The following is a 114733-nucleotide window of genomic DNA, read 5'->3' as shown; positions in this document are numbered from 1 at the left end:
AGCTTTTATATTTGGAATATTAGGATTTATTATAAAATCGAGTTTTCGAATTGCTTTCTTTATGGTAGCTTTATATAGTTTATTACTGAGAGCTCTTCTTTTCATTTTTTTTCTTTTTGCATTATCGCATGGAGGGAGTAATTAAATAGTATTGTTCTTATAGAATAATCTACCCGTTTCTGCAAAGAAGCGGGTATTTTTTTGCAATGCCATTGCAAAACCTTTGCAAAGCTATTTGAAGTTACGAAACTCATCCCCTCCCTTATTAATCATTTACCGCATCATTATATCCTTCTAATATTTGTAATCGAAAAGCCTAACAACCTAATACAAGAACGAAAATGAAATAAATGGATATTGATAACTTGTTACAAAGGAACATTTTAGGCGGTCAGGAGTACGAGCCGTTGTTTCCAGAGGTAAGCTGTGATAAGACTAACCTCGGCAACGGTAATACTTTTGATACTGTCAGAATGATAAAACAAATGGTTATAAAATATAACCATCAGACAAAGGAAGTTGCAAAGGGGTTGCAACAAAGTTCATTGAAAGAAACATGCGATAGGATTTACTCTTTTTTATACAATCACATCCAGTATAAAGCCGATGGAATGGAACAAATGTTGCGAAGCCCCGCCTGTGCGTTCAAAGAGCGTGTGAAGGGAGTCGATTGCAAAACATATTCCATTTTCGCAAGCTGTTTACTGGCTAATATGGGAATCCGCCACTACATCCGCCAAATCAAACAGCCGAGTTTTCGCCCTGATTTATATACTCATGTGTATGTAGTTGTACCACTTAATCAGGAAACAGGCGATATAAAACAAGGTTATTTTATTATAGACGGCACAACCAGTACAAACCGAGAACCCATTCACATTATGGCACACGACACAGAAGTTAACTTACCCCACTTCGGGCTAAACGCTCCCAAAACAAATCGCAAAGGCATTGCAAAGAAAACACCAATCGTTGCAAAGAAAAATACGAACCTGCCTGTCTTGTTAGGAATAGGTGCACTACTAGGAGTTTTATTTTTAAAGAAAACTAATTAAACAATGAAGTATGATAATTATTAATGAAGAAGAAACAGGATTAGGAAAGTCCTTTTTGAAAAAAATTAGGCTTAAAGATGTCAGTTTAAAAAACGCCATTAAAGTAACCAAATTTGCTGCTCCTATTGCAGCAGGATTTATCCCAGTTGGTGGCGGAATGGCTTCTAAGCTATTGAGTTCAAAAGGAGGTAAACTGGTGAATAGAGTGGCAAAGTCAAAAGCGGTTCGAAAAGGTGTATCGCTTTCCAAAACCACACTGGGGAGAAAAGTAGTAAGCGCCGTGCAAAATCAGCCACGACCACAAATCGAAGCGGTAAACACCATTACCCCTGCAACTTTTGCAGATGTAATGCCCTCAGATGCGAGAAGCACTCAAACTGAAAGTAGCACGTACAACGAATCTGTCCAAAATGTAGCAAACGATAGTCAACCAGTAGGCGAACTAACACCCGTAAGAGCCACAGCTACAGCAAAGACAGCTGTTGCAGAACCAACAATGCAAATGAATACGGCAGCAGCCCCACCAAAGAACAATATGCTTATGTATGTTTTGGGCGCAGTGGTTCTGGGTGGTGGGATTTATCTAGCCACAAAAAAAAAGTAACTAATTAAAATCAACAACAAATGAATAAAGAAGTAGTAGTCATTGGAGGAGGAATTGTTGGCGGAATGCTATCAAATGGTGCGAGTACATTATTACCTCAGTCAGAAAGCCCAATTATGAACATTGTTCTTGCGGGAGCATCCGCATTTGGAGCAACCAAAGTAAGTGGCACAAGTACAAAAGACAATTTGCTCAAAGGAGCATTAATAGGAAGCGCCGTAGTACAAGCTTTACTAGCAGTGAAAAAAGTATCAGAAAAAAGCCTTAGCTCAAAATTCACAGGAACAGGTAAAGGAGCATTATTCGCTAAAGGAGCGTTCGGTTTAGCTTGCCCTCATGATGAAAACGGTTTAAACGGTCAGTTTATGGGTGGCGATGGTCATGTATATGAATACGACGAGCAGGGTTTAAGCGGTACGTTCATCGATGAAGCAGGAAACATTTTTCAACAGGAAGACGGGTTACACGGAGCATTTGACGATGTGTACACCGATGAAGAAGGTTTACACGGAGCGGAAGCAGATGTTTACGGAGAAGAAGAACACGGGTTAAACGGAGCAGACGAAGACGCATTGTACCACGAACTTTACCAATAAAGAGTTACAAACAAAATAAAAACAAAGCAGTTGGCTTTGTTCCAATTATCAATCATCAATCAAAAAACAATTACAATGAGCAGAAAATCAGAATTAGCGTCAGCGGTAGCGACAATTAAGGCTAAAAGAAACGGAGCAGTTCCTAGAGTAGGTCAGGTAGAATTAACAGACAAAACCTTGTATTTAAACGTTGCAATCAAAGGGCAAGCGGGTACAGTTAGCATTGTTGATGTAAATACCAAACGTGAAGTTGGTATTACCAATATTGACGGAAACAAATTAAATGCAGGTCGTGATTACATCATTGACAGCATCAGAGTACTAAGAGGTGCTGGAAGTGCTACCCTTAAAAATGAAACTTGGGATAACACCAACATTAATTCAAACAAATTGTTTGATGGTGCATTTTTAAATGCAGAGTTAAGAATCAAACAAGACGGAAATGTTTTGATTGACATGCCAATGACGGACTTGACAGGAGATACAACGAATTTTTTCAGAAGTATTTCTACTTCACCTTTAATTCGTTCCAACTTGGAGTTTGAAATTGAAATCGAGTACCCGAAAGGCGTTTCTGTTTCAGCAACTGCGGATGCTAACGTTCGTTTCGAATTCAGAGTACACCAAGCAAAACGATAATAAAAAGGTTTATTAATCATAGCAAAAGCCGTAAACCGTAAGTAGTTACGGCTTTTTTTAAATCATCAAAACATGGCAGTAAGAGAAAAAGTAATTAATATAACAATCCCAAAGGGGGAAACCGAAGGTTTGTATACTACAGCGCTCGAAGTTGGTTTTGTTCTGGGCGTGGAACTCCACACCAATCATAACGATATTGACAATTTTGCAGAGTATGGGATTTATGACGATAGCGGTGTTTCCTTTTCAAAACCCACCCATATTGACCATTGGAAACGCAGAGAAGGCGCAGGATTTGACGACAGTTACAAACCGCTATTCTTTAATACCGAATCCAAAACCTTTACGTTCAAAGCAAAAACAAGTCAGGCAGTTATCAAATCCACCTATTTCCATTTGATTCTGATCTACAAAATTAATCCAGAGAGTTGCACCTAAAATAAAATCAAATGATAAAAGACATAATAACGATAAACACGGGAGTCGTTTTTTTGAAGTTCAAACAAGACAACGAACTCACAATTGATGATGTAACGACCCTGCAAGTTGTCAACAGCGGGTTTGTGAGTGTCTTTGTCAATGATTTTGAATTAGCCAGTAAGGAACGATTGACTATAATACCACCCGATGGCACGACATCAAAAGTAGAGTTAACCATTCGCTTTGCAACAATCGACAGTTCGCCAACAAGTGATTTTTCATTGTTCACTTGGAACAAAAAAGAAATAGATATTATTTACAAAAAATACATCCGATGCAAGAATTAGACAACCTGATAGAGAAATTAAATACCGATTCTTATTCGGCTGTTTCTGTTTTTGATTTGAATACTAATTCTTTTCTTTTTCGTAATAAAACACATACTGAAATTGTTGCCGATTATGAAAATGCAGAAGGATTTTTCGAATTTTTGTTTGCTAAAGGACACAACCGTTTAACGCTGACTTTGAAACGTAAAAACGGAAGCTCGTATAAAATCGACGGACACTCTTTTGATGTTAATTTCTCCAAGCAAGACCAATCCTCACAGGTGCAACAAGTACAACAAATTCCAGTACAGCAAACCAAAGCCCCGCAAGTAGATATATTCTCTAATTCTTTTGGTTTGGGTACTCTCGATATTATGAACCTTATGGTTGCCAAAAATGATGCTTCGCGACTTTTTACCGAAGTAGAAACATTAAAGGCAGAAAACAAAGATTACAAAAAGAAGTACGAAGACATCAGGGAAGAACAATTGTTATCCAAATACAATGCCGATAAAGAAAGCGGTTTGTGGGGAGCAGTTCAAGGAGCAGTACAAAACGCACCTGCCTTACTTGCCGCTATTAAAGGAGTTGCACCAGCTGTAGGACTTGCAGCACCGATGGAAATCTATTCCAGTGAAGTCAAACAACACTTTGCAACGGCTTTGCAAAATATTGATGATACCGTTGTGGGTGTATTGGAAAGTATTACCAGTGGACTGAGTACCAATGTTGAATTTTCAAGCGAATTAGCACAATTATTAAAAAAACATCAGTTATGGGAAGCATAAATACCATTGTTACAATAGAAATAAAGGCAACCAATCCTTTTGAATTAAAAGCAACAACTACCGCATTACACCAACTGGCACGACTCGATAGCGAGGTACTGGTTAAACTAGCGGAACTATCCAAAAGCCCCAAAGCCATTACCCAACTCAAAACCAATTTTCCCATGATAAAAGGTTTTTTGTCTAACTAAAAACCACAGCAAATGAGAAAGAGAGGATTGTCGAACCCTGCTGCTCTGGCAACTGTTTTATCAAGTCCACAGGGACAAAAAGCAATTGCACAATCACAGGAAAACGCAAAAATGGGAATGAGTGCAGGAATCACGCTTTTTAAATTCTTAGTCGTTGGCTCTTTGATGGCTGTTATTTATTACAAAGTACTCAAAGGCTTTAGCCGAATCAAAGAAGATACAAGATACAAACCCAGTAACATCAATGTAACGCAAGCCAAGGCAAGAGCAGAAGCCATTTACACGGCACTTCTTGGTTTTGGAGCAAACTACAAAACCGTTGAGAACAATTTAACAGGACTCAATCACAACGGATTTATACGGGTGTACAATGAATTCGGAGAACGCAGAAGCGCCACACTTAGCAAAATGAATTTAGTTCAATGGCTGCAAGACCAGTTTAAGGAAGATGATATTGCCAAATTGCGATTTTTAATAAAAGGATTTTTCTAATGACAGATAAAAAGAAAGTAATAATCATAGGGGTTTCAGTAGTGGTTTTAGGGGTAGGCGTTTATCTGTTTACTAAAACCAATAAAAACGGAAAATCTCTTTTAGGAGGTAACAAAAAATATATCGATGAAGGCGATATTAATTTAGTTCCTGCTTTTTCTGCCAGTCAAAAAGTAGCCTTGCTCTACGATGCAATGAACCGTTACATGGGTACAGATGAAACACAGATTTTTGAAACCTTAACGGGTGTTTCTCAGGCACAATTTGGACTAATCAGTAAAACCTTTGGACTTAAAAACTACAATCGAATTTTAGGATATAATACCATTGGCGGGAGCAAATTACCACTTAAAACGTGGCTCAGGGAAGAATTAAACGACGCTGATTACAATTTACTCAGAAAGAAATTCCCACTCTATTTATAAAACCAAAAAGTAGCTTTTTTTGTGTGCCAGGAAAAACTGCAGCTGCGGATCTATTCGAAAAAAGTCTACAATTAAAAAATGAAAGTATGAAAGTGAAAAATGAAGATAAAGTATTATTAGGCGTTGGAGTGGTCGGAGTTGGAATTGTCGGCTACTTGTATTGGAAAAAAAAGCAAGATGAAAAAGAACAAGACTTTTTAACCGATATCCCAGAACCACCGCCAGTAATCCTAAACAACACGGCAAATACGCTACCTAGTACAGGAGCAGTTTTAAATAAAAACAAAGTATTAGGCAAAGGAATCAAAGGGGTTGAAGTTAGAGAACTGCAACGTTTGTTAGGTGTAACTATCGATGGCAGTTTTGGAGCAAATACCCTTACGGCTTTGCAAAGCAAAAAAGGGGTTTCGAAAATCAGCCTTAATGCGTACTTAAAAACGCCTTTAAAATCTACCTCGAACGAAAACCCTACTGCGCTTGTTACCCCAAGAAAGGGGCAGAAAGTAATGGCAAATGCGAACGGTGTTAGTCTTTTCAATGCAAAAAAGACGGCAAGCGGTATGTATTTCAATGATGGCACAAAGCCTTTTATGGGAGGAACGTTTGATTACGGGGAGCATCTGGGTGTGTTTGTTGGTTCTAAAGTTGGAGGACAATATTTAATCAATCGGGCTGACGTGTATTATTTCGTAAACGCCAATGCTGTAAAAGGATATTAAAATGGGAACAACTGAAAAACTAATTATCACAGCAGTAGCAATTACAGGACTTGTTTATTTCCTGACACAACCAAAAGTAACCCCTAGAAAAGTGATTTTATAATGAGTTTTATTTTAGATAACAGCAGCATTTTTTTAAATGCATTTGTACGATACGGGGTAAACACCCCTCTTAGGATAGCCCACTTTTTAGCGCAGGTATCACATGAATCAGGCAATTTTACAAGAGTTGTAGAAAATCTGAATTATACCCCGCAAGGGCTTATGTCCACCAGTCCGTTTAATTCCCGCTTAACACTAGCCGAAGCAAAGAAATACGGACGAACCACAGAGCACAACGCCAATCAGCAAATGATAGCCAATATTGGTTATGCAGGAAAAAACGGTAACGGTAACATTGCCAGTGGTGACGGATGGCGCTACCGAGGACGTGGATTTATACAACTAACTGGCAGGGGAACATACGAAGATTACAAAAAATACTCGGGTCATGATGTGGTGAGCAATCCCGATCTACTTTTACAAACAGCCATTGCAGTGGATTGTGCAGCTTGGTTTTTCTCGGTGTACAAAAAATTAAATTCTTTAGCCGATGCCAATTTAATGACAGAGATAACCCAAAAAGTAAACGGTAAAACCAACGGACTTGACGACAGAATTGAAAAGTTTAAATTTTATAAAGCTCAAAACATCAGTTTGGAGTTATTAAAAAAAAAAGCGAAACCCCTACCTAATTTTAATAGCGTCACTAGCTACGCTTGGAATTGGCTTTCACCTTTTAACCAAAAACAAACATGAAAAATACAGTCTTAAACCAAATCATAAGCGAACTTAAATACTATCAGGATTATTTTTTATTTCTCATAGTAGTATTGGCGGGTGTTTTTATGAAAATCTACCTCGCCATCCAAAAAGGAAAGAAACCCCGATTTAGTTGGTTTTTAGCCGAGGCTATTATTAGCTTTTTTGTTGCCTTCTCGGTTTACGTGGTTTGCGACCAATACCTGAACATCAGTAAGATGTTTACCTATGTCATTTGTGCTTGGGGTGGCTCACTCTCCACTTTAATACATAGCGAAGTAGAAGAATTAATAAGCAGTTTTTTTGATGGATTAAAAGCCATGCTAAAACTCAAAATAACCAAATCATGAGTACTTGTATCAACCCAAAGAATCCAACGAAGCTATTTTTAAAAGTGCTTTTATTCACTTTGTTTTATTTGGCTCTTTGTATCGTTTTGCACAGCTGTAAAGCCAAACCAATGGAAAACAGCCACACAACTCAAACGGTTATAGCCAGTACAAAGGACAGCGTAAAAACAACGGTTATCAGTGGCGCAATAAACGACACTTTAAAAATACAACTGCCCAAAGTTCAAACTGCTAAGCCCGAATGCGATAGTATTACCAAAGCAGAATTGCAACGGGTGTTACAGTTACTTAACAGTCATAAAAAATCAGGAGATAACGAAGCAGGGATTTATTACGACAGTTTAAAGAATCAAATTGTAGCATGGCAGAAGATAGCACAGACGAAAAACGAAAACACCACCACAAACAAAAAGTATATCTACCTCAAAGGCGATAACCTAATTAAATATGTTCCTGTAAAATACATTCCTCTCTGGGTTAAGATACTTGCCTCAATTGGTTTTGCAACATTGCTGTTTGTTTGCTATCGTATTTCTAGAATCTTTATTTAAAAAATCAAACAAATGAGTGTCAAAAAAATAGTTATTGGAGCAGGAATACTGGCAGTTGTAGGATATTTCTATTTAGAGCAGCGCGTGAAAAAGATAATCGAACAATTTCAATTTGTTAGGATATACCCTGTGGCTTTTAAAAAACTGGATATGAAGTGGAACGATGGAAAGCCGTTTATTACCTTCAATCTGGATTTGAAATTAGTAAATCCAACTGCTCAGAATTTCAGTGCGCAGATTACAGCCGTAACCCTAAAGCGAATTTTGTTTTATGATAAAAAGAATATGCTTTTAGGAACGGCAAACGTAAACGTAAAAGCGATAAATATTGCTGCTAATTCCAGTACTATAATCCCGAATGTACCTGTTCAAATGGATTTGCAAACTACTATACTGGGTGTGCTTGGAGTTTTAAACACCAGTAATTTTAATAGTAACGATATTCGAATTGAAGTCATTGTAAGCATCTTGGGTACGGAACATAAAATTTACTAAAATGACATTAGCACAAGAATTCAATAGTCTTAATGGGCTTATCGTTTCAAGAAAAACATTGGAAGATTTGCTTATGAAAGCCGAAAAAGAAAAACATACCGTTGTTTCCAAGCGTGTTATAAAAGTGTTGCAAGCTTTTAAAGATGATACTTTCCTGATTGAAATTAATAATCTCGTTGAGCCTTATGGTTTGAACGGTGTAGAAGCGGAAATGTTATTACCGACTTTGGAATATATTTCTGAGGATCATAACCACGGATTAAATGCCGTTTCTCCTGATGAAATTTACAATTACATCACGGATTTGATTATCAACACCATTAAAAAAGTCGGGCATTTACCTTGGCAAAAAGAATGGACAGGTTCAGGGGCTAGTAATTCGGTTATGAATTATGTTTCTAAAAAGGAGTACACAGGGGCAAACTTCATTTTGAATTTCGATATTAAATTCGATTTGGATAAACAACCATATCTCGTTCCTGCGGATTTTATACAACCGTACTATTTAACTTTTAATCAAATTGAGCAAGCCAAGGCAAAGCTTAAAAAAGGCAGTAAAGCAAGGCGGGTGATTTATTACACGTTAATTCATGATTACCATAGTGAGCATTTAAAATTCAAAACTAACGATAATAAAAAGTTTGGTGATTTTGTAAAATCCAACTCACTTACAAAAGAGGATTTAAAGAAGAACTTAACCAAGTTCCCTGTTTTAAAATACTACAATGTGTTTCGTGCGGATGATTGCGAGGGCTTACAATTTCCTGCTGCAAAAGACAAGAAAATAACCAATCCTATAGATGAAGCTCAGGCAATCATCGACGGATTTAAGAACCCACCAAAATATACCAATATTGGAGACAAAGCCTATTACCGCCCAAGTACAGACGAATTAAATATGCCGACTATCGAAGCTTTCACCAGTGAAGCTTTTTATTACTCTACTTTCTTTCATGAAGCGGTACACAGTACAGGAGCGGAGCACCGACTAAATAGAGATATGACAGGAACGAGAAGCGGTGGCGGTAGCGGAAATTATGCCTTCGAAGAATTAATTGCAGAATTGGGAGCGGTATTTCTTTGTAGTGAATCAGGAATCTTATTCCATACCAAAGAAAATTCTGCGAAGTATTTAAAGAGTTGGAACAATCATTTAATAGATGAACTTAATGACGACAATCGATTTTTCTTAAAAGCATCAGCACAGGCTCAAAAAGCAAGCAATCATATTTTAGGGCGTGAAACTTCAAACGCTGAAACCAGAGAAAAGGTAGCAGAAAAATCGATTGTAGAATCAAGTGCGAAAGTAGCACCTATTAAAAAGACAATTGCTAAACCTATTGTAAAAAGAAAGGCAAAGCAAAAAATCAAACAACCTGATTTGTTTGGTGGTTTAAGTGGAGCAGCAAGAAGAAAAAAGCAGCTTGTTATCGAAGAAATCATTGTAAAGCCAATTAAAGAAAAGGCAATCGTTGCAAAGCCTGTTGCAAAGGAAACGATTCCAGTTGCAAAAGAAAATGTAAACCGAAATTCTCTAGCCTATAAAATGGCAAACAAGCCTACTAAAGTGGACTATTTTAAAATTGAAAACAAAGACATTGCGGAGTTCTTAGGTGAAATTGAACATAAGGAGAAAGAAAGTATTGTAATCTCTCTTACTGGTGGTCAGGGATCAATGAAAACTAGAATGTGTTTTCAGTTTATGAATGCCTTAGCGCAGAATTACAAAACAGGTCATGCCAGTATCGAAGAACACCCAGAGAGTAGTTTGTATTACAATAAAGCCGAAGAATATCTGAATGCAAAGGCATTGCAAAACATCGAAGCCCCTGAGATTAAAAGTGTTTCTGATTTGGATAAACTCATCCGAAATAATGATATTATTATAATCGATAGTTTCTCTAAAATGCAGGAAATGCACAAAGGGTTTGAAGTGGACAAAGATTTAAGGAAGAAGTACGACGGAAAATTATTTATTGTCATTTTTCAACAAACCACAGACGGTAAAATGCGTGGCGGTTCTAAAAGTCAGTTTGATGCCGATGTAGTTTTATTTACCGAAAAGAAAGCAGATTACAGAGAAAATTACATTTGGGCGGATAAGAACCGTTACCAAAACAAACCGCTCGACAGTTTGAAATTCAATATTTTCAATAAGAAGTTAGAACGGGATAAACCCGAAGCGGTGGCAGAACCACTAAGAACTAAAAAATTATCATTCATCGTAAATTAATAAAAAAGTAGATTTTATTGAAAGCCGGCAGCGTATTTCTCCAGGCAATTTTGGCTTAAAAATCTACAATTCAAAATCATCAATCAAAAAAACAATCAATCATGGCAGTAAAGAAAAAACCAACAGTAAAAGGATTAAAAAAAGTGTGTAGTAGTGTTATTAAAGGAACAGGGCTTAAATCTGATGGAACACTAAAGAAAGGATTCAAATACATCAAAGGCGGTAAAATCGTAAAAGCAAAAGCTACTACAACGAAAGCCAAACCTGCAAAGAAAAAAACAGTTAAAAAGCCAACAGTAAGAAAGGCTTCAAAATCTAAAAAGTAAAAAATGAGCGCTGCAATTCCCGACCCAAGAATCTTAAAGTTTATAAAAGATGAAAACGGTAATGTGTTGTTGATGAAATTAGACAACACTTTAATTACTTCTTTTAATCCTGCTCAAAATCTTTTGAGAATTCCCGAAGCTTCAAACAAATTTAAAATTCACTCGAATGCTACATTTGGCGAAAATCCTTTGATATTGGACTATACGCAGGTTAATTGCGAGCAATGCGAGCCTGCTATTGATGCAGCTGGCTTTAATGATTTCTTATTTGAATTGGCTAAGAAGTTTTTCTTTTCAGATGGTAAAGGTAATGGCGGTTCGGGGGCTGCTAGTGGTACTTGTTCGTTATATGGTATCGTTAGACCTACATTTGTCTATAGTAAAAGTTTTATAACCAAAAACTCCAAATTTGTAAGGATGAGTCGTGTTGAGAATGATAACGCCTATTTTACGTTTCAATATGGCGGTTATCTGGAGGATTCATTAGAACCATATTTTAAACCTTATTTTGGAGGAAGCGATATAATTCCCGATACTGAAAATCAATTAAATACATCTTCTTTGCTTTCTTTAGATGATATGTTTTTTAGGTTTTTTATAAGCACACGTCATTTAGAATTTGATGTGTATTTCATCGTTAATCCTGATAGTAATACATTTACCTTTTTAAATGCTGATCCCTCGTTTGTAGTTTCTCTCGCGGATTATCAACCAAATGCCACTAGTGATACTTTGTCTGTCCGTTCTTTAATAGACGGTGATGGTGCATCGATAAACTTATATGTTCGTTGGAAAAATGTTCCAGAATTAGAAGCAATGCCAGTTTAAAATACTGTTAGCTTTATTTTATTGAAAAATGCCGTTGCAAATTGTAACGGTATTTTTTTTTTACCTTTAAAGATGTCTTTTATACTCGAGTTAATAGAGGGAACGAGAAGTGTTTTTTAAAATTCCACTTTCAGTTCTTTTACAAAATTATCAGTTTCTTCAAAAGAGCTATTGTCGGATAATCTTTCAAATAAATCTTCTACCGAGTTGAGTTCGTTTTCTAAATTTATTATATTATTAAATGAATAGTTTTCATCAGAATTATTCCAAATATCAATTAATCTTTTTTTTAAAAATATTTTCTTTTGTTTATTTGTAGCCCATTTTATCCATATCAGCAAAAAAACTCCCTTTTCAAATAAAACATAATGAACGTTTTCCGATAAGTATTCTATGTTGTTTTCTGATTGAACTTCTTTAAACCTTAATTTTTCTAATAGTTCTTCGGAGAAATATAGGTCTCTATGTTGAAACAGATATTCATTATTTATTGGTATTTGAAATTCTGTGTTGTCTTGCAAATTCAAGAAAGAAATGGATTTATTCTCTATTTTGTTTATTACACGGACTGGGATGTAATTTTCTCCGATTTCATCAGAATAAAAGTTTGCTAAATAGTAATAGTGATTAATTTTGAAAATGTTTTTGTCATCTTTTTTTGATTCGTTGTTTGTCATTTTATCTGTATTTTTTTTGTTAATATGTAAAGATACAGTTGAAATTTAGACTGCACAAATTACTTAATTTTGAAGTAATCTTCTATTAAAATAGGTGACAGTTTTATTGTTGAAGTAGCTTCTGTTAATAGAATTTAGACTTTTAAATATTTTTTGTATTCGGAAGAACTGCAATGGAAGTTGGATTGTGAAGAAATTTTTGAATTATTTGATATGTTCAGAATAATCGTCAGGAAGGACAGCATCAATATCACGTAAATATTTCTCTAATGCACTCATTGTAGTATGCCCAGTAATCAACATTAATTTGCTTTTTGCTTCGTTAGGTGTGCTATTTTTAACCAGTTCTTTATATAGCTTGGTTATGAATGTATGTCTGAAACTATAAAGACCATAATCTTTACTTAGTTTTAAACTGTCTTTTACTTTTTTAAATCGATCACCAAAATAACCACGTTTATCTGTTTCATTCGTTGTCCAGTCGAAGCCTATTCCTTTAGGAGTAAATAAAAAACTTTCTCCATTGTACTTATTTAATTCTGGTAATTCATTCAGTAGGATTTCAGGGATGATTTTAGTCTTTACAGGCTTGTTTTTAGCTCGAACATAAATAAGTCTATCTTTTATATTAATGTCCTTTATTCTTAATCGAACTACCTCAATTGGGCGCAAGTGGTTAAGTGAAACAAATTGAATAAATAAAAGCAAAAGAGTATCATTCTTTAGTAGATATTCTAATATGTCTTTCTCTTGTTCTGTGCTAAATGTTTTATTCCTCTCTGGAGTAGATTTTAAAACATTAATCTTTTTTATAAAATTATCCGTAATTATATCGTTGTCTTCAAGAGTTTGAAAGAACATAGACAGATTTGCCCTTGTGTTATTTCTGTTTTTTGGGCTTGTTGCTGTTAAAACATCATTTAAGAAACCAATTGCAGCTTTTTTATTTACACTTGTAATATATCTGTTTTCATAGCCATTTGATAAAAGCCACTTCTCAAATGATTTTATTCTAACTCTAAAATCACGATAACTATTTTCTTTTAACGAGTTTTTCTTTAAATCAAGTGCAAATGTAACCGCATCAGGAATACTGTATTTTTTTAATTCATCAACAGAAATAGAATCATCATAAGGATTGTAACCATTTTCAAGAATGGTTTCGATTGCTTTAGCGAGAATTTTTATTGCTTCTCGACGTTCTTTAACAGTTTTGAATTGATTTACTCCCGAATAAATGGGAGTTTGTCGTTCTAATTTTTCAGTTTCAGGATTTCGAAAAGAGTAATAGACGTACCAGCGCTTTGATAAGTCGCCTTTAGCATCGTAAATACTTGGGGAAGAATATAGTTTCTTATAAGTCAAATCGTATGCGTTAGCGTATTCTTTAGTTAAGAGGTGTCGAATTTTTGACATAAAAAAAGCGGTTTTAAATTTCTTTAAAACCGCATAAAATCTATATTTTTAGCCTTTTTAGCTTTGTAGCGAGACCGAGATTTGAACTCGGGACCTCAGGGTTATGAATCCTGCGCTCTAACCAACTGAGCTATCTCGCCATTTGCAGTAGGAAATCATTCCCTCATTGCGGGTGCAAATATAAAAATTAATTTAGAGTTAACAAGCAGAAATGAAAGAAAAAAAAATATTTTTAAAAAACTCTTTTTTTCGGAGATATATTCTTATATTTCCGAAAAATTAAATCTGGCACATGGATCTAAAAGTACGTTACGAAATCGAGTTTCCTATAAATTCATCTCCGCAGTTGTTATATCAGTATATATCTACACCATCAGGCTTATCTGAATGGTTTGCAGATAATGTAAATTCACGTGGAGAGTTTTTTACTTTCATCTGGAATGATTCTCAGGAAAAAGCACGTTTAGCATCCAAAAAAACGGGCGAAAAAGTTAAGTTCAAATGGGTTGACGAGAGCAGCAAAGACACCGAATATTTCTTTGAATTGCATATTCTTGTGGACGAGATAACGAAAGATGTTTCGCTCATGGTAGTCGATTTTGCTGAGAAAGAAGAACTTGGCGAAGCAAAACAATTGTGGGAAAATCAAATCTCAGACCTTAAACATCTTATCGGATCAGTTTAGTAAAAGTCTATTTTATAACTTATATTTGCCCTGAACTAAATTCAGGGTTTTTTTATGATCAATTTTAATGGAAACATAGTAGGGCAGAACGATAATTTACTAACTCAAAATCGCGCTTTTTTATACGGTGACGGTGTTTTTGAAACCCTTAAAATAGTAAATAACAAAATTCTCTTTCTAGAAGATCATTATTTTAGATTAATGGCTTCAATGCGCGTGGTTAGAATGGAGATTCCGATGAACTTTACAATGGAATACCTCGAGGAGCAAATTCTTTCATTAATTAACTATAATTCGCTTTCGGATTCTGCAAGAGCAAGAATTACAGTATATCGTAATGATGGAGGATATTATTTACCACAAAACAATACAATTTCGTTCCTGATTCATGCTACGGCTTTGGATAATAAAGCATACGAAGTAAATGAAAATCAATATGAAGTTGATCTTTATAAAGATTTTTATGTAACCAAGCAGTTATTGTCTTCTATAAAAACGACTAATAAAATTATAAATATTACAGGAAGTATTTATGCAAATGAAAATGGCTTAGATAATTGTATTCTATTAAATGATAGTAAGAATGTAGTCGAAGCATTGCAAGGGAATTTGTTTATGTTATTGGGTAATAAGTTGATTACACCACCAGTTTCCGAAGGATGCCTGAATGGTGTAATGCGTAAACAAATCTTGGCTTTGGCCAAAAAACTAACAGACATAGAAGTTATGGAAGAACCAATATCGCCGTTTGATCTTCAAAAAGCCGATGAATTGTTTCTTACTAATGTTATAAAAGGTATACAGCCAATAACCAAATACCGAAAAAAAGAATTTACTACTAAAATTTCTGGTATATTAACGCAAAGACTTAATGAAAGTATCACTTAATATTAGTTGAGGTATGGGTTTTCTGGTGCATTGGACCAGATAAGATAATCGCCTCCCAGTTCAATAATTTGTTCTTTCCAGAAATGGGTTGGTGATTTTCCGATAATTTTATTCTTGTAATTATTATCGGCTATAATCCAGGAGTTACCCTGCATTTCTGTTTCGAGTTGGTTTTCATCCCAGCCGGTGTAACCTAAAAAGAAACGTATGTTGTTCTTGTTGATTGCGCCGCTGTTAATTAGATCTTTTGTAGACTCAAAATCTCCTCCCCAATATATTCCGTTTGAAATTTCGACACTATTCGGAATTAAATCAGGTATATTATGGATAAAATAGAGATTGTCCTGCTCAACTGGGCCACCATTATAGATCTTGAATGTGGCGTGGATTTCTGGAATTAAGTCATTAATGGTATATTTTAGTGGCTTATTTATAATGAAACCTATCGAGCCCTGTTCGTTGTGATCTGCTAATAAGATCACGGATCTGTTAAATGATAAGTCTCCAATTATAGAAGGCTCAGCTATAAGCAGGTGTCCTTTTTTTAATTTTTCTGAAATCATATCGTTACAATTTTTATTAAATTTAAGAATAAAATTTTTAAAATCGTAAATAAAATCGTTAAACAGTAAAAAAAAACCTTCCATATGGAAGGTTTTAATTATATTAAAAGCGTATGTAACTTGTTACTAGTTAACTGCACCTTCTAATTCAGCTCCTGCTTTGAATTTTACAACATTTTTAGCAGCGATTTGGATAGTTTTTCCAGTTTGAGGGTTTCTACCATCTCTCGCAGCTCTTGCTGATACTGACCAAGATCCAAAACCTACCAATGAAACTCTTCCACCTTTTTTCAAAGTAGCACCTACGTTTCCTAAAAATGATTCTAAAGCTAATTTTGCCGCAGCTTTGGTAATTCCTGCATCAGCAGCAATAGCATCGATTAATTCTGATTTGTTCATAATAATAGTTATTAATTGTTGGTTAAAAAAAATTGTCAATACACAAATTTAGTAGGAAATACGTTCCTTGCAAGCGTTTTGTTTAATTTTAGTTTGAATTGTTAATAACTTATTTTTTTTGTTCATAAAGCTACCCAAAAGTATCACTAAATTTAGTGAGTAGCCTTATTTTGTTGATGTTAGTAGACCTTTGTCTGGTCAGAAAAAGTGATTCCGTTGAGTAATTCGGCAACAGCCATTCGTTTTTTACCCGGTAGTTGTAAGCTCAATAACTGAATATAACCATCAACAACAGCAATTTTAATCTCTTTTTTGGTGCTAATTAAAGTTCCAATCTCAAGATTATGGGCTTCTAGAAGTGATTTTGCTTCATATATTTTCACACTTAATTCCTCTTCTTTATCTTTAAGAAAAGTCCATGCTGCTGGATAAGGACTCAAACCTCTTATTAAATCATTAATTACAGCTGCTGGTTTTGTCCAGTCTATCTTGCAGTTTTCTTTGTTTAGCTTGTAAGCTGTTTTAATTTCGGCATTGTCTTCCTGAATTATAGTAGTTACATTTCCAGATTCAATTGCTTTTAAAGTTTCTATAACTGTTTCACTTCCTAAATGCATTAATCTGTCATGTAATTGTCCGGCATTTTCTGTTGGTTCTATTTTTATTTCAGAACTAAGAATCATTGCTCCAGTATCGATTTTATCATCTATAAAGAAAGTAGTGACCCCAGTTTTGGTTTCGCCATTTATAATTGCCCAGTTTATAGGAGCGGCACCACGATAATTAGGAAGGAGGGAAGCATGTAGATTAAATGTTCCTAGTGATGGCATTTCCCAAACTACTTTTGGTAACATCCTAAATGCTACTACGATTTGTAAATTAGCATTCAGGGCTTTTAATTCAGATAAAAAAGCTTCGTCTTTTAGGCTCGTTGGTTGTAATAAAGGCAAGTTATTTACTAATGCGTATTCTTTTACAGCCGAATATTTTATCTTTTGTCCACGGCCTGCGGGTTTGTCTGCAGCAGTAATAACTCCTACAACATTATAATTGTTCTTTATTATGGTGTCTAGAATTCCTACTGCAAATTCGGGAGTTCCCATAAATATGATTCTTAATTTTTCCATTATGATTTTAAGGTATATTTATTATTTGGTTTTATTATAATGCGATCGTCTTCCAGTAATTCTTGTAATGTATGGACGACATCATCGGCACTAATGTTGGTTCGGGTTTGGATATCTCTAGAGCTCAAATCTTCGTTTTTTAATAAATCAAGAATAGTTTGTGCTATAGAGTTATTAGGTTTTTTGCCTTTTTTATCTTTCTTGGTGATGCAATAGGAACAAATACCGCAATCGGTAGTGGTTTTTTCTCCAAAATAAGCTAGAATCAGTCTGTTTTTGCATGTTTTCTTTTCGTTTACATAATCCAAAACCGATTGTAATTGATCTTTCTTTAAGTTGTTTTGTTTTTCCAGATATTTTGAAACCCTATTAATTGTGAGATCATCTTCTCGTACTTCATTAAATAATATAGTAGAATCGTTGTTCTTGCTATTGTATTCTATGATACCTTTTTCTTTTAGTTTTTGTAAAACAGTATGAATCTCTGCTTCCGAACTATTTGATTTTTTAGCGATAAGCTGTAGGTTAAAGGGAGTTTTTATCTCGTAAATGCCTGGATAAGTACGCAAAATTGCCAGAATAATTTCTTCATCATTTGAGTTTAAACTTACATAACGTATAACCTCTCTTGATTCGATAAGAAATTGCATTGTTATTTTTTCCGAAAACCCCTGTGATAAAGTAATGATTCCTTGTCTATCCAGAAATTGTAAAGCATTGTATGTTTTTAAAGTAGGGAATTCGTATTTATTGCAAAAACGATTCAGATTAAAAGAGAATTCTTCATCGATTCCTTCACCATAGGCAATCCGGAAATAATTACAAAGCTTGATATACATGGTCTTCAGGAACTTTTTGTCAGCAAGAGTCTGTATAAACTGACTTTCGGCATGAGCAGTATCCGAAGCGCTGGTGAGTAAAACCGAAAATGATTTTTCGCCATTTCTTCCCGCACGACCAGATTCCTGATAATAGTTTTCTATATTCTCTGGTAGTTGGGTATGAATTACGGTTTTTACGTTGGGTTTGTCGATTCCCATCCCGAACGCATTTGTGGCAACAATAACTTGAGCTTCTTCGCTCATCCACAATTGCATGTTTTTATCTTTTTCTTTAGTCGTAAGGCCACCATGATAATAGGTAGCTTTAAATCCTAAAGATTGTAATTGAGCCGAAATACTTAAACAAGATTTTCGGTTGCGTACATATATAATAGAAGGTTGCGGATTTTTTTTAAGAATCTGCTCCGTTCTGTATAGTTTGTCTTCGACCTCGAATACCATATAGGCGATATTTTCGCGAGCAAAAGATTGCTGGAAAAGTTTAGGATTTTTTAATCCCAATTCGGTTTTGATATCTTCAATAACTCTCGGTGTTGCTGTAGCGGTCAAGGCCAAAAATGGAATCTTCGGGAAGTACTTTTTTAGTTCCGAGATTTTTAGATAGGCTGGGCGAAAGTCATGTCCCCATTGCGAAACACAATGTGCCTCGTCTATAGCAATAAAATTTATAGGTAAGTTTTTTACACGGTCAAGAATCCAGTCCGATTGCAATCGTTCTGGCGACAGGTATAAAAATTTATAATTCCCAAATTGACAATTGTCCAGAAGATTAATAATTTCTTCGGTATGAATTCCACCAGTAAGAGCAATCGCTTTAATGTCGCGCTTTTGCAAATTGGCAACCTGATCTTTCATCAGGGCAACCAAAGGCGAAATCACCAGGCATATCCCTTCTGTCATCATCGACGGAACCTGAAAACAAATAGATTTTCCGCCACCAGTTGGTAATAAGGCAAAAGTGTCCTGACCATTTAAAACCGAATCGATGATTTCGTTTTGTAAAGGTCGGAAACTATCATGTTTCCAGTATTTTTGAAGAATTGCTAATGCTTCTTGCATTTGTCAGGATTAAAGTTAACAATTTAGAAAACAGTTTCTAGTTTTACCAACCTTAAAACTCCGACTAAATTTTATCTAAGATATAAAGAATTCGGTTAGATACGGTGTCTTTTGGAACTTCGATAAGTTCGTATCCGTATTTTCTATACGTTTCTACCAGATGACTGTAAATAGTTTTAGCTTGTTCAAAGTTTTCGTAACGTTCACCGTCACTCATGTAAATTTCTTCCCAAGGCGGAAGTAGAAAAATTTTAGAATATTTGCATTCCTCACACGCAGTTTTAAAATGATCCGGATAATCATCACCTATATAATCCATATAAGCCACAACATCAGGAATTCCGCGGTCAATAAACACAACTTCCGATGGTTCTTGTTTTGCGTTTTCGAATTGTTTTATCCGTCCTTCCAGCAGTTTTTCACTAAACAACAAGGGTTTTTCAAGAAACAATTGTTCGATTCCTTGTTTTTGAGCCTCCAGCGTTACTTGTCTCGAAATTTCGGGATAACAGCAATATCCATCGGCTACCAAACCATCAATAATAGTAGACTTTCCCGTACCCGGGCCACCAATAATAACAATAATTTCTTTCTGCACTTTCTAAAAATAAAGTGCAAATTTACCTAAACTTATTGGTATTATACAAGATTATTTTTCTAGAAGCGAATGATTAGTTTTTTTTAGTAAGTAAAGTTCCTGCTGTTCGCTTCAATCTTTTCTTTTTTTATTAAAAAAAAGAAAAGGATTTCCATTTCCATCAGGGCTAATGAGGTTACAGTTTTTTGTACTTGAATTATTAGACAAAAGGCATAAAGCTATACTAGTTGCAAAATGAATATTGCGATAAACCTTCTGATTTTTTTGCACTTGGAATAGTGATATGTGATTCGAATTTTCTTTTTGCAATTACATTATTTATAAAATCTAAAACATAATCGGGTTCTTTTCCAAATAAGTAACCGCAAAATTCATGTCCGCCACCGCAAGAAGTAATAAGTTCAATGTTTTTCTTTAACGAGGTCATGCGATTGTAAACCGAATAAGAACCAGAAAGAGTAAGGAAGCCCATAGAATCTGCAGGGCAGGAGCGATGAGAACCCGTAGCATACGGAACTGTTGTGTCTTCGCTTCCGTGAGAAAGTAACATCGGAATCGCATTTTTGGCATCAATAAAATCTACATTCATAATTGCACCTGAGCCACCTATTAAACCTGCGTATTTAAAATTAGTTGGTAAATTATCCGAATATAAATTCATTATTTCATAATCCCAAAAAACGGCATGAAATGCAATTTCGGCACCAGCACTAATACCTGTGATGAATATTTTCGAAACATCAATATTGTATACCTTTTGGGTTTTAATTAAATAAGAAGTTGCCTGCCACATATCGTTAACGCCAATTTGGATAGTTTTAATTTTTTCGAGCAGCGTTGCGCTACAGCCAAAATCTTTGTCTTTCATATATAATGTGTATGAAATACTCGCAACGGCAATTCCGTTTTGGGCAAGACTGATGGCGAAATTTTTTTCACCAAAACGATCTCCGCCCGAAAAACCGCCTCCATGTGCGAAAATCACAAGCGGAATTTTCTTGTCAGACTTTTTTAGAGGTAAATACAAATCAAGATCCAGTTTAATTGTGTCATTCTCGAAATAAGTTAATGTCTTGATTTCTTGTGCGGTAATAAAATTTGCTGTTAAGAAAGTAAAAAGTAATAAAAAGTAAATAGGCATTCTCATTGTAGTGGTATTTTTAATGTAATAGGCATTCAATCATTCAAAGATAAAATAATTAAATAGGAAAGGCTAAAATCTGATGTTTTAACAAATTTAGCGAAGTGTTTTCTGTCTTGAGAAAGAGTGAAATAAAGCTAATTTTAGGGAAAGTTTGGTATTATGAAAAAATCACAAATGCTAAATATTAAATCTCAAATCAAAACCGTATATTTGCCTTTATTTTAATGTAAGAATGGACGAAGATAAAGAAAAAACCACCGCTGAATTTTACGAAAGATTAAAGGTTGAGTTAGACAATAGTAACACTTGGCCTGCAGAATATTTGTATAAATTTATTGTGCCTACAGTAGGAGACAATGTAGAGCGTGTAGAAAAGGCTTTTGATTGTATGGGAGCGGTAATTAAAACTACAAAATCTAAAACAGGTAAGTTTACCAGTATTTCGGTAGATGTTACTATGAAAAGTTCAGATGAAGTAATCAGTAAATACCTGGAAGTTTCTACAATTGAAGGTATAGTTTCACTATAAATATGATCGAAAAATATAAAAAAGAAAATGCGAATGATGTTGTTTTTAATTTAGAATATAATTCTGAAAGACAACATTTAATCATTCCGGAATATGGTCGTCATTTGCAAAAATTGATAGATCAGGCAACTGCTATTGAAGACGTCGAACAACGTAACAAAGCAGCCAAATACATTATTCAGGTAATGGGGAGCTTAAATCCGCACTTGCGTGATGTACCCGATTTTCAACACAAACTTTGGGATCAGCTTTTTATCATGTCTGATTTTAAACTCGATGTCGAATCTCCTTATCCAATTCCTTCTCGCGAAGTATTACAACTAAAACCAGATGTTTTAAAATACCCGCAAAATTATCCTAAATATAGATATTACGGTAACAACATCAAGTATATGATTGATGTTGCCAATAAATGGGAAGAAGGCGAAATGAAGAATGCATTGGTATTGGTAATTGCCAATCATATGAAGAAATCTTACCTAAGCTGGAATAAAGATACTGTAAAAGATGATGTTATTTTTGAACATTTATATGAGCTGTCAGATGGTAAAATAAATCTTTTGCAAAGCACAGAAGAACTTTTGAACACAACTGATTTATTACGTACCAATAAACGTATATCTAACAAAATCACACCAGCCGGACAACCTAAAATTCAGAACAATAAGAATGTAAAAGGCCCGGGAAAACCAAAAACGTTTCAAAAAAACAATAATCAGAAATAAGAAAAGTTACTAAGTGTCTAAGATACTAAGTTGCTAAGGTTTTGTCTTGAATAAAAACTTAGAACGCTAGAGTTTTAGTAGTTTAGAATCTTTAAAGAACAAACAATCAGAAATAAAAAGTTGCTAGCAGCTAAGGTTTTAATCTCAAAAAAAACTTAGAACCTTAGAACCTCAGTAGCTCAGAACCTAAAAGAGAAATATGGGAATTTTTAAAATCGAAGGAGGAATTCCTTTAAAAGGAGAAATCACTCCACAAGGAGCGAAAAATGAAGCGTTACAAATTTTATGTGCAGTACTTTTAACCTCAGAAAAAGTAAAGATTAATAACATTCCTGATATTATTGATATCAATAAATTAATTACGCTTTTAGGAAATTTAGGTGTAAAAATCCAAAAAAACGAACCGGGTTCTATTACATTTCAAGCAGATGAAGTGAATGTAAATTACCTTGAAACAGAAGCTTTCAAAAAAGAAGGTGGAGCACTTCGTGGATCGATTATGATTGTTGGGCCGCTTTTGGCTCGTTTTGGGAAAGGATATATTCCTAAACCAGGAGGAGATAAAATAGGTCGTCGTAGATTAGATACTCACTTTGAGGGATTCATTAATCTAGGAGCAAAATTTAGATATAACAGAGAAGATCACTTTTATGGTGTAGAAGCTCCAGAAGGATTAATAGGAACCGATATGTTGCTTGATGAAGCATCGGTAACAGGAACTGCAAATATTGTTATGGCAGCAGTTTTAGCCAAAGGGCAAACAACAGTTTACAACGCAGCTTGTGAGCCTTACTTACAACAATTGTGTAAGATGTTGAATTCGATGGGTGCAAAAATCTCTGGAGTAGGTTCAAACTTATTGACTATCGAAGGGGTAGAAAAATTAGGAGGTTGTGAGCACAGAATTCTTCCGGATATGATCGAAATTGGATCTTGGATTGGATTGGCAGCAATGACTAAGAGCGAAATCACAATTAAAAATGTAAGTTGGGAAAACTTAGGTCTTATCCCAAACACATTTAGAAAACTTGGAATTACAATAGAAAAACGTGGTGATGATATTTATATCCCTGCTCACGTAAATGGATATGAAGTAAAAACAGACATTGACGGATCTATTTTAACCATTGCCGATGCGCCATGGCCAGGATTTACTCCAGATTTATTAAGTATCGTTCTTGTTGTGGCAACACAAGCAAAAGGAGATGTTTTAATTCACCAAAAAATGTTCGAAAGTCGTTTGTTTTTCGTGGACAAACTTATCGATATGGGAGCAAAAATTATGTTGTGTGACCCGCATAGAGCGGTTGTTATGGGACATAACTTCGAGTCTCAATTAAAGGCAACAACAATGTCATCTCCAGATATTCGTGCTGGAATTTCATTATTAATCGCTGCTTTATCAGCAAAAGGAACAAGTACAATTCAAAATATAGAACAAATCGACCGTGGATACGAACGTATCGACGAGCGTTTAAGAGCAATTGGAGCAAAAATCGTGAGAGCGTAGATAAAATCCTCAAATGACGAATGAACAACAAGCTATAAAAGCTACCTATTTTAGTATAGTTGGAAACACCTGCATGGCCATTATAAAAGGGCTTGCAGGTTTTTTTGGCAATTCTTATGCCTTAATTGCAGATGCAATCGAATCAACAACAGACATATTTTCGTCCTGTTTGGTTTTATTCGGAATCAAATATTCCAATAAGCCGGCAGATGAAAATCACCCCTACGGGCATGGTCGTGCAGAGCCTTTAATTACGTTTTTGGTAGTTGGGTTCTTAATTACTTCGGCAACAATTATTGGATACGAAAGTATTGCAAACATTCAGAATCCACATGATTTGCCTAAATCCTGGACATTATATGTTTTGGGAGCAATCATTGTTTGGAAAGAATATTCGTTTCGATTGGTTATGAAACGTAGTAAACAAACCAATAGTTCGGCATTGGCAGCAGATGCCTGGCACCACCGTAGTGATGCAATTACATCGGTTGCAGCATTTATCGGGATTTCGATTGCGCTAATCATGGGGAAAGGCTACGAATCTGCAGATGACTGGGCGGCACTTTTTGCTGCATTTTTTATCTTATATAATAGTTATAAAATTTTCAGACCAGCACTAGGTGAGATAATGGATGAGAATTTAAATGATGATTTAGTCGAAGAAATTCGAATAAAATCTTTAACTGTTTATGGTATTTTAGGAACCGAAAAATGTTTTATCCGTAAAGCCGGAATGAAATACCATGTAGATCTTCACGCCATCGTATCGGCCAAAATTTCGGTAAAAGAAGGACATGATTTATCACACAAATTACAAGATACTCTAAAATTAGAAATACCTCAATTAGGGAATGTTTTAATTCATATTGAGCCAGATGATTATAACTAGAAAAAGGTTCATAGGAACAAAGGTTCAGAGATACTAAGGTGACTTTGAGAAAGATAATAATGAAGACAAAAAATAAAATCCGTTTATTCTTTAATAGAGTGAGCGGATTTTTTTAAAGGTTCAAAGGAAAAAAGGTTCTGAGGTACTAAGATATTTTTGTCAAAGTTTTTTTACTTTGACAAAGATTCATCCTCAAAACTCCAGTTGCGTTGCTTTTACAGAAGAAACAAGATTTCGAAATTTAGTTTATTAAAATCCGTCAAATCTGCTTTAATTTGCGAAATCTGCGTGAAATCTTCATGTAAATATCTCCGAAACTACTCTAGAATATTAAGAAACTTCAATCCAAAAATAACCCCGTTTTGTTGTAATCCGTTTTGGTAAGAGTGCACATAATCTACTCGAAACATTCTGAACTTTCCAAATCCAAGATTATCTAACCCAACTGTAAATTCAGAATATGGTTTTGTGTTCGGAATTTCAAGTGAATGGAATCCTATGTTTAAAGTTGATTTTAATTTATTCAATAACGGAATCTTATTCATGATATAGCCATTGTCATTGTGCTCCATATGAACTTCAAAATAGCTGTCATTAGTGCTGTTTGTATAATAAGGTAATAGATTAAAAACATTCAAATACCTGTCGGCTTGACCAATATGTGTTTGGTTTCCATTAAAATGTTTATAATCCATATAAGCAATGTTTTCGGCATTAAAAAACTTACCAGCTTTTATATTTATTCCCAAAAGACCTTTGTTTCCTAGAGCAAGGTCATATCTCACAGCTGCGCTTAAATGATCAAATTCATATTTTTTCTCACTCGCAGCCAATCCTTTTTCGTAACCTAAATATAGTGTTGGGTATTTTTCATTTTTGATATTGTACTTCCCGTCTGGTCTGGAAATATATTTGTTTCCAAAGTTGATTCTTGCATTTAGATTGGTTTTTACCAGATTATGTTTTTCAAATTGTGAGTTTGTAAAATCATTTGGAGCAAGCGGATTGTTTGAGGAATACAAGTCGTTTTTGTTAAAGAAAGAATAATCAGTTGTATTAAAAAGAGGTTTTCTTCGCTCATAGGCAATTTTTGCACTTAAAGTAACTCCGTTTGCAATATTCTGTGAATATTGAAGCTGAGCAAATTCTAAATTGTATACTTTCATGTAATTATCCTTGAAGAATAAAGAGCTAATCGAATTTATAAATTTACTGATCGGTTCATTATTGTTGAATTGACTTACTTTGGTTCCTCCCGCTGCAATGAAAGTAGCGTAATTTTTATGATTAAAAGTATGCTTAAATTCACCTGTAACCCGAAGTCTATCATCCGAAAAGCCATAGTTGATTGCTGTACTTATTAATGTTTCTTTTCCTTTTTCCTCATTCCAGTTTTTATATGAAAAACCAGTGCCAATAGCAAAACCTTGAACTGTATTGAAACTAAGTGCACTCATATCGAATAATCCATTATATTGAAATGAATATTTCTTGAAAGTATTTTTATTTTCATAACCGAGCAATATATCAAAAACATCAAACTTATTATTTTTAGCATCAATAGAATCTGTATATTTTCTTGATGTCTTAATAGTTTGTAAACTATCTTTCTTTGTATAATCGGTACTTTCTTCAATTGTTAATGGGATAGGGCGAATAGTATTCCAATAAGAATCATCTTTTTTATTAGCATTAGTTTCAAAACTAACAATTTCATTGGTGAAAGTTTTCTTTTCAAAAGAATCCGGAAACTCATAATTGCTATATACATAATTGAATTTTCCGTTAAATTGTACACCAAAGGCACCAGCTGTAAAGGATAGGCTTTGTGCATTTTTTACCCATAATTTGTTTTTTTGATTATAGCCAAAACTTTGTTTTAGGTTCATTATCTGGGTAAGTTCATTCTTCATTCGATATCCTTTTATATCAAGATCGACAGCATAAATAGCAAAACTATCATCAATTATATAAATGTACCCTTCAAATACGGGTTCTTTATCGCGTTTTGGGATAACCTTGATTTTATTGATTTGCTGATTGTTTTCATCAAAGAAAGTTGCCTCAAGTTTGTATTTATAGTAATTGAAGGCATTATCGGCAATTGGAGAAATTATATTTATTCCGAATTTTAATGTGTTATTGTAAAAGTCATAAGTTGATAAACTTGCTGTATTGTAGCTGTATCCTTTGTTGTTCCCAGAAATTTTGGAAGCAATAATTTTCTCTTTTAAGTTATTGGGTTTCTCAAAAGTAATCTTAGATATAGTTTCGGACAAATATAGAATACCAGTTCCTGTAGAATCAAGATTAGATGACATTTCATCTCCAATATCGATTTTAAGTCCCATTATTTTTTTTGGTAAATCCTTAATTTTGAACATCCCTTTTGAGTAAAAATCGGCTGTATATCGTCCGGTTTTTTCAGAGTTATCTCTTTTATTAGTAATCGCACTTCTTATAATTTCATTGGCAGGATTGTTCTTTGGATTAATTATTACCTCATTAAGAGTGAAATTTTCTTCATGTAATTTTACATCCAGAGTATAGGGAGATGGAGAAGATGTTGGGATGGTTAGCTTTTGTGCTTTGAAACCTAAATATTGGAAAATGATTTTGTTTTTCCCAATCTCTTTTACATTGAGCTGGTATTTTCCTTGTTCGTTTGAAGTAGTACTATTGTATGTGTTTTCTTCAAACACAGAAACAAACGGTAAAGGATTTCCGTTTTCATCGGAAACTGTTCCTTTTATCTGTGCGTAATTAGAAAATGAAAGTAATAAAAAGGCGAATAAAAATAAGTTTTTCATATAGGTACATTTCTATTTTCAAAAATAAAAGAAGTTAGAAATGAACCTATTAAAACTATGTTAAATGATTTATTGCGTTTTATTTATAAAAATGAACGTATTGCAAGCTCGTAGCTTTTTAAGCCAAAACCTAGAATTACGCCTTTGGCGTTTCCAGATATATAGGATTGGTGACGGAAACTTTCACGACCATACGTATTAGATATGTGCACTTCTATAACTGGGGTTGTAACTGCTTTTATAGCATCGCCAATTCCTATCGATGTATGTGTGTATGCTCCGGCATTTAGGATAATACCATCGTAGGTAAAACCAAATTCTTGTATTTTTCCAATCAATTCACCTTCAATATTGCTTTGGTAATAGGTGAATTCAATATTAGGGAAAGTTTTTTCCAACGTTTCAAAATAATCTTCAAATGTTTGAGAGCCGTAAACTTCAGGTTCTCTTTTACCTAATAAATTTAGATTTGGTCCGTTGATGATGCAAATTTTCATAATTCTAATTTGTGTAAAAATAAAAAAACCGTTCCAATAAATAGAACGGTTTTGATAAAAGTATGTGATATTTGTTAGAACATGAAACCAGCCGAAAGTTGGAATACAGAGTTTTTAACATCTGCATCTTTTGAAGCTTCTGTTAATCCTATACCATAACGACCTTGTATAAATATATTATCTGTGATTTTAAACCCTAATCCCGCATTAAGACCGAAGTCAAAGGTTTTACTGTCTTTAACGTTAAAATCATTCTTTTCACTTAATAAAAACGATGCTTGTGGACCTAGTTCTAAACTAAATGATTTACTTAAGTAAAATTTAGCCATTACAGGAATAGATAAATATCCTAGTTTGTTTTTAAACTCTTGACCTGCAGCCTTATAGCTTGCTCCTTGAGTAGAGTATAAAAGCTCAGGTTGGATAGAGAATTTTTCAAGTAATTTTATTTCAGCTACTAAACCTGCATGGTAGCTAGTAATACCTTCTTTGTCTACTGCAATTCCATTAAATGCTCCATCGCCGGTTTGATTTGCAAAGTTAACCCCTGCCTTTACACCAAATCGTAAAAATTGCGCTTGCATTGTTGCTGATGTTGCTATGAACAGAACAGCTACTAAAATTATTTTTTTCATAAAATTCTTTTTAAAGGTTTGATTGATTTTTCTGTAAGTTAAAAACTCTTATAATTTGCAAATATTGTCTAAATAATAGGATGAATCCAATTTTTATTTCAATTTATTAATCGCAAATTCATTCGTTCGATGGCAAAAATACATGCTATTGACTGGAGGTCAATTATATTTAAAAGTTATTGTTTTATAGAATTAACATGTGAGTTTTTATTTAGTAGTATTATTCTTTAGTGGAGTTTTTTTTGATTTAATCTGGAATTTTCAATATTTAGTTTTTAGTTATACTGTGATTTTCATTTGTATTAAATATATTTTTAACTCTTATTAGTTTTAATACTTGTCCTGTGTTGATATTGCAAAGCGTTATAAGGGTTGTTTTTAAAATCATTTATTATTATGCTTACTATTTATCATTGATTTTATGGTAATTATAAAAAGGGTTTATTTCATTTGTAGGTTTTTCATGGTTAATCTGTGGCTGTTTTGAATAAAAATAACCATCACTAAATTTAGTGAGAAAAACTGTAATAATATGTTATAAGTCAATGTTGTACAGTTAGAAAGTGAATTGGTTTTGGTTTTTTGTAAATCTAATTTTTAGTTCTAAACTTTGGAATTTAATGCCTTGTTTTCTAGGTTTGTGGTCTAAATTTTAACAAAACATAAAAATGAAGAAAATTATTTTATCTATGGTTGCAGTTTTAGCATTTGGATTTACGAATGCTCAACAAACAAGATTTGGAGTAAAAGGAGCTGTCAACCTTACAACTTTAACTGGTAATTACGTAGATGACGCTAAATCTTTGGTAGGTTTCCAAGTTGGAGGTTTTGCAGAAATCAAGATTATTGAAAAATTAGCTATTCAACCTGAGATTTTGTACTCTGCTCAAGGTGCTAAATTTGATGATTCTTTTGGGAGTTATAATGCTAAATTGGATTATTTGAATATTCCTGTTTTAGCTAAATATTATATAACAAAAGAATTTACTGTAGAAGCAGGTCCACAAATAGGATTCTTGTTATCTGCTAAAGAAGATGGACATGATGCTAAAGATTATTACAAATCGGTAGATTTAGGTTTCAATTTAGGAGCAGGATATAATTTTACAGAGAATTTATCTGCTGGTATTCGTTATACTATTGGAATCTCTGATGTTTATGAGAAAGAATATGATAACTTAGAGAATTACTTGGATTATAGTGTTAGAAACAGTGTTTTAGCATTATCTTTAGGATACAAATTCTAGATTTATTTTTTTGAATATACTTTAAAACCTTCTGCAGTGGTAGAAGGTTTTTTTTATGTTTAAAAATTGCTTTCCTTTGTTTTATGAATTGGACCAGGTATATAAAAGATTATCAATCATATCTTAAGATAGAACGTGGTTTATCTAAAAATACAATCGAAAACTATGCTTTTGACATTGAACGATTATGTCTATTTCTTTCTCAAAATGAAATTGAGATTTCTCCGGTAAAAATTACTGAAGAAACGATTCAGCAATTTATTTATTCAGTTTCCAAAGAGGTAAATCCTCGTTCTCAGTCTAGAATAATTTCGGGATTGAAAAGTTTTTTTAATTATTTGATATTCGAAGATTATCGTAATGATAACCCTTTGGAGTTGATAGAGTCGCCTAAAACAGGAAGGAAATTACCAGATACTTTATCTGTTGCCGATATTGATGCTCTGATTGATGCTATCAATTTAAGTTCAAATGAAGGCGAACGAAATCGAGCAATATTAGAAACCTTATATGGCTGCGGACTTAGGGTTTCGGAACTGGTTGCTTTAAAAATATCTGATTTGTTTTTTGAAGAGGGATTTATCAAAATTACCGGAAAAGGAAATAAAGAGCGATTTGTACCAATTGGGACATTAACTCAAAAGTATATTTCGATTTATGCAAACTCTGTGCGTGTACATTTAGGCATAAAAAAAGGGTTTGAAGATACTTTATTCTTAAATAGAAGGGGAAGTCAATTAACAAGAGCCATGATTTTTACTATTATCAAAGATTTGGCTTCAAAAATAAAATTAAATAAGAATATAAGTCCACATACTTTAAGACATTCATTCGCAACTCATCTACTTGAGAATGGTGCCGATTTACGATCTATACAATTAATGTTGGGTCATGAGTCGATTACTACAACCGAAATATATGTTCATTTGGACAGAACATTTTTAACGCAGGTTATTCATGCTTTTCACCCAAGAAAGTAGTCTTCTGTCAGGGAATTTTCAATATCACTTTTGTTTTTTGTCTTGAAAAATAATATATAGAAGAAAGTATTGTTTGTAGTAAAGAGATGTTTGTTCTCCTGCTTAAAAGAACGATAAGATAAATTGAAGTTATTCCGACTTTTATGTTTTAAAATTAATAGTATCAATTTTGTTCTATTTTGAATAAAATGGTAAACTTATATATGCACAATTATGGTTTTTGATTTAAATGAAGATGCAAATTGTCAAGGGTTGAATAATTTTTATAAAAAAATATTTGACGAAATCCCGGATTTAATTTTCAAGTTTGTTATTGCTACTGATAATACCTATTCTTTCCCTTTGGTGAGTAAATCTATAGAAGAGATTTTTGAATTATCCCCAAGTGACTTTACAAATCGTAGCAAGTTTAGTATTTACAAAAGAATATTTGCAGAGGATCGTCATGTGTTTATTAAATCACTTTCGGATGCCAGAAAAAATATAACTCCCTGGGAATTGGAATTTAGAGTATTATTGCCAAAGAAAGGAATTCGTTGGCTAAAAGTTTCTTCTAAATCTGAGGTTTCTCCAAGCGGAGAGGTTAGTTTTTATGGAAGGTTTTCGGATATTACAGAAGTAAAGGGTAATGAATTGAAGCTTAGGCTTTCTGAAGAACGTTTTCAATTTGCTTTGGATGCTTCTACAGTAGGTGTTTGGGACTGGGATATGGTTACTAATCGAGTTTTTTATTCGTCATTATCTTTGAAGATTTTAGAATTACAATCCAATGATATTTTTGATGATCCGGAACGTTGGGATAAAATTGTTCATCCGGATGACTTGCCTAAATATTATTCGGATATTCAGGAGCATTTTGATAATAAGGTTCCTTACTATGAAAACTATCATCGCGTATTAACTTCTAATGGTAAATACAAATGGATTTTGGATCGCGGAAAAGTAATAGAAAGAGATTCAACTGGAAAGCCATTGCGTGTTCTCGGTACACATACGGATGTTTCTTATCAAAAAGAAAAAGAACTTGAGCTTATAAAAACAATGAAATTGTTTAGTGATCAAAATAGTCGATTGCTTAATTTTTCTCATATTGTTTCTCATAATTTAAATACGCAGGCAGGAAATATTAAAAGTATTCTGGATTTTATAGATGATGATCATAGTAAGGAAACAATCGATGAAATGTTGGTTCATTTGCGTACGGTTTCCAATGATTTAAATGAGACGATTTCTAATTTAGAACAAATAGTTCAAATTCAAAGTAATCTTGATATAGTGATCAAGCCTTTAAAGTTGAGATATAGTATTGATAAGACTGTTTCTATAGTTAAAGCTTTTAGTAGTAAGACTAAAATTTCGATCCTTAATAATGTACCCGATTATGTGACGATTAATTTTAATCCTGCATATCTGGAAAGCGTTTTGTTGAATTTTACAACTAATGCAATTAAATATGCGCACCCTGATAGGAGTCCTGTAATTGAATTTATTTTTGCAATTGAGACTGATGGTCGGAAAGCTTTAAAAATTAAAGATAATGGTATTGGGATTGATTTGGAGAAGTATGGTGATTTGATTTTTGGAATGTATAAAACCTTTCACAAACATAAAGAAGCTCGTGGTATTGGTCTTTATATTACTAAGAACCAGATTGAATCTATGAAAGGGGAGGTTCTGGTAGAAAGTGTTGTGGGGGAAGGGACTATTTTTAAAATTATTTTTAATGATGAGCTGTAGGTGTAGAGGTTCAGAGCTGCAAAGGCTCTAAGGTACTAAGGTTCTTAGTTGCTAAGATTTAAAAGAAAAGAAAGGTTTAAGGTCTTATAATACCCACAAACTTGTCTTTCTGAGAGGAGTCGAAGAATCTCCATGATTTTGGGAATGTGGTTGAGTTAGTAACTTTGCGAACTTTGCGTAAAACCTTGCGCTCTTTGCGGTTAAGTAAGATATGAATCTTAATTTCTCTTAATCTCTTAATGGTAAAAAAAAGAAAAGTATTAAAAATAAAAAACTCCTCAATTGAGGAGTTTTTTTATGATTAAAGTGTCTTTATTTTGCAATATTTACTGCTCTTGTTTCTCGTATTACGGTTACTTTCACCTGACCTGGATAAGTCATTTCGGTTTGGATTTTTTGTGAGATGTCAAATGATAAGCTTGCAGCATTGTCATCCGATACTTTTTCGCTTTCTACAATTACACGAAGTTCTCTACCTGCTTGAATAGCATAAGCATTTTTAACTCCATTAAATCCGTAAGCTACTTCTTCAAGATCTTTTAAACGTTGGATATAAGAATCTAATACTTGTCTTCTTGCACCTGGTCTTGCACCAGAGATTGCATCACAAACCTGAACGATTGGTGATAACAATGATTTCATTTCGATTTCGTCGTGGTGAGCTCCAATTGCGTTACAAACCTCTTCTTTTTCGCCGTATTTCTCAGCCCATTGCATTCCTAATAAAGCGTGTGGTAAGTCACTTTCGGTATCTGGAACTTTACCAATATCGTGAAGTAAACCTGCCCTTTTTGCAAGTTTTACGTTTAATCCTAATTCGGCAGCCATAATACCACACAATTTAGATACTTCTCTAGAGTGTTGTAATAAGTTCTGTCCATAAGAAGAACGGTATTTCATACGGCCTACAACTTTTATTAATTCTGGGTGTAAACCGTGAATTCCTAAATCGATAACAGTACGTTTACCTACTTCGATTATTTCATCGTCGATTTGTTTTGCAGTTTTAGCAACAACTTCTTCGATACGTGCTGGGTGGATACGACCATCTGTAACTAATTTGTGTAATGCCAAACGGGCAATTTCTCTTCTTACCGGGTCAAAGCAAGAAAGTATAATTGCTTCCGGAGTATCATCTACAATGATTTCAACACCTGTTGCGGCTTCTAGCGCGCGGATGTTTCTTCCTTCACGACCAATGATTCTTCCTTTTACATCATCCGATTCGATGTTAAATACAGATACACAGTTTTCAACTGCTTCTTCTGTTCCAACTCTCTGGATTGTATTAATGATAATTTTCTTAGCTTCTTGTTGCGCAGTTAGTTTTGCCTCTTCAATAGTATCTTGAATATGAGACATTGCATTACTTCTTGCTTCTGCTTTTAAACCTTCCATTAATTGGTTTTTGGCTTCATCTGCAGAAAGACCTGAAATTACTTCTAGTTGTTGTAATTGGCTTTTGTGTAATTTATCAACTTCTGATTGCTTTTTATCTAAAACTTCAATTTTGTTAGTGTATTCTTGTGTTTTAGCTTCGTAATCGTCGTTGGTTTTCTTAGCTTTTGATAATTCATTAGAAATTTGAGATTCTTTATCTCTCACTCTTTTCTCTACTTCGGCTACTTTTTTATCTCTTGAAAGGATTACTTGTTCGTGCTCTGATTTTAATTCAATAAACTTTTCTTTTGCTTGAAGTATTTTGTCTTTCTTGATGTTTTCGGCTTCCAGATTAGCATCTTTTAAAATAGATGCTGCTTCTTTTTTTGCGTTCTTGATTAAGTTGGAAATATTGCTTTTTTCGATGATCTTGGCTATCCCAAAACCTGCTGCAATACCTATAATTCCTGAAATGATGATCGTTATTATGCTGTCCATGTTTGTTAAAATTTATATATAAAAAAGCCTACATTAGATTGCTTGTATAAACTCGAAAAGACAAGTTTTGAGCTAACTCACTGTTCAAGTTTCCTCGCCGAAGCGTGGCATGCTTTAGTAGTGATGATTTGCTCATTCTAATTTGTTAGTGTTGAGTTTACCAAATATGAACTAATGTAGGCAGTATCTTAGTTTCTGTAAAGAACGTTTAATTTTCGAGATATTGATCTAAAAGGCTGTTGATTCTTTTAATTCGTTCAATAGTTTCATCTCCATCAATAATTTTATCGATTTGTTTTTGCTCCACTTGCGAGGCAAATTGTAATGCACACATGGCCAAAACATCCTGTTTATCACGAACAGCGTAGTTTTCTTCGAATTGCTTTATCATCACATCAATTTTTTTTGAAGCACTTCTAAGTCCTTCTTCCTGTGATAGATCTACCGTTAATGGATAGACTCTGTCAGCGATTGATATTTTAATTTTAAGCTTTTCGTCCATGATTTTACTAGTCTGATAGTTGCGCTATACAGTGATCGATTTCGCGAATTAATGAATTTATTTTAAGCTTTGTATCTCTCTTATTATCGTTACTGCCAAGTAAAGAATTGGCGATTTTGAGTGTTTCATACTGCTTTTTAAGCCCCTCAATCTCTTCGGATTGTTGTTGTATGGTGTGTTTAGCCTCTATTAATTCTGACTTTAGTTCTTGATTGTTTTTTTCTAAACCTTTTAGCTTCGCAAAAAGTTTTTCTACTTTATATTCAAGAGTATCAATTATTTCGGCAATTACACTCATTATAAATCCTATTCATTACTTAATCATACAAAGTTAGTATTCCTTTTTATTAATGCAATATTTTATCGATTTTTTTGCATTAAAAATAGCAAATTAATGGAATTCAATGTATTGTATTTTGTAATTTTAGTAATTATTTTACTAACTTTTTTTTATCTTAGCAAAAATGTAAATCATGAGATATTCTGTACTTTTTCTGTTTTTTTGTAATTTTATTTCTGCTCAGACAGATTATCCAAAAGATTATTTTAGACCACCTCTTGATATTCCGATGCAACTTTCGGGTAATTTTGGGGAGTTGCGACCTAATCATTTTCATGCGGGTTTTGACTTAAAAACGAATCAAAGAGAAGGTTTAAATGTGTTCGCCGTTGCCGATGGATATATATCAAGAATTAAAATTTCGACTTTTGGAAATGGCAAAGCATTGTACATAACTCATGCCAATGGGTATACATCTGTTTATGGGCACTTGCAAAGTATGGTTGGTCCAATTCAGGAATATGTAAAAAAAATACATTATAAAGAGAAATCATTTGAAATCGAAATGTTTCTAAAACCTGGAGAAATGGTTGTTACCAAAGGACAATTAATTGCGTTGTCGGGCAATACAGGGTCTTCGGAAGGACCACATCTGCATTTTGAATTTAGAGATTCGAAAACAGAATTTGTTATCAATCCAATGCTTTTTGGATTTGATAAATACATGAAGGATACAAAAAAGCCTACAGTTTCTAATTTGTATGTTTATCCGCTTGACGATAAAACAACAGTTAATCAATCGAAAGTTCCTTTAATGCTTAATTTGTCATTGCAAAAAGATGGGACTTATTTATCTGATCGTGTTGCAACAAATGGAAAAGTTGGCTTTGGAATTACTGCTGTCGACTATGATGATGTCTCTTTTAATAAAAATGGAGTTTATAAAGTAGAGTCTTTTTATAATGGGAAGTCGAATTTTGGATATGAATTCAATACTTATTCTTTTGATGAAATGCGATATATAAATGCTTTTATTGATTATGCCAGATATAAAAAAACGGGGCAAAGAGTACAAAAGTTATTTATGAAAACGCCTTTTGCCTTGAGCATCATAAAAACAGATTCGATCAATGGTGTGCTTCCTGTGGTACCGAATCTAGCTTCGGCGTATCGTGTAGAAGTATCGGATTATTACGGCAATAAAAGCACGGTTAATATACCGATTCAATACGATTCATTGCCTGTAATTGTAAGTCCGGCACCCGAAGTTTCTAATTATTTGGTGAGGTATAATAAGGATGCTAATTTTTCTAAAGATAATATGTCGGTATTTTTTCCGGCAGGAACATTTTATGACGACTTTAATTTGAATTTTGATGTGAAAAATGACCGTATTTATGTTCATGATGATACTGTTCCTGTACATTCTAATTTTACAGTTACTATCGAAGATGCAAAATATCCCGAGAATCTCAAAGATAAAGTTTATATAGGCAGAATGACGGGTAAGAGTAGTAGTTATAATGCGACTTCCAGAAAGGGTAATGTTTATACTGCAAAATCAAAAATATTGGGGCAATTCGGATTAGTTTTGGATACGATTCGACCAACGATTAGAATTGCAAAACCAATTCAGGATAAATGGATTAATGATGTTAAGAAAATTCAGTTTACAATTAATGATGATTTATCTGGGATAAAATCCTATAACGGGTATTTAAACGGCAATTGGATTCTATTTGAATATGATAACAAAACAAAAAAAATTACATATGACTTTAATGACGGAATTGTTGCAGAAGGAGCTAATGATTTAAAAATAGAAGTTGTTGATAATGTGGGGAATTCTGCTATCTTTGAAACTCATTTTTTTAGAAGCCAAACTAAGTAAAAATATAACTCTTGAATAAGAACCTACTATTCGTTTTTCTTTTTTTATCTATTGGTTTTATTTCTTTTGCGCAAAATGCACGGGTGAAAGGGGTAATTCTTGATGAAATAAATCGCCCAGTTGTTGATGTAAATGTATCCTATTCGGGAAATGTAACACAATCTAATTCTAATGGTTTTTTTGAGATTTCAATTCCATCGAATAAAAAAGTGACTATCATTTTTACTCACGTTTCACAGAAAATGATGTCTATGACTGTAAGTTTAAAGCCGAATGAAATATTCGTTTTTAATCCTGTTATGAATAGTTATGCGGAGCAAATGGGAGAAATTATTGTCTCGGCAAATAAAAAAAGAGTTCAGGGAATTACAATTGTAGATCAATCGACCATAAAGAAGATTCCTGGTGCTAATGCTGGAATCGAGAATATTCTTAAAACATTACCCGGAGTAAATTCGAACAATGAACTTAGTACGCAATATGCTGTTCGTGGAGGAAATTATGATGAGAATTTAGTTTATGTAAACGAGATCGAAGTATATCGTCCTTTCTTAATTCGTTCCGGGCAACAGGAAGGATTAAGTTTTACTAATACAGATTTAGTACAAAATGTTGATTTTTCGACAGGAGGATTTCAAGCTAAATTTGGAGATAAACTTTCTTCGGTATTAGATATTACATATAGAAAACCAACTAAATTTGGAGCAGCTTTTGAAGCGAGTTTTCTTGGCGGAAGTGTTGCAGTAGATGCAGTTTCTAAGAACAAGAAATGGTCGGCAATTACAGGAGTTCGTTATCGCAATAATAGTTTGCTTGTAAATAGTCAGGATACACAAACGAATTATACACCATCGTATACAGATATTCAAACTAATATAAATTATGTAGCTTCGGCTAAATGGCAGTGGAGTTTTCTAGGTGCGATTTCTCAAAATAAATATCTTTATGAGCCATTAACCCGAGAAACAAAGTTTGGTACTGTTGATAAGCCAATGGCTTTGGCGGTGTATTATGAAGGACAGGAAAGAGATAAATATGATACTTATTTTGGGGCAATAAAAACAACATACAATGTTTCTCCAGATTTTACTTTAAAATTTATAGGTTCTATTTTTCATACACAGGAACAAGAACACTATGATATTTTGGCTCAATATCGTTTGGGTGAAGTTGATGGAGATGGTTCTGTTGTTTTGCAAGAAGTTAATTATACCAAAGGAATTGGGACACAATTAAATCATGCTCGAAATGATCTTGATGCTTTAATTGTAAATGCCGAAGTAAAAGGAATTTATAACTGGCAAGAGAATCTTCTGGAATTTGGGGTTAAATATACTCGTGAATCTATACGGGATCGTGTAGCAGAGTGGGAAATGATTGATTCGGCTGGCTTTTCGGTAAACCCACCAATTGTAAATTTACCTAAAAACAATCAGCCTTACGAACCTTATACGGGACCGTTGTTACCATATCAAAATGTGAGAGCGATAAATTTTAATACCATAAATAGATTTTCGGGTTATGCGCAATGGAGCCGAAAAGGTTATCTGGGGTCTAATGAAGTTTGGTATAATGCCGGAGCTCGTTTTCAAGACTGGAGTGTGTCGGGGGGTATTGTCGAGGGGAAAAATCAATTTGTGTTCAGTCCGCGTGCTCAATTTGCCTTAAAACCAGATTGGGATATGGACATGGTATTTAGATTATCTGGCGGGGTATATCATCAACCTCCTTTTTATAGAGAATTACGTGATCCAAGCGGAGAAGTATTGCCAAATACTAAAGCACAGCAATCCGTACATGTTGTTTTAAGTAATGACTATAATTTTAAAATGTGGAACCGACCGTTTAAACTGGTTTCGGAATTATATTATAAATCGTTGTCGGATGTAAATGTTTATACGATAGATAATGTAAGGATTCGGTATATAGCCGATAATAATGCAAAGGCTTATGCTCAAGGGCTTGATTTAAGATTAAATGGGGAGTTTGTACCAGGAACAGAATCATGGTTTAGTTTTGGGTATTTAAAAACCGAAGAAAATTATGAAGGTAAAGGATATATAGCCCGACCAACAGATCAACGATTAAAATTTGCGCTTTTGTTTCAAGATTATATGCCTAATATTCCAAGTATAAAATTATATCTAAATTTAGTTTATAATACTGGCTTGCCTGGTGGTTCACCTTCGTATGCAGATCCGTATTTATACCAGAATAGATTAAATGATTACCGTAGAGCAGATGTTGGTTTCTCTAAAGTTTTTATTGATAATAACAGAGTTTCAAAGAGTAGATTATTTAAAGACTTTAAAGAATTGTCTCTTGGATTTGAAATTTTTAACCTCTTCGATAATCAAAATGCAATCACGAATACTTGGGTTAGAGATGTATATTCTAAAAATCAATATGCAATTCCTAATTATATGACATCAAGAGTTTTTAATATAAAATTAAGTGCGAGGTTATAATAAACCACTGGAAAAGGTAGTTTAGAATGTATAAATTGATTGTAAATGAACTAACCATTTTTAAAATTGATTACATTTGAATTTATTTTTTAATGAAACAATATGAAACAAATACATATATCCATAATAAGTCTTTCGGTTTTACTTTTAGTAAGTTGTAAGAATGAAGTCGAAAAACCAAAGGTAACTTATGATGCTACTACAGCTTCAAAAGTTATAGCCAAAGTTGATTCAACTCAAGTTGCCATTGCCGATTTGCCAATTCAGATGGAAGGGACAAATTATCTTATTCACCCGGTTGGAGATGTAAGAGTGTATGAAAGAGGTACTAAAGCACGTTATGGTTCATCGAGTGTGAATGATATAAGTTTTACAATTTCGAATATTGGTGAATATGAAATTACTGGATATTTGCAAAATTTGAAATTTCAAAAAATAGACTCAGATTCTTTACGACCTTTAACAGATAAGCCTGTTTTAATCCAAACGGCAACTTATTTAAAAACTATCGCCGATAGAACTCATAATCATGTTATGGTTTATACCATGGTTGATATGGATACTAATAAAGATGGAAAATTAGATACAAGCGATATAAAAGCACTGTATTTAAGTGATATTAGTGGAGAAAGATTTACTAAAGTATCTGATGATTTTCAGGAATTAATAGACTGGAATATAATTGAATCCAAGAATCGTTTGTATTTTAGAACTATCGAGGATACGAACAAAAATGGACAGTTTGATAAAAATGATGTTTTGCATTATAACTACATCAATCTGGCTGGTAAGGATTGGAAAGTAATTAGCTATAAGCCGATTTAAGGTTTTAAATAAATTAAAAAGAGGCAGCGTTTTTAAATAAGCGCTGCCTCTTTTTTTTGGATCTAATTTAAATTTATAAGATTTTTTTGATTTAAATTTATTTATTATATAGGAAATTATTTATATTTGATAATAAATATTTTAATGAAATGGATAATTTTAAAAAATATAAAGTTCAGAGAGGCGATACAATAGAGGCTATAGCAATAAAAATTGGGATTCCTGCAGCCGAAGTGAGATCTTATCACAATCGATACTGCGAACTATGTGATTTAGTAGAGTTAGGATTACCCATTCGAAAAATTGAATATATTTTACTGCCTAATTTAGAATCATTTATAGAAACTAAACTATCGGAAAAGAATACTGTTAAAAAAGTACTGCTAGGTGCTAACAACAACTTACGTTTAACCGCAATGAATGGCCTAAAGCGTGAATATGGAACTACGATATTTTATAAAAATAATGATCAATTGATCAATAAAATTCATTTTACAGCGCAAATAGAGTTTGTAAAAAAAGAAAATGATTTTTCTATTGTAAAATTTGAAATTAACCAAGTATATGTGAATAGTAAAGAGCCAGAAATGGTAATTGAACAACTAGCCGACAAAATTTCTAAAGCATTATATCCTTTATTGATGAGTTTAAAAAGGAATGGCGAAATACGCGAGATACTTAATATTAAAGAAATACAAGAAAGATGGGAAAAACTTAAGCCTTCGATTCTTAAATTTTATAAAGGTGGTGATATAATAATAAAATTGCTTTCGTCATTTGAAAAGAGTATTGAGTCGGCTACATTATTGAGAAAAAATCTTGTAGAACACCCATTTTATAAGATTTATTTTTCACCCATATATCAAAATTACTCACCTGATTTATTATTTATAGATAATGATTTTCAGTTTAAAATATTTCAAAATGTTGATGAGTTTCAAAGTTTAACAGCCAAATTTCATGTTAACCGTAAGGGAATTATAAATTCTGATAGAAAGCCAAGTAAAGAGCTCCTGTCGCGTGAACAAGTGCTTGATGATATTAAAGGAAATAGAGAAGTTGAATTGAAAGACACTGTGTTTGAAGCAGGGAAATTAGAAGATGGAATTAGTGGTAATATGGATTTTCAATATAAACTGCATTATGATAGCAAAACCATATTTTCAATAACAGGCTTTATAAATTCAAGAAAGGATAAAGAAACTGTTTCTACTATAGAATTTGAGACTTATGAAATAGGACTAAAAAAACAAAAAATAAATATATTAAATCCCATATCAGATCAAATAGATTGGAGTTCTGAAATTATTAATGTGAAGGAAATAAAGGAACAAGGATTTTGGGATAAATTTTGGTGAAGTAGGTAGTAGCTAAATGTAATTTAAAAGAAAAACGGATTAAAAATTTTTAATTATAAAATGATGATGGATTATATAGCAGTAGAAGAAGCAAGAATACATTGTGAATATGGTAGCACAGATTCAACTTTTTTAGATTCACCCTATTATGGATGCACAATTGATGATAAAAACCCAATATTAGAAAATAATTTAAATATTGGTGATTTTGTTTTTTGTACGTTACGTAAACAAGCCTGTGTTTTTAAGGCATTGGATCAAACCTGGAGATATCCTGCAAATTTCGGGACTACAGAAGGTCATTATATTACAACAAAATCATTGTTATTCTGTAAAGAAGGAGGGATGTTATCAATTGTAGATGCAGGGCAAAACTCCTTAGGTGAAGTTGATGGAATGTTAAAAATTGTGGATTTGTAATAATCTGGATTTTAAGGACAAGTAATTATTATTAACTAAAATAATAGAAGGATGAGTCAAATACATTTAGTATGCCAGGGAGCAATTTGTAAATGCCAGTTTGGTACAGCACCCGATACGTTGAAAGTAAAAACCCAAAACAAACGTTTTATAAATGATTGGGAGGCAAAATCAAAATTAATGGCAACCCATAAAGATATAGGACAGACTTTTGAAAAAAACACTTTTGGAAGCTGTGCAAAAATGAACAACAGCTCTTGTAAACCAGTAATTACGAAGTGGGAAGATTATTATGAAAAGATAACTTTAAAAGACAATAATGGTAAACCTTTATTAGAAGATAGTAAAGCGACTTGTTCTGTAGCAGGAAGTGCTTGTATACAGATTATTAATAATGGGCAAGTATGTGAAATCACCAAGCAGAATATTAAAAATGCTAATCCTGAAATTATTAAAATAATAAACCCTGTAATGAACCTAAACATTGACGGAGTAGGGATATTACAAATACCAAATATTTAAATATTATGGGCGATAACAAATTACACATAATTCCAATATTAGAAAAAGGGCAATCTTATGATGCTTCGCTAGGAAGTATTGTTTTGCCTAAAGCAGCATTTTTTTCTGTAACAATTAAGGAATATCAAGAGGATGAAAAAAAAATAAAAGTATTAGAAGAAAAGAAGAAAGCATCAAAAGAGTTTGCTATAAAAAAGTGGGAAGAACATGCAAAAGTAGGTTGGAATAAAAAAAAATTAGAAGAAAATTACAAACATAATATACAGGATTGGGAAACATTTGATAAACAATCTCTGGCTCTTACAAAAAAATATGAAGATGTAAACTGGTGTTGGCAGTTGGTAGGTAAAAAAGTAGATTATAAGGATATTTCACATAATAAGTCTTTTGGTAAAGGAGTTTCTCAAATAAAAACTACAGGTAAACAAAGGATTGTATTTCCAGAACTCTTGGTAGGTGGAGGGCTGGCATGGCTCGAAGCATTTCATGAAAATGAAGGAGCGGTTGGGAAAATTCCTTACGGAGTATATATACAAGCAAAGGGTGTGCCCAAAATAATTCAAACAGAGTGGACAAATGTGGAGTATAAACCTATAAAAGGTAGTGTGGGGTTTATGTCAAAAGTAATATTGCATGTTTATACTGTAGCGATGTATGGGCAGGAGGTAGAAATAAAACTCATTAATAAAAATTTAATTAAGTCTAATGATGACCTACACATTTCTGGAGCTCCAGCTTTTAGGAGAGGAGTGGATATACTAAAAGTAAAGAAAAATGATATTGGTAAATTAGGAATTTCCGATTCGTTGACAAAAAGCGAACAAAACACAACAAATAATAGTGTAGAGCAAGAACAGTATACCCAAAAAATAGAAATAGAAGTGTTAATTGATGCAACATGGGAGAAAGTTGGAAAAGAGTTAAAAATTTTCCCTGTCATAAAATCAATGAAGACTGGTACTTATTTTGAAGATTTTGATACAGACTTTTTAGATGTTGAGGCTAATAGTTTGATACTAACATCTCCTATAGAAGTAAGTAACAAACCTGTGATAATCGGGGAAGTAGCAACTAATGTAGCAGCTTTTCATCCTTGCCAATATACCGAGATTACACTGGAATATGAAAAGGATGAAAAGCCTATTGAAATATTTAAAGAAAATTCTGGAGTTGGTCAAAATCCTAATATTGAAATAGGATTAATCTTAGGGTCTGTACCTAAAAAATTCAACATAAAAGTGGATGAAAAAAGTGATACTGACGAATGTCGATTTCATGGAAAAAGTAATGATCACGGAAAAAATATTTTTAAGTATGATCCATTAAAATTGCCTAAAAACATAAGTATAACTAATCATGAATCTAAAAGTATCGAAGGGACTGCTTTTTTTGATTATGATGAAAATAAATTATTTGATTATTTTTTTCTAACTGATTCTAAATTGAAGAGCTTACCTAGAATTGATATTCACTCAAATACATGCAGACATCAGCATAAAATGAATTTAGTAACTGTGCCCGATGTAAAATGGGAGGCTTACATTTTGATTATGTCCAAAACTTCAGAAAGTTTTTCTCATACAAGGATGCCTAACGATAAAGATTCTTTTGGGGATCCAATAGTTACAGATGAAAATGGCAAACCTACACGAAAAAATATATTTCAAATACATCAAAAAAAGGCAAGAGAAACCGGAGTTTCTGCTAAGAAAATGGCAAAAGACTTTACTGGAGAATTGCATATAAAAGCAAGTACAAATAATGGAGCTAATACATTTGATTATGGAGCTAATATTGAAGATAAACTAAACGAAATATTATCAAAATTGAGTAGTGTAAAAGAAATTTTAGACACAATATCCCACAGAGATGAAGCTGCAAAGGGTACTGCGCAAGGAGTAATGCAAAAAGGTACTACAGGTTCATCTCTTCCGGTTTTTATAGAGTTCAGTTTCCCTACTATACGTGTCGGTGGTGGATGGTACTGGGATTTGGACAAAAAAGATGGAAAAATAAAAACCATAGGTAATTTACAATTTGGATTTGAACCCTTAATACAAGGTAAGGGAGGAATTGATTTGGTGGCCGCCGCAGAGTATATACCAATTGTTAAACCCGTATTAGTAGCTTTAAGATATGTAAAAGTAGGTGCACAGTGGATGTGTGATAATACCCCGGTGAAAATTGATAGTGAACTTTATTTTAATTTGTATGTAAAGGGTAAAATTGATATAAGACAAACTATTGACTTTATTAATTCTAGTAATGATAAAACTGATGCTAAAATTTCACTATTAATAGGTGTTGAATTAGGATTTAAAATTAAAGCAACTATTGATAAAGTAATTTACACAAAGTCAGACAAATCGGGAGGGGAAGAAATAAGTAAAACGGGGTTTGACGGACAGCTATCAGCAGAAGCAGAATGTGGGTTTGTTGGCATAGTTACAGGAGGGCGTGATGAAAATGGAATGTATGTACAACTTAGGGCTGATTTTACAGGGATTACTTTAAAAGTCGTTGGGAAATTGACTATATATCAAAAAGGAAAGAAAGCTAAAAATTATGGATTAAATGATAAATTTGACCTAGTAGATTACCATAAAGATATTTGCAAATCAGAGAAAATGTATGTGTTTTAAAAAAATTAGTATTAGCATCTTAAGTCTATTCTTTATAAATAGCTGTGCACAGAATTCAAAAAGTAATCCTATAATTCAAAAAAAAATGGAAGAAGAAATTATTGCTTATCAAAGTAAAAAATATGATAAAATAGAAAAGTTTGACACAAGACCTCTATACATATTGCAAGTCAATAAAAATAATTGCAGGGTATTGGTATCTTGTAACGATATACCACATTGGATAACTTTTTTTGATAATACTGGAGCGAGTACACCTCTATTTATAAACGATTATATACCAAAATCAGGTAAACAAATTATAACAATACAAATATATCCTAAAGAGGGAGAAGAGTTTATAGCTGATAATGCCGATGTAGATGTAAAACTAAAATATGCCAAAGACAAAGATGATGGAGTAGATACTTATACAAATTTAGCTCATGTAGAATTACCCGAAGATGTTGGTAGTAAAAAAACACCTTATTTAGAACTAAAAATACCATTTGAAGCTTCTGTCCCATTTGATTTTAGTAGAGATTTAGAAACAGCTCAGGACTTATCCAAAGTCCCTAATATAGATGAAAAAATATTGAAAAAATATAATCAATTAAGAGATTTATTAGTAAAAGGGGATTGGTTCAATTTTATGAAAGAAATAGAAAATAGCGATTTAAAATCTTGTTCATATCTCTACGCTACAAAGCAAGAATTAATTACTGAAGACAAGGTAGAAAACATGGATATAACAAGGCTGAAATTAAATGTAATCGATAGAAAAGTAGATGCTATTAAAAATTATGAAATAGGTCTGTATGCTAATAATAAACTAGGACTTCTTAGGAATAAAAAAGATAAGACCGAAATTTTAAATGTAGAATTTAAAACTGACAAAGGGATAGATGGAGCAACGAAACCAATTATTCTCTATATGCCTGCTGGAAGCAATGAACTAAAAGTATGGTAATGTAAATATTATCAAATGTCTAAAAAAAATAAAATAGGAGAAAAAAAAGCTGTAGGATGTTATTTGACTTTTTGGTTTTTTATAGTGGCTTTACTAGGAATGCTTTTAGTGCTTTTTATCAAGATTAAATATTTTTTAAATGAACCCTAAGCATGATAATAAAGAGAATAATCTATATTATTATTTCGACACTATCTGTACTGAATAGTATTTACTTATCTAATCTTTATTTAGAAGCATTTATGTTGGATGATATGAATCAGGAGCTCAGCTCTAATTTTATATTGATCATCGTTTCACCACTTTTTATATTCATCATTATTGCAACAATTAGTTATTTTATTTACAAAATAAGAAATGTGAATTTTAATTTCAGATCGGATTTAATATTCATATTATGTGGTCCTGTTTTTTTTCTTTATAAGAGCTTACAATTTGATAATCCTAGACAATTATTGCAAGGAGTAGGATTTTTAATTGAAATTTTAAGTATTGCTTTTACGATTGGAAGAGATAAGGATAGTCTATTATTTAAACTTTTCGGGGTTGTTTTTCTTTGGGTGGTTGTAGGAACTATTTGTTTTTCACTTACAGGGATTTTTGAGCAATATTTAGGCTATAAAGATCTGAGGGATTCAAATATAAGATTATTATTTACAGCTATTTTTTATCATTTATTCAACGCTTGTTTTTTATTTTATTCCTATCTACCTAAGAGCATGACTGAAAAAGGCATTTTAAAAATGGGAGGGTACAACACATGAAAGTTAATATATATCCCGACTGCTGTGTGGGATTCCGAACTAATACCTTCAGATAAAATTTATTTAATATGAAACAATTTGTAGTTATTGCATGTTTTTGCTGTTTGTTGGGTTGTAATTAGAAGTTATTAGATAAAAAGAAGAATAAAAAGTTATAAAAATTCCTAAAAAATAAATAAATCTATTTGGGATAATTCCAAGTTACACAGGAACTGCAATTATTATGAAATTTAGAGAGGGAGAAGAAAAGAAATACTAATGATGCACTTTGACTAATGAAAAATATGATTTTAATAGGACTACTTATGTTTAATATAGCAAGTTGTCAAAAGAAAGAAAATAATAATAGCAAACATATAAAAATAAAAAAAGAGGAAAATAAAATGATGAATAAAACACAGCCGATATACGCTATAAAAGTTCATTCAATAGGAGCATTTGAGATTTTTGTTAATGGGATTTCAATTTATTCGCATAAAGATAAGGAAGCTTCAATTATTACATTACCAATTAATGGTGATATTCTATCTTCTGGAGTTCAAATGTTGCAAATAATTTTGCATTCAGCAGACAAACTTACAAAAAGTGAATTACAAAATTATTCCTTTAAAATTGTACAATATAATGGCTTTGATTCGCCAGACGTAAAGGTTGTACAAGAGTGTGTATTTAATGAAAGTTTATCTAAAGACAAATACACATATTTGCAATCTTGGACTTTTGAAGCTATTGTACCATATAAGGTCACTGGCTGGATATATTCATTTAATTTGAAGGAAGAGAATAAGGATCATTTATTAAATGAAGTCCAGCAATTTTATTTAAAAACTTGGAATTTAATAAATTCAGGCAACTACATCGAATATTATAAAATTATTGAAAGAAGACATCAGGAAAATCTAATTGCTTTTTATAATTCATCTGAAGTCAACGAAGAGCATAATGAGATAAAACAAAGAATACTCGATGCAAAAGGAAAAATGTATCCTATTGATTTTTCTAAATTCTATAGTGATGGTCGTTTAGCTGTTTTAGAGGATAAAGATGGTTTTTCACCTTTAGTTTATGAAACAGATCAATATACTGATTATTTTGGTTTTATATTTCATCGCCCAAAGCCCGGAGCTCCATTAGAAGTAATAAGATAAAATGAAGAATTAAGCTGTCTCAATTACAAGACAGCTTATTTTAACTAATAGAATTAAAGGGGATTGTTATTTTAAAATAACTGCGAGCCCCAACGCAAATTATGACAATATGATTGATTGGACTACTAAATTTTCAGGTTTAATAGTGGCTGGTTATGTTAACATTAAAACAGGATTCAAAAAATAAAGCACAAAAGTCATTTGATCCGATTAAATTAATTCCAAATTATATTGGAATACCTATTACTATGAAATTTGGAGAAGGAGAAGAGAAGAAATATTAATATAATTTAAAAAAAATGATTGTGGTTTAATGGTCCCATTATTTTTTAACTTACACAGTTAGTGAGATACTACCAAAATAAAAAAAACTAAATCAATATATCACTCTCCAGATCCGATTTTTCGATATCAAAATCATAACCTAGTTTATGAACTAAATCAATTACGAGTTTTTTATACCAGTTCTCCGATTTAGGATGAATGTATAATCTTTCGATAAGATGTTTAAGGTCAACACTGATTCTTAATCCATCATTAATTTTAATATCGCTTTTGGAGGTATCTGTAATTATTCGTACCTCGCGCTCATATTGAAAACTTTTTCTTTTAAATAAAAAAGGAAAGAATAAATCGTCAAACGGAATGTATTCTTTTTTGTAATCGATGTAATTTACTTCGCCTATATACTGATCAAAACAGTTTTCTCGTTTCAATGCTTTTTGCAATCTCCCAATGGTAGATTGAATTGCTAATCCTTCGCTGTTTTGGGTAAATATCTGCCACATGGCAAACGATTCGTACTCATTAATATGCCAACTGCTTATTGCTACTTTTTCGCGATGCGTTTTGTAATAATTTATAAAATCGGGATTGTCTATCGCGAGCTTTTTAATCTCTTCGTAAGTAGGTTCGCTAAACGTGCCCTCGTACTGATCTTCAAATTTATCAGAACGAGACATGAATAGTTTTTTTGACATTAATAAGTCCAGGAATTTAGATAAATCTAAGTATTTCCAAACAATAGTATCAGGATCTTCGGGAAGGGTTATGTTTGAATTGTGACGATACATAAGTTTTACAGCTTAGATATCTCTAAATTATGAAAATTTATTCAAACGACTGCATGCTAACCAATTTATTATAAGTTCCGTTTAGAGCTATTAGTTTATCGTGAGTTCCTTGTTCTACAATTTTACCCTTTTGCATGACAACGATTAAATCTGCTTTCTGAATAGTAGATAAACGGTGCGCAATAACAATCGAAGTACGGTTTTGCATCATGTTTTCAAGTGCTACCTGTACAAATTTCTCGCTTTCGGTATCCAATGCAGATGTTGCTTCGTCAAGAATCATAATTGGAGGGTTTTTAAGTACAGCACGAGCAATCGATAAACGTTGCTTTTGTCCGCCCGAAAGTTTGTTTCCGCTATCTCCAATATTAGTGTAAATCCCTAATGGTAATTCTTTTACAAATTCAAAAGCATTTGCGATTTTTAAAGCTTCGATGATTTCTTCATCGGTTGCATCTAATTTTCCTAATGAAATATTAGCTTTTATAGTATCGTTAAACAAGATGCTATCCTGAGTAACCAATCCCATTAAACCGCGAAGTGAATTTAAAGAAATGTCTTTAATATTAACATTGTCGATTGCAATGCTTCCTTGGTTTACATCATAAAAACGGGTAAGTAAATTAGCAATTGTACTTTTTCCGCTTCCAGATTGTCCAACTAATGCTACAGTTTGACCTTTTTTAATTTGAAGAGAAAAGTCTTTTAATACATTTTCGTCTTCATATTTAAAGTTGATGTTTTGAATAGTGATATCCGAATCAAAAGTTGATTTTTCTACAGCATCAACTTTACTTGTAATGGGGTTTTCCTGATCAAGAATTTCCAATACACGTTCTGCAGCTGCGTTACCTCTTTTTACTCCATAAGAAGCTTTAGAAATCGCTTTTGCAGGTGTAAGGATATTGTATGCTAGTCCCATGTATGCAATAAATGAGGCGCCATTTAATGTTTTTTCGATTAAAACCATTTGGCCACCGTACCAAAGTAAAATTGCGATTACCATGATTCCCATAAATTCACTTGCAGGAGAAGCTAAATTCTGGCGATTACCAATACTATTTGATAATTTAAAAAAACGTTGAGTAGAGTCTTGAAAAACACTATTAAAATAATTCTCAGAGTTGTATCCTTTTACCACTTTCAATCCGCCTAATGTTTCTTCAATAGTAGATAAGAATATACCTTGCTCTTGCTGCGCTTTGGTTGATTGTTTCTTTAATTGTTTCCCTATCAAAGAGATAATGTAACCAGAAACAGGAATAAAAATAAAAACAAAAAGAGTTAATTGTGGGCTTATAGCAAGCATAGCAATAATTGTAAACACAATCGTAAGCGGTTCTTTTACGATAAGTTCAAGAATTGCAAGAAATGAAGTTTGTACTTCGTTTACATCACCTGAAATACGAGAAATAACATCACCTTTTCTTTTTTCGGAGAAAAATGATAAAGGTAATTCAAGTGTTTTTTTATACATCGCATTACGCATATCTCTTAAGACACCATTTCTTAAAAAAGTAATGAAAAACATGGCGAGATAATCACATAAGTTTTTCAATAAAAATATCGAAATAATTACTGCTACCATTATCGATAGTGTGTAACCTACTCCATAAGCATCAGTAGCTTGTGTGATGAAATAGCTTAAATAGTTTTCCCCAAATTCTTTTATTTCCCAGATTCCTTTATAAACAGGCATGGTAGTATTTCTTTTGGTCTGGTCAAATAATACCTGGATCATAGGGATCAATGCCATAAACGAAAGCGTACTAAATAATGCATATAGAATATTAAAAAAAATGTTCATGTATGCATATCTTTTATATGGAAATATAAAAGGGAATATTTTTTTGAAATTGTTCATTTATTTTCTTGTGTTATTTTCTGCTATAGCTATGGGTTTTTCCAATTTTTCTAGCAATAATTTTTTTCTGGTAATCTTGTTAGGTATTTCGTGATAAACTCAATTGTGCACACAGTGTGTGCACAATTGTAATGTTTAACTTAATGAAACTTTGTGTTTTATTTTCGTAATCTCTATTTCTTTGATTAACAGTTTTTGCAACAATATGATTTATCTTGTCTATTAAATCGACAATCGAATTTAATAGTTGTGGAGCGTCATTTGTTGCCAGTGTATTCATTTAGATTAAATGCATTGCTGCAATAATGTTTTTTATTTTTTTGTCTAATACAGCTTCAGTTGCATCAAAATCTTCTACAGAGTCAAGATGAGTATTTACACTAATGTAAAATTTAATTTTAGGTTCAGTTCCACTTGGTCTTGCACAAATTTTAGAACCATCTTCAGTATAATAAATTAATACATTCGACTTCGGAATAGTCATTTCTGATACTTCATCCGTCAATAAGTTTAATGCCGTTGAGGATTGATAATCTTCAACCATTATTACTCTTTGTCCGTTTATTTCTTTTACAGGATTTTCGCGTAAATTAATCATCATCTGACTAATTTCTTCTAACCCTTGCATTCCTTTTTTTGTCAATGCAACTAAGTGTTCTTTGTAAAAACCGTGCTCAACATAAAGTTTTAAAAGTTCTTTATAAACAGAACTTCCACTAGCTTTTGCCTGGGCAGCCATTTCGCAAATTAATAAAGTAGCAGCAACGGCATCTTTATCACGTACAGCATCGCCAACCATAAATCCAAAGCTTTCTTCTCCACCTCCAATAAATTCAAGCTCAGGAAAGTCTTTGATCATTTTGGCAATCCACTTAAAGCCTGTTAAACCTACTTTACATTCTACATCGTAACTGGTTGCCAACTCCATCATCATAGGAGTCGAAACAATAGTAGAACCTACGAATTGTTTTTCGTTAATTTTTCCAGCTTTTTTCCATTGTTTTAATAAAAAAGAAGTCATTAAAACCATAGTTTGATTTCCGTTTAGTAAAATCATTTTGCCTTCGTTGTTACGAACTGCAACGCCTAAACGATCACAATCAGGATCAGTACCTACAACAATATCCGAATTGGTTTTAACAGCCAGTGCCAATGCCATTGTTAGTGCCTCTGGTTCCTCGGGGTTTGGCGATTTTACAGTTGGAAAATCACCATTTGGAACCGCTTGCTCAGGTACAATATGTACATTAGTATAACCCGCTTGAGATAAAGTAGGAGGGATCGATTTTATCGAAGTTCCGTGTAGCGAAGTAAAAACGATTTGTAAATCCTCTTTGGCTTTAGCCGGAGTATTAAAGCTGGCATTTTCTATAGATGATTCTATAAATGCAGTATCAATTTCCGTGTCTATATATTCTATTAATTTCTCGTTAGCGTGAAATTTAATTTTATTATAATCCAAGCTTTCAATCGTAGCAATAATCGCTGTATCTTGCGGAGGAACAATTTGTCCGCCATCTTTCCAGTATACTTTGTACCCATTGTATTCTGGGGGATTGTGAGATGCTGTAAGAACAATTCCGCATTGACATCCTAAATGTTTAAGTGCAAAAGATAATTCCGGAGTCGGACGCATATCTGAGAATAGATATACATGGATTCCATTTGCCGAGAAAACATCAGCAACAACTTTGGCAAGTGTATTACTATTATGACGACAATCGTAAGCAATTGCTACTTTTAGTTTTTCGTTAGGGAAAACTTTATGCATATAATCCGATATCCCTTGCGTGTTTTTTCCTAGTGTATATTTGTTGATGCGATTGCAACCAACACCCATTACACCGCGCATTCCACCAGTTCCGAATTCCAGGTTTTTATAAAAACTTTCCTCAAGGTCTTTTGGCGATGTTGTCATCATTTCTTTAATCGCCGCTTGAGTTTCATTGTCAAATGCAGGCGTTAGCCACTCGTTTACAGCAGTTAAAATGTTTGGTGCTATATTCATTTGTATATTATTTAAAATTTTAAGTCAAAAAAAATTAATGTAATCTCAGGAGTTTTTATCACGATTTCTCGAAGCAATCTCCTGCTATTCGCTATATCTTTATGTTTTTAAAGAAAAAACATAAAGGATGCCGCTGCTATCAGGGCTAGGGATTCTCGTTAAAAATTAACTTCTCGTGCTATTTTATAACGTTCTTCATTATTTTTGGTGCGTAAAATAATTTCGCCCAAGAAACCAGCAAGAAATAATTGAGTTCCCAATATCATTGTTGTTAATGCAATAAAAAACCAAGGATTACTCGTTACCAAGTTATAGCGCATTCCCATGTACATATGATACAATTTGGAAACTCCGATATAGCCCGCCAGTAAAAATCCAATTATAAACATAACCGAACCTATGGCTCCAAATAAATGCATCGGTCTTTTTCCGAATCTAGAAAGAAACCAAATCGTAATTAAGTCAAGGAAGCCATTAATAAAACGTTCCATTCCAAATTTGGTTTCGCCATATTTACGAGCCTGATGTTGTACTACTTTCTCGCCAATTTTATTGAAACCTGCATTTTTTGCCAAAACCGGAATATATCGATGCATTTCTCCCGATACCTCAATGTTCTTAACAACTGTATTTTTATAAGCTTTTAATCCGCAATTAAAATCGTTTAATTCAACACCCGAAGTTTTTCTTGCAGCCCAATTAAATAATTTTGATGGTAAGTTTTTGGCTACGACAGAGTCATAGCGTTTCTTTTTCCATCCCGAAACCAAATCAAATTTCTCTTTGGTAATCATTTCGTACAATCCAGGGATTTCCTCCGGACTATCTTGCAAATCGGCATCCATAGTAATGATAACATCACCATTTGCTTTGGCAAAACCAGCATGTAAAGCCTGTGATTTTCCAAAATTCTTCATGAAACGAATTCCTTTTACATGCGGATTCTCATTAGAAAAACCTTCAATAATATTCCAAGAATTATCTGTACTTCCATCATCTACAAAAATGATTTCATAAGAGTAATTGTTAGATTTCATCACTTTAATGATCCATGTGTATAGCTCCGTAAGTGATTCCTCTTCGTTAAGAAGCGGTATTAGTATAGATAAATTCATTTATTTTATTCTTGATATGAAGTTTTGCTTTTAAAAAATGCAGCCATAATTAAACCAAAAATAGAACTGAAAACAATACTAAAAACAGAACCTTTGAGAAGTTCTATAATAGAATAAGGATTGCTTTCTTTCATTTTTGCTATTGCCTCGTTGATTGCGGCTGCAGGTGTACCGAATTTTTGCATCATGCCTACGGTATATTTTATCATTAAATTGCTTAATGTCTCTTTTGCTCCCGGATCAATGAAGTTGAATAATACTATATTAAAAAGAGTAGATATTAAAATTCCGATTACAGCAGCAATAAAGTAAGTTGTAAAGGCATCCTTGAAAGGAAAAACACCATTTAGTTCCTTTTTTGTCTTAGTAAGTAAAACGATACCTAATATAAGGTATATCAAAATTCCTATAGATCCAACCCACCATGAAGTGAAAAGATTTAGATTGATTGCGTATATAGTTGCGGTAATCAATGCAGAAACAACTCCAATTGCTATTCCGAAGGTAATTCCATTCTTTTTTATAACCTCATTAATCATAATCTATATGTTTTAAAATTAATCCACAAATATAGCAATTCCCAATATATTCATTGATAAAAAATGCTTTTCGATTTTAGATAAAAAAAACAGGGCAAACGTTTGTTTATTAAAAAATAATTGTAAATTTGCAAACTGAAATAATTAAAAGTTTTAAAACAAAAAAGAGTAGTTGAGTTTACACCTTTTTCTAACCATGGAAAAGCTTCAAAATTAAAGCGCTCTAAACAATAAATAAAAAGAAAAGATGAAAAAAGGAATTCACCCAGAAAATTACAGATTAGTTGCATTCAAAGACATGTCAAATGAAGATGTGTTTATCACTAAATCTACTGCAGATACAAAAGAAACAATAACAGTTGATGGTGTTGAATATCCAGTTGTAAAAATGGAGATCTCTAGAACATCTCACCCTTTTTACACAGGTAAATCTAAACTTATTGATACTGCAGGACGTATTGATAAATTCAAAACTAAATACGCTAAACACGCTAAATAATTTTAGTTTGTTTTTAAATAAATCAAAGCCTTCCTTTTTGGAAGGCTTTTTTTGTGTAATTATATCACGTTAACTGTTGATTAAGAAGCCTCGACGATAAACGAAACAAATAAAATATTTGTAACTTTGAACTCGATAACCAAATCAATATTTTAATAAATTGCCAAATTAAATTAATTTTATGAATTACATTCTATTTGACGGGCCCGTCCGGAATGCCTTATTACCTTTTACATTTACACGACCTGTTGCCGATATTTTAATCGGGATAATGACGATACGTCAAAAGTGGGAAATGCATTTGGGATCAACAACAACTACAATAACCGAAGAATATTTATCGGAGAAATATCCGATGGTTGAGCTTGAAGAAAACGTGATGATTAATGCTTCTTTTTTGCCAAATATTGATTTAGCAGATCTCGTTTCGGATTTAACAACGAATCAAGCCATCTTTAAAGGAGACGAAGTAATCGCTTTTCATACAAATGAAAATCAGGAAGAAGTCGATTTTGATACTTATGAAATTATTCAGTACAACGGTGATTGTATAACTGTAGAGCATACTTGGGATATTTTTTCAAAAAATGACGCTGCAATTCGTGAAGATTTTAATTTCTTAACCGAAGACAGGAAATCACAGCCTATTCCGAAAAGTGTAAATACGATTGCACCTGAAAATATATTTATAGAAGAAGGAGCGAAATTAGAATTTGTTACTTTAAATGCTTCTGCTGGTCCTATATATATAGGAAAGAATTCTGAAATCATGGAAGGTTCAGTAATTCGAGGTCCTTTTGCTTTATGCGAAAATGCACAAGTAAAATTAAATGCCAAAGTATATGGAGCTACAACTGTAGGTCCTGGATCCAGAATAGGTGGAGAGGTTAAGAATTCGGTTCTTTTTGCAAATTCAAATAAAGGACATGATGGATTTTTAGGGGATTCAGTTTTAGGAGAGTGGTGTAATATTGGTGCAGACACTAATAACTCGAACTTGAAAAATAACTACGAGGAAGTAAAACTATGGAGTTACGAAACAGAAGGATTTGCCAAAACAGGACTTCAGTTTTGTGGTTTAATGATGGGAGATCACAGTAAATGCGGAATCAATACGATGTTTAATACTGGAACTGTAGTAGGAGTAAGTGCTAATATTTTTGGTACTGGTTTTCCTCGCAACTTCGTGCCTAGTTTTTCTTGGGGTGGAGCAGCAGGATTTACAACATATGTTACCAAGAAAGCTTTTGAAACTGCACGATTAGTTATGGGACGTAGGAATATCGATTTTGATGATATAGAAGCTGGAATTTTGGAGCACATTTTTGAGGAAACTAAAAAATGGCGTAAAGATTAAAAAATTAAAACCCCTCAATTTCTAGAAATTGAGGGGTTTTAATTTATGATTGAATTCGGTTTTTATTTAGCAATCTTGATAAATTCGCCTTTAGAGTTAAATTTTAATTCTAAGCCGTTACTTAGTTTTGCTTCATATCCCAGAGTGCCTTTTTCTATTTTTGTTATTTTGTCTTTAGCAAAATTGGTCTTTACATAAGATGCTATTTTACTTGGAATAATAGATGCGGGAATTGAGGCGCTTTTTCCATCAATTTCTTTCCAATTTCCTTTTCCGTCAAATTCGATTTCTAGTTTATTTGCAAATTGAACTTTGTATTCTTTAGAGAGGATTTCTTTATCCTCAAGTATGTAAGTCGGTTCTTGTTTTGCAAAGTGAGTTTTTAAAAAAGTTTGTGCATTTGCTGGTAATGCAGCTTTTTTAATTACTGTTTTTTGTGCATTTGCAGAAAGTCCAAATATTAATCCTGCAATTAGGCTAGCTGCCAAGTTTAATTTCGTTCTCATAATTTCCTGATTTTTAAATTCTTATACAAGGTATAATAAAAAAATGAAAAGATGTAAGAATAATTGTAAAACTTGAAAAAACTAAGATGTCGGGTATTGATTGTATTGCCTAATTATCTAATTAATCTATCTTTGCACTTTCAAAAAAATACTTGCTGAGAAGTCTAAAAATCTAAGCAGTCTAAAAATCTAAAAATCTATATGATTACAGTTAATGATATTTCAGTTCAGTTTGGTGGAACTACACTTTTTAGCGATGTTTCTTTTGCTATAAATGAAAATGATAAAATTGCCCTTATGGGTAAAAATGGTGCGGGAAAATCGACACTTTTAAAAATTATTGCTGGTCAAAGCAAGCCTTCAACAGGAAATATCTCGGCTCCAAAAGATGCTGTTGTGGCTTATTTGCCTCAGCATTTGTTAACTACCGATGGAGCAACTGTGATGGAAGAAGCATCAAAAGCTTTTGGTGAAATTTTCCAAATGAAAGCCGAAATTGACGAAATCAATGAGCAGCTAACGGTTCGTACAGATTACGAAAGTGATGCTTACATGAAATTAATCGAAAGAGTTTCAGACCTAAGCGAGAAATTTTATGCGATTGAAGAGGTGAACTATGAAGCTGAAGTTGAGAAAATTTTAGTTGGTTTGGGTTTTGTACGTGAAGATTTTAATCGTCAAACTTCTGAGTTTTCAGGAGGTTGGAGAATGCGAATTGAATTGGCTAAAATTCTTTTGCAAAAGCCAGACTTAATCTTACTGGATGAGCCTACAAATCACATGGATATAGAAAGTATCCAATGGTTAGAAGATTTCTTATTGAATCAGGCAAAAGCAGTTGTAGTGATTTCACACGATAGAGCATTTGTAGATAATATTACCAATCGTACTATTGAGGTTACAATGAGAAGAATCTATGATTATAAAGCCAAATATTCTCATTATTTAGAGTTAAGAAAAGACCGTCGTATACACCAACAAAAGGCATATGATGAGCAACAAAAAATGATAGCGGATAACAGGACTTTTATTGATCGTTTTAAAGGAACGTTTTCTAAAACAGATGCTGTTCAGTCTCGTGTTAAAATGTTAGAAAAGCTTGTTATTGTACAGGTTGATGAGGTGGATAATTCGGTGTTAAAATTAAAATTTCCACCAGCAGCACGTTCAGGACAATATCCTGTTGTGGTGAAAGATTTGTCAAAATCTTACGGAGATCATGTGGTTTTTAAAGATGCAAATATTGTTATCGAAAGAGGTCAGAAAGTGGCTTTTGTAGGTAAAAATGGAGAAGGAAAATCGACTATGATCAAAGCTATCATGAAAGAGATTGGTATTGATGAAGGAAGTGTTGATATTGGACATAATTCACAAATTGGATATTTTGCTCAAAATCAGGCTTCTTTATTAGATGAAAATGCAACAATTTTTGAAACTATAGATGGTATTGCTGTTGGGGATGTTCGTACGCAAATAAAGAATATTCTAGGCGCTTTTATGTTTCAGGGAGATGATATTACTAAGAAAGTAAAAGTGCTTTCTGGAGGAGAAAAAACACGTTTGGCAATGATAAAATTATTGTTGGAACCAGTTAACTTGTTGATTTTGGATGAGCCTTCGAATCACCTGGATATGAAAACCAAAGATATTATTAAAGACGCTTTACGTGATTTCGACGGAACTTTAATCTTAGTTTCTCACGATCGTGATTTCCTTGACGGATTAGCAACTAAGGTTTTTGAGTTTGGTAATAAACGTGTGAAAGAGCATTTTGAAGATGTTGCCGGTTTCTTGGCGCATAAAAAAATGGATTCTATGAGAGAGATCGAAAAGTAGTTTTATAATTTATATAAAATCAAAAAGCATAAGACGTTTAATCTTATGCTTTTTTTTATGACTTAAACGGAAATGAATTAAGCTTCTTTTAAAACACTTTTCTTTTTAAAATATAAAGCGATATATGCTGCAATAAAACAAACAACGCCTATGATAATCATGTTCCAAATAGGTTTTGTAGTTTGAGTGAAAGTTCCATCCTCAATAATCAATATTCTAAAGGCCTTTAAGAAATGAGTTAACGGAATCACATTCGCAATTGCTTGTACCGCTACAGGCATTTGGCTTAAAGGCCAGGTAAAACCGCTTAGGATAAAACTAGGGGTTGCAATAACCATTAAAATCTCTGTTGCTTTTAATTGATTTGGAACTAGAATACTCACCAGAATACCGATGAAGGAGACTGAGAGTACGAATATTCCAGCTATAAATGTGAGAGGAAGTAAGTTGTCGTAAAAAGGTAATCTAAACCATAGTGTAAAAAGCCAATATATAAACCAAATACCAAAACTCATAAGCATATAAGGAATGATTTTTACAGCTAGTAGGTTTAAAATTGAAGGACATCTTTTTACAAGATCTTTAAAAGTTCCGTTCTCAAATTCTGAAGCAAAAGAAAGAGCTAATCCTAATAAAAGAACTTGCTGCAGAACAGTTGCTAAAACTCCTGGCCAAAGAAAGTACATGTAGTTAGTGCTTCGATTGTATTTTTTTATAAAAGTAGTTTTGAATGGTTCATACTGCGACAGAAGTAAATTCTCGGGAACACCTTGTTTTCGTAAAGTTTCAATTTGAATCCCTGCTTTTAATGTTCCAAGGCAGATTTGTATTGCAGTCGATGCATAATTGGCGGTTAAAACATTAGAAGTGTTTACGATGGTTGTGATTTCCGGATATTTCTTGGTGAGTGTCATTTTTTCGAAATCTTTCGGGATAATAACAACACAAGTCGCTCCTTTTTCAATAGCAATCTTAGATAGATTATTCTGGTCGTATAGAATGGAAGCAATAGATAAAACCTCATTATCTTCGAACATTTGAATTGCTTTTGAACTTAATTCCGTTCGGTCTTGGTCAACAACAATTATGGGTAAATCGGTTACTTTACCTTTGCCATAAACATAACCCAATAGAACTCCATAAAGTATTGGTGCTCCAATAAAAAGCAATCGGAGAACTTTGTTGCTCCAAAATAATCGGAATTCCCGTTTAAGCAATGAAAAGAAATTTTGCATAGTTAAAGAGATAAAGTAACGGTTGTTTTTGTAATTAGATCTTTTGTTTCTTCATTATTGGAAGGTGTTATTTTTATTTCGAATAAACTTTCCTGCATTTCATAATCTGGGTATGCGGTTGCTATGTTTCCATAGGCTCCCAATTGTTTTATCGTACTGATAGTTCCTTTTATGTCTGCTTTTTTATAAGGAACATGAACCGTTACTTCTTGTCCTTTTTTAAATTGTCCTAATTGATTTTCGGGTATTGTAAAGCGAAAATAGGTGCTGTTGGCAACGTAACCATTAAATAGAGTATATCCTGGTAATGCTAGTTCACCTACGGTTAAAGTTATAGTTTCAATGCTCATATTTTGAGGAGCGATTATATAACGTTCCTTATCGGCAGTTTCTACTTCTTGTAGCGCGCCAAGGGCTCTGTCTTGTTGACCTAAAGCCATTGTTTGTTGTTCTATTCTAGCACCTTTTTTGGCATCGTCAAGTTCGGCAATAACGGCATTGTATTGCGCTTGGGCACCTTGATATTTGGCGAAAGTTTCATCGTATGTTTGTTGTGATATTAAGGAGTCTTTAAGCATGTTTGTTAATCGTTTGATTGATTTTTGAGCAAACTCATATTGTTCCTTTAATCCCATTTTTTTAGCTTCCAGTTGTTTAATTTGGTTTTCGGTAGCTCCCTTTACAGCCATTTTGTATTGTGCTTTTGCAGATATAACAGCGCCTTCGGCTTGGTTTTTCTTAGCATCTACTTCCGGAATATCAAGAATTGCCAGAGTATCTCCTTTTTGGACTATATCTCCTTCTTTGACAAAGATTTTTAAAATCTTGCCAGGTATTTTGCTTACAACAGCAATTTGTTCTTTTTCTATTTTTCCCTGAATTAAATTTTCTATTTTTTTCTTTTGACAGCTTATAAAAAGGAAAATTAAACTGATTGTAATAATTACTTTTTTCATAGAATAGAACTTTATTTAGATAATTTTTTTGATAAATCGCCAGTTGTAATTATGGTTTCAATAGCCGATAATCGCTGCTCGATTAGGGTTGTAGTTTTGTTTACCGACGCTTTATATGAATCATTTTCTGCTTCAAGACGTTCGGATATATTGATAAGACCTTCTTTGTATTGTTTAATTGCCAGATTTAAATTATTGCCAGCTACTTTTTCTTGTTGTTGTGTGATGTCAATTTTTTGGGTAAGAACACTATAGTCAACAAAGTTTTTTTCGAGGAGTAACTCTAGTTTTTCTTTAGCATCATCAATTTGATTTTGTACTTGTTCAATGTTAATTTTTGCTTCATGTACTTTGTGTTTTCTTTCGAAGCCTGAGAATACTTCCCATTTCATTGCTGCACCCACAACCCAATTATTGCTTATGGTTACCTCGTTTAATCCTAGATATAATGCTTGATTTATTCCTGTAATTATTGGTGTTGTAGCGTTGGCATCAAATAGGCTTGAATAAGAAACTCCTCCAAAGGCTCCTAAAGTAGGAAGATAGGTTCCTTTCTCTTTTTTTAATAAATATTCATAGGCAGTTTTGAACGATTCTAAGGCTTTTATTTCCTGTTTATTTCCTGTGTTTAATTTTTCATCGGTAATTAAATATGGAATTAAATCGTATTGAACATTGTCTATTTCGGAACTAGAATATCCTGTTAAATATTGAATTTTTTTATATACTAATTTTCTTTTTCCGTCAAGCTCTATTTTTTTTGAAGTAAGTTCTAATGTGGCTAGCTTAATTTTATCTCTGTCATAAGGAATTGCAAGTCCTTGTTCTATGGCTTTTGTGACACGTTTGGTTTCTGTATCTAATCGTTTTTCGCTGTCTTTTATCAGTCTGTCGATTTCTTTTAGTAGCACTAATTGATCGAAAGTATTTATGACATCTTTTATAATTTGATCTTTCTCGGACTCTTTTAAAAATACTGTTCCTTTAGTTTTCTCATGAATTGCTTTGGCTCCATTAGGGATTTGCATACCGCTAAATAAGACAGTTTTTGCCATTACACTTCCATTAAAAATATTTCCATAGTTTTTAAAAGCTGTTTTTCCATCGAATAGAGGATAGTTAACAATCGGTATGGTTGCAGTAGGAAGATCTACAGTTAATTTATTGTCAAAATAGGAGTACAGGGCACTAGCTTCGACAGTAGGGATGTATTTGTTCCAAACCCCTTTTTCCTGAAGGTTTAATTTTTCAATATCGAGGTCTTTGTTTTTCAAAGAAGCACTTTTCTCTATGGCTATATAAATGGCATCCTGTAAAGTTGGAGAAACCTCTATTTGGGCATATCCGTAAGTTAAAGAAAGAAAAAAAAGGAAAATAGATAAATGTTTTTTCATCGCAATTTTGTTTCAGGGGGTGATAAATTGGAAATGGGTTTTGTAAGACATTGCAAACGAATAGGCGCATAGGAAATACGGTTATTTACAAAGTTAAGAATATAACTCTTACATTCTTTCTTTTATCGGAAGTAAATTGTTAAGCTATGTTAAAATGTTTTTGGTGAAATTTATTTGTAAAACAGAAAGTTATATTGCAATGTTAGACTTTGTGTATTTTTTTATACCTTAGTGAAAGTATTAATAAATTAACTATTTTTTAACATGAAAAAATGTGTCTTGTTTTTAGTTGTTTTAATAGCTGGCTTAGTTAGTTTTCCTGTATTTTCTCAAACAGATAATGAGCCAGTAGCTTTAGGTTTGCCGGGAGATAATCTTAATTTGTATGCTGTATTAGATGTTTTTCAAAAATCAAAGACATTGGAAGATTTTGAAAATGCATTAAATGATAAAGATAATAAGATTAATAATTTAGATTTAAATAATGACGGCCAAACGGATTATATTCGGGTTGTGAGCCAGAAAAATGGCAACAATTATTCAATAGTACTTCAGGTTGATGTTAATAGTAATGAGAAGCAAGATGTAGCAGTTATTGAGGTAAATAAAGATAAAAATAATAATGTTCATGTACAGATTATCGGTGACGAAGATTTGTACGGGAAAAATTACATTGTTGAGCCTGCAAGTGTAACTGCTGGCACGCCAAATCCTGGTTATAAAGGAGACGGTACAGTAATTGTAAATAATAATACGACAAATAATTATAATACAACGACGAGTCCCAATTATGTAACTACAAGTGTAAGTGCTTGGCCTGTGGTATTGTTTATGTTTTCCCCTTTATTTGTGCCCTATGTATCTCCTTGGCATTGGGGATATTATCCTTCCTACTGGCGTCCTTGGCGTCCAGTGTATTACCATGATTATTGGGGGTATCATGGACATTATTATAATAATCGCTATTATCGAAGAACTACTGTTATAAGAAATCCAAGATATTACAATACTTATGTTACAAGAAGAAATACATCTGTAGTTGTTAGAGATAATAGAGTTAATGGGCGATACAATACTACGTATAATGGTAGAACTTATAATAGACCTGCTCCGGTAACATCAACGCGACCAGGAAATACAAGACCAGGAACAACGCGTCCTACAAACCCAACAACAAGACCTGGTGGGACACGACCAACGAATCCATCTTCAACAAGACCTGGTGGAACGCGCCCGACAAATCCATCTACAACAAGGCCGACACAACCAGTGACAAGACCAACTACGCGTCCGGTTAGTCCAACTAATCCGTCTACTCGCCCTGTTGTTAGACCAACACAGCCTACGACACGTCCCACAAGTCCGGTGACACGTCCTACGACAACAAGACCTGCAACACCAAGGCCTGCGGCAACACCAAGGCCGACAAATCGTGGTTCTGAGAGAAGATAAGAAGAGAAGAGATTGAAAAATAAATTTTAGAATCAGCTAGTATTAGCTTAATTATTATCTATGAAGCTTATGGGGAAATCTATGCTGATCAGAATATTTTTGATATTTCTTATAACACCTTTTTTTTTGAAAGCTCAATCAGTAAAGGATACGGTATATGTTATTTTAAAAGAAAAAGAAAAGGAAATAGTTTACCCGAAATTTAAATTTAAAGGGCTTTTGCAAGTGCGTTATTTAGGATCTATTACAGATAATGTAGATGTTCTGGGGGTTCAGCATACAATAGGAGAGGTGACAAGAAGTTCATTTGATGTTAAAAGAATGCGAGTTAGTGTTGCTGCAAACTTGAGTGAACATACCGAAGTTGTTGTTTTGGTTAATTTAGCCGATTTTAAATCGGATCCGGAGAATAAAGTTTTAGAGAATGCTTATGCAAAATATACTTTTAATAAATATATAGCTTTTACAGGTGGTCAATTCAGACCTGGTTTTGGTATTGAAGAAACGGTTCCTGTAGATATTATAAAGTCATTTGATTTCTCAAATCAATATTATGAGTTTGGCAAGAATGGCTGGACGAGTTTCCAGATAGGAGCTTCAATGACTGGAGCTGTTGATCTTGGAGAGATTCCGATAAATTATGCTGTTTCTGTTTTAAATGGAAATGGGAGAAACCAAGCGATGGATAAAGATAGCGGGAAGCAATATTCTACTCGAGTTGTTTTTGGATTGTCTAAAAAACATAGTATTAATTTAGGACTCAATGGAGGTACTGGAAAAGTTTATACACAGGATGTGTTTGCTTTAGGGGCAGATATTGCTGCTGATTTTAAACTTGCTGATAAGCTCACTTTCGATGTTCAGTTTGAAATTAAGCAAGGAACCAATCATAATTTGTATTATTCCTTGCCTGTTGATGCTAGAACTGCATATGTAAATGATTATCAAATGAGAGGTTTTTATTTCTTGCCTAATTTTAGATACGCAGTCAATTATAAGAAGCTTACTTCCCTCGAGTTTTCAAGTAGATATGAGTATTTTGATTCTAATTTTAGGGTAAATTCGAATGTAAGGCAGACTTTTACTCCAATGATAAGCTTAGAATTTGGAAAAGCTTATACTGGACGTATCGAAATGGGAGTTGAGATTGATAGATACAGTAAAAATATTCCAGATACATCATTTTATGATAAGGAACTATTTATAATACAATTTCAATGTAGGCTTTAGCTTAATTTAATCTTTAACTTTTATGAAAGAAGTAAAAATTCCTCAAACATTAATTACCGTTGCAGTTGGAATTGTTCTTTGGATTATACCAGCTCCAGATGGGGTTAAAATAGAAGCGTGGCATTTATTTGCCATTTTTGTAGCTACTATTTTGGGTATTATATTAAAAGCTGCTCCAATGGGGACTATGTGTATGATTGCAATTGCAGTAACAGCATTCTCGCAGGTTCTTGCTCCAGGTGAAGCTGGGAAATCAATTACGCTTGCATTAAGAGGTTTTGGAGATAAAGTAATATGGCTTATTGGGATATCCTTTTTTATCGCCCGCGGGTTTATTAAAACGGGATTAGGAAATCGAATCGCTTTTATATTTATACGAATATTTGGGAAAAGTTCACTGGGATTGGCTTACGGGTTAGGATTGGCAGATTTATGTCTTGCTCCTGCTGTACCTAGTAATACGGCGAGAGGAGGAGGTATTATTTATCCTATTATGAAATCTATGGCGATAAGTTTTGGCTCTGAGCCAGATAAACCTGAAACGCATCGAAAGTTAGGTTCTTTTTTAACGTTGAATAGTTATAATATGAACTTGATTTCATCTTCAATGTTCTTGACAGGGACGGCAAGTAATCCTATGTGTCAAAAGTTTGCTCTTAATTTAGGAATTAAAATTACCTGGATGTCTTGGGCGCTTGCGGCAATTGTTCCGGGATTAGTCGCCTTTTTTGTAATTCCATTAGTGTTATATAAAATTTATCCGCCGGAATTAAAATCAACTAAAGATGCTCCTGGAATCGCTCGTGAAAAACTAAAAGATATGGGGCCGATTTCAAGAAATGAATGGTTAATGTTATTGACATTCTTTATTTTGCTATTTCTTTGGATGACGGGAGATTTGTTTTCCATAGATGCGACTACAACTGCTTTTATTGGGTTGGTGATTTTGTTACTAACCTCAGTTTTAACTTGGGAAGATGTAAAATCCGAAAAAGGAGCTTGGGATACTATTGTTTGGTTTTCGGTTTTGGTAATGATGGCAAGTTCGCTTAATGAGTTAGGATTTATAGGTTGGTTTAGTGATTTGGTAAAACAACAAATAGGAGGATTGAGCTGGCAAATGGCTTTCCCTATTATAATTATCGTGTATTTTTTTAGTCACTATCTCTTTGCTAGTGCAACAGCTCACGTGGCGGCAATGTATGCAGCATTATTGGGTGTTGGAGTTTCACTAGGGATTCCAGGGTTGCTATTGGCGTTTATGCTTGGATTTATAGGTTCGCTTTATGGTACTTTAACTCATTATGGTCATGGGCCAGCTCCTGTGTTTTTTGGGAGTGGTTATGTTGATTTAAAGAGTTGGTGGGTAAAAGGTCTTGTAACTGGAATCGCCCTCCTGCTTATCTATATGATAATAGGTGGATTATGGATGAATATAATTGGGTACTATTAAATTCGAATTCCAGGTGGAAGCAACTCTTTGTAAATTGGGTTTTTCTTAAAGAAAACTACAATCTTAGGATGAATTGGAACTACTTTTAGTTTTCGTTCAATCGAAATTTCCATGATGCTTTTTAGCATGCTATAAAGAAAATCTTGATCTTCAAATGAATCCGGAGTATTGATTTTTGTTAGAAATATCTTTTTTTCTTGAAAAGAGTATTCGATTGTTACTAATCCTGCTGGGGTTGGGGTTTCAAATTGTCTTGCAAAGGCATTGTCTTTGATTTCCATTACTGAAATGGGTTCCATATTATTTGTTTTTATGTGGTATTTAAAAAATAGAAGGAAATGAACAATAAGTAAGATTCATTAATCTTCTTGCTAATATATAATCAGAAACAAATTATTTCTAATACAAAGGTAATCATTTGATATTCAATATCAAATGATTTTGTTTACGCGGGGTATTTTGTGTTTTAAAAATGTTGTCAGCGCATGTGTTTACTGCTACTCTGGTTTATGTTTAGTAATAATATAATGTGAAAATTGGGGTTGGTGTCGTTAAAAAGTGATAATTTTATAGCAATAATAATCTTCTTTTGTTGTTAATATTTGGAATACGATTATATGAGTAAAATCCCTGTTTATTTTATGCCTGGTCTTGCGGCAAGTGCTACTATTTTTGAAAGAATTGTATTGCCTGAAGATATTTTTGAGATGTGTTTGTTGGAATGGGAAATTCCGCTTGATAATGAATCTTTACAGGATTATGCTAAAAGAATGACACAAAATATAAAACATCCTAATCCGGTTTTAATTGGAGTCTCTTTTGGTGGTATTTTGGTTCAGGAAATGGCTAAACACATAACGGCCAGAAAAGTTATTATTATTTCGAGCGTAAAGAGTAATGTAGAATTTCCTCGAAGAATGAAAATTGCCAAAACTACCAAAGCGTATAAGCTGATACCGATGCGATTGATATTAAATGTAGAGAGTTTGGCTAAGTTTTCTTTTGGAGAAAAGATAAACAAGAGGTTAAAGCTATATGAGAAATTTTTATCAGTGCGTGATATTCGTTATTTAGATTGGGCTATTGAGCAAGTTATTCTTTGGGACAGAATTAAGATTGATGAAAGTGTAGTTCATATTCATGGAGATCAGGATGAGGTTTTCCCGATAAAGTATATTACTAATTGTAAAGTGGTAAAAGGAGGGACGCATATTATGATCCTGAATAAGTTTAAATGGTTAAATGAAAACTTGCCTAAAATCATTTTAGAATAAAATTTTGATTGCTAATAAAACTTGAAGTTTAATTTTTAGTCAGTTTAGATCTTCCTGCTATTTTATTTGTTAATGCTTCGTTTATAATTGTATTGAAGTTTGTGTAGCTTTTGGCCATTGCAACGATAGATGAAGTTCGGGGTTTATGTGGGTTTAAAACTCTACAGATGTTGATTACATTTTTATTTTCATCTATAAAGTAAGAAGTAGGGAATCCTAGAGTATGTTTTAAGCGGGCAACGAGATGAGAATCGTTAATGTAGTTCTCATTTGCGTAACAAATCGTAATGTTTTTACTGAATAATCGTGCAATTTTTTTGACTTCCGATTTTCTGTCCCAAAGTAATACTATAATGTTTACATCGTTGAGGTATTCCTTGGCAAGTTTATTTAGTGCAGGCGGGTCTCCTTTGTTTATAACACACCAAGAAGCGTAAGTAACAATAAAGACAGGTTTGTCTATAGCGCTTAAGCGCATTTTTTTTGACGGAAATATTTTTACAGTAAAGTCATCAAATTTTGTTCCTACGAGATTGTATTGGACTAGTGAGTCGAATAAACGTTGTCCTTCTAAAAAATCCTTTTCTGCATAAGCTTTATTACTGGCATTGATGTAGGGTTTGATATTGGAGCGCAGAACATTCGAAAAATAGGCAATAGAATCTTGACTATAATTTGAATAAAAAGAAAATAAAAGCAAAAATAAAAGTATTTTTCTCATCATAAAATAACTTTAATTAATGCTAATATATGAATTGTCAGACAATTGCGTTATAATGTCGTTGAAATGTAAAAAATTCCGACAAATGGTATTTAATAAAAAAAACCATCCGTTTCTGGATGGTTTTTATAAAAAGGAATATGAAAAATTATATTTTTTTCATTTGTTCTTTCATCATTGTAATTTGTTCTTTTAGCATGCCTTGTTTGTCAAGTTTCTTTGCTTCATTCAATAAGTTTGTAGCTTCTAGTTTTCTACGGCGTGACATAGCAACACCTGCTAAGTTTAATTTGGCAACAGCCAAATCCATATCCATAGATAAACCAAGTTCAATTGCTTTTTTGAAATATTTCTCGGCTTGATTAATATTGGTTTGAGAAACCATGATACCATGTAGGTAATTAAAGTAACCTTGTTGTTTTCTTACTAAAGCAGTTTCTGGGTTTTTGATGTATGCTAACCATTTTTTAGCACCTTCAAAATCTTGTTTTCTTAATTTCAAGAAGGCTAATAAGATGAATTCATTTTTAAAATAAAGGAAAATTGGAATTCCAGCTAATAATATAAGGAAGATTCCGTTTCCGATATTACTTTCTGTAAATTGCCAAATGCCAGCAACTACTAATAGTCCGGCTAAAATAAGTTTAATATTTCTGTGAAACATAATAGGTGTATTTTTGTGATTGCAAAGATAGTAAAATGAATTAAAAATATTTTTATAAAACTACTTGCCAGAAAAAAAAGTCTTTGTATATTTGCACTCGGTTTTAGGATAAGAGTATTCGAAAACAAAAATAAGATATTAGACACCATATTTAAAGATACAAAGCAATGAGCAAAAGAACGTTTCAACCATCGAAAAGAAAAAGAAGAAATAAGCACGGATTTATGGACAGAATGGCTTCTGCGAATGGAAGAAAAGTTCTAGCGCGTAGAAGAGCTAAAGGAAGACATAAATTGACTGTTTCTAGCGAACCTAGACACAAAAAATAATGTTTCTATAAACATAAATAAGGCGTTACTTTTTTTAGTATCGCCTTTTTTTATACCTTGTCATTAAAAAAAGAGTAATGTTTTAGTTTCTAATGCGGTAGAAATTAACATTCGAATAAAATATAACTACACAATACAATTAAAATGCCAAAAGACACATCAATAAAATCAGTTTTAATAATAGGTTCCGGACCTATTGTTATTGGTCAAGCTTGCGAATTTGATTATGCAGGATCACAATCAGCACGTTCTATTCGTGAAGAAGGAATTGAAGTTATCTTGATAAATTCAAATCCAGCGACTATCATGACCGACCCAAGTATGGCAGATCATGTATATTTAAAGCCATTAACAACAAAATCGATTATTGAAATTCTAAAGGAACATCCACAAATTGATGCTGTTTTACCTACAATGGGAGGACAAACTGCATTAAATTTATGTTTGGAAGCTGATGAAAAAGGAATCTGGCAGGATTTCGGGGTAAGATTAATTGGAGTTGATGTAAATGCAATTAATATTACCGAAGACAGAGAGCAGTTTAAACAACTTCTTGAAAAAATTAATGTGCCAACTGCACCAGCAAAAACAGCAACTTCATATCTGGAAGGAAAAGAAATTGCACAGGAATTTGGTTTTCCGCTTGTAATTCGTCCTTCTTTTACACTTGGAGGAACAGGAGCCGCAATTGTTTATAAAAAAGAAGATTTTGATGAGCTTTTAACTCGTGGTCTTGAAGCATCACCAATTCACGAAGTTTTGATCGACAAAGCTTTAATGGGATGGAAAGAATATGAGTTAGAACTTTTAAGAGATAAAAACGATAATGTTGTAATCATTTGTTCGATCGAAAATATGGATCCAATGGGAATTCATACCGGAGATTCGATTACAGTTGCGCCAGCGATGACATTATCAGACACAACATTCCAGAAATTACGTGATTATGCCATCCTGATGATGCGTAGTATCGGAAATTTTGCCGGAGGGTGTAACGTACAATTCGCAGTTTCGCCAGACGAAAAAGAAGATATCGTAGCCATCGAGATTAATCCTCGTGTGTCTCGTTCATCTGCTTTAGCGTCTAAAGCGACTGGATATCCAATTGCTAAAATTGCTTCTAAACTAGCTTTAGGATACAATCTTGATGAATTGCAAAACCAAATTACAAAATCGACTTCAGCTCTTTTTGAACCAACTTTGGATTATGTAATTGTAAAAATACCTCGTTGGAACTTTGATAAATTCGAAGGTGCTGACAGAACTTTAGGTCTTCAGATGAAATCTGTAGGTGAAGTTATGGGAATTGGACGTTCGTTCCAGGAAGCATTACATAAAGCAACTCAATCTCTTGAAATTAAAAGAAATGGGTTAGGTGCAGATGGAAAAGGATATAAAAACTATGAAGAGATTATCGAGAAACTAACTTTTGCAAGTTGGGATCGTGTTTTTGTAATTTATGATGCAATCGCAATGGGAATTCCGTTGAGTCGTATTCATGAAATCACAAAAATAGATATGTGGTTTTTGAAACAATACGAAGAGCTTTATACACTTGAGAAAGAAATTTCAAACTATAAAATAGCTACTCTTCCAAAAGAACTTTTGCTTGAAGCGAAACAAAAAGGTTTTGCCGACAGACAAATTGCTCACATGGTGAATTGTTTGGAAAGTGAAGTACATACTTTACGTATGAATAAGAACATTAATCGTGTGTTTAAATTAGTAGATACCTGTGCTGCAGAATTTAAAGCAAAAACTCCTTATTATTATTCAACTTTCGAAGCAGAAATTGAAAAAGCTAATGGAGAGCGTTATGTAGATAACGAAAGTATTGTTACTGATAAAAAGAAAATCATAGTTTTAGGTTCAGGCCCAAACCGAATAGGGCAAGGAATTGAGTTTGATTATTCTTGTGTACACGGAGTTCTTGCTGCTAAAGAATGTGGTTACGAAACGATCATGATTAACTGTAATCCTGAAACGGTTTCGACAGATTTTGATACTGCCGATAAATTGTATTTTGAGCCAGTTTTCTGGGAACATATTTATGACATCATTCAGCATGAAAAACCTGAAGGTGTAATTGTACAGTTAGGTGGACAAACAGCATTAAAACTGGCAGATAAATTATCTAAATACGGTGTAAAAATTATAGGAACAAGTTTTGACGCCTTAGATTTAGCCGAAGATAGAGGGCGTTTCTCTGAGTTGTTAACTGAATTACATATTCCTTTCCCACAATTTGGAATTGCAGAAACTGCAGATGAAGCTTCGGCTTTGGCAGATACGCTGGATTTTCCTTTATTGATTCGTCCTTCTTATGTATTAGGAGGTCAGGGAATGAAAATTGTTATCAACAAGAAAGAACTAGAAGAGCATGTTATCAATTTATTGAAAACAATTCCGGGTAACAAATTACTTTTAGATCATTATTTGGCTGGAGCGATCGAGGCGGAAGCTGATGCAATATGTGATGCTGATGGTAATGTTTATATTATAGGTATAATGGAACATATCGAACCTTGTGGAGTTCACTCTGGAGATAGTAATGCAACATTACCTCCTTTTAACTTAGGGGAATTTGTAATGCAACAGATAAAAGATCATACTATAAAAATTGCCAGAGCTTTAAAAACTGTTGGTTTAATAAATATTCAATTTGCAATAAAAGATGATACAGTTTATATTATCGAAGCAAATCCTAGAGCATCGAGAACGGTACCGTTCATCGCAAAAGCTTATGGTGAGCCTTATGTAAATTATGCTACAAAAGTAATGTTGGGTCATAATAAAGTAACCGACTTTAAATTTAATCCACAATTAAAAGGATTTGCAATTAAACAACCGGTATTCTCTTTTAGTAAGTTTCATAATGTAAACAAAGCATTAGGACCAGAGATGAAATCAACAGGAGAAAGTATCTTGTTTATTGATGACTTAAAAGACGATCAATTTTATGAATTGTACTCAAGAAGAAAAATGTATTTGAGTAAATAAATTCAAATCCTGATAAAAAAAAAGCCTCATAATTGAGGCTTTTTCTGTTTTAAAGTAAGAATTATTTAATCAGTTGTTGTAAAGGTTTCAGCTGTTCCAGATCGATATTAGATTCTTTAAGAACGGTCATTAAAGTCATAATGTTATTTGGATTCATTTTTTTTCCTAAAACACGAACTACGGCAAAACCATTTTCGTTTCTATTGGCATAAATTATAAACTCTTCAATGTTTTCGTCTGTCCCTACATAGCTTACTGATGCGCCATCTTTTCCGGAGCCAAACTTCATTAATTGCTGGTATTTTTCGTCTTTTAAAATGGCATTTATTTTAGTTCTTTCAGTTTCGTACTCAGCTTGGTTTTTATCATTGCGCTTAAAAGCAAGGATATTCATTTTGTCGAATGATTTTAGTGCTTCGCTTTGTTCTGCAGATAGTTTTGTTTTATCTACATTAAGAATACTTGGTGAAACATCGAGAGCAATAAAGTTTTTATTTTCGGTGTTTTCTACAAAATATTTTTGCAATGAAGGTTTAGAATTACAGCTCATTAAAAGAAATAATCCTAAAAGGATGAAAATATTGGTTATCTGTTTCATGTTATTTTTTGCCTTTAGATGCTTTTTTCAAATCAGAACCCCCTGGTAGTTTCATTTTATCAGTGAGTACCGAAATTTCGTTTAAATCAAAGTTTCCAGTAAGTGATAGTAAAACAGTGTCTTCATTTTTGGCTGCACCAATGAACATGAATAACTCTTTTATTTGAGTGTCACTAGCTCCTGATTTTACATATATTTTTACGTTTCTTCCGCCATCGTTTACTCGCATTAATTCTTCTAATCCTGAAGTTTTTATGTATTTATCTGCTGTTAATTTCATGTCGGCTTCGATTTTAGAGCTTTGAGTAGTAAAAACTTTCAGATTGTCTAATTTTTTAATAAGGTTTAAGTATTGTTGTGTCTCTTTATCAGAAGCATCGACTTTTACTTTACTCATTAGGTCAAACATCTTTTTGTTTACAATTACTGATGTTACATCGTCTTGACCATCATATTTGTCAAAGGCGCCTTGTGCATAGAATACATGGCTTGTAAGTGCTAAAACTAGTGTTATTATAAAATTTCTCATTTTTATTGGATTTTATTTTGTTTGAAAATTAAGTTTTTTGATTGTTGGTATTCTTTAATATACTGTACACTTTCTATACCAGTATTTACATTGTGTGACACCATAGCCAAAGCTTTTTGCGTTGCCGCCAAAGCTTCTTCTGGATTGTCATAAGTTCCTAAATCCGACTGTGCAACAACAGGAGTTTTATTTGTGTTGTTGAAGTAAAAGTATGAACCTATTCCTAGCAAAAGCGCAGCAGATGCAGCAATTGATAACCACGCAACATTACGTTTTTTAGTTTGGAGTGGAATTTCTTGCGTTAAACGATGTTCTTTTGCTTGAGAGAAATAACCAAAAACTGGTTTGTATTGCTCTAAATGCTGCGCAACATTAGAGGAAGAAAAGTAGCTTTTTAATTCGTTTTCTTCGGCAATTGTAGTTTCTCCCTGAAAGTATTTTTCTAATATTATTTCTATTCTATCTGATTCCATATTGGTGTGTATTAAGCATAGATTCTCTTATTTTTTTTCTAGCTCTTGAAAGTGCTACGCGAATAGCAGTTTCGTTCATATTAACTATTTTGGCAATTTCGTCGAATTCATATTGTTCGATATCTCGTAACTGAATTAAAATTTGCTGTTGTTCCGGCAATTGACTCATTATTTTTTCAACCCATTCTAAACTATTATTATCTTCAACTTTTTGATCTAATCGTGGTTCTCTATCTGTGTAATTTGAATGTACAAGAGTTAGATTACTTGCTCGTTTTGATTTTAACTGATCCAAGCAATAATTTTTGGTCATTGTCATGGCGAGCGCTTCTACATTATTATACGTATCTAATGTTTCTTTTTTACTCCATAATTTAACTAAAATTTCCTGAGAAGCATCTTCGGCTTCTTCGGTGCTTACTAGCAATCGCTTAGCCAGACGAAATACTTTGTCTTTAAAAGGATTTACTAACTGCAAAAAAACGATTTGGTTCATAAAAGTCACAAATTACAGGTTCGGTTATAATATCAAGACGAACTTGAATTATTTTTGTTACAAAAGTGCATGAAATAAAACTAAAGATAGTATTTTTACGTTATTACTATATTGATACCTATTATATGAAGACAATATTTAGAACTGTAATATTATTATTTTTAGCTGCATTTTGTTTCCAGGCCTGTCAGGACCAGGATGATGTGGCTGCTCCTCAGAATTTGCAAGTTCAGGATTTTATCTGGAAAGGATTGAATCAGTATTATTTATGGCAAGCCGATGTGCCTAATTTAGCAGATGATCGTTTTGGAAATCAAGAACAATTAAATTCTTTTTTAAGAGGGTATCCTGATCCAGTAACATTATTTAATTCTTTACGTGTTGATTCTTCTATAGATAGGTTTAGCTGGATTGTAGATGATTATACAGTATTGGAGCAAGAACTTCAAGGAACATCAAAAAATAATGGAATTGATTTTAAATTAAGTCCTAAATCTTCTGGTTCTAATGATTTGATTGGTTTTGTGCGCTATGTTCTTCCTAACTCGGATGCTGCTAACAAAGGTGTGAAACGTGGAGATTTATTTTACGGAATTAATGGGACAAAACTTGATTATGATCATTACCAAAGTTTACTTTCTGGAGATACATATACTATAAACTTCTGTGATTATAATGGGGCTACATTTGTTCCAAATGGCAGATCTCTTGAATTGACTAAAACAGTTTTGGATGAAAATCCAATTTTTATCAATAAAGTAATAGCTTCAGGAGGACATAAGATTGGTTATTTAATGTATAATGGGTTTTATGGTAATTATGACGATCAGTTAAATGCTGCTTTTGGAGAATTAAAAGCGCAAGGTATTACGGATCTGGTTCTTGATTTGAGATATAATGGGGGCGGTTCAGTGCAAACGGCCACTCGATTAGCGAGTATGATTACTGGGCAGTTTACAGATAAGATTTTTTCTAAGCAAAAATGGAATGCTAAAATCAATAAGTATTATGAAAGTGAAGATTCTGAAGCGCTAAATAATAGGTTTGTAGATAAAATTAATGGAGTTGCTTTAAATAGTTTGAATCTGGCTAAAATATATGTATTAACAACCAAAAGTACGGCTTCGGCTAGTGAGTTGGTCATTAATGGATTGGTGCCTTATATTCAAGTTGTGCAAATAGGTACAACTACTATAGGTAAAAATGTAGGTTCGGTTACCTTATATGATTCACCTACTTTTGGAAAATCTAATAGAAATCCAAATCACAAATATGCAATGCAACCTATTGTTTTGAAGATTGTTAATTCAGTAGATTTTGGAGAATATACAAATGGGTTAGTTCCTACTTATGACGTGCCGGAATATATTAATTCTTTAGGTGTTTTAGGAAATGAGACGGAGCCTTTGTTAAATGCTGCAATTTCTAAGATTACAGGAACTACTAAAATGATTCAGCGTGAAAAAGGGAAAGAATTAGAATACTTTACCGATTCAAAATCATTGGATGGTATAAGAAACCAAATGTATATAGATAAAGCGCCAGAAGGACTTTTAAAAGCATTGTGAAAAAAATAGATAAGATTAAATTAAAAAAGGCTTTCGTTAGAAAGCCTTTTTTATTGAAAAATAAAGTAAAAGATGATGATCTTAACTAGTTATTAAAGTAGAAACCGTTTGGTAAGATTCCAACACTAAATTCATTAGATAAAACTCCTGTTAAAGAATAAATATAAACATTTCCAGGATCTTGAAAATTTACTGCATCAGCAATATATATTTTGTTGTTTTTTACTGCAAAGCCATAAAGAGTGCTAACTTCTTTTGCTTTAAATGTTTCAGTAGTTGGTAACGTTGTAGTGCTTGTAGATGCAGAATAGATATTATTTCCAATAGTATAATATAGTTTATTGTTATCAATAGCTAAGAAACCAGGGTGAGTGATACCGGGAAAATCAATTGTTGATAAAACCGTATTGTTGCTCATGTTAACTTTTACTAATTTACCAGTTGTTTCAGGTAAAGCATAAAATGGTCGTCCGTTACATAAAACATATAAAGTACCATTGTCTTTTACCAATGAACTAGGGATGTCTCCTACTACAAAGTTTGTTGTAACTGTGTTAGTGCTAGCGTTGATGACAGATAATGAGTTTCCTTGGTTCCAACCACCTTTGTGAGCGACATAAAGTTTGTTGTCATTTTCGATTATTTGCTCAGGACCTTCAACAACAGGAATTGTTGATGAAACAGTATTTGTAGTAAGATCGATTACAGCTACATAATCATCAGAAGGGTCTCCTGCATTACCCCAGTTCGTAATAAATCCTTTTCCATTTGAAAATGCAATATATCGAGGATTGCTTATTTTTGTACTGATTGTAGCAACACTTTTAAATGTATATCGGTTAACAACTTCAATTTTATTACCTCTATTTACAATGATGTAAGCAAAATCACCATTAAAACCAATGCTTTGGGGTACATCTTTAACATCTTTACCTGGATTAACTAATGAAAAAACATCTTTTTCTAGTTTAAGATCATCTGATAAATAGGATATGGACCCATTAACTTGTTCAAAAACGCCTTCTTCAGCAATAAATAATCCACCTTCGTAGTTTCCACGTGGTTCTGGAGTATTGTTGTCGTCGTTATTGCTACAAGACACAAAAAGTGTCGAGCTTATAATGACAGCTAAAAAAAGTTTATTAAATTTTTTCATGGTATTAAAAATTAAGGTTTATATATATAGTGTAATTTCTTCCTGGCATTTGTCGACCAATAACTGGTTGGTAATCTTCGTTCCAGATATTTAGTACTTGTAATCCAACTTTATAGCTGTTATTTTTTCCTAAGTCATAATCAATTCCTAGATTACCAACGTTATAAGGTTTTACTTTGGTAGCAGGATTATTAAAAGGAGTGCTGTAAGCTTCTCCGTTATATAAGTATTGAAAATAAGAAGAAACTTTTTTCCAATTATAAGAAACAGATCCAGTTAATTTATGATAAGGAACATATATAAGTTGTTTGTATAATAATTCTCCTTTAATTAATTGTTTGCTTTCAGAAACAGTATAAGCATAAGTTCCATTAAGAGTCAAATTGTGATTTTTTATTTTTGTTCTCCATTCCAAAAGTACTTCGGTACCATAAGCTCTTACTTTGTTTGTGTTTTCTGGAGACCAGTTATCCCCACCATCTTGGGATGGTACCCAACGCAATAAATCTTTAATAGAATTATAGTACGTAGTTATGGATAATGAGAAGTTTTTTGTAAAAAATTCATTGCCTATCTCCGCTTGATAAGAAGTCTCAGGCTTTAAATTTGGGTTACCACTTCCTTGCCAATATAAATCGTTGTAAGTAGGCATTCTGAAATTTTTAGAAGCATTTAATTTGATACGGTAAAAATCAGTAAATTGATATCTTGTTCCTAATGAAAAGAGGAAAGGATTACCGTAATTATCGGTTAATTCTTGCCGAATACTAGCTGTGTAATCCCATTTATCAGTTACGAAATGCTGCAATAATAAACTAGCTGAACTAACTTGCCTTTTTACATTATTTATACTAGAGCCGTATCCTTTATTACGATTGTAATCAACAATTGCATTTAATTTGATTTTTTCATTTACATCAAAAGCCAAGTCATATTTTATAATAGAAGTTTCAACTTTTCCATAAGTAAAAAAATCTGATGTAATACTTGGGAAATATTTATAAGATTCTCCAATATGTGCCACTCTTAATTTGGAAGTAAAACGATCAAATATACTTTCCCATTCTAAGAGATTTCGAGTATTATAATCGTTATATTTTGTTTTGGTTCCATTAGGAGAGGTTAAAGAGAAATGACGTTCTCCATCATAAAACTGACTATATAGTTTTAAGGTGTTTTTAGAGTCGATTTTATAACCAAAAGTGGTATTCATACTTGTGTTATAGTATTCTCCATTAATGTTTTTTTGATCAGTAGTTCCAGGGTATTTAAAATCATTATCAGAGCTATTTCTTGAAATATTAACCTGAATGCTGTATTTGTCGGACGAAACGTTTGCACGATAATTTGTGCTATAAGTATCATAACTACCTCCGCTGAGGAATAAGTGATTAGAAAAATCTTTCTTAAAACGTATGTCATTATTTAAGTGAATACTTCCGCCTATTGCACCGCTTCCATATAAAACACTTCCTCCTCCGGCTTTTACAGCAATAGAATTAAAATCTCTAGTTCCAATTGTATTAAAATCGGCTTGACCTAAAAATTGTGAATTGATATTTATTCCGTTCCAAATAACTGCGGTTTGGGCACCAGTCGTTCCTCTAAAAGAAGGTGCAGAAGTCATTCCTAGACCATTCTCCTTAAAATAAATAACTGTGTTATAATTTAAAAGAGAAGTTAAGGATGCTTGGTTTTTATTAATAATAGAATCATTAAGCACCTGAACTGATTGTGAGTCTGAGTACTTCTTAAGATTAGTATCTGAAACTATAACTTCTTTTAATTTTGTTATAGAATCATTTTGTGCCAAAAGGAATTGGCAAACTAGGAGCGAAAAACAGATGTAAAATTTTTGTAATGTCATAATTTCTAAACTCTTTTTCCCGAGAGTTCGATATTTGTTAACAAAGGCAGGTCTCCTGGCTTACGTCTTGTTGTTTTCCTTCCCGTCCTAAAACAGTGGTTTTGTAGTTAACAACAAGCATTCCTTTCGGAACTAAGTTTACAGTTGCGGGTACAGCTCAAGATTTTCGAATGTTGATTTTTCAATCTTCAATTACTTGATTCCCTTTTAATGTGTCTTAAAAAAAATATAACACAACCTTAATGTGGCTGCAAATATAAAGTTAAAAATACTTAAAAATCAATTTTGTTTGCTTTTTTAATGCTATAAATGAACAAAACAAGAGTTGATTTTTTTTAGATTTTAACTTTTATAACCTGTCCAAAATCGACTTTGTTTTGGAAAGCATCTTTAAGAGGAAGAGAATTTAAAAGGCATAGAATGCTTCGGATAACTCCGGCATGTGCAACAATAATTGCCTTTGAGAGGTTTTTAGTAAGTATTTCATTTTCCATAAAATGAGCAACCCTTTCGTGTAAATCGATGAAAGATTCTCCGTTTGGAACTCGAATATTTACGAAATCTTCCATCCACGGATTTAAATCTTCTTGAGCAATTTCATTCCAATTTTTCATTTCCCAATCACCAAAATCCATTTCCATCAAGCGTTTGTCTTCTAGGCATTTTAAAATTTTGGTTTCTTGCTGGATATGTTTGGCGAGTAATACGCAACGTTTCAGGGGACTTGAATATAACAATGCGTCTTGAGGCAATTGCTTTACGATACCTTCAAAAATTAAACCGTAAGGTTCAGCAATATCTACATCGGTTTGTCCGTAGCAAATTCCTTTTTCGCAAACAGTTTCGGTATGACGAACTAAATAAATTTCCATATTGCTATAACACTTAAGTAAAAAATAACTTCGCAAACTTGTTGTGTGGCACCTAGACAATCTCCCGTATAACCATCAATCCACTTCTGGAAATAACGAGCTAAGAAATAACGAGCCAGAAAAACTGGGATTATGACCAAAAGTAATTGGTATTGAAAATAAGAAAGTACTAAAAGAGGTAATAAACCAAAAAAGAAAGAACCTAAAACTTCTTTCCAAGTAAAGTTTTTTGCAATTGGTTTGCTTTTGCTCGTAGCATCTTCACGAGAATATTCATGAGTAAATACAATACTTATGGCGGCTAAACGACTAATAGAATGACCTGCAATAAACAATAACAAGATTGTAACTACCGACTGCTGAGTTGTAATTGTTTCTATAGTTACTAGCTCTGAAAGTAATTGGAACTTCAATAAAAATAATAATACAACACCAATGGCCCCATAGGCCCCAATGGCACTATCTTTCATAATGAGTAAGATTTTTTCTTTAGTCCAACCACCGCCAAAACCGTCACAAACATCGGCAAACCCATCTTCGTGAAAAGCCCCTGTAGTCAAGATTCCGGCAATCATGCCTATAATTATTGCTGCGGATGCTGAAACTAAAAACGAAGCTCCATAAAATGCCAGAAAAGAAATTCCTCCAACAATCCAACCAATCAAAGGAAAATAACGACTTGCTTTATTAAGATAATCAGGATTATGATCGATATTTTTAGGACAAGGAATCCTAGTGTAGAACATTAATGCAGTAAAAAATATATGGAGTTGTTTTTTCATTTAAGAGTTTTGTTTTATTTAGGTGATTACTGAAACTAAAAACTGTGACTGTTACTTATTACTCACCCCAGCATTCTCAAAAGTAGCCATTTCGTTTAGGAAAGCAATTGCCGATTGTAATATAGGCAACGCAATTGCACAACCAGTTCCTTCGCCTAAGCGTAAATCAAGTTGCAAAACCGATTTGACTTCAAGATAATCCAATAATTTCTGATGTCCTTGTTCGGCTGATGAATGACAGAAAATAGCATTTTTTTTAATATCAGGATTTATTTTAAAGGCAATTAAAAAAGCTACAGTACAAATAAAACCATCTACAAGAATTAGCAAGTTGTTTTTATAAGCGGCTAACATTCCGCCAGCCATTTGCATGATTTCAAAACCACCAAAATAAGCGAGTTGTTCTTTTAATTCGGCTTGACCGGAATAATTTTCGATAGCTTTTTTTAAGATTTCCTGTTTCTGAATTAATTTAGTATCATCAACTCCAGTTCCTTTTCCCACACATTCGTCTATAGAGAAACCAGTTAAAACACTCATCAAGACAGAAGCTGTTGATGTGTTCCCAATACCCATTTCGCCAAAACCAATACAATTGCTTCCATTTTTTGCAATAGAATCAACAATTTCAGAACCTTTTAAGAAACACAATTGCAGTTCAGTTTCGCTCATTGCAGGAACATGTAAAAAGGACTGAGTTCCTTTGGCAATTTTAGCATTAATTAAATTGGCATTTGTAGGGAAATCATAATTTACACCAGCATCTACAATAGAAAGTTCAATATTATTTTGTTTACAAAACACATTAATTGCTGCGCCACCTTCAAGAAAATTACCGACCATTTGTCTGGTAACATCTTGCGGATATGCGCTCACGCCATGATTGGCAATTCCGTGGTCTGCGGCAAAAACAACGATATTAGGTTTTTTAATCTCAGGATTCAAAGTCTGAAAAACAGTTCCGATTTGGAATGCTAACTTTTCTAAAATACCCAAAGCGCCAAGAGGCTTCGTTTTTGAGTCAATTTTATGCTGTAGTGATTCTTTGAAAGAAGCAGTAACTTCAACTTTTGATTGATTTTCTAAATCTAATTTCGGAACAAAATTCTCGTTTATGATTTTGATTTCAGTACAATCAAAGGTTTCCGATTTTTGTTTCCAATTTAATTGCTGCAACATCGGCTGATTATCGTAGTTTGTTGCAGGTTTACCGATACAAAAATACCCCAGAGGTTCTATGTTTTCGGGTAAGTCTATTATTTTCTTAAACTGATAATAGTTTAAGATAGAAACCCAACCCATGCCGTAGCCCTGTTCCGTAAGAGACAACCAGATATTTTGCGCAGCACAAACCGAGCTAAATTTTACCGCTTCATTACTACCAACAGTTCCTATCGTAAAGTTGTTTAGTACAGAGCGGTCATAAGCAATAATCATCCCAATCGGAGCTTCTTCAATAGCTTCTAGTTTTAAGGATTTATAGTGTTCTTTTTGGTGCTCATCATCGGTTAATGATTCTGCTTTTTTATTATAATCTAAAAATAAATCTTTGATAGCTTTTTTAACCCCATCAGATTTTATGATGTAGTATTTAGTAGCATCAGTCAAACCGACCGAAGGCGCCCAATGTCCTGCCTGCAAAGCTTTTTGAATAACTTCGTCAGGAACTTCATCATTTGTAAAATGGCGTGTATCGCGGCGTGATTTTAAAATATTATCTAAATAACTCATATTTTTTTTCTTTTTAAGGTTCAAAGTCACAAAGGTTCAGAGGGACAAAGCCAATTTACCCTTTTATTTTCACCGGAATTCCAGAAACCATTAGTACAACAGTATCGGCATTTTTGGCAAGAAACTGATTCATCCAACCTTGTAATTCTGTAAATTTTCTTCCTACGTGTGTATCAGCATGGAGCCCCATTCCGATTTCGTTAGTTACAATTATCAAAGTTGCATCTGGCTGATTGGCTATTTTCAAAAATTCAGCTTTAGCTTCATCAAGAGATAATGCAACATCGTTTTTAGTGTCAACAAAAAAGTTCGTTAACCAAAGAGTTACACAATCAATCAAAGCCACTTTACCCGAAAAATCAATTTCGCTTAAGTGTTTTTCTTTTTCAATATTTGTCCAGCGTTCGTCGCGTTCTTGTTGGTGTCTGTCAATTCTGTTCTGGAAATCTTCATCCCATTTTCGAGCCGTTGCCACATACATTGGCGTATTCGTAAGTTGTAAAGCCAGTTCTTGAGCATAACCACTTTTCCCCGAACGTTCCCCACCAGTAATCAAGTAAATCATTTTTATAATTGTTAATTATGAATTGTAAATTTAAGAAGGGCGTTCCCTTCGGTCGGGCTATTCGCTATATCTTTTATTTTTTAAAGAAAAAAATAAAAGGATGCCGCTACTATCCCTAAGGCAACCATTTAATTATTAGTTGTTAATTATTAATTGTAAGTTGTTGCTTAGTAGTTTTAAGGATACTAGTTATAAGTTTTAATATTGAAATAGCATCATTATAAATGGTTTCAAATTGTTTTTCATTTAAATAATCAGTTGCTTTTAATAATTCTAACCAATAAACAGATTCATTGGCTTCCTTTTGAGCAATCGCAAATTTATGGATAAAATCATTTTTACTTTCAGCATGTTCAGCTTCTCGAACCATAGCGCCAATACTCGTTCCCGATCTTAAAAGTTGTTTAGAAAGTGTAAATTCCTTTTTCTCGACACATAAGTATTGATATAATTTAACTATCCGAATAGCGAAATCAAAACTTTTATCTTTTACAATATTGTTTCTCATAATTAATAACTAACAATTAATAATTTACAATTATTTATAGGGGCAATGTCTACATTTATTTCCGCAACAACTTCCTCTTTTAAGATGAAACCATTCTTTAAAAACATAATTCCCATTTTCCAGATAATAATCGATTCCTTCAATAATCGTGTTGTTTTTGGGTAAAACCGAGGCTTTATTGTCAACTGCAATTTCGGGAGTAATTGTATTTACAAAAGCATCTATTTTTACAGCGCAAGCATTTTTAAAACAATTCGGGCAAAGACAATCTACAACTTCCGAAGGTACAAAAATAGGAGGGAAGTCGTTACACCAACATTTGTTTCCATCAGGAGAATCTCCGCAATTAAATGCGGTTCCGCAGCTAGAGCAATTTTTTACTTTGAGAGCATTCATGTTACAAAGATACTATTTGTTCAATTTTTTACGTTTAAAAGTAAACAAGAAATTTAGAAATTGCGCTACCTTTGTCGCTATCCAAATTGCAAAATATGAAATCATCGTGATTCAAAATCAGATTAGATATTTCATATTTCTTTAAAAAACAAACACTAACTATATATGAAGTCATCATTGCATAAAGTTGTTTTTCTTTTCTCGTTTTTAGTAGTATTAGGATGCAAGAAAAGCGAAAATACACCAGAAGTCAAAGCCGAAACAGGACAAAACAGTATCGAATATGCTTCTGGACTTTCCATCAATAAATTCACAGGATATTCAGTTGTAAAAGTTTCAAATCCTTGGCCAGATGCTGGAAAAGATTATACTTATGTATTAAAAGAAAAAGACGGAATTGTACCAGATAGCTTAAAAAGTTATACAACCATTCAGGTTCCTTTACAATCAATTGTAGTAACATCAACAACCAATATTCCGTTTTTAGAAATGCTGGATGTCGAAAACAATTTAGTAGGTTTTCCACATACTGATTATGTTTCTTCTGAGAAAACCAGAAAATTAATAGATAAAGGTGCTGTTAAGAATGTAGGTCAAAACGAAAAATTAAATATCGAACAACTTATAGAATTAGCACCAAATCTAATTGTCACTTTTGGGGTAGATAACAACAACCCAATGTTAGATAATTTACAAAAAAGTGGTTTAAAAGTACTTATTCAAGCCGATTGGATGGAACAATCTCCACTAGGAAAAGCTGAATGGATTAAACTTTACGGTGCATTATTTGGTAAAGAAGCAGAAGCAAAAGAACTTTTTGATAAAATCGTAACGAGTTATAAAGAAGCCAAGAAATTAGTAGAATCTAAGAAAGCAACTTCAACAGTTTTATATGGTTCTATGTATATGGATCAATGGTATGTTGCCAAAGGAAATAGTTGGGTGGCACAATTTATGGCCGATGCCAAAGCCGATTATTTATGGGCAGATCTAGAAGGAACAGGAAGCCTGGGATTATCATTCGAAAAAATATTAGACAAAGCCAAAACGGCTTCAGTCTGGATTGCAACAGGTTCTTTTAAATCACTATCAGAATTAGAAAAAAGCAACCCACATTATAGTCAATTCGATGCTTTTAAAACAAAAAATGTATATACATTCGAGAGCAAATTTGGCGCAACAGGAGGAACAGTTTATTACGAGTTGGCACCAAGCCGTCCAGATTTAGTTCTTAAAGATTACATCAAAATATTTCACCCAGAATTATTGCCAAGTTATGAATTTACGTTTGCGTCTAAATTAAACTAATTTCAATTGGCGAATCAAAAGCGAAATACAATCTTGTTCTTCATACTCGGTTTAGCACTTTTGTTACTATTCTTTCTGGATATTAGTTTCGGGTCAATTACAATCCCGTTTAAAGAAGTGTATACCAGTTTAACAGGAGGAGAAGCAAGCAAATCGACATGGGAATATATCATAATTAATTACCGCTTGCCCAAAGCAATTACGGCAGTATTAGTAGGTGTAGGATTATCGATAAGCGGTTTGTTAATGCAAACATTGTTCAGAAATCCATTAGCAGGTCCAGATGTTTTAGGATTAAGTTCCGGAGCAATTTTGGCGGTAGCAATTGTAATTTTGGGAGCAGGTTTATTGCCTTCTTTTCTACAAACAATCTTGCTATCGAGTTACGGAATCGTATTAGCATCAACATTAGGAAGTATTTCGGTTCTATTGTTGGTTTTATTGGTTTCGCAAAGATTACGAAATACAATGGCTATTTTAATCGTCGGACTTATGTTTGGTAGTTTTACCAGTGCCATTGTTGGAGTTTTAACCTATTTTAGTTCGGCAGAACAATTACAGAAATTTACCTTTTGGTCATTAGGAAGTTTAGGAAATCTTTCCTGGTCATCGATTGTAGTTTTAGCAATAAGTGTTGGTATCGGTTTACTTTTAAGCGCTAGTAGTATTAAACCATTAAACGCATTACTTCTTGGAGAGAATTATGCCAAAAGCATGGGGCTTAATTTCAAGAAAACAAGACTTATAATTATTCTAGCCACAAGTATTTTGGCAGGTAGCGTTACGGCTTTTGCAGGACCAATAGCTTTTATAGGATTAGCTGTTCCGCATATTGCCAAGCTTACATTCAGAACCAGTAATCATGCAGTTTTATATTGGAGTACCCTTTTTTACGGAGGAATAATTATGTTGTTTTGCGACATTGCATCACAATTACCGGGATTAGATACCACATTACCTATTAATGCAATAACATCAATAATTGGTGCACCAGTAGTAATATGGTTATTAGTTCGAAAAAGAAATTTTGAGTAAACGTTTTTGCCACAGATTAAAGGATTAAATAGATTACAATCTGTTGCTAAAAAAAGTTAGCCACAAAGTGAACAAATTTTTAAAAGAATCTGTGAGAATCCATATAATCAGTGGCAAGAATAAAGTTTTAAACCTTAGTTACTTTGCATCTTAGTACCTTAAAGAAAATGAAAAGCATCTTATCAACTTCAAACTTAAGTATTGGCTACAAGACCAAGAAAGCGACCGTAACTATTGCTCAAAACTTAAACCTGAACTTAGAACCAGGAAAACTCATTGCTTTAATTGGTGCAAACGGAATAGGGAAATCGACCTTGTTGCGCACCATAACAGGAATCCAGCATCCATTATCAGGAACAGTTTTACTTAATGATAAGAATGTATTCGAATATAAACCACTTGATTTAGCTCAGAATTTAAGCATTGTTTTAACTGAGAAACTGCCATCAAGTAATTTATCCGTTTTTGAGTTAGTGGCTCTAGGTCGTCAACCATATACAAACTGGATTGGGACTTTGACTCCATACGATATCACAAAAGTAAATGAAGCATTAGAACTTACACAAATAAGTCATTTAGCGCATAAAAAGCATTACGAAATAAGCGACGGACAATTACAAAAAGTATTAATTGCACGAGCTTTGGCACAAGATACACCACTTATTATCTTGGATGAACCCACAACACATCTTGATTTATTACATAAAGTAGCGCTGTTTAAATTACTGAAAAAGCTAACACATGAAACAGGAAAATGCATTCTGTTTTCGACACATGATATAGATTTGGCAATTCAGTTAAGCGACGAAATGATTATTATGACACCTGAAACAGTTATACAAGATGAACCTTGTAATTTAATCGCAACAGGAAGTTTTGCGACTTTGTTCAAAGACGACCACATTACTTTTGATGCCGAAAAGGGAAAGTTTGTAATTACTTAAACGTTGATTAGCAATCCTGCAAGGTTTTTTTCAACCTTGTAGGTATAATTTTAAAGTTTGTTTTAATTGAAATCTAGTTTATACCTACAAGGTTGAAAAAAACCTTGCAGGAAGGAAATCGGAATCAGTTTCGATTAAACGATTAAACAAATAACCATTTAAACCTTTAACCCAATCTGTCTCTTAGCTTCACCCACCACAAACGCAACCGAATTTGCGATATTAAAGCTTCTGATTAAGGACGACATCGGAATCGTAAGATGATTTTCAAACTGTTCTAAAACCTCTTTACTCAATCCTACGCTTTCTTTACCAAAAACCAACCAATCACCATCTTGGAAATCAGTTTCAAGATATGATTTTTCCGCATGAGAACTCATTAGGAAAACGCGTGATAAATCTGGAATCTGAGCTTTCCATTCCGCTACATTCTGATATTCGGTTACATCAAGATGAATCCAATAATCGAGTCCGGAACGTTTTAAGTTTTTATCATTTATAACAAAACCAAAAGGATGCACTAAATGTAATCGGCTTTGCGTACCAACACATAAGCGACCAATATTTCCGGTATTATTAGGTATTTCGGGTTCTACGAGAACTATGTTTAACATTGTCGTTAATTTGTTTATTCTGTTAATCGTTAATTTGGGAATTATCTAATTTTGATATATGATATATTCTTTAAATTAATTTTCTAATTTAAAATCGGGTACTTCTAAAACTTCTCCAGCTTTTAAGCCCTGCAAATATACATTTCCTATACGAACACGTACCAATCGTAAAGTAGGAAAACCTACGGCAGCAGTCATTTTTCGCACTTGGCGAAACTTGCCTTCATTTACCGTAATTGAAGCCCAAGAAGTTGGACCATGTCGTTCATCTCGAATTTTTTTTGCTCTAGGACCAAAATCAGGAATCTCAGTAATAATAAAAGCAGAACAAGGTTTGGTTTTATATTTTCCGCCATCAAAACCAATTTCAACTCCTTTTTGTAATTCTTCGATTGCTTCAGGAGTAATAATTCCATCTACTTGAACATAGTATTCTTTGTCGACTTTCTTGCTTCTTACCTGTTCACTTACTTTTCCATCTGTAGTAAGTAAAAGTAATCCTTCTGAGTCTTCATCAAGTCTGCCAATAGCCATTGTGCCTTCGGGGAAATTATGTAATTCACCCAAAAGTTTTTTCTTCCTTTTTAATTCATATATAAACTGACTTAAATAACCATATGGTTTAAAAAGAATAAAATGCTGATGTGACATACTGAAATTTTTGTGCAAAGATAGTCTTGTTTCACAAGTAATTCCAATTTATCAGTGTTCCTGCTTACTGTTTTTCATTTTATTCAACCATAAATAAACAGACCAAATAACCGTGATGCCAAATAAGATTATTAATGGAACATAATAGTTACTGAAAAAATCATGAAAATAAGTGCCTATTAAAACATATGCCGAAGCGATGCATAATTTTAATACAATAAACTCAGCATTTGACCAACTTGTTTTGATTTTGAAAAAGCTCATAATATGTGATTTTATGGATTGTTTTTAAAAGCTATTCTGGATATGCAGTAATCGTTAGTTTTTATGATTTATTAATAAAGTTACAATTTTGAAATCAATTTTATGATGTTTAGAATATTTTTCAATCTGGAATCATTTTGTTTGGTAAGAATCAAAATGTATTTATTCAATAGGGAAGAACCAGGCATATAATCTGGTTTTTAGTCTATAAAACAGAAATTAAAAGCAGTTTATTTTTGTTAATTTCTATTGCGAAAGCTTGATTTTAGTGCAGAAATAGAGATATGTAAGCATAAAGTATCAAATAAAATTCAATGTTAATTAATTGGTTAAGCCAATGTATTGTTGAGTATTTGTTAAGATATTGGTTGATATGGCACTTTTTTGTGATAAATATTTGCAAAGTTCTAAACAATAAGTTTAAAGTTTTATAATATTCACTTAACTTTAAAGACTATAAATTTGAACTCTAAAAACACTAATTTTTAACGTATGAAAAACCGCTACTCTTTACGCCATCTAATGGCTTTTTTAAGTTTTTTTTATTGCTTTTCAGCAAATCTTTTTGCTCAAGCAACAAATCCATTACCTCAAGTATTGCCTTACACACAAAATTTTAGTGCATTAGCTGCATCTTCGACAACTTACCCACTTGGATTTCAGGGTTGGTTAGTTAGTTCTGCTCAAAATACAGCTACTTATAGTACTGTATTAACAGGAGATAAGGCATTAATAGCTAATAGTACTGCAGCTACTAATAGTGGGAATATCCATAATTATAATGGGAAAATAGGATTTCTGAATACAACATCTGCAGATTTTGCTATAGGTTTTGCCTTTTCAAGTGTTAATGATAAAGCAATCCAAGTTCAATACGACGCTATGGTTATTCGTAATTTATATGATGGAGTAGCCGTTAATCGTCTTCAGGAACTGGCTTTGCAATATCGTGTTGGAACTAGTGGTGCTTTTATTACTTTATTATCTACAGCTTATTCAAATGACAGTACAACGCCACAAACAGGAGCTGTTGTAACACCTTTGGATTTACAAACAACAAGAGTAAAAGTAACATTACCGGCAGATTGTGATAATCAAGCTGTAGTTCAAATAAGATGGATTGCTAGATTAGCATCAGGTTCTCTTGGTTCACGTCAATCTTTTGCAATCGATAATATAGATATCAGAAGTGATATTGTGGCTCCAGTAAACGCAACAGGTTATCCAAAAGTTGCTAATATATTATCGGATGAGTTTGATTTTTCTAATAAAATAGATGAAGTAGGTAAAACATATTATGTATTAGTACCTTCTAGTGATGCAGCACCTACTACTCTTCAAATAAAAAGTGGTTTGAATGCAGGTGGAACAGCTGCATTGCAATCTGGATTTTTGGATATCACAGATGAGACTCAGGTTTACTCAAAAACCTTTATAGGTTTAGCACTTAATACATCTTATAGTGTTTACTCTATTTCTGAGGATGCCTATGGAAACATACAGGCAACTGCTAATAAACTAGACGTAACTACTTCGAATGTTGTTTTACCTAAAATAACAACAAGCGTTGCAGCAATTAATTTTGATGAATCTGTTGAACAAAATTTTAATTCATCAGCCTTGAGTTATCAAATACAAGGGACTAATCTTACTAATCCGGTAACTGTTACTGCATCTGCTAATTTTGAAGTTTCGAAAGATAATGTCACTTTTCAATCTTCAGTAGTATATGATTTAGCCAGTTTTGCAGGAAATGCTACGCCTACAGTTTATGTACGTTTTACGCCAAATGCTGTTGGTAGTTTCACAGGGCAAATAACCCATGATTCTACAGGTACTACAAGTAAAATAGTAACTTTATCGGGTAATGGAATTGATCCATATAATCAGGATTTTAATGATGCCAATGTTTTAACCAATAGTGGGTGGACAGCTTATAATGTAGCAGGACCTATTAATACATGGGTAAGCACAGCGACAAACCCTCGTAGTGCTCCAAGAGCAGTGGTAATGAATGGATATTCGGATAGTGGAGTTAGTAAAGATTGGTTGATTTCTCCAAAATTGCGTTTAGATAATTTTGATAAATTTCCTTTGTTGTCATTTTACTCCCGTAAATACTTTGCAGGACCAAGTTTAAAATTAATGGTTTCTACAGATTATGATGGAAAAAGTAGCCCGGAGACTGCTACTTGGACAGAATTAAACGGTAACTTTCCTTCTGTAACTGCTGCTTACGTTCAATCTCAATACATCAGTTTAGCTGCATATAAAACGGATCATACTTATGTAGCTTGGGTTTACGAAACTTTATCTGGTGGAGGTAGTGGTAATGCTGCCGAGTGGACGATTGATGATGTAAGTATTACAAATGATCTGGGTTATGTAGATTCAAATTCAAATTTAGATTTTGGGGATGTGAACCCAAATGCAATTTCTGCTAGTAAGTCTTTTATTTTTAAAGCTGGTGGTTATGGTAATACTACAATTACTGCTTCTGCAGATTATCAAGTTTCTCTTGATAATACTAGTTTTTCATCAAGTGTTATAGTTACTGAAGCTGATGCATTAACAGGAAAAACAATTTATGCAAGATTTACACCTTCTACTAAAGCATTAGCCATTGCGGGTACATTGACCGTAACAGGAACCGCATTAAATAAACAAATAGGTACATTAACAGGGTCTTCTTTACCAAAAGTAGATACTTTTGATATTGTAACGTATAACCTAGAGTTTTTTGGAACCGCTGTAAAAGATGCTACAGGTAAAGAATTTGGACCTACAGATAATGTTTTGCAGGTTGAAAATGTTGCCAAAGTAATGAATAAACTAGATGCCGACGTTTATGTTGTGCAAGAAGTGTCTGATGAGCCATCTTTGGATGCTTTGATTCAAAAAATAAACATTAATGGAAAAACATTTGATAAAGTAATTTCACCTAGTTGGTCTTATTCATTTAATCCAGCTGATCCAAATTTCCCTCCACAGAAATTAGTTGTGATTTATAATACTAAAACTGCAACGGTTAAAAGTGCCCGTGTAATGTTTAAAGATTTTTATGATGGTCTTCGTGCAGGAACTGAAACTTTAGTAAATTATCCAGGTACTAATGCAAACTTTTTCTCATCTGGACGTTTACCTTATATGGTACAAATCGAAACGAACGTAGGAGGAGTAAAAAAACTACTTAATTTGGTAGATCTTCATGCTCGTGCGAATAGTGGTACTGATATTAGCAAATACAACATGCGTAAATATGATGCTCAAGTATTAAAAGATAGTTTGGATCGTTATTATTCAAAGTCTAATTTAATCATTTTAGGAGATTATAATGATGATGTAAAAGCATCAGTTATTACGCCAAATCCTTCATCTTATAAGGCATTTGTTGATGATACAGCCAATTATAATGCACTTACTTTAGATATCAGTAAAGCGGGAGCTTTTAGTTTCCTAAGTTCAGGTGGATTCTTAGACCATATCATGATATCTAATGAATTAAATAATGAATATATTGCTAATTCTACTGCAGTTTACGATCCTCGTTCGGATATAAACAATTATGTAAATACAACATCGGATCACGGACCAGTAATTGCTCGTTTTGAATTAAAAGATTCTAATTTGGGAACAATAGATTTTGAAACAAAGAACGGATTTGCAGTAAAAGCATATCCTAATCCAGCAACAGATGTTGTGAATATTGTTGTAAAAACAGAGGATAGCAAGAAATTAAAATTAAGGCTTTATGATATTACAGGACGTATGATAGGAAGTCCTATTGACGTTAATGGAGATCAGGAAAAAAGTACTTCTGTAATTCAGATAAGTGATTTAAAATCGGGTATCTATATTTATACTTTAACAGAAAACAATAAAGTTGTTTTTAAAGATAAAATCATAAAAAAATAACAGAGTGTTATAAAATAAAAATGCTAGATTCTTATCCTGAGAATCTAGCATTTTTTTTTACAATATAAAATCGGTGTAAACGATAGTATATAAAAGAGAGAAATTAAAACAAGAAACCAATTAAAAACCAAAATTAACACCAAAATTCAGACCCCACTGAAATTGATTAAATGATTGTGTCTTTAAGGGATTGATATAATAATTTACACCAGGTTCTACAAAAAAATGAGTTTGCTTGAACACTTCATATTGTAAAGTACTACTTAATTTAGATCCATAAACAAAGTTATTTACATCTAGATTTCCTCCAATCGAATTACCATCCAGGAATATTTGATTTGAAATTAATTTCCCTACAAAACCTCCTGTATTTAGCATAATAGCTGCTTTACTAGTACTTAACAGGGAATAAGAAATTTCTAATGGCATTTCAAGATATTGTAATTGTTGGTCTAGATTTCCAGTAAGATTGTTTGTGGCACTACTTTCAACTTTTTGATTATCATTATTCGAGGAGAATACATAATTTCTATTTGTTGAAATATATTCTACATTAGGACTCGAAATAAAAAAATCATTTGCTAATCCGGCCGATAATGTATTTTGTTTACTATAATAAGAAACATTAGCTACGGATTGTCCTAATTCATTGATTTTGAAACCAGAGCTAACAGCCCATTTTTTGTTGAGTTTGTAATTTGTTTTTACACCATATCCAGTGTTTTGTTTTGACTCAATATCATTGCCCAGTGATTTCTTGTTACCATAATTTTGAGAGCTTACAACTCCGGCATAAAGACCTACAGACCATTTTTCTTTTAGGATTTCCTTTTCAGTTTTTAAATCTTCTTTGTCATCCTTATTATTTAAACGATTTTCCAATTGCTGTAATTCCAATGCAATTTGAACTTTTTGTAATGAATCGTTAAACGCAGTTAAATTTGTTGCAGGATTATTATTTAAAGAAATCCCTTTATTTTTATCAGCGTTTAAAGTACTGTCAACTCCGGCTGTACTTGCATTATTTCTTGTTGATTGAGTATTATTGCTCAAAGCAATTTCTTCATTTTTAGCAAGAGTACCAATTGTGCCATTATTTTGTTTAGATAAAGAAGTATCCGATTCGTTTTTTGATGATGATTGAATATTATTGTTTGAGGCAATTCCTTTGTTTTTACTTGTTTTTAAAGTATTGTTCGTTTCATTTTGATTCTGTTTAGATAAAGAAGTATTCGATTCATTTTTTGATGAGGACTGAGTACTATTGTTTGAAACAATTCCTTTGTCTTTGCTTATTAAAGTATTACTTACTTTATTACTATCTTGTTTAGAGAAAGAAGTATTTGATTCGTTTTTTGATGATGATTGAGTATTCTCGTTTAAAGCAATTTTCTCTTCCTTTTCGGCTTTTAAATTGTTCTCAGATTTAGAATTATTCTGTTTAGAAGAGGAATTGTTTTTCTTGTTTTTTGATGATGATTCTGCTAATGAAATAACTTCATTGTTTGATTTTAATAAAGTTTTTTCTTTTTTATTGATTGAAGTTGTTGTTGCTTTAGTTGATTCTTGATTATTATTTAGATTTTCATCAGTTACCAAGTTATCAGATTCTGCAACGGTTACTACATCCTTTGAATTTAAAGGAGTATTCTTATTAGTAGTAGATGGAGTTGTATTCGAATTATTTTCTTTATTATCCAAAACAACATTGTTATTATTATCTTTTAATAAAATATTATTTTGATTAGAATTGAAATATAGACCAGACGTAATAGCTAAACCTACCAAAAGACTTGCCGCTAGCGACCACCAAATGGCAGTTACCTTTTTCTTTTTTGGTTTATCTAGTTTTTCTTCAATGTTAGCCCATAATTCTGGTGGAGGTACACTAGAAAAATTTTCTATTGAAGAAAAAATATCTTCTATTTTTTGTTTTTTCATGCTGTTTTAAAATTTAATACGGCCAAAATTCTTGTTTGCAATATTTTCTTTGCTCGATTTAAGTTCGATTTTGAAGTTCCTTCCGAAATTTGAAGCATTTCTCCAATTTCTTTGTGTTTCATCTTTTCAAATACAAATAGATTAAAGACCATTCTATATTGGTCTGGTAAGTCCTGAATGTATTCTATTAGTTTTTCTTGAGTTATTGGGATGGTTTCTAATTCTTCCTCTTCTATAATTTCTGTTTCAGGATCAAAAACATCCAAAAAATGATAATCTTTTTTCTTCTTCTTTAGTGTTTCTATGAGTTTATTAATGAAAATTCGTTTCATCCATCCCTCAAAACTACCTTCGAATTTGTATTGACTTATTTTTTGAAATACGATTATAAATGCTTCTTGAAATACATCTTTTGCATCATCTTCATTTTTCATGTATTTTAGACAAATTCCATACAATACAGGAGAGAACAATTGATAAATTCTCAATTGCCCTCCTCTGTCATTGTCAATGCACTTTTTTATAAGTAAGTCTAAATTGTCTTCCAAAAAATAATTTTAAAGTAAATTAGATTGCAATAGTGTTTGTATTAGAGTATTCTATTTTTTATAAGTAGAACTATATCCGTCAGGGAAATTGTTTACAATAGTTAAAGTACGAGCATCTAGTTGTTCGATAACGTACGTAATACCCTCAAATGTTATTAAATCATGTTCCAAATTATCAAAAATGCTGATACCTTTAGTTATTTGATAATTACTGTTTCTTATCTCGACATCATTTTTATATGTAATTACTTTCCCTTCAGGTGTAAAAACAAGTTTTTTTGTACTCCCAATACTCTTTGGGGTTGAGGTATAGCTACCGTTTTGACCTCCGCTAGATTTTTGCCAAACCCATTCTCCAGCAAGCATACTTGTTTTTTCAGATTTGAAAATAACATTTGCTGAATAAGTTGATACCGAAATAATAATAAGAAGCGCTAAAATAGTTTTTTTCATGTTTAAATAAATTAATAAAATTATGTTAAGGTTTTAATCCGCAAAGTTAGATTAGTTTCTTAATACTGCAATTTTATCTTTTATTACTTTTTTAAACGCAATTATACTAGTACTTTGGTCAGAAGTGTTGTTGTTGTCTATGAACACTTTGGTAACTTTGTCGCTTTGATTTAACTCAAAATAAAGGCCTCCTTGATCAGCAGCATCTGGATTGCCATAGGTTTTAGTTCCACCATTTAAATTTAAAATTTCTGTAGGAATCAATTTTGAAAATTCAGAGTAATCTCCATTTTTAGTCAAAGCTTTATAATTGTATTTGCTAAAATCATACTGCCCAGGAGTAACATTTAAGTATTGAAATACATTTAAATTATTGATTCTAAAAAACTGTTGACAATCTGCGCCTATGCATTGACCGCTAAAGCTTCCTATAACTACAAAGTTTTTATTTTGGCTTACCTTGTTAAGGAAAAGAGGTTTGTCTGTTTTTGGGATCACTACGAAGTCATAAGGGTTTGTTCCTGCAGGAGTAACTACTTCACCGGTTTGTGGTTCTTTTTCATAATATTGAACTATGATTTCGCAAGAATTTTCTACAATCGAAGTGATCTTTATTTCATATCCACCAGAAGTCTTTGGTCCGGCAAAAATTCCAATTAAATAATTTTTAGTAAAATCGATATTGGGATTTATGGGTGTAGGACATGGATTAGCATTTTTAATAAAATAAGCATCCATTTTTTCTTGTGTTTTTATTGCTACAGTTGATGGTTTTGTAGGCATATCCTTTATCGTATAGTTGCATTCCAATGGAAAACCCGAAAAAGCAACATTACTATAATCTCCACAATTTTGATAATCATTGTCAGAATTTAGAGAACAAGAACTTAAGCCAAATACGACAAATAAGCCTAAAATAATTTTTTTCATTTTTAATATTTTAAAAGATTATACTATATAGATGATATACTATCAAAATGGTTGCGTTGGTATTGATTTTTTTTTAGATTTTTTTTTTTATGGATGAATTTTTAAAATAAATAGCAGTAATGGATAAGTTTTTAAACTCAAAATAACATTTCCACTTCTTTAGAAATACGTATTATTGCGTACTTTTACTTTTTTTAAAAGTCTTTTTATGCAGAACCTACTTCCTTTTTTATCGGTCTTTATTATTGCTTTAATCATTGGAATTTTCATAGGAAAACTCATTTTTTCTGCACGATATCAATCAGAAAAAGTGAGCTTAAACGAAAGGTTGATCGCTTTAACAAATCAGTTTCAGCAACAAAAAGAGCATTTCCTATCAGAAAAAAACAATTTCGAGAAACAATTTCAGGCAACAAATGCCGATAAAGAAACTATCCGTACCGAAAAAGATAGCTTAGCGATTCAGCTTTCTAAAAAAGAAGTTGATTTCGAAAATTTATGGGAACGCCATAAAGAACAAAAAAATGAAGTAGAACAACTTCAGGAAAAATTCACCAAAGAATTTGAAAATCTTGCGAATAAAATACTAGAAGAAAAATCGACAAAATTTACTGCCCAGAATAATGAAAACATGAAAAACATCTTGTTGCCTTTACAAGATAAAATCATTGGTTTTGAAAAGAAAGTCGAAGACACACATAAAGAAAGTATCGATTATCATGCAGCTTTGCGTCAGCAAATATTGGGATTAAGTGAGATGAATGCTCAAATGAGTAAAGAAACACTCAACTTAACGAAGGCCTTAAAAGGAGATAGTAAAATGCAGGGAAATTGGGGTGAATTAGTCTTAGAACGTGTTCTTGAAAAATCCGGCTTAGAAAAAGGAAGAGAATATGAAGTACAACAAAGTTTTACCAATGAGATTGGTCTTCGCGTACTTCCCGATGTTGTGATTCATTTGCCGGATGGTAAAAAAATGATTGTAGATTCCAAAGTTTCTTTAACTGCTTATGAAAAATGGATTAATGAAGAAAATGATATTTTAAAAGCAGATTACTTAAAAGAGCATGTACATTCTATAAAACGTCACGTTGAGCAATTAGGAAATAAAAATTACCATGATTTATACCAAATAGAAAGCCCAGATTTTGTTTTGCTTTTTATTCCCATAGAGCCCGCTTTTGCAATAGCGCTTAATGAAGATGCTACCTTATATAATAGAGCCTTCGAAAAAAACATTGTTATTGTTACTCCTACAACATTATTGGCAACTTTGCGAACTATAGATAGTATGTGGGCAAACCAGAAGCAACAAGAAAATGCTTTTGAGATTGCTAGACAAGCAGGAGCATTATACGATAAGTTTGAAGGTTTTATCGCTGATTTAATTAAAATAGGAAATAAAATAAATGATTCTAAAACCGAGTATGAGAATGCCATGAGCAAATTAGTCGAAGGTCGAGGAAATTTAATTACAAGTGTTGAGAAGTTAAAAAAAATGGGAGCAAAGGCAAAGAAGTCACTTCCTGAGAATATCTTGACAAGAGCGAATAATAGCGAAAATTAATTTATTAAATTACTATAGGATGAAACGAATTCTGGGAATTATCATTGGTATTGTAGCCCTTGCTTTAATTGGGTATTTTAGTTTTATTTATTATGTACCTTATAGTACAGGAATCCGTTCGGGCGAATTAATAAGGCTGAGTCATAAAGGAGTTATGATGAAAACTTGGGAAGGAGAACTAAGTCAAGGAATTTCGGGAGCCCAAATATTCTCTTTCTCCGTTTTGGATAGTGATAAAAAAGTTATCGAAGATTTAAAAGTACTTCAAGGAGGTTATGTAAAACTGGAGTATGTCGAAAAATATAAAACATTTCCTTGGTGGGGAGAAACGCGTTTCTTTGTAAAAGCTGTAGAAAAGGAAGATTCCCCATTTAATGTAAAATAATTAATAATAGAATATGAATTCAAATTCAAACTTTAAGACAGTAGCCTGTTCAAGAATAAGCATATCAGAATTAATGCTTCCTTCGCATACCAATTTTAGTGGTAAAATACATGGAGGATATATATTATCATTGTTAGACCAAATAGCTTTTGCTTGCGCTTCTAAATTTTCGGGTAATTATTGTGTTACGGCTTCAGTAGATACAGTAAATTTTTTAAAACCTATTGAAGTTGGAGAATTGGTAACGATGAAAGCCTCGGTTAACTATGTAGGTAAAAGCTCGATGATTGTAGGTATTCGTGTTGAGGCCGAAAATATTCAAACAGGCGCTATAAAACATTGTAATTCCTCTTATTTTACAATGGTTGCCAAAGATAAAGAAGGAAAGAGTGTTCTTGTTCCAGGACTTATTTTATCAAATCTCGAAGAAGTGAGGCGTTTTTGTAAATGCCTGAAACAAATCGAGGTAAAAAAAGAGGTCGAAAACCACGCTGTAGAGTCTAATTATAGCTCTATCGAAACATTGGCGACGTTAAGCAAATACAATGTTTTATTGGAATTAAGTTAAAGTAGTTTTCTTGTAATTTTTAGCATGGTTTTAAGAACCAAGATGAATTAAAATTCGTAACTTTAAGAGAGAGGATTTTGGTATTATTAATATCTTAATTTTTTTTCTTGAACTGTATCATTTTTGATTTTGGTCTATTGTAGATTATCCTTTAGCGATAGACTTTTTCGAAAATTAGCACCCGACAACTTTAATTCTAATTGCTAACGATTATGAAAAAAAGTACTTTTTTAATCTTATTACTTACTGCTAATTTTATTATTGCGCAGGATAAATTAAGAACTGCAATTGGTGTTCTTAATTTTGAAGCTTCAGTTCCTCTTTTTGAAGAAGTTAACGCAGTCAATAAATCGGTAATTGTGGTTATTGAGCCAGGAACGAGTAGTTTTGTTTGCGTGGCTGTAATGAAAGATTTTCGGTTTAAAATGGATTTAATGGAAACACATTTTAATGAAAATTATATCGAAAGTAATCGATATCCCAGAGCTGTCTTTAAAGGTAAAATAGGTAAATTTGATCTGAAAGATATTAGCGAAACACCAAAAGAATATACTATTACAGGTAAACTTCAGATTCACGGTAAGACAAAAGTAATAATAGTAAATGCAATACTTAGAAAAGTACCTCAGGGCATAGAAATTACTTCTGTTTTTCCTCTTAATACAGATGATTTCAATATTAAAATACCTTCGATGATAGAAAGTAAAATATCAAAAACTGTAAATACAAGTTTATCAGGAGTAGTAATGCGATAAAAAATTACTTCAAACAATTTATAAGTGCTGGTTCTAGATTTGGATATTCAAATTTAAAACCGGCATTTTCTATTTTTTGTGAAGAAACCCTTTGCCCAGTTAATACAATTTTACTCATTTCTCCCATTATTAATTTAATAACAAAAGAAGGAACTCTTGGTAACCAGATAGAATAACCATATACATTTGCCAAAGCCTTAGAGAAAATAGCATTGGTCGTATCATCACTTACTGCGGCATTGTAAGCTCCTTTTATATTAGGATTGATGATTGCCTGTAAATAAATGGTGCATAAATCATCAATATGAATCCAAGGCATGTATTGTTTTCCTATACCTATAATAGAACCAAAACCATATTTAAAAATTGGAGCCAGTTTTTTTAGGAAGCCTTCATTTTTACCAAGAACCAATCCAGTTCTTATCTTAACCGTTCTAATGCCTAATGATTCTATACAATTTGTAGCAGCTTCCCATTTCTGGCAAGTTTCTCCTAGAAAATCATTTGCAGCGGGAGTTTCTTCCGTACAAATAGTTTCACTAGTAAATGCGCCATAAATCCCAACTGCCGATGCCGATATAAAGGCATCCAAAGTTTTATTGTTCTTTTTTAAGACAGCATAAATGAGTTCAATAGGTTTTTCCCTACTATCTATAATTTCTTTTTTTCGTTTATCAGACCATTTTTTCTCAGCGATATTCTCACCAGCAAGATGTATAATATAATCCGCTTTTAAAACCGAAACTTCATCAATATAATTATTTTCTAAACTCCATTTATAATAAGTAATATCGTTGGTAGCTTTTCTTTCACTGCGAGTTAATATAGAAACCGAATACCCATTAGCAATCAATAAAGCAGAAAGCTTTGTACCTATAAATCCCGAGCCACCAGTTAGTAAAATGTTTTTAGTCATGATAGTTTACAATATATTTAACACCTTGTATTGTTTAGCATTACGTAAATATAGTTAAACGTTGCTTACCTTTATAGTCAATTAAAAAAGTAAATAGTATGGAAACTAAAAAAGAAATAATGACAAAAGATAAAATTGTTTCTCTGTATATGGATTACGTTTTAGAACATGGACAAAATCCCAAATCGGTTTTTCATTTTGCCAAAGCAAATGATTTTGAAGAGGCCGAGTTTTATACTTTTTTCGGAACATTTGAAGGACTAGAAAAAGAAATATTTAATCTGTTTTTCGAAAACACACTCGAACTATTAGATAAAAATTCAGAATACCAAGAGTATGATATGAAAAATAAAATGCTTGGATTTTACTTTACATTTTTTGAATTATTAACTGCAAACCGTAGTTATGTAGTTCAGGCTTTGAAACATGATTCCAACCCAATAAAAAACTTAGTAAAACTAACCACACTTCGAGATAGTTTTAAAAAATATATTAGTTTAATCCTAACCGATGACCATCGAATTCAACAAGAAAAACTTCAAAACTTTCAGGAAAAAGCAATTCAGGAAACAGCATGGATGCAATTATTGCTTACACTTAAATTTTGGATAGACGATGCGTCTCCAGCTTTTGAGAAAACAGACATTTTTATCGAAAAATCTGTAAATGTATCTTTTGAGTTGATGAATGTAGCACCTATGAATCATTTGCTTGATTTTGGTAAATTCCTTTTTAAAGAAAAAATATACAGCAGACAATGAAAACCATCGACTATATCCCAACTTCCAAAATAGAAAGAGCGAGCAAACTTGTTCAAACTGGAGCAAAAATTGGAGTAAATTATTTAAAATATTACGGAGAAAAAATTGTAAACCCAGATGTAACCCGAGACAAACTAAACGAGAATAATGCCGAAGATATTTACGACGGACTAAAAAGTTTAAAAGGAAGTGCGCTTAAAGTAGCACAAATGTTAAGCATGGATAAGAATTTCTTGCCACAAGCCTATGTCGAAAAATTTTCTTTATCCCAATTTTCAGTTCCGCCACTATCTGCACCATTAGTATTAAAAACATTTAAAACAAATTTTGGTAAAACACCTTACGAAATTTTTGATGAGTTTAATCCCAATTCTGTAAACGCAGCAAGTATCGGTCAGGTACATCTAGCTGTAAAAGACGGAAAAAAACTTGCCGTAAAAATTCAGTATCCGGGAGTTGCCAATAGTATTTCGTCAGACTTGGCATTGGTAAAACCCATGGCAATAAGAATGTTTAATCTGCAAGGAAAAGATTCAGATAAATATTTTAAAGAAGTAGAAGATAAATTAATAGAAGAAACCAATTATTTATTAGAATTACAGCAAAGTCAAGAAGTAGTCGAAGCCTGTAAAAAGATAGAAAACCTAGTTTTTCCTAATTATTATCCAGAGTATTCTTCAGAGAAAATTATTACAATGGATTGGATGACTGGAATTCATCTTTCAGAATATACAGCCAAGAAACCAAATCAGGAAGAATCTAATCTTATAGGTCAGGCACTTTGGGATTTTTATATGTACCAAATTCATATATTACGTAAAGTTCATGCCGATCCGCATCCTGGAAATTTCTTGGTAAACGATAAAAACCAGTTAGTAGCTTTAGATTTTGGATGCATGAAACAAATTCCAAATGACTTTTACGTTCCTTATTTTGAGTTAATCAACAAAGAAGTTATTACAGATAAAGAACTTTTTAATCAAAAACTCTTTGAATTAGAAATTCTAAGAACAGATGATACCAAAGAAGAAATAGAATATTTTACAGGAATGTTCCATGATTTATTATCATTATTCACAAAACCATTCCAGTCAGATACATTTGATTTTTCCGATGAAGAGTTTTTTGATAATATAGCCAAGTTGGGCGAACGTTTTTCAAAAGACACAAACCTAAAAAAGATGAACGGAAATCGCGGTTCAAAACATTTTATATATATGAACAGAACATTCTTCGGGTTATATAATTTAATGTTCGATTTAAAAGCAAAGATTGTAGTAAATAATTATCAGAAATATTAGGAGCTTAATCCAGCTCTCCACTATATCTCTTATGGTGAACACCACCACAAGAGGATGCCGTTCCTATCTGGGCTAGAAATGATAAAAATAAAGCCTCTGTCAGAGTTCAAACTCAGGCAGAGGCTTTAAAATTTAGAGATTAACTCAAAAAAAACTATCTCAAAATTCCTTTTTTGTAAGTTGCAATAGCGCGATCTCTAGCAAAAGCATGTTCAATCATAGGTTCATTGTAACCCAAATCAAATTCAGGAATCCATTTTCGGATATAAATACCCTTTTCATCAAACTTCTTAAGCTGAATTTCGGGATTAAAAACTCTAAAATAAGGAGCAGCATCACAACCAGTTCCTGCAGCCCATTGCCAATTACCAACATTCGAGGCCAACTCGTAATCAAGTAATTTCTCAGCAAAGTAAGCTTCGCCCCATTGCCAGCTAATTAATAAATGCTTACATAAAAAACTAGCAACAACCATTCGAACCCGATTATGCATATATCCAGTTTCATTAAGTTGGCGCATTCCAGCATCAACCATAGGATAACCAGTAGTTCCAGAACACCAACGTTGGAAATCTTTTTCGTTATTTAACCATTGAATACCATCGTAAGCCGATTTAAAATTATGATTAACAACATTTGGGAAACTAAATAAAATTTGGATAAAAAATTCCCTCCAGATTAATTCACTCAGGAAAACCTGATTTGTATGTGCAGCCCAATTTACTAATTTTCGAATACTAACAGTACCAAAACGTAAATGAGGCGAAAGATAAGAAGTCGAGTCTAATGCAGGGAAATCTCTTGTTTCTTGATAATTCGAAATACTTTTTAAATTATGCGGTTGTACTTTAATAGAACTTTTTTCAAACTCAATTTGGTTTATTGTTGGGAACTCAAATTGACTTTTATAAAAATTAGAAAAAAGACCAGCAGTATTATATTCTTTGGCTTGACCTAAAATTTTATATTTTTCTAGCCATTTGTTTTTATAAGGAGTGTATATGGTATAAGGTAAACCATCAGATTTTGTGATTTCCTTCTCTTCAAATAGCACATGGTCTTTATAAGAAAGTGCCGAAATGTTATTTTGTTTTAATAAATCAGAGACATAAGAATCTCTTTTTATAGCAAAAGGCTCATAATCTTTATTGAAAAAAACTTCTTGAATATCGAATTCTTCTATAAGAGATTTCCAAATTTCAGTAGTTTGTCCTTTTTTTATCAAAAGCGAACTTCCTATAGACTTCAATTCAATATTAATTTTTTCTAGAGAATCGTATATAAAACTAACCCTAGAATCATCTTTAGGCAAACTATCCAAAATTGCCTCATCAAAAATGAATAAGGGAATAACTGGAAAATCAGATTCAAGCGCATGAAACAATCCACGATTATCATCCAAACGCAAATCACGTCGGAACCAAAATAGACTAACTTTTTGTTTGCTCATTATTTAGTATTAAAAATTTCTTCGACCTTTTTATAACGGAATTCAAAAATTGTTTTCAGTTCGTTCTTTACAATAAGAGCATTTACAATACGTCCGATAAAACCAAACGGAAGAGCATAATGTACAATATCGGTCATTTGAGTTCCATTTGCAGTAGCTTCAAAAAAATGTTTGTGATGCCATAATGTATAAGGACCAAAGCGTTGCTCATCTACAAAATAGCTATTATCTTTTACTACAGTAATTTCAGTCATCCAGTTTAGCTTGATTCCTAAAAGCGGAGCTATTTTATATTGAATGATTTGTCCAGCATAAACCAATTTATTATCATAATCAGTAACCTTAAACCCCATGTTTTTAGGAGTAATTACTTGCAGGTTATTAGGATTAGAAAAAAAAGCCCAACATTCTTCCAGACTTGCATTAATGTGCTGAACAGATTCTTTTTTATATACTTTCATAGCATCTATTAAAATTTGTAGTACTTAAAAGGAACAAACAACATTCCGAAACATTCACCGTGTTGCTTACCTAAATGTTTATGATGCACTTTATGTGCTTTTCTTAACCCAATAAGATATTTGTTTTTGGTATTTTTAAACCATTTAAAGCGTTGATGAATTAATACATCATGAACCATAAAGTAACAAAAGCCATAAAAAGTTAACCCCAACCCGATAAAAAATAAATAATTGATGCCATCGATAGTTCCAAAATAGAAAAGAAGAATACTTGGAATTGCAAAAATCACAAAGAAAATATCATTTCGTTCAAACACATTAGTGTATTTAGGCTGGTGATGATCAGAGTGGAAATACCACATAAAGCCGTGCATGACAAATTTATGAGTACACCAAGTAACACATTCCATAAAAAGAAACGTACCTATAAAAATTAAAAAGAAAATCATTGTTGTGTTTTTTTATAAATTATACCATTCTTAGTTTATAAGAAACAAAAGATTTGGCTAGTAATCCAGCTTTAGAATAATTAGAAACCCGAATTCTTTCGTTACCGATTTCATGACATGGAGTATTTTCGAGCTTTTTTAAAAGTTTTTTATAATAGATGTAGGCAGTATAAACACCAAACTTAGCTTCCACAGGAAGTTTTACAATTCCTTGATAGGCTATTTTAAAATCATCTTCGATTTCTTTTATGATTTTGTTTTTAGTATTTTCATCAAAAGAGTTTAAGTCAACACCAGGAAAGTAATTTCTATTCAATATTAAAGTATCATCTTTTAAGTCTCGCAAAAAATTTACTTTCTGAAAAGCCGAGCCTAATCGCATCGCTTCCATTTTTAACTTCTCATATTTTGAGTCATTACCAGCAACAAAAACTTTAAGACACATTAACCCCACAACATCTGCAGAACCATAAATATAATCCTCAATTTCTTCCTTATTATGATAGTCAGATTTTATAAGATCAGATTTCATGCTTTTTAAAAACGACTGAATTAAATCATCAGTAATATTATATTGTTTTACAGTTTGCTGAAAAGAGTTTAAAATAGGATTAAGACTTATTCCAGCATCTATAGCTTTATAATATTCTTTTTCAAAATCATCAATTAGATACTTTTTATCAAAACCATGAAACGAATCTACAATTTCATCAGCAAATCGTACAAAACCATAAATACTATAAATTGCATCCCTTATACTTGGAGCAAGCATATAAACTGCCAAAGAAAAAGAAGTGCTGTAATTTTGAGTTACAAGCTTACTACATTTAAACGAGACATTATCATATAACTGTTTCATGTTCTTTATAATGAAAAGGATTTGTTTATTAATTCAGATACTAATTTTCCTGATATCAAAGCAGGAGGAACGCCCGGGCCAGGAACAGTTAATTGCCCAGTAAAGTATAAATTCTTGACTTTCTTACTTTTTAGTTTAGGTCTTAAAAATGCAGTTTGTAATAAAGTATTTGCCATTCCGTAGGCATTCCCTTTATAAGCATTGTAATCTTCGATAAAGTCATTTTTACAAAAAGACTTCTTAAAGATAATATTATTTTTAATCGATTGTTGAGTAACACTTTCAAAACGAGAAATTATCTTATCAAAATATTCTTCTCGAAGCGCTTCAGTATCTTCTATTCCCGGAGCAAGAGGAATCAAAAAGAAACCACTTTCCATTCCTTCAGGAGCAGTTGTTTTATCAGTTACCGATGGGAAGTTCGCATAGAACAAAGGAGCTTCTGGCCACTTGGGGTCATCATAAATATCCATTGCATGTTGTTCAAAATCTACATCAAAGAATAAAGCATGATGAGAAATAGATTGTATTTTTTTGTTGAACCCAACGTAGAATAGGAGAGAGGAAGGAGCAAAAACACGACTATCCCAATATTCATCCGAGTAGACACGATGTTCTTTGGGTAATAAAGTTTCCGTATGTTGATAATCGGCACCACTTAAAACGATATCCGAAGTAATAATTTCGTCATTTATAATTAATGAGGTGGCAATATTATTTTTAACTATAATTTCATCAATTCTAGAGTTGGTTTTAAAAGTAACTCCAAGTTCTTTCGCCAGACTTTCGATGCCACGAACAACATCAAACATTCCAGTTTTAGGATGCCAAGTTCCCATGCCAAAATCGGCATAATTCATAAAATTATAGAAAGATGGCGTTTTGGATGGTTTTGCCCCAAGAAATAAAACCGGAAATTCTAGAATCTGAATCAGTCTTTCATTTTTAAATTTCTTGCGAATATCTTTACTTACCGTTCCAAAAAACTGATTTAATTTTTGAGTAGTTTCAAGAGTTATTAATTCTAATGCAGAAACACCAGGGCGATATACCAATTTTTTTATGGCAATATCATAATTACTTTTAGCTTCAGAGATATAATCAATAAGTTTTTTTCCGCTACCTTCTTCGATAGCTTCAAAAGTTTTGGCAATTTCTTCCAGATTATCAGTGATAGTTATGAATTCATTAATCCCAAAATACACACGATACGCAGGATTAAGTTTTATTAACTCATAGTAATCAGTAGTCTTTTTATTAAAATCCTTAAAGAAACTTTCGAATACATCAGGCATCCAATACCAGCTTGGACCCATGTCGAATGTAAAACCGTTGCTTTTTAATTGCCTGGCTCTACCGCCAATAGTTGCATTTTTTTCGTAGATAGTTACGTCATAGCCTTCCTTGGCCAAATAGCATGAAGCTGATAAAGCCGAAAAACCAGAACCTATAATTGAGATTGTTTTTTTCATTTGTTTAACAAAACTACAAAATAATTAAACAAAATAATTATATCCGGGTCACTAATTCTTCGATAGAGTTAAAAATGTATACTTTTTGATTTAGATTTTCAGTTTCAATGTATTCAACTAGTTTACCGATTAGCCATATTTCATTGGAGTTATTTAAGAGTTCAGAACTCATATTGGCTACATATTGAGTAACTATACTACGATCAGGTTGAATAGTGAGATAAGAAACGTAAGTAATGTTATCAAAATGATTGTTGAGTTCTTTTAGGTTTTCTATCGGCATGCTTTCGCCTAAATAAATTGTTTTATAACCTTGTAGTAATATCTCGTATTGAATGTACATTAATCCAAGTTCATGAATTTCATTCATTGGTAAGGAAAGAACGAAAATTTTATCGGTTTTCGTTGGTTTCTGAACTTGAAGATTCTCTGTGTTAATGTACAGTTTCTGTTTAATTAGATAACTTATAAAATGTTCGTGAGCTGGAGTTATAGTATCAGATTGCCATAACAAACCCAATTCATTTAATAACGGGATAAATACCTGATGAAAAACTTCCTTAAAAGATTTCTCGGCGGTAAGCCAATTGAAGGTATTAAAGAATAATTCTTGGTCAAAATTCATCATAGCCATTTTGAAAGAACTAATGGCATGGTTTTTTGCGTTTTTGTCAGAGATGATTTCTCTGACCAATTGTGGGATTTTTTCTTGCGGGTAGGTTGCTATTTTTGAAATTTTATAACCATATTCATGAAGTAGCGTAATGTTTAATAGTTTTTGTAAACTAGCTAAATCATACGTTCGAATGTTGGTGTCGGTGCGCATTGGTTCTAAGATATTATATCTCTTTTCCCAAATGCGAATGGTGTGTGCTTTAATACCAGAAAGATTCTCGAGGTCCTTTATACTAAAAACACTTTTTATATTGTTTATCATTTATAGCTATTTGATAAACAAATGTAGCTTAATTTCTAGAAAAATAGTTGAAATAAGAAAATTATCAATTTTACTCTATTCAAAATTGACAGCTTGATGAGTGTTTAGTTTATCTAAATGTAATACAGTTTTAGAGGCATCTTTACTACGGTTGTACATTGGTTCAAATTTAGCGCCATATAAAACCTCTTTAAAGGTATAAGAAGTTCTTGCGGCAACAGTATTGCTGTACATATCATCAAAGGTTTTAATGAAAACAAGTATTTCTCCATGAATAGAAGCAAAGTCTTCTTTTGTAAATTTATATAGCGGACTCTTTTCGGTTATAGGATGTACAAGAGTCCAGCTTAATGTAAGTGCATTTATTTTGTTTAGTTCTAGCTCTAATGAATAGAATTTATTAGTCATTACACCATTTTCTTCAATAGTTATCCCTAAAGTGATTTTTGCTTCAGCATCGGTGAAATTCGTGTTTTTAAAAGGAACAAGCCTAATCATTAAAGCCTTGCCTTCTTGATAAGGGCTTATCAATGCATTGTGGGAGAATTTAAGAAAAGCAGTTGGGCGACTAAATCTCCCAAAGAATAAACCAGTTGCAATAGCAAAACTTAATAGTCCTATTAAAGCTTCTGCTGCCGAGAGAGAACTAGTCAGGAAACCTGTGGGGCTAATGTGGCCGTAACCTACAGTTGTAAAAGTTTGAGCGCTAAAAAAATAAGCCTGTCCAAATTTTTCCCATTCGCTTTGCGAACCAGCTATTCCATCTAAATGCTCAATACCAATAGCAAAATAAAGAATAGCAAAAATAAAATTGATAGCAATGTAAAAGGAGAATAGAACAAGCATGAATTTCCAGGTAGGCATATCAATCATGGTATGGTACCAGCTAATGCGACGTAATAAGTGCATGCCTCTTTTTTCAACATTAGGAGTTCCACTTTTGTTTACAAAGCGTCCTCCATAATTATTAGAGTTGGGGCCAAAACCTGAGTTCTTGTCTGTTTGAGCCTCTGTATTTATCTTTTTAAGAATTGACATATATAATATCGAGTAAGTTTTAGATTAGATCAAATCGATTAGACGAATATGTACTCAAATGTAAGCATAAGTTAGAATACAAAAAAGCACCCAACTTTTGCTTTACAAGAAAGAAAAGTTGGGTGCTTTTTTAAGTGTTTTTATTTACAGAAAGTAGCCTTGTTTTTATTAGCGCTTTGGCTGCCTAATTCAGCAGCTTTAGTAAAATCCTTGCAAGCACTTTTTTTGTCCTGAATTTGAGTGTAAGATATGCCTCTAAGGTTATATGCTACGTAATCTTTGGGGTTTATAGCAATCGCCGAAGTACAATCCTCAATCACGGCTTTAAAATTGTTTAATTTGTAGTTTACGTTAGCTCTTCCGGTAAAAGCATCTGCATTCATAGGGTCTAATTCGATTGTTCTGTTAAAGTCAGCTAGAGCACCTTTAGTATCGTTTAGTTTTAGTTTAGCAACACCTCTGTTTTGGTAAGCCTCAGCAAAGTTAGCTCTTAGCTTAATTGCTTTAGTGTAATCTGCTATTGCGCCTTTGGTATTGCCATTTTCAGCTTTTCGCAATGCCTGATCAAAGTAATCAGTTCCAGATTGGCTCCAGCTTGTGGTTGTAGCAACAAATAACAGAATAAGTAATAATTGTTTCATATAAAAATAAATTAGTAGGTTTAGATTGTTAACGTATTTTGGGATTGTTTATTTTATGATAATAAAAATGCCTATCGTATTTACAGTAAATATAGGATTCATTATCGTTTGAAGAGGAAGTTAATATTATGATTGTATTAATTGTGTTTTTACAAGTACTCCATTGTTCTCCACGTAGCAAAAAAAAGGTCAAGTAAATTAATACTTGACCTTTCCGTGACCCGACTGGGGCTCGAACCCAGGACCCCATCATTAAAAGTGATGTGCTCTACCAACTGAGCTATCGAGTCATTATTTTCTTATTGTGACTATAGTGGGATTTAAACCCACACGCTTTTACGAGTATTACTCATCAAGATGGCTAGTCTAGCATCTCTCTGCGTGGTTAAAATAAGGTCAAGTAAGTAAATACTCGACCTTTTTGTGACCCGACTGGGGCTCGAACCCAGGACCCCATCATTAAAAGTGATGTGCTCTACCAACTGAGCTATCGAGTCGTTCTTTTCTTATTGTGACTATAATGGGATTTGAACCCACACGCTTTTACGAGTGTTACTCCTCGAGATGACTAGTCTATCATCTCTCTACGCGGTTAAATAAGGTCAAGTAAATAATTACCTGATCTTTTTGTGACCCGACTGGGGCTCGAACCCAGGACCCCATCATTAAAAGTGATGTGCTCTACCAACTGAGCTATCGAGTCATTATTTTTATTCTATCGTGACCACGGTGGGATTTGAACCCACACGCCCTTACGAGCACCACCCCCTCAAGATGGCAAGTCTACCGTTTCTCCACGTGGCCAAAAAAAAAGGCCAAGTAAGTAAATACTCGACCTTTTTGTGACCCGACTGGGGCTCGAACCCAGGACCCCATCATTAAAAGTGATGTGCTCTACCAACTGAGCTATCGAGTCTTGCTATCAAGGAAAGTATGTTGTTAATCACAATTTTTGTGACCCGACTGGGGCTCGAACCCAGGACCCCATCATTAAAAGTGATGTGCTCTACCAACTGAGCTATCGAGTCATATTCTTTCCTTGAATGCGGGTGCAAATATAAGGAGTTATTATTGAAGTTTCCAAGCATTTTTGTTATAAATTTGTCTTTTTTTGAGAAAAGTTTACAACGTCTTAGTATATAAGGTTTTATTGGTATGAAAAAAATAGTGTTATTAGGGTATATGGGTTGCGGCAAGTCGACAATTGCTCAAAAATTGTCAAAAATTACAGAAATTCCATTTTTAGATTTAGATAAATGCATCGAAAATAAGGTTAATTTAACCATAAATGAGATTTTTGATAAACAAGGAGAGATATATTTTAGAAAATTAGAGCATGAAACATTCTTGGAATTGCTTCAATCGCCTCAAGAAATTATTATAGGATTAGGTGGAGGGACTCCTTGTTATGCTAATAATCATGAATTATTAAATAAAGAGGGTGTGACTTCAGTTTATTTAAAAGCTTCCATAGATACATTATATGGACGTTTACTACATAATAAAAGTAAACGTCCACTTATTGCTGATAAAAATGAACAAGAAATGAGAGAGTTTATCGCGACACATCTATTCGAAAGAAGTTTTTATTACAATCAGGCACGACATAAGGTAACTGTAGATGGTAGGACTATTGATGAAACAGTCTCAGATATACTTAAGGTTTTAGCTTAAGAAAGCATAATTATCGTTGTTGTCGTCAAAAACAACCTGTACATGTTCTAATAGTGAAGTTGAAAGGGATATTCCTTTAAAATCTGCTTTTACAGGGTACTTCTTGTGATTGCGATCTACTAAAACAGCAGTTTTGAATTTTTTAAGCGGAACGTCAAGAAAATGGCGAACAGCATATATTAAAGTAGTGCCGGAATTTAATACGTCGTCTACAAGTATTAGTCCTTTGTTGGCGTATTGTTCTTTGGTTAAAGATGTGTTTATTGGTTGTTCAGGTTTCAATTTGTTTACTTGTACTTCGCAAAGAGATACTTTAATGGAGGAAATGGCCTCTAGAGCAATAGCAATTTTTTTTGCGAAGATAAAGCCATTAGTTGCGATACCCGCGATTACAATTTCTTCATCGTCGACAAAGGTTTCATATATCTGGTAGGCAATTCTTTTTATTTTGTGCTCAATTTCTTGATTTGTCAAGATGATGTTTTTGCTCATTATGATTGTTTTTATAGTGAAAGTAGTAGTTTGGTCTTGTTGGGATGAATTATTCGGTTTCGTTTTCGTCGTCGGTAATGTCGTTTCCGAATTCGTCAATGTCTCTTCTGTCTTTTTTAGTAGGTCTTCCAGTTCCGTTTTTACGGTAATGCTCTTTTGAGAGTTTTAGTAATTCCAAATGTGCGTAAGCTTCGGCAGGAGTTTCATTTTTTCGGTATATATCAACAAGTTTTGCGCCAACTCGATTCTCAGGGATATCAAGAACGGTTATGATTTGAGTAATCTGATCTTTTCTGAATGTTATTTTATCTGTTGGGAAAACCTCTTTCGAAGGTTTTGCAACTTGACCATTCACAGTAACATGGTTTTTTTTGCAAGCTTCAGTGACCATATTTCGGGTCTTGTAGTAGCGTACACACCATAAGTATTTGTCTATTCGCATAAATTTTCTAAAATCGGAGTTAAATTCTTTACAAAAATAAATCAATATTGTATCTTGCGCACCTAAAAAATCAACAATAATGAACAAAATTAAATATTATTTTATTTTAACAATTGCAACACTCTCTTTATTTTCTTGTTCGAAAAGTGATTCGGCAGAAGTTGTTCCGTTAAGGGATTACAAGGAACAGTATGATACGGATATTGCTGATATTGAAGAATATTTAAAAGTGAATTATATTACAATTGTTGACGCTCCTGGTAAAGCAGAAGATCAAGATGTAACTATTAGTGCGATTACAGATGCTACTACTCAGAAGTCTATTATGTCTTATTTGAATAGTCCAACATTTCCAACATTAAAAGTTAAGGATGTGGATTTGCATGGTATTACCTATAAGCTGTATTATTTAGTACTGCGTGAAGGAGTTGGTGAAAGGCCTATTAATGTTGATGGGGTTTTAACATCTTATAGTGGGCAATATTTATTTCGAAAAGCAGCTACTACTACAGATCCTTCGGTAGTTACTTCTAATCAATTTGAGAAAGTAGTGTTTCCACAGTCATTCTTGGATTTGTATAAATTGATTAAAGGTTGGGGGGAAACGTTTCCAGAGTTTAAAGTTGGTACTGCGGCAGGGCAATCTGGAGATGGAACTACAATGTATAATGATTTTGGAGCGGGTGTTATGTTTTTGCCTTCGGGATTAGGATATTATGCTGGAGGAACAGCTACGATACCGGGTTATTCTCCTTTGGTTTTTAGTTTTAAGTTGTATGCATTGCAGCGTTTAGATCATGACGGAGATGGAATTTATTCTTATCAGGAAGATCTTAATGGTGATGGTTATGTGAGAGATTTTCGTAATACAACTGAATATCCTAATCAGCCAGTTGATAATCCAGATGATACAGATAAGGATGGGGTGCCGGATTTCCTAGATGTAGATGATGATGGGGATACATTTACGACTAAGCTTGAGATTAAGAATCCTGATACAGGAAAGCCATATCCGTTTGATCAGATACCTAAATGTGTGTCTGGAAAGAAGAATTATTTGGATGCAAGTTGTCATCCTTAAAGGTATAAAGATTTATTTTGTTTGTAAAAGCGGCTACTATAATATAGTAGCTGCTTTTTTTTGTATGTTATATATAGGTAGGAGATTAATTTCAGGAGCTATTTCCTGCTATCTGCTACAATCTTGTCCTTTTTAAAGGAAAAAGGACGAGGATTTTTGCTACTATCAGGGCTAGGGGTGACAAAATCCAATAGAAACACGATATTAAAGACAGTAAAAGCAACTTTGTGCCTTTGCGACTTCGTAAGAAATCCAGTAAAACCGAGGGTAAAACAGGGTAAACGCCCTAAAGTACCCAAAAGAGCTAGAAAACAACAAAAAATAACAAACCGTAAAAGGTATGTTATCAAAGCATTAAGAAAAGAATAGAAAATAAACGCAAAATAGTG

At 32.9% G+C, this 114733-nt stretch carries 119 protein-coding genes, 7 tRNA genes and 1 riboswitch (1 of these 127 cut by a window edge); of the genes, 60 read left to right on the top strand and 66 right to left on the bottom strand.

Annotated features, from left to right (window positions below; genetic code table 11):
- On the bottom strand, positions 1-105 hold the 5' portion of the coding sequence (locus OIU83_RS15455; RefSeq protein WP_264207162.1) for a hypothetical protein. The gene continues 18 nt to the left of window position 1, outside the view; only the first 105 of its 123 coding nucleotides appear in the window; it begins with the start codon at positions 103-105; the stop codon falls past the left edge of the window.
- A gap of 245 nt (positions 106-350) precedes the next feature.
- On the opposite strand from OIU83_RS15455, the gene OIU83_RS15450 reads away from it, so the two are divergent.
- The 18 genes from OIU83_RS15450 to OIU83_RS15365 all read left to right on the top strand — a co-directional run bounded on the left by OIU83_RS15450 (position 351) and on the right by OIU83_RS15365 (position 11842).
- Positions 351-1055 (top strand): transglutaminase-like domain-containing protein, encoded by a 705-nt coding sequence (locus OIU83_RS15450; RefSeq protein WP_264207161.1) that lies wholly within the window; start codon positions 351-353, stop codon positions 1053-1055.
- A 10-nt stretch (positions 1056-1065) separates the two neighbouring features.
- Entirely contained in the window at positions 1066-1659 is a 594-nt protein-coding gene (locus tag OIU83_RS15445) for a hypothetical protein (protein WP_264207160.1), read from the top strand.
- A gap of 20 nt (positions 1660-1679) precedes the next feature.
- A complete protein-coding gene (locus tag OIU83_RS15440) occupies positions 1680-2255 on the top strand; it encodes a hypothetical protein (protein WP_264207159.1) in 576 nt (191 codons plus the stop codon).
- 75 nt (positions 2256-2330) lie between these two features.
- A complete protein-coding gene (locus OIU83_RS15435) occupies positions 2331-2894 on the top strand; it encodes a hypothetical protein (protein ID WP_264207158.1) in 564 nt (187 codons plus the stop codon).
- A gap of 72 nt (positions 2895-2966) precedes the next feature.
- The gene (locus OIU83_RS15430) at positions 2967-3332 is read left to right on the top strand and encodes a hypothetical protein (protein WP_264207157.1); all 366 of its coding nucleotides are present in this window, start codon (positions 2967-2969) and stop codon (positions 3330-3332) included.
- Positions 3333-3343: 11 nt separating this feature from the next.
- Positions 3344-3661, top strand: a complete 318-nt coding sequence (locus tag OIU83_RS15425; protein ID WP_264207156.1) for a hypothetical protein — start codon at positions 3344-3346, stop codon at positions 3659-3661.
- The gene (locus OIU83_RS15420; RefSeq protein WP_264207155.1) at positions 3649-4431 is read left to right on the top strand and encodes a hypothetical protein; all 783 of its coding nucleotides are present in this window, start codon (positions 3649-3651) and stop codon (positions 4429-4431) included. The genes OIU83_RS15425 and OIU83_RS15420 overlap by 13 nt, the downstream gene beginning before the upstream one ends.
- Positions 4419-4622 carry a hypothetical protein gene (locus tag OIU83_RS15415; protein WP_264207154.1) on the top strand — a complete coding sequence of 68 codons (204 nt, stop codon included), beginning with the start codon at positions 4419-4421 and terminating at the stop codon, positions 4620-4622. Before OIU83_RS15420 ends, OIU83_RS15415 begins: the two co-directional genes overlap by 13 nt.
- 12 nt (positions 4623-4634) lie before the next feature.
- On the top strand, positions 4635-5114 hold the full coding sequence (locus OIU83_RS15410) for a hypothetical protein (RefSeq protein WP_264207153.1): 480 nt from the start codon (positions 4635-4637) through the stop codon (positions 5112-5114).
- Positions 5114-5539: a hypothetical protein gene (locus OIU83_RS15405; RefSeq protein WP_264207152.1), complete on the top strand. Its 426-nt coding sequence runs from the start codon at positions 5114-5116 to the stop codon at positions 5537-5539. Before OIU83_RS15410 ends, OIU83_RS15405 begins: the two co-directional genes overlap by 1 nt.
- 86 nt (positions 5540-5625) lie before the next feature.
- On the top strand, positions 5626-6258 hold the full coding sequence (locus OIU83_RS15400) for a peptidoglycan-binding domain-containing protein (protein ID WP_264207151.1): 633 nt from the start codon (positions 5626-5628) through the stop codon (positions 6256-6258).
- Between the two features lie 264 nt (positions 6259-6522).
- Positions 6523-7056 carry a glycoside hydrolase family 19 protein gene (locus OIU83_RS15395; RefSeq protein ID WP_264207150.1) on the top strand — a complete coding sequence of 178 codons (534 nt, stop codon included), beginning with the start codon at positions 6523-6525 and terminating at the stop codon, positions 7054-7056.
- Complete coding sequence (locus OIU83_RS15390) at positions 7053-7409, top strand: hypothetical protein (RefSeq protein WP_264207149.1); 357 nt, start codon at positions 7053-7055, stop codon at positions 7407-7409. Before OIU83_RS15395 ends, OIU83_RS15390 begins: the two co-directional genes overlap by 4 nt.
- Positions 7406-7960, top strand: a complete 555-nt coding sequence (locus tag OIU83_RS15385; RefSeq protein WP_264207148.1) for a hypothetical protein — start codon at positions 7406-7408, stop codon at positions 7958-7960. Before OIU83_RS15390 ends, OIU83_RS15385 begins: the two co-directional genes overlap by 4 nt.
- Positions 7961-7972: 12 nt before the next feature.
- Complete coding sequence (locus OIU83_RS15380; protein WP_264207147.1) at positions 7973-8455, top strand: hypothetical protein; 483 nt, start codon at positions 7973-7975, stop codon at positions 8453-8455.
- A gap of 1 nt (position 8456) precedes the next feature.
- Entirely contained in the window at positions 8457-10688 is a 2232-nt protein-coding gene (locus OIU83_RS15375) for an ArdC family protein (protein ID WP_264207146.1), read from the top strand.
- A 101-nt stretch (positions 10689-10789) separates the two neighbouring features.
- Complete coding sequence (locus OIU83_RS15370) at positions 10790-11014, top strand: hypothetical protein (protein ID WP_264207145.1); 225 nt, start codon at positions 10790-10792, stop codon at positions 11012-11014.
- 3 nt (positions 11015-11017) lie between these two features.
- Positions 11018-11842, top strand: coding sequence for a hypothetical protein (locus OIU83_RS15365; RefSeq protein ID WP_264207144.1), 825 nt, complete (start codon positions 11018-11020; stop codon positions 11840-11842).
- Positions 11843-11958: 116 nt separating this feature from the next.
- On the opposite strand, the gene OIU83_RS15360 is transcribed toward OIU83_RS15365, so the two are convergent.
- The 3 genes from OIU83_RS15360 to OIU83_RS15350 all read right to left on the bottom strand — a co-directional run bounded on the left by OIU83_RS15360 (position 11959) and on the right by OIU83_RS15350 (position 14075).
- On the bottom strand, positions 11959-12519 hold the full coding sequence (locus OIU83_RS15360) for a hypothetical protein (RefSeq protein WP_264207143.1): 561 nt from the start codon (positions 12517-12519) through the stop codon (positions 11959-11961).
- A 204-nt stretch (positions 12520-12723) separates the two neighbouring features.
- Positions 12724-13935, bottom strand: a complete 1212-nt coding sequence (locus OIU83_RS15355) for a tyrosine-type recombinase/integrase (RefSeq protein ID WP_264207142.1) — start codon at positions 13933-13935, stop codon at positions 12724-12726.
- A gap of 66 nt (positions 13936-14001) precedes the next feature.
- A tRNA-Met gene (locus OIU83_RS15350) sits at positions 14002-14075 on the bottom strand.
- A 152-nt stretch (positions 14076-14227) separates the two neighbouring features.
- Here OIU83_RS15350 and OIU83_RS15345 point away from each other — a divergent pair.
- Positions 14228-14620 carry an START-like domain-containing protein gene (locus OIU83_RS15345; protein WP_264207141.1) on the top strand — a complete coding sequence of 131 codons (393 nt, stop codon included), beginning with the start codon at positions 14228-14230 and terminating at the stop codon, positions 14618-14620.
- Positions 14621-14674: 54 nt separating this feature from the next.
- Positions 14675-15508, top strand: a complete 834-nt coding sequence (locus tag OIU83_RS15340; protein ID WP_264207140.1) for an aminotransferase class IV — start codon at positions 14675-14677, stop codon at positions 15506-15508.
- A 2-nt stretch (positions 15509-15510) separates the two neighbouring features.
- On the opposite strand, the gene OIU83_RS15335 is transcribed toward OIU83_RS15340, so the two are convergent.
- The 6 genes from OIU83_RS15335 to OIU83_RS15310 all read right to left on the bottom strand — a co-directional run bounded on the left by OIU83_RS15335 (position 15511) and on the right by OIU83_RS15310 (position 21243).
- Positions 15511-16071, bottom strand: a complete 561-nt coding sequence (locus OIU83_RS15335; RefSeq protein WP_035620855.1) for a YqgE/AlgH family protein — start codon at positions 16069-16071, stop codon at positions 15511-15513.
- A gap of 126 nt (positions 16072-16197) precedes the next feature.
- Positions 16198-16470: an HU family DNA-binding protein gene (locus tag OIU83_RS15330; RefSeq protein WP_017498096.1), complete on the bottom strand. Its 273-nt coding sequence runs from the start codon at positions 16468-16470 to the stop codon at positions 16198-16200.
- 179 nt (positions 16471-16649) lie between these two features.
- Positions 16650-17597, bottom strand: coding sequence for a methionyl-tRNA formyltransferase (fmt, locus tag OIU83_RS15325; RefSeq protein ID WP_264207139.1), 948 nt, complete (start codon positions 17595-17597; stop codon positions 16650-16652).
- Complete coding sequence (locus OIU83_RS15320; RefSeq protein WP_264207138.1) at positions 17597-19498, bottom strand: RecQ family ATP-dependent DNA helicase; 1902 nt, start codon at positions 19496-19498, stop codon at positions 17597-17599. Before OIU83_RS15320 ends, fmt begins: the two co-directional genes overlap by 1 nt.
- Before the next feature lie 64 nt (positions 19499-19562).
- Positions 19563-20096 (bottom strand): ATP-binding protein, encoded by a 534-nt coding sequence (locus OIU83_RS15315; RefSeq protein WP_264207137.1) that lies wholly within the window; start codon positions 20094-20096, stop codon positions 19563-19565.
- A 223-nt stretch (positions 20097-20319) separates the two neighbouring features.
- Complete coding sequence (locus OIU83_RS15310) at positions 20320-21243, bottom strand: alpha/beta hydrolase (RefSeq protein WP_264207136.1); 924 nt, start codon at positions 21241-21243, stop codon at positions 20320-20322.
- A 229-nt stretch (positions 21244-21472) separates the two neighbouring features.
- Here OIU83_RS15310 and OIU83_RS15305 point away from each other — a divergent pair, with 229 nt between their 5' ends.
- The 4 genes from OIU83_RS15305 (at position 21473) to OIU83_RS15290 (ending at position 24893) form a co-directional block, all read left to right on the top strand.
- On the top strand, positions 21473-21769 hold the full coding sequence (locus tag OIU83_RS15305) for a DUF493 family protein (protein WP_264207135.1): 297 nt from the start codon (positions 21473-21475) through the stop codon (positions 21767-21769).
- Between the two features lie 2 nt (positions 21770-21771).
- On the top strand, positions 21772-22494 hold the full coding sequence (locus OIU83_RS15300) for a DUF4290 domain-containing protein (RefSeq protein ID WP_264207134.1): 723 nt from the start codon (positions 21772-21774) through the stop codon (positions 22492-22494).
- A gap of 199 nt (positions 22495-22693) precedes the next feature.
- Complete coding sequence (gene murA / locus OIU83_RS15295; RefSeq protein WP_039112273.1) at positions 22694-24004, top strand: UDP-N-acetylglucosamine 1-carboxyvinyltransferase; 1311 nt, start codon at positions 22694-22696, stop codon at positions 24002-24004.
- Between the two features lie 13 nt (positions 24005-24017).
- Entirely contained in the window at positions 24018-24893 is an 876-nt protein-coding gene (locus OIU83_RS15290; RefSeq protein ID WP_264207133.1) for a cation diffusion facilitator family transporter, read from the top strand.
- 317 nt (positions 24894-25210) lie between these two features.
- Here the strand turns inward: OIU83_RS15290 and OIU83_RS15285 are convergent, their stop codons facing one another.
- The 3 genes from OIU83_RS15285 to OIU83_RS15275 form a co-directional block, all read right to left on the bottom strand.
- A complete protein-coding gene (locus OIU83_RS15285; protein WP_264207132.1) occupies positions 25211-27703 on the bottom strand; it encodes a DUF5686 and carboxypeptidase regulatory-like domain-containing protein in 2493 nt (830 codons plus the stop codon).
- A gap of 83 nt (positions 27704-27786) precedes the next feature.
- Complete coding sequence (gene aroQ / locus OIU83_RS15280; RefSeq protein WP_264207131.1) at positions 27787-28200, bottom strand: type II 3-dehydroquinate dehydratase; 414 nt, start codon at positions 28198-28200, stop codon at positions 27787-27789.
- Positions 28201-28274: 74 nt separating this feature from the next.
- Entirely contained in the window at positions 28275-28835 is a 561-nt protein-coding gene (locus OIU83_RS15275; RefSeq protein ID WP_264207130.1) for a porin family protein, read from the bottom strand.
- Positions 28836-29503: 668 nt separating this feature from the next.
- On the opposite strand from OIU83_RS15275, the gene OIU83_RS15270 reads away from it, so the two are divergent.
- From OIU83_RS15270 to OIU83_RS15260, 3 genes are all read left to right on the top strand, one after another.
- Positions 29504-30082 carry a porin family protein gene (locus OIU83_RS15270; RefSeq protein WP_264207129.1) on the top strand — a complete coding sequence of 193 codons (579 nt, stop codon included), beginning with the start codon at positions 29504-29506 and terminating at the stop codon, positions 30080-30082.
- An 83-nt stretch (positions 30083-30165) separates the two neighbouring features.
- Positions 30166-31062, top strand: a complete 897-nt coding sequence (gene xerD / locus OIU83_RS15265) for a site-specific tyrosine recombinase XerD (RefSeq protein ID WP_264207128.1) — start codon at positions 30166-30168, stop codon at positions 31060-31062.
- A 213-nt stretch (positions 31063-31275) separates the two neighbouring features.
- On the top strand, positions 31276-32799 hold the full coding sequence (locus OIU83_RS15260; protein WP_264207127.1) for a PAS domain-containing sensor histidine kinase: 1524 nt from the start codon (positions 31276-31278) through the stop codon (positions 32797-32799).
- 312 nt (positions 32800-33111) lie between these two features.
- Here OIU83_RS15260 and rny read toward each other — a convergent pair whose 3' ends face one another.
- The 3 genes from rny to OIU83_RS15245 form a co-directional block, all read right to left on the bottom strand.
- Positions 33112-34677 carry a ribonuclease Y gene (rny, locus tag OIU83_RS15255; RefSeq protein WP_264207126.1) on the bottom strand — a complete coding sequence of 522 codons (1566 nt, stop codon included), beginning with the start codon at positions 34675-34677 and terminating at the stop codon, positions 33112-33114.
- Positions 34678-34885: 208 nt separating this feature from the next.
- Positions 34886-35179 carry a cell division protein ZapA gene (locus OIU83_RS15250; RefSeq protein ID WP_264207125.1) on the bottom strand — a complete coding sequence of 98 codons (294 nt, stop codon included), beginning with the start codon at positions 35177-35179 and terminating at the stop codon, positions 34886-34888.
- Positions 35180-35186: 7 nt separating this feature from the next.
- On the bottom strand, positions 35187-35477 hold the full coding sequence (locus OIU83_RS15245; protein ID WP_264207124.1) for a hypothetical protein: 291 nt from the start codon (positions 35475-35477) through the stop codon (positions 35187-35189).
- 175 nt (positions 35478-35652) lie between these two features.
- Between OIU83_RS15245 and OIU83_RS15240 the strand changes: the two genes are divergently transcribed.
- The 11 genes from OIU83_RS15240 (at position 35653) to OIU83_RS15190 (ending at position 48730) form a co-directional block, all read left to right on the top strand.
- Positions 35653-37350, top strand: a complete 1698-nt coding sequence (locus OIU83_RS15240) for a M23 family metallopeptidase (RefSeq protein WP_264207123.1) — start codon at positions 35653-35655, stop codon at positions 37348-37350.
- Positions 37351-37361: 11 nt separating this feature from the next.
- Positions 37362-39818, top strand: coding sequence for a TonB-dependent receptor (locus OIU83_RS15235; RefSeq protein ID WP_264207122.1), 2457 nt, complete (start codon positions 37362-37364; stop codon positions 39816-39818).
- A 102-nt stretch (positions 39819-39920) separates the two neighbouring features.
- Positions 39921-40643: a CREC-EF hand family protein gene (locus tag OIU83_RS15230; protein ID WP_264207121.1), complete on the top strand. Its 723-nt coding sequence runs from the start codon at positions 39921-39923 to the stop codon at positions 40641-40643.
- Between the two features lie 149 nt (positions 40644-40792).
- Positions 40793-42001 carry a hypothetical protein gene (locus tag OIU83_RS15225; RefSeq protein ID WP_264207120.1) on the top strand — a complete coding sequence of 403 codons (1209 nt, stop codon included), beginning with the start codon at positions 40793-40795 and terminating at the stop codon, positions 41999-42001.
- Positions 42002-42061: 60 nt separating this feature from the next.
- Positions 42062-42421 (top strand): PAAR-like protein, encoded by a 360-nt coding sequence (locus OIU83_RS15220; protein WP_264207119.1) that lies wholly within the window; start codon positions 42062-42064, stop codon positions 42419-42421.
- A gap of 51 nt (positions 42422-42472) precedes the next feature.
- Positions 42473-42943: a DUF4280 domain-containing protein gene (locus OIU83_RS15215; RefSeq protein ID WP_264207118.1), complete on the top strand. Its 471-nt coding sequence runs from the start codon at positions 42473-42475 to the stop codon at positions 42941-42943.
- Between the two features lie 5 nt (positions 42944-42948).
- On the top strand, positions 42949-45585 hold the full coding sequence (locus OIU83_RS15210; RefSeq protein WP_264207117.1) for a hypothetical protein: 2637 nt from the start codon (positions 42949-42951) through the stop codon (positions 45583-45585).
- Between the two features lie 85 nt (positions 45586-45670).
- Positions 45671-46534: a hypothetical protein gene (locus OIU83_RS15205; protein ID WP_264207116.1), complete on the top strand. Its 864-nt coding sequence runs from the start codon at positions 45671-45673 to the stop codon at positions 46532-46534.
- A gap of 152 nt (positions 46535-46686) precedes the next feature.
- Entirely contained in the window at positions 46687-47298 is a 612-nt protein-coding gene (locus OIU83_RS15200) for a hypothetical protein (RefSeq protein ID WP_264207115.1), read from the top strand.
- Positions 47299-47582: 284 nt separating this feature from the next.
- A complete protein-coding gene (locus OIU83_RS15195; protein WP_264207114.1) occupies positions 47583-48446 on the top strand; it encodes a hypothetical protein in 864 nt (287 codons plus the stop codon).
- Positions 48447-48601: 155 nt separating this feature from the next.
- Positions 48602-48730, top strand: coding sequence for a hypothetical protein (locus OIU83_RS15190; RefSeq protein ID WP_264207113.1), 129 nt, complete (start codon positions 48602-48604; stop codon positions 48728-48730).
- Between the two features lie 87 nt (positions 48731-48817).
- Here the strand turns inward: OIU83_RS15190 and OIU83_RS15185 are convergent, their stop codons facing one another.
- The 6 genes from OIU83_RS15185 to OIU83_RS15160 form a co-directional block, all read right to left on the bottom strand.
- Positions 48818-49519 (bottom strand): DUF2971 domain-containing protein, encoded by a 702-nt coding sequence (locus OIU83_RS15185; protein ID WP_264207112.1) that lies wholly within the window; start codon positions 49517-49519, stop codon positions 48818-48820.
- A gap of 37 nt (positions 49520-49556) precedes the next feature.
- Complete coding sequence (locus OIU83_RS15180; RefSeq protein ID WP_264207111.1) at positions 49557-51383, bottom strand: ABC transporter ATP-binding protein; 1827 nt, start codon at positions 51381-51383, stop codon at positions 49557-49559.
- Between the two features lie 79 nt (positions 51384-51462).
- The gene (locus tag OIU83_RS15175; protein ID WP_264207110.1) at positions 51463-51663 is read right to left on the bottom strand and encodes a hypothetical protein; all 201 of its coding nucleotides are present in this window, start codon (positions 51661-51663) and stop codon (positions 51463-51465) included.
- Positions 51664-53391: a phospho-sugar mutase gene (locus tag OIU83_RS15170; RefSeq protein ID WP_264207109.1), complete on the bottom strand. Its 1728-nt coding sequence runs from the start codon at positions 53389-53391 to the stop codon at positions 51664-51666.
- Positions 53392-53549: 158 nt separating this feature from the next.
- Positions 53550-54506 (bottom strand): glycosyltransferase family 2 protein, encoded by a 957-nt coding sequence (locus OIU83_RS15165; RefSeq protein ID WP_264207108.1) that lies wholly within the window; start codon positions 54504-54506, stop codon positions 53550-53552.
- 5 nt (positions 54507-54511) lie between these two features.
- Positions 54512-55045 carry a DUF4199 domain-containing protein gene (locus OIU83_RS15160; RefSeq protein ID WP_264207107.1) on the bottom strand — a complete coding sequence of 178 codons (534 nt, stop codon included), beginning with the start codon at positions 55043-55045 and terminating at the stop codon, positions 54512-54514.
- Between the two features lie 247 nt (positions 55046-55292).
- Here OIU83_RS15160 and OIU83_RS15155 point away from each other — a divergent pair, with 247 nt between their 5' ends.
- Positions 55293-55544: a type B 50S ribosomal protein L31 gene (locus OIU83_RS15155; protein WP_039112250.1), complete on the top strand. Its 252-nt coding sequence runs from the start codon at positions 55293-55295 to the stop codon at positions 55542-55544.
- Positions 55545-55725: 181 nt separating this feature from the next.
- Complete coding sequence (locus OIU83_RS15150; protein WP_264207106.1) at positions 55726-56901, top strand: GlmU family protein; 1176 nt, start codon at positions 55726-55728, stop codon at positions 56899-56901.
- 62 nt (positions 56902-56963) lie between these two features.
- Here the strand turns inward: OIU83_RS15150 and OIU83_RS15145 are convergent, their stop codons facing one another.
- Positions 56964-57407 carry a PepSY-like domain-containing protein gene (locus OIU83_RS15145; protein ID WP_264207105.1) on the bottom strand — a complete coding sequence of 148 codons (444 nt, stop codon included), beginning with the start codon at positions 57405-57407 and terminating at the stop codon, positions 56964-56966.
- Positions 57408-57608: 201 nt separating this feature from the next.
- Here OIU83_RS15145 and OIU83_RS15140 point away from each other — a divergent pair, with 201 nt between their 5' ends.
- Positions 57609-59243 (top strand): ABC-F family ATP-binding cassette domain-containing protein, encoded by a 1635-nt coding sequence (locus tag OIU83_RS15140; RefSeq protein ID WP_264207104.1) that lies wholly within the window; start codon positions 57609-57611, stop codon positions 59241-59243.
- Between the two features lie 77 nt (positions 59244-59320).
- Here OIU83_RS15140 and OIU83_RS15135 read toward each other — a convergent pair whose 3' ends face one another.
- Genes OIU83_RS15135 through OIU83_RS15125 form a run of 3 tightly spaced genes read right to left on the bottom strand, consistent with a single transcriptional unit; the run spans position 59321 to position 62828 of the window.
- Positions 59321-60478, bottom strand: a complete 1158-nt coding sequence (locus OIU83_RS15135) for an ABC transporter permease (protein WP_264207103.1) — start codon at positions 60476-60478, stop codon at positions 59321-59323.
- A gap of 2 nt (positions 60479-60480) precedes the next feature.
- Positions 60481-61434 carry an HlyD family secretion protein gene (locus OIU83_RS15130; protein WP_264207102.1) on the bottom strand — a complete coding sequence of 318 codons (954 nt, stop codon included), beginning with the start codon at positions 61432-61434 and terminating at the stop codon, positions 60481-60483.
- Positions 61435-61445: 11 nt separating this feature from the next.
- Positions 61446-62828, bottom strand: a complete 1383-nt coding sequence (locus tag OIU83_RS15125; RefSeq protein WP_264207101.1) for a TolC family protein — start codon at positions 62826-62828, stop codon at positions 61446-61448.
- Positions 62829-63092: 264 nt separating this feature from the next.
- Between OIU83_RS15125 and OIU83_RS15120 the strand changes: the two genes are divergently transcribed.
- From OIU83_RS15120 to OIU83_RS15110, 3 genes are all read left to right on the top strand, one after another.
- Complete coding sequence (locus tag OIU83_RS15120) at positions 63093-64280, top strand: hypothetical protein (protein WP_264207100.1); 1188 nt, start codon at positions 63093-63095, stop codon at positions 64278-64280.
- 126 nt (positions 64281-64406) lie between these two features.
- Entirely contained in the window at positions 64407-65510 is a 1104-nt protein-coding gene (locus tag OIU83_RS15115) for an OprO/OprP family phosphate-selective porin (RefSeq protein WP_264207099.1), read from the top strand.
- Positions 65511-65532: 22 nt separating this feature from the next.
- Positions 65533-66963 carry an anion permease gene (locus OIU83_RS15110; protein WP_264207098.1) on the top strand — a complete coding sequence of 477 codons (1431 nt, stop codon included), beginning with the start codon at positions 65533-65535 and terminating at the stop codon, positions 66961-66963.
- On the opposite strand, the gene OIU83_RS15105 is transcribed toward OIU83_RS15110, so the two are convergent.
- Positions 66960-67244, bottom strand: coding sequence for a GNAT family N-acetyltransferase (locus tag OIU83_RS15105; protein WP_264207206.1), 285 nt, complete (start codon positions 67242-67244; stop codon positions 66960-66962). The two genes, OIU83_RS15110 and OIU83_RS15105, sit on opposite strands and share 4 nt — an antisense overlap.
- A 336-nt stretch (positions 67245-67580) precedes the next feature.
- On the opposite strand from OIU83_RS15105, the gene OIU83_RS15100 reads away from it, so the two are divergent.
- Positions 67581-68237, top strand: a complete 657-nt coding sequence (locus OIU83_RS15100; protein ID WP_264207097.1) for an alpha/beta hydrolase — start codon at positions 67581-67583, stop codon at positions 68235-68237.
- Positions 68238-68265: 28 nt separating this feature from the next.
- Here OIU83_RS15100 and OIU83_RS15095 read toward each other — a convergent pair whose 3' ends face one another.
- Positions 68266-68961: a TlpA family protein disulfide reductase gene (locus tag OIU83_RS15095; RefSeq protein ID WP_264207096.1), complete on the bottom strand. Its 696-nt coding sequence runs from the start codon at positions 68959-68961 to the stop codon at positions 68266-68268.
- Positions 68962-69106: 145 nt separating this feature from the next.
- Positions 69107-69622: a tetratricopeptide repeat protein gene (locus tag OIU83_RS15090; protein WP_264207095.1), complete on the bottom strand. Its 516-nt coding sequence runs from the start codon at positions 69620-69622 to the stop codon at positions 69107-69109.
- A gap of 167 nt (positions 69623-69789) precedes the next feature.
- Here OIU83_RS15090 and rpmH point away from each other — a divergent pair, with 167 nt between their 5' ends.
- Both rpmH and carB read left to right on the top strand, forming a co-directional pair.
- On the top strand, positions 69790-69951 hold the full coding sequence (rpmH, locus tag OIU83_RS15085; protein ID WP_008464848.1) for a 50S ribosomal protein L34: 162 nt from the start codon (positions 69790-69792) through the stop codon (positions 69949-69951).
- 144 nt (positions 69952-70095) lie between these two features.
- Positions 70096-72951: a carbamoyl-phosphate synthase large subunit gene (carB, locus tag OIU83_RS15080; protein WP_264207094.1), complete on the top strand. Its 2856-nt coding sequence runs from the start codon at positions 70096-70098 to the stop codon at positions 72949-72951.
- Between the two features lie 61 nt (positions 72952-73012).
- Here the strand turns inward: carB and OIU83_RS15075 are convergent, their stop codons facing one another.
- From OIU83_RS15075 to OIU83_RS15060, 4 genes are read right to left on the bottom strand one after another with little or no spacing between them, the layout of a single operon-like run.
- A complete protein-coding gene (locus OIU83_RS15075) occupies positions 73013-73549 on the bottom strand; it encodes a DUF4252 domain-containing protein (protein ID WP_264207093.1) in 537 nt (178 codons plus the stop codon).
- Position 73550: 1 nt separating this feature from the next.
- Positions 73551-74078: a DUF4252 domain-containing protein gene (locus OIU83_RS15070; protein ID WP_264207092.1), complete on the bottom strand. Its 528-nt coding sequence runs from the start codon at positions 74076-74078 to the stop codon at positions 73551-73553.
- Positions 74079-74080: 2 nt separating this feature from the next.
- On the bottom strand, positions 74081-74551 hold the full coding sequence (locus OIU83_RS15065; RefSeq protein WP_264207091.1) for a hypothetical protein: 471 nt from the start codon (positions 74549-74551) through the stop codon (positions 74081-74083).
- The gene (locus tag OIU83_RS15060; protein WP_264207090.1) at positions 74538-75047 is read right to left on the bottom strand and encodes an RNA polymerase sigma factor; all 510 of its coding nucleotides are present in this window, start codon (positions 75045-75047) and stop codon (positions 74538-74540) included. Before OIU83_RS15060 ends, OIU83_RS15065 begins: the two co-directional genes overlap by 14 nt.
- Positions 75048-75172: 125 nt before the next feature.
- On the opposite strand from OIU83_RS15060, the gene OIU83_RS15055 reads away from it, so the two are divergent.
- Positions 75173-76615 (top strand): S41 family peptidase, encoded by a 1443-nt coding sequence (locus OIU83_RS15055; RefSeq protein ID WP_264207089.1) that lies wholly within the window; start codon positions 75173-75175, stop codon positions 76613-76615.
- Between the two features lie 85 nt (positions 76616-76700).
- Here OIU83_RS15055 and OIU83_RS15050 read toward each other — a convergent pair whose 3' ends face one another.
- The 8 genes from OIU83_RS15050 to OIU83_RS15015 all read right to left on the bottom strand — a co-directional run bounded on the left by OIU83_RS15050 (position 76701) and on the right by OIU83_RS15015 (position 84492).
- A complete protein-coding gene (locus OIU83_RS15050) occupies positions 76701-77771 on the bottom strand; it encodes a YncE family protein (protein ID WP_264207088.1) in 1071 nt (356 codons plus the stop codon).
- Between the two features lie 4 nt (positions 77772-77775).
- A complete protein-coding gene (locus tag OIU83_RS15045) occupies positions 77776-79638 on the bottom strand; it encodes a TonB-dependent receptor plug domain-containing protein (protein ID WP_264207087.1) in 1863 nt (620 codons plus the stop codon).
- A 28-nt stretch (positions 79639-79666) separates the two neighbouring features.
- A riboswitch (cobalamin riboswitch) is annotated at positions 79667-79895 on the bottom strand.
- A 78-nt stretch (positions 79896-79973) separates the two neighbouring features.
- Positions 79974-80510 carry an alpha-ribazole phosphatase gene (cobC, locus tag OIU83_RS15040; RefSeq protein ID WP_264207086.1) on the bottom strand — a complete coding sequence of 179 codons (537 nt, stop codon included), beginning with the start codon at positions 80508-80510 and terminating at the stop codon, positions 79974-79976.
- Positions 80495-81292 carry an adenosylcobinamide-GDP ribazoletransferase gene (locus OIU83_RS15035; RefSeq protein WP_264207085.1) on the bottom strand — a complete coding sequence of 266 codons (798 nt, stop codon included), beginning with the start codon at positions 81290-81292 and terminating at the stop codon, positions 80495-80497. Before OIU83_RS15035 ends, cobC begins: the two co-directional genes overlap by 16 nt.
- A gap of 51 nt (positions 81293-81343) precedes the next feature.
- Positions 81344-83023: a nicotinate-nucleotide--dimethylbenzimidazole phosphoribosyltransferase gene (cobT, locus tag OIU83_RS15030; RefSeq protein WP_264207084.1), complete on the bottom strand. Its 1680-nt coding sequence runs from the start codon at positions 83021-83023 to the stop codon at positions 81344-81346.
- Positions 83024-83078: 55 nt separating this feature from the next.
- Positions 83079-83588: a bifunctional adenosylcobinamide kinase/adenosylcobinamide-phosphate guanylyltransferase gene (gene cobU / locus OIU83_RS15025; RefSeq protein ID WP_264207083.1), complete on the bottom strand. Its 510-nt coding sequence runs from the start codon at positions 83586-83588 to the stop codon at positions 83079-83081.
- 142 nt (positions 83589-83730) lie between these two features.
- The gene (locus OIU83_RS15020; protein ID WP_264207082.1) at positions 83731-84096 is read right to left on the bottom strand and encodes a four helix bundle protein; all 366 of its coding nucleotides are present in this window, start codon (positions 84094-84096) and stop codon (positions 83731-83733) included.
- Between the two features lie 30 nt (positions 84097-84126).
- Complete coding sequence (locus OIU83_RS15015; RefSeq protein WP_264207081.1) at positions 84127-84492, bottom strand: DUF5522 domain-containing protein; 366 nt, start codon at positions 84490-84492, stop codon at positions 84127-84129.
- 165 nt (positions 84493-84657) lie between these two features.
- Between OIU83_RS15015 and OIU83_RS15010 the strand changes: the two genes are divergently transcribed.
- From OIU83_RS15010 to OIU83_RS15000, 3 genes are all read left to right on the top strand, one after another.
- Positions 84658-85800: an ABC transporter substrate-binding protein gene (locus OIU83_RS15010; protein WP_264207080.1), complete on the top strand. Its 1143-nt coding sequence runs from the start codon at positions 84658-84660 to the stop codon at positions 85798-85800.
- 6 nt (positions 85801-85806) lie between these two features.
- Positions 85807-86835, top strand: a complete 1029-nt coding sequence (locus OIU83_RS15005; protein WP_264207079.1) for an iron ABC transporter permease — start codon at positions 85807-85809, stop codon at positions 86833-86835.
- A gap of 167 nt (positions 86836-87002) precedes the next feature.
- Positions 87003-87779: an ABC transporter ATP-binding protein gene (locus tag OIU83_RS15000; protein ID WP_264207078.1), complete on the top strand. Its 777-nt coding sequence runs from the start codon at positions 87003-87005 to the stop codon at positions 87777-87779.
- Positions 87780-87937: 158 nt separating this feature from the next.
- Here OIU83_RS15000 and OIU83_RS14995 read toward each other — a convergent pair whose 3' ends face one another.
- The 3 genes from OIU83_RS14995 to OIU83_RS14985 form a co-directional block, all read right to left on the bottom strand.
- Positions 87938-88393, bottom strand: a complete 456-nt coding sequence (locus tag OIU83_RS14995; RefSeq protein WP_264207077.1) for a tRNA (cytidine(34)-2'-O)-methyltransferase — start codon at positions 88391-88393, stop codon at positions 87938-87940.
- A 75-nt stretch (positions 88394-88468) separates the two neighbouring features.
- Complete coding sequence (locus OIU83_RS14990) at positions 88469-89044, bottom strand: pseudouridine synthase (protein WP_264207076.1); 576 nt, start codon at positions 89042-89044, stop codon at positions 88469-88471.
- Positions 89045-89095: 51 nt separating this feature from the next.
- Complete coding sequence (locus tag OIU83_RS14985; RefSeq protein ID WP_264207075.1) at positions 89096-89308, bottom strand: hypothetical protein; 213 nt, start codon at positions 89306-89308, stop codon at positions 89096-89098.
- Positions 89309-89800: 492 nt separating this feature from the next.
- Between OIU83_RS14985 and OIU83_RS14980 the strand changes: the two genes are divergently transcribed.
- The gene (locus OIU83_RS14980) at positions 89801-93223 is read left to right on the top strand and encodes a T9SS type A sorting domain-containing protein (RefSeq protein ID WP_264207074.1); all 3423 of its coding nucleotides are present in this window, start codon (positions 89801-89803) and stop codon (positions 93221-93223) included.
- Positions 93224-93343: 120 nt separating this feature from the next.
- On the opposite strand, the gene OIU83_RS14975 is transcribed toward OIU83_RS14980, so the two are convergent.
- The 4 genes from OIU83_RS14975 to OIU83_RS14960 are packed head-to-tail and all read right to left on the bottom strand — an operon-like array spanning position 93344 to position 97095.
- Positions 93344-95164 (bottom strand): hypothetical protein, encoded by a 1821-nt coding sequence (locus OIU83_RS14975; protein WP_264207073.1) that lies wholly within the window; start codon positions 95162-95164, stop codon positions 93344-93346.
- Positions 95161-95712, bottom strand: a complete 552-nt coding sequence (locus OIU83_RS14970; RefSeq protein WP_264207072.1) for an RNA polymerase sigma factor — start codon at positions 95710-95712, stop codon at positions 95161-95163. Before OIU83_RS14970 ends, OIU83_RS14975 begins: the two co-directional genes overlap by 4 nt.
- A 51-nt stretch (positions 95713-95763) precedes the next feature.
- Positions 95764-96165 (bottom strand): hypothetical protein, encoded by a 402-nt coding sequence (locus OIU83_RS14965; protein WP_264207071.1) that lies wholly within the window; start codon positions 96163-96165, stop codon positions 95764-95766.
- A gap of 51 nt (positions 96166-96216) precedes the next feature.
- Complete coding sequence (locus tag OIU83_RS14960) at positions 96217-97095, bottom strand: protease complex subunit PrcB family protein (RefSeq protein ID WP_264207070.1); 879 nt, start codon at positions 97093-97095, stop codon at positions 96217-96219.
- Positions 97096-97303: 208 nt separating this feature from the next.
- Here OIU83_RS14960 and OIU83_RS14955 point away from each other — a divergent pair, with 208 nt between their 5' ends.
- The 4 genes from OIU83_RS14955 to OIU83_RS14940 all read left to right on the top strand — a co-directional run bounded on the left by OIU83_RS14955 (position 97304) and on the right by OIU83_RS14940 (position 100370).
- On the top strand, positions 97304-98662 hold the full coding sequence (locus OIU83_RS14955) for a DNA recombination protein RmuC (RefSeq protein WP_264207069.1): 1359 nt from the start codon (positions 97304-97306) through the stop codon (positions 98660-98662).
- Positions 98663-98681: 19 nt separating this feature from the next.
- Positions 98682-99047, top strand: coding sequence for a 6-phosphogluconate dehydrogenase (locus OIU83_RS14950; protein ID WP_264207068.1), 366 nt, complete (start codon positions 98682-98684; stop codon positions 99045-99047).
- Between the two features lie 13 nt (positions 99048-99060).
- The gene (locus OIU83_RS14945) at positions 99061-99615 is read left to right on the top strand and encodes an acyl-CoA thioesterase (RefSeq protein WP_264207067.1); all 555 of its coding nucleotides are present in this window, start codon (positions 99061-99063) and stop codon (positions 99613-99615) included.
- 212 nt (positions 99616-99827) lie between these two features.
- Positions 99828-100370, top strand: a complete 543-nt coding sequence (locus OIU83_RS14940; protein ID WP_264207066.1) for a YceI family protein — start codon at positions 99828-99830, stop codon at positions 100368-100370.
- A gap of 4 nt (positions 100371-100374) precedes the next feature.
- Here the strand turns inward: OIU83_RS14940 and OIU83_RS14935 are convergent, their stop codons facing one another.
- On the bottom strand, positions 100375-101286 hold the full coding sequence (locus tag OIU83_RS14935; protein WP_264207065.1) for a TIGR01777 family oxidoreductase: 912 nt from the start codon (positions 101284-101286) through the stop codon (positions 100375-100377).
- Positions 101287-101384: 98 nt separating this feature from the next.
- On the opposite strand from OIU83_RS14935, the gene OIU83_RS14930 reads away from it, so the two are divergent.
- Together OIU83_RS14930 and OIU83_RS14925 are read left to right on the top strand one after the other, a co-directional pair.
- Positions 101385-102047, top strand: a complete 663-nt coding sequence (locus OIU83_RS14930) for a TetR family transcriptional regulator C-terminal domain-containing protein (RefSeq protein ID WP_264207064.1) — start codon at positions 101385-101387, stop codon at positions 102045-102047.
- Positions 102044-103348, top strand: coding sequence for an ABC1 kinase family protein (locus OIU83_RS14925; protein WP_264207063.1), 1305 nt, complete (start codon positions 102044-102046; stop codon positions 103346-103348). Before OIU83_RS14930 ends, OIU83_RS14925 begins: the two co-directional genes overlap by 4 nt.
- A gap of 154 nt (positions 103349-103502) precedes the next feature.
- On the opposite strand, the gene OIU83_RS14920 is transcribed toward OIU83_RS14925, so the two are convergent.
- From OIU83_RS14920 to OIU83_RS14855, 14 genes are all read right to left on the bottom strand, one after another.
- Positions 103503-104798 carry a cryptochrome/photolyase family protein gene (locus tag OIU83_RS14920; protein ID WP_264207062.1) on the bottom strand — a complete coding sequence of 432 codons (1296 nt, stop codon included), beginning with the start codon at positions 104796-104798 and terminating at the stop codon, positions 103503-103505.
- Positions 104798-105259 carry an SRPBCC family protein gene (locus OIU83_RS14915; protein ID WP_264207061.1) on the bottom strand — a complete coding sequence of 154 codons (462 nt, stop codon included), beginning with the start codon at positions 105257-105259 and terminating at the stop codon, positions 104798-104800. The genes OIU83_RS14920 and OIU83_RS14915 overlap by 1 nt, the downstream gene beginning before the upstream one ends.
- Before the next feature lie 8 nt (positions 105260-105267).
- Entirely contained in the window at positions 105268-105708 is a 441-nt protein-coding gene (locus OIU83_RS14910) for a sterol desaturase family protein (protein ID WP_264207060.1), read from the bottom strand.
- Between the two features lie 19 nt (positions 105709-105727).
- Positions 105728-106567: a phytoene/squalene synthase family protein gene (locus OIU83_RS14905; protein ID WP_264207059.1), complete on the bottom strand. Its 840-nt coding sequence runs from the start codon at positions 106565-106567 to the stop codon at positions 105728-105730.
- A gap of 5 nt (positions 106568-106572) precedes the next feature.
- Entirely contained in the window at positions 106573-108039 is a 1467-nt protein-coding gene (locus OIU83_RS14900; RefSeq protein ID WP_264207058.1) for a phytoene desaturase family protein, read from the bottom strand.
- A 37-nt stretch (positions 108040-108076) separates the two neighbouring features.
- The gene (locus tag OIU83_RS14895; protein WP_264207057.1) at positions 108077-108976 is read right to left on the bottom strand and encodes a MerR family transcriptional regulator; all 900 of its coding nucleotides are present in this window, start codon (positions 108974-108976) and stop codon (positions 108077-108079) included.
- A 75-nt stretch (positions 108977-109051) separates the two neighbouring features.
- Positions 109052-110014, bottom strand: a complete 963-nt coding sequence (locus OIU83_RS14890) for an ion channel (protein ID WP_264207056.1) — start codon at positions 110012-110014, stop codon at positions 109052-109054.
- A 140-nt stretch (positions 110015-110154) separates the two neighbouring features.
- Positions 110155-110655 carry a tetratricopeptide repeat protein gene (locus tag OIU83_RS14885; RefSeq protein WP_264207055.1) on the bottom strand — a complete coding sequence of 167 codons (501 nt, stop codon included), beginning with the start codon at positions 110653-110655 and terminating at the stop codon, positions 110155-110157.
- 217 nt (positions 110656-110872) lie between these two features.
- Positions 110873-110945 (bottom strand) — tRNA-Lys (locus OIU83_RS14880).
- A 134-nt stretch (positions 110946-111079) separates the two neighbouring features.
- A tRNA-Lys gene (locus tag OIU83_RS14875) sits at positions 111080-111152 on the bottom strand.
- Positions 111153-111285: 133 nt separating this feature from the next.
- A tRNA-Lys gene (locus OIU83_RS14870) sits at positions 111286-111358 on the bottom strand.
- An 18-nt stretch (positions 111359-111376) separates the two neighbouring features.
- Positions 111377-111459, bottom strand: a tRNA-Leu gene (locus OIU83_RS14865).
- Between the two features lie 39 nt (positions 111460-111498).
- Positions 111499-111571, bottom strand: a tRNA-Lys gene (locus tag OIU83_RS14860).
- Positions 111572-111610: 39 nt separating this feature from the next.
- Positions 111611-111683, bottom strand: a tRNA-Lys gene (locus OIU83_RS14855).
- A gap of 127 nt (positions 111684-111810) precedes the next feature.
- Here OIU83_RS14855 and OIU83_RS14850 point away from each other — a divergent pair.
- Positions 111811-112329, top strand: a complete 519-nt coding sequence (locus OIU83_RS14850; RefSeq protein ID WP_264207054.1) for a shikimate kinase — start codon at positions 111811-111813, stop codon at positions 112327-112329.
- Here OIU83_RS14850 and OIU83_RS14845 read toward each other — a convergent pair.
- Complete coding sequence (locus tag OIU83_RS14845) at positions 112321-112821, bottom strand: phosphoribosyltransferase family protein (protein WP_264207053.1); 501 nt, start codon at positions 112819-112821, stop codon at positions 112321-112323. The two genes, OIU83_RS14850 and OIU83_RS14845, sit on opposite strands and share 9 nt — an antisense overlap.
- A gap of 49 nt (positions 112822-112870) precedes the next feature.
- Positions 112871-113263, bottom strand: coding sequence for an RNA-binding S4 domain-containing protein (locus OIU83_RS14840; RefSeq protein ID WP_264207052.1), 393 nt, complete (start codon positions 113261-113263; stop codon positions 112871-112873).
- A 79-nt stretch (positions 113264-113342) separates the two neighbouring features.
- Here OIU83_RS14840 and OIU83_RS14835 point away from each other — a divergent pair, with 79 nt between their 5' ends.
- On the top strand, positions 113343-114344 hold the full coding sequence (locus tag OIU83_RS14835) for an FKBP-type peptidyl-prolyl cis-trans isomerase (RefSeq protein ID WP_264207051.1): 1002 nt from the start codon (positions 113343-113345) through the stop codon (positions 114342-114344).
- Positions 114345-114442: 98 nt separating this feature from the next.
- On the opposite strand, the gene OIU83_RS14830 is transcribed toward OIU83_RS14835, so the two are convergent.
- Positions 114443-114733 (bottom strand): hypothetical protein (locus tag OIU83_RS14830; RefSeq protein WP_264207050.1); only part of this gene is annotated, 291 nt, incomplete at its 5' end.

It is taken from the genome of Flavobacterium shii (assembly GCF_025847235.1).
Taxonomy (GTDB): domain Bacteria; phylum Bacteroidota; class Bacteroidia; order Flavobacteriales; family Flavobacteriaceae; genus Flavobacterium; species Flavobacterium shii.
The sequence above is the reverse complement of the archived record's forward strand: the minus strand, read 5'-3'. Positions and strand labels throughout refer to the sequence as shown.

Bases quoted from the DNA above. Each gene is read 5' to 3' on its own strand.
- OIU83_RS14900 (WP_264207058.1), bottom strand. From the start codon at position 108,039: ATGAAAAAAACAATCTCAATTATAGGTTCTGGTTTTTCGGCTTTATCA.
- OIU83_RS14955 (WP_264207069.1), top strand. From the start codon at position 97,304: ATGCAGAACCTACTTCCTTTTTTATCGGTCTTTATTATTGCTTTAATC.
- OIU83_RS14890 (WP_264207056.1), bottom strand. From the start codon at position 110,014: ATGTCAATTCTTAAAAAGATAAATACAGAGGCTCAAACAGACAAGAAC.
- OIU83_RS15370 (WP_264207145.1), top strand. From the start codon at position 10,790: ATGGCAGTAAAGAAAAAACCAACAGTAAAAGGATTAAAAAAAGTGTGT.
- OIU83_RS15390 (WP_264207149.1), top strand. From the start codon at position 7,053: ATGAAAAATACAGTCTTAAACCAAATCATAAGCGAACTTAAATACTAT.
- OIU83_RS15405 (WP_264207152.1), top strand. From the start codon at position 5,114: ATGACAGATAAAAAGAAAGTAATAATCATAGGGGTTTCAGTAGTGGTT.
- OIU83_RS15125 (WP_264207101.1), bottom strand. From the start codon at position 62,828: ATGAAAAAACATTTATCTATTTTCCTTTTTTTTCTTTCTTTAACTTAC.
- OIU83_RS14965 (WP_264207071.1), bottom strand. From the start codon at position 96,165: ATGAAAAAAACTATTTTAGCGCTTCTTATTATTATTTCGGTATCAACT.
- OIU83_RS15360 (WP_264207143.1), bottom strand. From the start codon at position 12,519: ATGACAAACAACGAATCAAAAAAAGATGACAAAAACATTTTCAAAATT.
- OIU83_RS15445 (WP_264207160.1), top strand. From the start codon at position 1,066: ATGATAATTATTAATGAAGAAGAAACAGGATTAGGAAAGTCCTTTTTG.
- OIU83_RS15120 (WP_264207100.1), top strand. From the start codon at position 63,093: ATGAAAAAATGTGTCTTGTTTTTAGTTGTTTTAATAGCTGGCTTAGTT.
- OIU83_RS14840 (WP_264207052.1), bottom strand. From the start codon at position 113,263: ATGCGAATAGACAAATACTTATGGTGTGTACGCTACTACAAGACCCGA.
- OIU83_RS15250 (WP_264207125.1), bottom strand. From the start codon at position 35,179: ATGGACGAAAAGCTTAAAATTAAAATATCAATCGCTGACAGAGTCTAT.
- OIU83_RS15155 (WP_039112250.1), top strand. From the start codon at position 55,293: ATGAAAAAAGGAATTCACCCAGAAAATTACAGATTAGTTGCATTCAAA.
- OIU83_RS15375 (WP_264207146.1), top strand. From the start codon at position 8,457: ATGACATTAGCACAAGAATTCAATAGTCTTAATGGGCTTATCGTTTCA.
- OIU83_RS15205 (WP_264207116.1), top strand. From the start codon at position 45,671: ATGGAAGAAGAAATTATTGCTTATCAAAGTAAAAAATATGATAAAATA.
- OIU83_RS15440 (WP_264207159.1), top strand. From the start codon at position 1,680: ATGAATAAAGAAGTAGTAGTCATTGGAGGAGGAATTGTTGGCGGAATG.
- OIU83_RS14910 (WP_264207060.1), bottom strand. From the start codon at position 105,708: ATGATTTTCTTTTTAATTTTTATAGGTACGTTTCTTTTTATGGAATGT.
- OIU83_RS14905 (WP_264207059.1), bottom strand. From the start codon at position 106,567: ATGAAACAGTTATATGATAATGTCTCGTTTAAATGTAGTAAGCTTGTA.
- OIU83_RS15000 (WP_264207078.1), top strand. From the start codon at position 87,003: ATGAAAAGCATCTTATCAACTTCAAACTTAAGTATTGGCTACAAGACC.
- aroQ (WP_264207131.1), bottom strand. From the start codon at position 28,200: ATGAAAATTTGCATCATCAACGGACCAAATCTAAATTTATTAGGTAAA.
- OIU83_RS14895 (WP_264207057.1), bottom strand. From the start codon at position 108,976: ATGATAAACAATATAAAAAGTGTTTTTAGTATAAAGGACCTCGAGAAT.
- OIU83_RS15190 (WP_264207113.1), top strand. From the start codon at position 48,602: ATGTTAACATTAAAACAGGATTCAAAAAATAAAGCACAAAAGTCATTT.
- OIU83_RS15160 (WP_264207107.1), bottom strand. From the start codon at position 55,045: ATGATTAATGAGGTTATAAAAAAGAATGGAATTACCTTCGGAATAGCA.
- OIU83_RS15110 (WP_264207098.1), top strand. From the start codon at position 65,533: ATGAAAGAAGTAAAAATTCCTCAAACATTAATTACCGTTGCAGTTGGA.
- OIU83_RS15095 (WP_264207096.1), bottom strand. From the start codon at position 68,961: ATGATGAGAAAAATACTTTTATTTTTGCTTTTATTTTCTTTTTATTCA.
- OIU83_RS15400 (WP_264207151.1), top strand. From the start codon at position 5,626: ATGAAAGTGAAAAATGAAGATAAAGTATTATTAGGCGTTGGAGTGGTC.
- OIU83_RS14915 (WP_264207061.1), bottom strand. From the start codon at position 105,259: ATGAAAGTATATAAAAAAGAATCTGTTCAGCACATTAATGCAAGTCTG.
- OIU83_RS15270 (WP_264207129.1), top strand. From the start codon at position 29,504: ATGAAGAAAATTATTTTATCTATGGTTGCAGTTTTAGCATTTGGATTT.
- OIU83_RS15230 (WP_264207121.1), top strand. From the start codon at position 39,921: ATGAAACAAATACATATATCCATAATAAGTCTTTCGGTTTTACTTTTA.
- cobC (WP_264207086.1), bottom strand. From the start codon at position 80,510: ATGGAAATTTATTTAGTTCGTCATACCGAAACTGTTTGCGAAAAAGGA.
- OIU83_RS15020 (WP_264207082.1), bottom strand. From the start codon at position 84,096: ATGAGAAACAATATTGTAAAAGATAAAAGTTTTGATTTCGCTATTCGG.
- rny (WP_264207126.1), bottom strand. From the start codon at position 34,677: ATGGACAGCATAATAACGATCATCATTTCAGGAATTATAGGTATTGCA.
- fmt (WP_264207139.1), bottom strand. From the start codon at position 17,597: ATGGAAAAATTAAGAATCATATTTATGGGAACTCCCGAATTTGCAGTA.
- OIU83_RS15310 (WP_264207136.1), bottom strand. From the start codon at position 21,243: ATGAGAATGCCTATTTACTTTTTATTACTTTTTACTTTCTTAACAGCA.
- OIU83_RS14975 (WP_264207073.1), bottom strand. From the start codon at position 95,164: ATGAAAAAACAAAAAATAGAAGATATTTTTTCTTCAATAGAAAATTTT.
- OIU83_RS14990 (WP_264207076.1), bottom strand. From the start codon at position 89,044: ATGTCACATCAGCATTTTATTCTTTTTAAACCATATGGTTATTTAAGT.
- OIU83_RS15060 (WP_264207090.1), bottom strand. From the start codon at position 75,047: ATGAACCAAATCGTTTTTTTGCAGTTAGTAAATCCTTTTAAAGACAAA.
- murA (WP_039112273.1), top strand. From the start codon at position 22,694: ATGGGAATTTTTAAAATCGAAGGAGGAATTCCTTTAAAAGGAGAAATC.
- OIU83_RS15055 (WP_264207089.1), top strand. From the start codon at position 75,173: ATGAAGACAATATTTAGAACTGTAATATTATTATTTTTAGCTGCATTT.
- OIU83_RS15300 (WP_264207134.1), top strand. From the start codon at position 21,772: ATGATCGAAAAATATAAAAAAGAAAATGCGAATGATGTTGTTTTTAAT.
- OIU83_RS15335 (WP_035620855.1), bottom strand. From the start codon at position 16,071: ATGATTTCAGAAAAATTAAAAAAAGGACACCTGCTTATAGCTGAGCCT.
- OIU83_RS15260 (WP_264207127.1), top strand. From the start codon at position 31,276: ATGGTTTTTGATTTAAATGAAGATGCAAATTGTCAAGGGTTGAATAAT.
- OIU83_RS15395 (WP_264207150.1), top strand. From the start codon at position 6,523: ATGTCCACCAGTCCGTTTAATTCCCGCTTAACACTAGCCGAAGCAAAG.
- OIU83_RS14920 (WP_264207062.1), bottom strand. From the start codon at position 104,798: ATGAGCAAACAAAAAGTTAGTCTATTTTGGTTCCGACGTGATTTGCGT.
- OIU83_RS14930 (WP_264207064.1), top strand. From the start codon at position 101,385: ATGGAAACTAAAAAAGAAATAATGACAAAAGATAAAATTGTTTCTCTG.
- OIU83_RS15410 (WP_264207153.1), top strand. From the start codon at position 4,635: ATGAGAAAGAGAGGATTGTCGAACCCTGCTGCTCTGGCAACTGTTTTA.
- OIU83_RS14995 (WP_264207077.1), bottom strand. From the start codon at position 88,393: ATGTTAAACATAGTTCTCGTAGAACCCGAAATACCTAATAATACCGGA.
- OIU83_RS15215 (WP_264207118.1), top strand. From the start codon at position 42,473: ATGAGTCAAATACATTTAGTATGCCAGGGAGCAATTTGTAAATGCCAG.
- OIU83_RS15175 (WP_264207110.1), bottom strand. From the start codon at position 51,663: ATGAATACACTGGCAACAAATGACGCTCCACAACTATTAAATTCGATT.
- OIU83_RS15385 (WP_264207148.1), top strand. From the start codon at position 7,406: ATGAGTACTTGTATCAACCCAAAGAATCCAACGAAGCTATTTTTAAAA.
- OIU83_RS14935 (WP_264207065.1), bottom strand. From the start codon at position 101,286: ATGACTAAAAACATTTTACTAACTGGTGGCTCGGGATTTATAGGTACA.
- OIU83_RS15170 (WP_264207109.1), bottom strand. From the start codon at position 53,391: ATGAATATAGCACCAAACATTTTAACTGCTGTAAACGAGTGGCTAACG.
- OIU83_RS15010 (WP_264207080.1), top strand. From the start codon at position 84,658: ATGAAGTCATCATTGCATAAAGTTGTTTTTCTTTTCTCGTTTTTAGTA.
- OIU83_RS15145 (WP_264207105.1), bottom strand. From the start codon at position 57,407: ATGAGAACGAAATTAAACTTGGCAGCTAGCCTAATTGCAGGATTAATA.
- OIU83_RS15220 (WP_264207119.1), top strand. From the start codon at position 42,062: ATGATGATGGATTATATAGCAGTAGAAGAAGCAAGAATACATTGTGAA.
- OIU83_RS15365 (WP_264207144.1), top strand. From the start codon at position 11,018: ATGAGCGCTGCAATTCCCGACCCAAGAATCTTAAAGTTTATAAAAGAT.
- OIU83_RS15425 (WP_264207156.1), top strand. From the start codon at position 3,344: ATGATAAAAGACATAATAACGATAAACACGGGAGTCGTTTTTTTGAAG.
- OIU83_RS15275 (WP_264207130.1), bottom strand. From the start codon at position 28,835: ATGAAAAAAATAATTTTAGTAGCTGTTCTGTTCATAGCAACATCAGCA.
- cobU (WP_264207083.1), bottom strand. From the start codon at position 83,588: ATGATTTACTTGATTACTGGTGGGGAACGTTCGGGGAAAAGTGGTTAT.
- OIU83_RS15150 (WP_264207106.1), top strand. From the start codon at position 55,726: ATGAATTACATTCTATTTGACGGGCCCGTCCGGAATGCCTTATTACCT.
- OIU83_RS15415 (WP_264207154.1), top strand. From the start codon at position 4,419: ATGGGAAGCATAAATACCATTGTTACAATAGAAATAAAGGCAACCAAT.
- OIU83_RS15340 (WP_264207140.1), top strand. From the start codon at position 14,675: ATGATCAATTTTAATGGAAACATAGTAGGGCAGAACGATAATTTACTA.
- OIU83_RS15165 (WP_264207108.1), bottom strand. From the start codon at position 54,506: ATGAATTTATCTATACTAATACCGCTTCTTAACGAAGAGGAATCACTT.
- OIU83_RS15355 (WP_264207142.1), bottom strand. From the start codon at position 13,935: ATGTCAAAAATTCGACACCTCTTAACTAAAGAATACGCTAACGCATAC.
- OIU83_RS15240 (WP_264207123.1), top strand. From the start codon at position 35,653: ATGAGATATTCTGTACTTTTTCTGTTTTTTTGTAATTTTATTTCTGCT.
- OIU83_RS14940 (WP_264207066.1), top strand. From the start codon at position 99,828: ATGAAAAAAAGTACTTTTTTAATCTTATTACTTACTGCTAATTTTATT.
- OIU83_RS15045 (WP_264207087.1), bottom strand. From the start codon at position 79,638: ATGACATTACAAAAATTTTACATCTGTTTTTCGCTCCTAGTTTGCCAA.
- OIU83_RS15210 (WP_264207117.1), top strand. From the start codon at position 42,949: ATGGGCGATAACAAATTACACATAATTCCAATATTAGAAAAAGGGCAA.
- OIU83_RS14845 (WP_264207053.1), bottom strand. From the start codon at position 112,821: ATGAGCAAAAACATCATCTTGACAAATCAAGAAATTGAGCACAAAATA.
- OIU83_RS15135 (WP_264207103.1), bottom strand. From the start codon at position 60,478: ATGCAAAATTTCTTTTCATTGCTTAAACGGGAATTCCGATTATTTTGG.
- cobT (WP_264207084.1), bottom strand. From the start codon at position 83,023: ATGAGTTATTTAGATAATATTTTAAAATCACGCCGCGATACACGCCAT.
- OIU83_RS15225 (WP_264207120.1), top strand. From the start codon at position 40,793: ATGGATAATTTTAAAAAATATAAAGTTCAGAGAGGCGATACAATAGAG.
- OIU83_RS15050 (WP_264207088.1), bottom strand. From the start codon at position 77,771: ATGAAAAAATTTAATAAACTTTTTTTAGCTGTCATTATAAGCTCGACA.
- OIU83_RS15065 (WP_264207091.1), bottom strand. From the start codon at position 74,551: ATGGAATCAGATAGAATAGAAATAATATTAGAAAAATACTTTCAGGGA.
- OIU83_RS15380 (WP_264207147.1), top strand. From the start codon at position 7,973: ATGAGTGTCAAAAAAATAGTTATTGGAGCAGGAATACTGGCAGTTGTA.
- OIU83_RS15140 (WP_264207104.1), top strand. From the start codon at position 57,609: ATGATTACAGTTAATGATATTTCAGTTCAGTTTGGTGGAACTACACTT.
- OIU83_RS14850 (WP_264207054.1), top strand. From the start codon at position 111,811: ATGAAAAAAATAGTGTTATTAGGGTATATGGGTTGCGGCAAGTCGACA.
- OIU83_RS15090 (WP_264207095.1), bottom strand. From the start codon at position 69,622: ATGTTTCACAGAAATATTAAACTTATTTTAGCCGGACTATTAGTAGTT.
- OIU83_RS15035 (WP_264207085.1), bottom strand. From the start codon at position 81,292: ATGAAAAAACAACTCCATATATTTTTTACTGCATTAATGTTCTACACT.
- OIU83_RS15290 (WP_264207133.1), top strand. From the start codon at position 24,018: ATGACGAATGAACAACAAGCTATAAAAGCTACCTATTTTAGTATAGTT.
- OIU83_RS15450 (WP_264207161.1), top strand. From the start codon at position 351: ATGGATATTGATAACTTGTTACAAAGGAACATTTTAGGCGGTCAGGAG.
- OIU83_RS14980 (WP_264207074.1), top strand. From the start codon at position 89,801: ATGAAAAACCGCTACTCTTTACGCCATCTAATGGCTTTTTTAAGTTTT.
- rpmH (WP_008464848.1), top strand. From the start codon at position 69,790: ATGAGCAAAAGAACGTTTCAACCATCGAAAAGAAAAAGAAGAAATAAG.
- OIU83_RS14835 (WP_264207051.1), top strand. From the start codon at position 113,343: ATGAACAAAATTAAATATTATTTTATTTTAACAATTGCAACACTCTCT.
- OIU83_RS15435 (WP_264207158.1), top strand. From the start codon at position 2,331: ATGAGCAGAAAATCAGAATTAGCGTCAGCGGTAGCGACAATTAAGGCT.
- OIU83_RS15130 (WP_264207102.1), bottom strand. From the start codon at position 61,434: ATGAAAAAAGTAATTATTACAATCAGTTTAATTTTCCTTTTTATAAGC.
- OIU83_RS15100 (WP_264207097.1), top strand. From the start codon at position 67,581: ATGAGTAAAATCCCTGTTTATTTTATGCCTGGTCTTGCGGCAAGTGCT.
- OIU83_RS15015 (WP_264207081.1), bottom strand. From the start codon at position 84,492: ATGAATGCTCTCAAAGTAAAAAATTGCTCTAGCTGCGGAACCGCATTT.
- OIU83_RS15195 (WP_264207114.1), top strand. From the start codon at position 47,583: ATGATTTTAATAGGACTACTTATGTTTAATATAGCAAGTTGTCAAAAG.
- OIU83_RS15305 (WP_264207135.1), top strand. From the start codon at position 21,473: ATGGACGAAGATAAAGAAAAAACCACCGCTGAATTTTACGAAAGATTA.
- xerD (WP_264207128.1), top strand. From the start codon at position 30,166: ATGAATTGGACCAGGTATATAAAAGATTATCAATCATATCTTAAGATA.
- OIU83_RS15245 (WP_264207124.1), bottom strand. From the start codon at position 35,477: ATGAGTGTAATTGCCGAAATAATTGATACTCTTGAATATAAAGTAGAA.
- OIU83_RS14925 (WP_264207063.1), top strand. From the start codon at position 102,044: ATGAAAACCATCGACTATATCCCAACTTCCAAAATAGAAAGAGCGAGC.
- OIU83_RS14950 (WP_264207068.1), top strand. From the start codon at position 98,682: ATGAAACGAATTCTGGGAATTATCATTGGTATTGTAGCCCTTGCTTTA.
- OIU83_RS15180 (WP_264207111.1), bottom strand. From the start codon at position 51,383: ATGAACAATTTCAAAAAAATATTCCCTTTTATATTTCCATATAAAAGA.
- OIU83_RS15420 (WP_264207155.1), top strand. From the start codon at position 3,649: ATGCAAGAATTAGACAACCTGATAGAGAAATTAAATACCGATTCTTAT.
- OIU83_RS15320 (WP_264207138.1), bottom strand. From the start codon at position 19,498: ATGCAAGAAGCATTAGCAATTCTTCAAAAATACTGGAAACATGATAGT.
- OIU83_RS14885 (WP_264207055.1), bottom strand. From the start codon at position 110,655: ATGAAACAATTATTACTTATTCTGTTATTTGTTGCTACAACCACAAGC.
- OIU83_RS15430 (WP_264207157.1), top strand. From the start codon at position 2,967: ATGGCAGTAAGAGAAAAAGTAATTAATATAACAATCCCAAAGGGGGAA.
- OIU83_RS15200 (WP_264207115.1), top strand. From the start codon at position 46,687: ATGATAATAAAGAGAATAATCTATATTATTATTTCGACACTATCTGTA.
- OIU83_RS15070 (WP_264207092.1), bottom strand. From the start codon at position 74,078: ATGAGAAATTTTATAATAACACTAGTTTTAGCACTTACAAGCCATGTA.
- OIU83_RS15105 (WP_264207206.1), bottom strand. From the start codon at position 67,244: ATGGAAATCAAAGACAATGCCTTTGCAAGACAATTTGAAACCCCAACC.
- OIU83_RS14985 (WP_264207075.1), bottom strand. From the start codon at position 89,308: ATGAGCTTTTTCAAAATCAAAACAAGTTGGTCAAATGCTGAGTTTATT.
- carB (WP_264207094.1), top strand. From the start codon at position 70,096: ATGCCAAAAGACACATCAATAAAATCAGTTTTAATAATAGGTTCCGGA.
- OIU83_RS14945 (WP_264207067.1), top strand. From the start codon at position 99,061: ATGAATTCAAATTCAAACTTTAAGACAGTAGCCTGTTCAAGAATAAGC.
- OIU83_RS15285 (WP_264207132.1), bottom strand. From the start codon at position 27,703: ATGAAAAACTTATTTTTATTCGCCTTTTTATTACTTTCATTTTCTAAT.
- OIU83_RS15330 (WP_017498096.1), bottom strand. From the start codon at position 16,470: ATGAACAAATCAGAATTAATCGATGCTATTGCTGCTGATGCAGGAATT.
- OIU83_RS15075 (WP_264207093.1), bottom strand. From the start codon at position 73,549: ATGAAACAGATAACCAATATTTTCATCCTTTTAGGATTATTTCTTTTA.
- OIU83_RS15345 (WP_264207141.1), top strand. From the start codon at position 14,228: ATGGATCTAAAAGTACGTTACGAAATCGAGTTTCCTATAAATTCATCT.
- OIU83_RS15185 (WP_264207112.1), bottom strand. From the start codon at position 49,519: ATGTATCGTCACAATTCAAACATAACCCTTCCCGAAGATCCTGATACT.
- OIU83_RS14960 (WP_264207070.1), bottom strand. From the start codon at position 97,095: ATGAAAAAAATTATTTTAGGCTTATTTGTCGTATTTGGCTTAAGTTCT.